This is a genomic window from Candidatus Deianiraea vastatrix, from assembly GCF_007993655.1.
Classification (GTDB): domain Bacteria; phylum Pseudomonadota; class Alphaproteobacteria; order Rickettsiales; family Deianiraeaceae; genus Deianiraea; species Deianiraea vastatrix.
This window is the reverse complement of sequence record NZ_CP029077.1, coordinates 304,744-420,086: the sequence shown is the minus strand read 5'-3', so window position 1 is coordinate 420,086 and position 115,343 is coordinate 304,744. Positions and strand designations below refer to the sequence as shown.

107 protein-coding genes, 3 tRNA genes, 1 other RNA gene and 2 pseudogenes (1 of these 113 running past the window's edge) are annotated in these 115,343 nt (G+C 32.2%); 41 read left to right on the top strand and 72 right to left on the bottom strand.

What is annotated here, in order from left to right:
• Together rplD and rplC are read right to left on the bottom strand one after the other, a co-directional pair.
• Positions 1 to 578, bottom strand: the 5' portion of a protein-coding gene (rplD, locus tag deia_RS01880) for a 50S ribosomal protein L4 (protein WP_146820479.1). The gene continues 49 nt to the left of window position 1, outside the view; the window shows 578 of its 627 coding nt (coding positions 1–578); the start codon lies at positions 576 to 578; the stop codon falls past the left edge of the window.
• A gap of 3 nt (positions 579 to 581) precedes the next feature.
• Positions 582 to 1,301: a 50S ribosomal protein L3 gene (gene rplC, locus deia_RS01875; RefSeq protein ID WP_161982799.1), complete on the bottom strand. Its 720-nt coding sequence runs from the start codon at positions 1,299 to 1,301 to the stop codon at positions 582 to 584.
• Between the two features lie 139 nt (positions 1,302 to 1,440).
• Between rplC and deia_RS01870 the strand changes: the two genes are divergently transcribed.
• The gene (locus tag deia_RS01870; protein WP_146820477.1) at positions 1,441 to 2,625 is read left to right on the top strand and encodes a hypothetical protein; all 1,185 of its coding nucleotides are present in this window, start codon (positions 1,441 to 1,443) and stop codon (positions 2,623 to 2,625) included.
• On the opposite strand, the gene deia_RS01865 is transcribed toward deia_RS01870, so the two are convergent.
• The 3 genes from deia_RS01865 to rnpB all read right to left on the bottom strand — a co-directional run bounded on the left by deia_RS01865 (position 2,615) and on the right by rnpB (position 5,285).
• Positions 2,615 to 3,337 carry a gamma-glutamyl-gamma-aminobutyrate hydrolase family protein gene (locus deia_RS01865; protein WP_146820476.1) on the bottom strand — a complete coding sequence of 241 codons (723 nt, stop codon included), beginning with the start codon at positions 3,335 to 3,337 and terminating at the stop codon, positions 2,615 to 2,617. The genes deia_RS01870 and deia_RS01865 overlap by 11 nt on opposite strands.
• A 7-nt stretch (positions 3,338 to 3,344) precedes the next feature.
• Positions 3,345 to 4,769, bottom strand: a complete 1,425-nt coding sequence (locus tag deia_RS01860; protein WP_222912637.1) for a proton-conducting transporter transmembrane domain-containing protein — start codon at positions 4,767 to 4,769, stop codon at positions 3,345 to 3,347.
• A gap of 161 nt (positions 4,770 to 4,930) precedes the next feature.
• An RNA gene (rnpB, locus tag deia_RS01855) (RNase P RNA component class A) lies at positions 4,931 to 5,285 on the bottom strand.
• Positions 5,286 to 5,373: 88 nt separating this feature from the next.
• On the opposite strand from rnpB, the gene deia_RS01850 reads away from it, so the two are divergent.
• Entirely contained in the window at positions 5,374 to 7,209 is a 1,836-nt protein-coding gene (locus deia_RS01850) for a hypothetical protein (protein WP_146820474.1), read from the top strand.
• A 133-nt stretch (positions 7,210 to 7,342) separates the two neighbouring features.
• On the opposite strand, the gene xth is transcribed toward deia_RS01850, so the two are convergent.
• Positions 7,343 to 8,164: an exodeoxyribonuclease III gene (gene xth, locus deia_RS01845; RefSeq protein WP_146820473.1), complete on the bottom strand. Its 822-nt coding sequence runs from the start codon at positions 8,162 to 8,164 to the stop codon at positions 7,343 to 7,345.
• Positions 8,165 to 8,278: 114 nt separating this feature from the next.
• Between xth and deia_RS01840 the strand changes: the two genes are divergently transcribed.
• On the top strand, positions 8,279 to 9,031 hold the full coding sequence (locus deia_RS01840) for a hypothetical protein (RefSeq protein WP_146820472.1): 753 nt from the start codon (positions 8,279 to 8,281) through the stop codon (positions 9,029 to 9,031).
• A gap of 7 nt (positions 9,032 to 9,038) precedes the next feature.
• On the opposite strand, the gene priA is transcribed toward deia_RS01840, so the two are convergent.
• Entirely contained in the window at positions 9,039 to 11,195 is a 2,157-nt protein-coding gene (priA, locus tag deia_RS01835; protein WP_146820471.1) for a replication restart helicase PriA, read from the bottom strand.
• Between the two features lie 73 nt (positions 11,196 to 11,268).
• Positions 11,269 to 12,156, bottom strand: a complete 888-nt coding sequence (locus tag deia_RS01830; RefSeq protein ID WP_161982795.1) for a tyrosine-type recombinase/integrase — start codon at positions 12,154 to 12,156, stop codon at positions 11,269 to 11,271.
• A 107-nt stretch (positions 12,157 to 12,263) separates the two neighbouring features.
• Here deia_RS01830 and deia_RS01825 point away from each other — a divergent pair, with 107 nt between their 5' ends.
• Genes deia_RS01825 through deia_RS01810 form a run of 4 tightly spaced genes read left to right on the top strand, consistent with a single transcriptional unit; the run spans position 12,264 to position 16,804 of the window.
• Positions 12,264 to 13,835 (top strand): ATP synthase subunit B family protein, encoded by a 1,572-nt coding sequence (locus tag deia_RS01825; protein ID WP_146820469.1) that lies wholly within the window; start codon positions 12,264 to 12,266, stop codon positions 13,833 to 13,835.
• Positions 13,836 to 13,838: 3 nt separating this feature from the next.
• Positions 13,839 to 14,432 (top strand): glycerol-3-phosphate 1-O-acyltransferase PlsY, encoded by a 594-nt coding sequence (plsY, locus tag deia_RS01820; protein ID WP_146820468.1) that lies wholly within the window; start codon positions 13,839 to 13,841, stop codon positions 14,430 to 14,432.
• Between the two features lie 3 nt (positions 14,433 to 14,435).
• Positions 14,436 to 15,668, top strand: coding sequence for a histidine--tRNA ligase (gene hisS / locus deia_RS01815; RefSeq protein WP_146820467.1), 1,233 nt, complete (start codon positions 14,436 to 14,438; stop codon positions 15,666 to 15,668).
• Positions 15,665 to 16,804: a glycosyltransferase family 4 protein gene (locus deia_RS01810; RefSeq protein ID WP_146820466.1), complete on the top strand. Its 1,140-nt coding sequence runs from the start codon at positions 15,665 to 15,667 to the stop codon at positions 16,802 to 16,804. The genes hisS and deia_RS01810 overlap by 4 nt, the downstream gene beginning before the upstream one ends.
• A gap of 6 nt (positions 16,805 to 16,810) precedes the next feature.
• Here the strand turns inward: deia_RS01810 and bioD are convergent, their stop codons facing one another.
• Genes bioD through hslU form a run of 7 tightly spaced genes read right to left on the bottom strand, consistent with a single transcriptional unit; the run spans position 16,811 to position 22,410 of the window.
• Complete coding sequence (gene bioD / locus deia_RS01805) at positions 16,811 to 17,398, bottom strand: dethiobiotin synthase (RefSeq protein ID WP_146820465.1); 588 nt, start codon at positions 17,396 to 17,398, stop codon at positions 16,811 to 16,813.
• Positions 17,385 to 18,110, bottom strand: a complete 726-nt coding sequence (locus tag deia_RS01800) for a methyltransferase domain-containing protein (protein ID WP_146820464.1) — start codon at positions 18,108 to 18,110, stop codon at positions 17,385 to 17,387. Before deia_RS01800 ends, bioD begins: the two co-directional genes overlap by 14 nt.
• Positions 18,100 to 19,209 (bottom strand): aminotransferase class I/II-fold pyridoxal phosphate-dependent enzyme, encoded by a 1,110-nt coding sequence (locus tag deia_RS01795; RefSeq protein ID WP_146820463.1) that lies wholly within the window; start codon positions 19,207 to 19,209, stop codon positions 18,100 to 18,102. Before deia_RS01795 ends, deia_RS01800 begins: the two co-directional genes overlap by 11 nt.
• Positions 19,210 to 19,247: 38 nt before the next feature.
• Entirely contained in the window at positions 19,248 to 19,748 is a 501-nt protein-coding gene (locus deia_RS01790) for a GNAT family N-acetyltransferase (protein WP_146820462.1), read from the bottom strand.
• Entirely contained in the window at positions 19,745 to 20,323 is a 579-nt protein-coding gene (locus deia_RS01785) for a phosphotransferase-like protein (protein WP_146820461.1), read from the bottom strand. Before deia_RS01785 ends, deia_RS01790 begins: the two co-directional genes overlap by 4 nt.
• Before the next feature lie 3 nt (positions 20,324 to 20,326).
• Entirely contained in the window at positions 20,327 to 21,073 is a 747-nt protein-coding gene (locus tag deia_RS01780; RefSeq protein WP_146820460.1) for an alpha/beta hydrolase, read from the bottom strand.
• 5 nt (positions 21,074 to 21,078) lie between these two features.
• A complete protein-coding gene (gene hslU / locus deia_RS01775) occupies positions 21,079 to 22,410 on the bottom strand; it encodes an ATP-dependent protease ATPase subunit HslU (RefSeq protein WP_146820459.1) in 1,332 nt (443 codons plus the stop codon).
• Positions 22,411 to 22,489: 79 nt separating this feature from the next.
• On the opposite strand from hslU, the gene rsmH reads away from it, so the two are divergent.
• On the top strand, positions 22,490 to 23,461 hold the full coding sequence (gene rsmH, locus deia_RS01770) for a 16S rRNA (cytosine(1402)-N(4))-methyltransferase RsmH (RefSeq protein ID WP_161982793.1): 972 nt from the start codon (positions 22,490 to 22,492) through the stop codon (positions 23,459 to 23,461).
• A gap of 72 nt (positions 23,462 to 23,533) precedes the next feature.
• On the opposite strand, the gene deia_RS01765 is transcribed toward rsmH, so the two are convergent.
• The 3 genes from deia_RS01765 to deia_RS01755 form a co-directional block, all read right to left on the bottom strand.
• The gene (locus deia_RS01765; protein WP_146820457.1) at positions 23,534 to 24,226 is read right to left on the bottom strand and encodes a GNAT family N-acetyltransferase; all 693 of its coding nucleotides are present in this window, start codon (positions 24,224 to 24,226) and stop codon (positions 23,534 to 23,536) included.
• A gap of 6 nt (positions 24,227 to 24,232) precedes the next feature.
• Positions 24,233 to 24,661 (bottom strand): GNAT family N-acetyltransferase, encoded by a 429-nt coding sequence (locus deia_RS01760; RefSeq protein ID WP_161982792.1) that lies wholly within the window; start codon positions 24,659 to 24,661, stop codon positions 24,233 to 24,235.
• 103 nt (positions 24,662 to 24,764) lie between these two features.
• A complete protein-coding gene (locus deia_RS01755) occupies positions 24,765 to 25,964 on the bottom strand; it encodes an NADH-quinone oxidoreductase subunit D (protein WP_146820455.1) in 1,200 nt (399 codons plus the stop codon).
• A gap of 169 nt (positions 25,965 to 26,133) precedes the next feature.
• On the opposite strand from deia_RS01755, the gene deia_RS01750 reads away from it, so the two are divergent.
• Positions 26,134 to 27,477 (top strand): bifunctional folylpolyglutamate synthase/dihydrofolate synthase, encoded by a 1,344-nt coding sequence (locus deia_RS01750; protein ID WP_146820454.1) that lies wholly within the window; start codon positions 26,134 to 26,136, stop codon positions 27,475 to 27,477.
• Here the strand turns inward: deia_RS01750 and deia_RS01745 are convergent.
• Both deia_RS01745 and deia_RS01740 read right to left on the bottom strand, forming a co-directional pair.
• The gene (locus deia_RS01745; RefSeq protein WP_146820453.1) at positions 27,452 to 27,793 is read right to left on the bottom strand and encodes a hypothetical protein; all 342 of its coding nucleotides are present in this window, start codon (positions 27,791 to 27,793) and stop codon (positions 27,452 to 27,454) included. The genes deia_RS01750 and deia_RS01745 overlap by 26 nt on opposite strands.
• 2 nt (positions 27,794 to 27,795) lie before the next feature.
• Positions 27,796 to 28,254 carry a RidA family protein gene (locus deia_RS01740; RefSeq protein ID WP_146820452.1) on the bottom strand — a complete coding sequence of 153 codons (459 nt, stop codon included), beginning with the start codon at positions 28,252 to 28,254 and terminating at the stop codon, positions 27,796 to 27,798.
• Between the two features lie 110 nt (positions 28,255 to 28,364).
• Here deia_RS01740 and rpmF point away from each other — a divergent pair, with 110 nt between their 5' ends.
• Together rpmF and deia_RS01730 are read left to right on the top strand one after the other, a co-directional pair.
• Positions 28,365 to 28,571, top strand: coding sequence for a 50S ribosomal protein L32 (rpmF, locus tag deia_RS01735; protein ID WP_146820451.1), 207 nt, complete (start codon positions 28,365 to 28,367; stop codon positions 28,569 to 28,571).
• A gap of 66 nt (positions 28,572 to 28,637) precedes the next feature.
• Positions 28,638 to 30,134, top strand: a complete 1,497-nt coding sequence (locus deia_RS01730) for a LeuA family protein (protein WP_146820450.1) — start codon at positions 28,638 to 28,640, stop codon at positions 30,132 to 30,134.
• 119 nt (positions 30,135 to 30,253) lie between these two features.
• On the opposite strand, the gene kdsA is transcribed toward deia_RS01730, so the two are convergent.
• On the bottom strand, positions 30,254 to 31,081 hold the full coding sequence (gene kdsA, locus deia_RS01725) for a 3-deoxy-8-phosphooctulonate synthase (RefSeq protein ID WP_146820449.1): 828 nt from the start codon (positions 31,079 to 31,081) through the stop codon (positions 30,254 to 30,256).
• Between the two features lie 101 nt (positions 31,082 to 31,182).
• On the opposite strand from kdsA, the gene deia_RS01720 reads away from it, so the two are divergent.
• Positions 31,183 to 31,258: transfer RNA gene (locus deia_RS01720), tRNA-His, on the top strand.
• Positions 31,259 to 31,369: 111 nt separating this feature from the next.
• Here the strand turns inward: deia_RS01720 and deia_RS01715 are convergent.
• Positions 31,370 to 31,456 (bottom strand) — tRNA-Leu (locus tag deia_RS01715).
• A gap of 125 nt (positions 31,457 to 31,581) precedes the next feature.
• On the opposite strand from deia_RS01715, the gene deia_RS01710 reads away from it, so the two are divergent.
• The 5 genes from deia_RS01710 to deia_RS01690 all read left to right on the top strand — a co-directional run bounded on the left by deia_RS01710 (position 31,582) and on the right by deia_RS01690 (position 35,712).
• On the top strand, positions 31,582 to 31,809 hold the full coding sequence (locus deia_RS01710; RefSeq protein WP_146820448.1) for a CBU_0592 family membrane protein: 228 nt from the start codon (positions 31,582 to 31,584) through the stop codon (positions 31,807 to 31,809).
• 72 nt (positions 31,810 to 31,881) lie between these two features.
• On the top strand, positions 31,882 to 33,900 hold the full coding sequence (gene ftsH, locus deia_RS01705; RefSeq protein WP_187694793.1) for an ATP-dependent zinc metalloprotease FtsH: 2,019 nt from the start codon (positions 31,882 to 31,884) through the stop codon (positions 33,898 to 33,900).
• A 10-nt stretch (positions 33,901 to 33,910) separates the two neighbouring features.
• A complete protein-coding gene (locus deia_RS01700; protein WP_146820447.1) occupies positions 33,911 to 34,498 on the top strand; it encodes an RsmD family RNA methyltransferase in 588 nt (195 codons plus the stop codon).
• Between the two features lie 77 nt (positions 34,499 to 34,575).
• A complete protein-coding gene (gene lepB, locus deia_RS01695; protein ID WP_146820446.1) occupies positions 34,576 to 35,367 on the top strand; it encodes a signal peptidase I in 792 nt (263 codons plus the stop codon).
• Positions 35,368 to 35,433: 66 nt separating this feature from the next.
• Entirely contained in the window at positions 35,434 to 35,712 is a 279-nt protein-coding gene (locus deia_RS01690) for an Asp-tRNA(Asn)/Glu-tRNA(Gln) amidotransferase subunit GatC (RefSeq protein WP_146820445.1), read from the top strand.
• Here the strand turns inward: deia_RS01690 and deia_RS01685 are convergent.
• Together deia_RS01685 and deia_RS01680 are read right to left on the bottom strand one after the other, a co-directional pair.
• Positions 35,709 to 36,581: an aminotransferase class IV gene (locus deia_RS01685; RefSeq protein WP_146820444.1), complete on the bottom strand. Its 873-nt coding sequence runs from the start codon at positions 36,579 to 36,581 to the stop codon at positions 35,709 to 35,711. The genes deia_RS01690 and deia_RS01685 overlap by 4 nt on opposite strands.
• On the bottom strand, positions 36,578 to 37,699 hold the full coding sequence (locus deia_RS01680) for a M50 family metallopeptidase (RefSeq protein WP_146820443.1): 1,122 nt from the start codon (positions 37,697 to 37,699) through the stop codon (positions 36,578 to 36,580). The genes deia_RS01685 and deia_RS01680 overlap by 4 nt, the downstream gene beginning before the upstream one ends.
• 70 nt (positions 37,700 to 37,769) lie before the next feature.
• On the opposite strand from deia_RS01680, the gene deia_RS01675 reads away from it, so the two are divergent.
• Positions 37,770 to 38,255, top strand: coding sequence for a phosphatidylglycerophosphatase A family protein (locus tag deia_RS01675; protein WP_146820442.1), 486 nt, complete (start codon positions 37,770 to 37,772; stop codon positions 38,253 to 38,255).
• 101 nt (positions 38,256 to 38,356) lie between these two features.
• Here deia_RS01675 and deia_RS01670 read toward each other — a convergent pair whose 3' ends face one another.
• From deia_RS01670 to queF, 15 genes are all read right to left on the bottom strand, one after another.
• Complete coding sequence (locus tag deia_RS01670) at positions 38,357 to 38,977, bottom strand: adenylate kinase family protein (RefSeq protein ID WP_146820441.1); 621 nt, start codon at positions 38,975 to 38,977, stop codon at positions 38,357 to 38,359.
• Between the two features lie 5 nt (positions 38,978 to 38,982).
• On the bottom strand, positions 38,983 to 43,026 hold the full coding sequence (gene rpoC / locus deia_RS01665; RefSeq protein WP_146820440.1) for a DNA-directed RNA polymerase subunit beta': 4,044 nt from the start codon (positions 43,024 to 43,026) through the stop codon (positions 38,983 to 38,985).
• 12 nt (positions 43,027 to 43,038) lie between these two features.
• A complete protein-coding gene (gene rpoB, locus deia_RS01660) occupies positions 43,039 to 46,995 on the bottom strand; it encodes a DNA-directed RNA polymerase subunit beta (RefSeq protein ID WP_410519472.1) in 3,957 nt (1,318 codons plus the stop codon).
• 174 nt (positions 46,996 to 47,169) lie between these two features.
• The gene (gene rplL, locus deia_RS01655) at positions 47,170 to 47,535 is read right to left on the bottom strand and encodes a 50S ribosomal protein L7/L12 (RefSeq protein WP_146820438.1); all 366 of its coding nucleotides are present in this window, start codon (positions 47,533 to 47,535) and stop codon (positions 47,170 to 47,172) included.
• Positions 47,536 to 47,553: 18 nt separating this feature from the next.
• Positions 47,554 to 48,039, bottom strand: coding sequence for a 50S ribosomal protein L10 (rplJ, locus tag deia_RS01650; protein WP_146820437.1), 486 nt, complete (start codon positions 48,037 to 48,039; stop codon positions 47,554 to 47,556).
• Between the two features lies 1 nt (position 48,040).
• A complete protein-coding gene (locus deia_RS01645; RefSeq protein WP_146820436.1) occupies positions 48,041 to 48,775 on the bottom strand; it encodes a hypothetical protein in 735 nt (244 codons plus the stop codon).
• Positions 48,776 to 48,782: 7 nt separating this feature from the next.
• The gene (gene rplK / locus deia_RS01640; protein ID WP_146820435.1) at positions 48,783 to 49,211 is read right to left on the bottom strand and encodes a 50S ribosomal protein L11; all 429 of its coding nucleotides are present in this window, start codon (positions 49,209 to 49,211) and stop codon (positions 48,783 to 48,785) included.
• 96 nt (positions 49,212 to 49,307) lie between these two features.
• Positions 49,308 to 50,099: a sigma-70 family RNA polymerase sigma factor gene (locus tag deia_RS01635; RefSeq protein ID WP_146820434.1), complete on the bottom strand. Its 792-nt coding sequence runs from the start codon at positions 50,097 to 50,099 to the stop codon at positions 49,308 to 49,310.
• Between the two features lie 46 nt (positions 50,100 to 50,145).
• On the bottom strand, positions 50,146 to 51,384 hold the full coding sequence (locus deia_RS01630; protein ID WP_146820433.1) for a citrate/2-methylcitrate synthase: 1,239 nt from the start codon (positions 51,382 to 51,384) through the stop codon (positions 50,146 to 50,148).
• A gap of 47 nt (positions 51,385 to 51,431) precedes the next feature.
• Positions 51,432 to 52,634 (bottom strand): tyrosine--tRNA ligase, encoded by a 1,203-nt coding sequence (tyrS, locus tag deia_RS01625; RefSeq protein WP_146820432.1) that lies wholly within the window; start codon positions 52,632 to 52,634, stop codon positions 51,432 to 51,434.
• A 123-nt stretch (positions 52,635 to 52,757) separates the two neighbouring features.
• Positions 52,758 to 53,855 (bottom strand): DNA replication/repair protein RecF, encoded by a 1,098-nt coding sequence (gene recF, locus deia_RS01620; RefSeq protein ID WP_146820431.1) that lies wholly within the window; start codon positions 53,853 to 53,855, stop codon positions 52,758 to 52,760.
• An 89-nt stretch (positions 53,856 to 53,944) separates the two neighbouring features.
• A complete protein-coding gene (locus tag deia_RS01615; RefSeq protein ID WP_161982790.1) occupies positions 53,945 to 54,637 on the bottom strand; it encodes a class I SAM-dependent methyltransferase in 693 nt (230 codons plus the stop codon).
• Between the two features lie 4 nt (positions 54,638 to 54,641).
• Positions 54,642 to 55,127: a transcription elongation factor GreA gene (gene greA, locus deia_RS01610; RefSeq protein ID WP_146820429.1), complete on the bottom strand. Its 486-nt coding sequence runs from the start codon at positions 55,125 to 55,127 to the stop codon at positions 54,642 to 54,644.
• The gene (gene pgsA, locus deia_RS01605) at positions 55,117 to 55,665 is read right to left on the bottom strand and encodes a CDP-diacylglycerol--glycerol-3-phosphate 3-phosphatidyltransferase (protein ID WP_161982789.1); all 549 of its coding nucleotides are present in this window, start codon (positions 55,663 to 55,665) and stop codon (positions 55,117 to 55,119) included. The genes greA and pgsA overlap by 11 nt, the downstream gene beginning before the upstream one ends.
• A gap of 81 nt (positions 55,666 to 55,746) precedes the next feature.
• Positions 55,747 to 56,202: a preQ(1) synthase gene (gene queF / locus deia_RS01600; protein WP_146820427.1), complete on the bottom strand. Its 456-nt coding sequence runs from the start codon at positions 56,200 to 56,202 to the stop codon at positions 55,747 to 55,749.
• 108 nt (positions 56,203 to 56,310) lie between these two features.
• On the opposite strand from queF, the gene deia_RS01595 reads away from it, so the two are divergent.
• Positions 56,311 to 58,587, top strand: a complete 2,277-nt coding sequence (locus tag deia_RS01595; RefSeq protein ID WP_146820426.1) for a hypothetical protein — start codon at positions 56,311 to 56,313, stop codon at positions 58,585 to 58,587.
• Between the two features lie 27 nt (positions 58,588 to 58,614).
• On the opposite strand, the gene deia_RS01590 is transcribed toward deia_RS01595, so the two are convergent.
• The 5 genes from deia_RS01590 to bioA form a co-directional block, all read right to left on the bottom strand.
• Positions 58,615 to 58,691 (bottom strand) — tRNA-Met (locus tag deia_RS01590).
• Between the two features lie 93 nt (positions 58,692 to 58,784).
• A complete protein-coding gene (gene hemB / locus deia_RS01585; RefSeq protein ID WP_146820425.1) occupies positions 58,785 to 59,759 on the bottom strand; it encodes a porphobilinogen synthase in 975 nt (324 codons plus the stop codon).
• Positions 59,752 to 60,774: a hypothetical protein gene (locus deia_RS01580; RefSeq protein WP_146820424.1), complete on the bottom strand. Its 1,023-nt coding sequence runs from the start codon at positions 60,772 to 60,774 to the stop codon at positions 59,752 to 59,754. Before deia_RS01580 ends, hemB begins: the two co-directional genes overlap by 8 nt.
• Before the next feature lie 142 nt (positions 60,775 to 60,916).
• Positions 60,917 to 61,396 (bottom strand): NADH-quinone oxidoreductase subunit NuoI, encoded by a 480-nt coding sequence (gene nuoI / locus deia_RS01575; RefSeq protein WP_187694792.1) that lies wholly within the window; start codon positions 61,394 to 61,396, stop codon positions 60,917 to 60,919.
• Positions 61,397 to 61,471: 75 nt separating this feature from the next.
• Positions 61,472 to 62,749, bottom strand: coding sequence for an adenosylmethionine--8-amino-7-oxononanoate transaminase (gene bioA / locus deia_RS01570; protein ID WP_146820422.1), 1,278 nt, complete (start codon positions 62,747 to 62,749; stop codon positions 61,472 to 61,474).
• 273 nt (positions 62,750 to 63,022) lie between these two features.
• On the opposite strand from bioA, the gene deia_RS01565 reads away from it, so the two are divergent.
• From deia_RS01565 to deia_RS01550, 4 genes are all read left to right on the top strand, one after another.
• Positions 63,023 to 63,775 (top strand): hypothetical protein, encoded by a 753-nt coding sequence (locus deia_RS01565; protein WP_146820421.1) that lies wholly within the window; start codon positions 63,023 to 63,025, stop codon positions 63,773 to 63,775.
• Positions 63,776 to 63,830: 55 nt separating this feature from the next.
• The gene (gene lpxC / locus deia_RS01560; protein WP_146820420.1) at positions 63,831 to 64,688 is read left to right on the top strand and encodes a UDP-3-O-acyl-N-acetylglucosamine deacetylase; all 858 of its coding nucleotides are present in this window, start codon (positions 63,831 to 63,833) and stop codon (positions 64,686 to 64,688) included.
• Between the two features lie 84 nt (positions 64,689 to 64,772).
• Positions 64,773 to 66,035, top strand: a complete 1,263-nt coding sequence (locus tag deia_RS01555) for a hypothetical protein (protein ID WP_146820419.1) — start codon at positions 64,773 to 64,775, stop codon at positions 66,033 to 66,035.
• Between the two features lie 9 nt (positions 66,036 to 66,044).
• On the top strand, positions 66,045 to 67,307 hold the full coding sequence (locus deia_RS01550; RefSeq protein WP_146820418.1) for a mechanosensitive ion channel domain-containing protein: 1,263 nt from the start codon (positions 66,045 to 66,047) through the stop codon (positions 67,305 to 67,307).
• Between the two features lie 151 nt (positions 67,308 to 67,458).
• On the opposite strand, the gene deia_RS01545 is transcribed toward deia_RS01550, so the two are convergent.
• From deia_RS01545 to deia_RS01530, 4 genes are all read right to left on the bottom strand, one after another.
• Positions 67,459 to 69,894 carry a hypothetical protein gene (locus tag deia_RS01545; RefSeq protein WP_146820417.1) on the bottom strand — a complete coding sequence of 812 codons (2,436 nt, stop codon included), beginning with the start codon at positions 69,892 to 69,894 and terminating at the stop codon, positions 67,459 to 67,461.
• Between the two features lie 333 nt (positions 69,895 to 70,227).
• A complete protein-coding gene (locus deia_RS01540) occupies positions 70,228 to 70,512 on the bottom strand; it encodes a hypothetical protein (RefSeq protein ID WP_146820416.1) in 285 nt (94 codons plus the stop codon).
• Between the two features lie 50 nt (positions 70,513 to 70,562).
• Positions 70,563 to 70,889, bottom strand: coding sequence for a hypothetical protein (locus deia_RS01535; protein WP_146820415.1), 327 nt, complete (start codon positions 70,887 to 70,889; stop codon positions 70,563 to 70,565).
• A gap of 17 nt (positions 70,890 to 70,906) precedes the next feature.
• Positions 70,907 to 71,284: a TrbC/VirB2 family protein gene (locus deia_RS01530; protein WP_146820414.1), complete on the bottom strand. Its 378-nt coding sequence runs from the start codon at positions 71,282 to 71,284 to the stop codon at positions 70,907 to 70,909.
• A gap of 108 nt (positions 71,285 to 71,392) precedes the next feature.
• On the opposite strand from deia_RS01530, the gene deia_RS01525 reads away from it, so the two are divergent.
• A complete protein-coding gene (locus deia_RS01525) occupies positions 71,393 to 71,794 on the top strand; it encodes an HK97 family phage prohead protease (protein ID WP_146820413.1) in 402 nt (133 codons plus the stop codon).
• Here the strand turns inward: deia_RS01525 and deia_RS01520 are convergent.
• Positions 71,780 to 72,610, bottom strand: a complete 831-nt coding sequence (locus deia_RS01520; RefSeq protein ID WP_146820412.1) for a TrbG/VirB9 family P-type conjugative transfer protein — start codon at positions 72,608 to 72,610, stop codon at positions 71,780 to 71,782. The two genes, deia_RS01525 and deia_RS01520, sit on opposite strands and share 15 nt — an antisense overlap.
• A gap of 57 nt (positions 72,611 to 72,667) precedes the next feature.
• Between deia_RS01520 and deia_RS01515 the strand changes: the two genes are divergently transcribed.
• Positions 72,668 to 73,612, top strand: a complete 945-nt coding sequence (locus tag deia_RS01515; protein WP_146820411.1) for an LPP20 family lipoprotein — start codon at positions 72,668 to 72,670, stop codon at positions 73,610 to 73,612.
• Position 73,613: 1 nt separating this feature from the next.
• A complete protein-coding gene (locus deia_RS01510) occupies positions 73,614 to 74,159 on the top strand; it encodes a M15 family metallopeptidase (RefSeq protein WP_146820410.1) in 546 nt (181 codons plus the stop codon).
• Between the two features lie 138 nt (positions 74,160 to 74,297).
• Here the strand turns inward: deia_RS01510 and deia_RS01505 are convergent, their stop codons facing one another.
• From deia_RS01505 to deia_RS01490, 5 genes and pseudogenes are all read right to left on the bottom strand, one after another.
• Positions 74,298 to 74,933 (bottom strand): hypothetical protein, encoded by a 636-nt coding sequence (locus deia_RS01505; protein WP_146820409.1) that lies wholly within the window; start codon positions 74,931 to 74,933, stop codon positions 74,298 to 74,300.
• Positions 74,934 to 74,937: 4 nt separating this feature from the next.
• A pseudogene (locus deia_RS05970) lies at positions 74,938 to 76,449 on the bottom strand (DNA translocase FtsK); the annotation flags it as partial.
• Between the two features lie 405 nt (positions 76,450 to 76,854).
• A pseudogene (locus deia_RS05965) lies at positions 76,855 to 77,325 on the bottom strand (DNA translocase FtsK 4TM domain-containing protein); the annotation flags it as partial.
• Between the two features lies 1 nt (position 77,326).
• Positions 77,327 to 78,100, bottom strand: a complete 774-nt coding sequence (locus tag deia_RS01495; protein WP_146820407.1) for a succinate dehydrogenase iron-sulfur subunit — start codon at positions 78,098 to 78,100, stop codon at positions 77,327 to 77,329.
• A 72-nt stretch (positions 78,101 to 78,172) separates the two neighbouring features.
• Positions 78,173 to 84,235 (bottom strand): hypothetical protein, encoded by a 6,063-nt coding sequence (locus deia_RS01490; RefSeq protein WP_146820406.1) that lies wholly within the window; start codon positions 84,233 to 84,235, stop codon positions 78,173 to 78,175.
• Between the two features lie 109 nt (positions 84,236 to 84,344).
• Here deia_RS01490 and deia_RS01485 point away from each other — a divergent pair, with 109 nt between their 5' ends.
• The 4 genes from deia_RS01485 (at position 84,345) to deia_RS01470 (ending at position 87,771) form a co-directional block, all read left to right on the top strand.
• Positions 84,345 to 85,016, top strand: a complete 672-nt coding sequence (locus deia_RS01485) for a hypothetical protein (protein WP_146820405.1) — start codon at positions 84,345 to 84,347, stop codon at positions 85,014 to 85,016.
• A gap of 7 nt (positions 85,017 to 85,023) precedes the next feature.
• Positions 85,024 to 86,553 carry a murein biosynthesis integral membrane protein MurJ gene (murJ, locus tag deia_RS01480; protein WP_146820404.1) on the top strand — a complete coding sequence of 510 codons (1,530 nt, stop codon included), beginning with the start codon at positions 85,024 to 85,026 and terminating at the stop codon, positions 86,551 to 86,553.
• A complete protein-coding gene (locus deia_RS01475; RefSeq protein ID WP_146820403.1) occupies positions 86,550 to 87,071 on the top strand; it encodes an RNA pyrophosphohydrolase in 522 nt (173 codons plus the stop codon). The genes murJ and deia_RS01475 overlap by 4 nt, the downstream gene beginning before the upstream one ends.
• A 229-nt stretch (positions 87,072 to 87,300) precedes the next feature.
• Positions 87,301 to 87,771 (top strand): adenylyltransferase/cytidyltransferase family protein, encoded by a 471-nt coding sequence (locus tag deia_RS01470; RefSeq protein WP_146820402.1) that lies wholly within the window; start codon positions 87,301 to 87,303, stop codon positions 87,769 to 87,771.
• 210 nt (positions 87,772 to 87,981) lie between these two features.
• Here the strand turns inward: deia_RS01470 and pth are convergent, their stop codons facing one another.
• The 6 genes from pth to deia_RS01440 form a co-directional block, all read right to left on the bottom strand.
• Complete coding sequence (pth, locus tag deia_RS01465; RefSeq protein WP_146820401.1) at positions 87,982 to 88,515, bottom strand: aminoacyl-tRNA hydrolase; 534 nt, start codon at positions 88,513 to 88,515, stop codon at positions 87,982 to 87,984.
• Positions 88,516 to 88,517: 2 nt separating this feature from the next.
• Complete coding sequence (locus tag deia_RS01460) at positions 88,518 to 88,997, bottom strand: SH3 domain-containing protein (protein WP_146820400.1); 480 nt, start codon at positions 88,995 to 88,997, stop codon at positions 88,518 to 88,520.
• Between the two features lie 2 nt (positions 88,998 to 88,999).
• A complete protein-coding gene (locus deia_RS01455; RefSeq protein WP_146820399.1) occupies positions 89,000 to 89,389 on the bottom strand; it encodes a MerR family transcriptional regulator in 390 nt (129 codons plus the stop codon).
• A 50-nt stretch (positions 89,390 to 89,439) separates the two neighbouring features.
• Positions 89,440 to 90,462, bottom strand: a complete 1,023-nt coding sequence (locus deia_RS01450) for a D-alanyl-D-alanine carboxypeptidase family protein (protein WP_146820398.1) — start codon at positions 90,460 to 90,462, stop codon at positions 89,440 to 89,442.
• Positions 90,463 to 90,465: 3 nt separating this feature from the next.
• On the bottom strand, positions 90,466 to 91,920 hold the full coding sequence (der, locus tag deia_RS01445; RefSeq protein WP_161982785.1) for a ribosome biogenesis GTPase Der: 1,455 nt from the start codon (positions 91,918 to 91,920) through the stop codon (positions 90,466 to 90,468).
• 224 nt (positions 91,921 to 92,144) lie between these two features.
• A complete protein-coding gene (locus tag deia_RS01440) occupies positions 92,145 to 92,426 on the bottom strand; it encodes a hypothetical protein (RefSeq protein WP_146820396.1) in 282 nt (93 codons plus the stop codon).
• Between the two features lie 177 nt (positions 92,427 to 92,603).
• Here deia_RS01440 and deia_RS01435 point away from each other — a divergent pair, with 177 nt between their 5' ends.
• From deia_RS01435 to lnt, 3 genes are all read left to right on the top strand, one after another.
• Positions 92,604 to 93,107, top strand: coding sequence for a Panacea domain-containing protein (locus tag deia_RS01435; RefSeq protein ID WP_146820395.1), 504 nt, complete (start codon positions 92,604 to 92,606; stop codon positions 93,105 to 93,107).
• 234 nt (positions 93,108 to 93,341) lie between these two features.
• Positions 93,342 to 93,890, top strand: a complete 549-nt coding sequence (locus tag deia_RS01430) for a septation protein IspZ (RefSeq protein WP_146820394.1) — start codon at positions 93,342 to 93,344, stop codon at positions 93,888 to 93,890.
• Between the two features lie 40 nt (positions 93,891 to 93,930).
• The gene (gene lnt / locus deia_RS01425) at positions 93,931 to 95,421 is read left to right on the top strand and encodes an apolipoprotein N-acyltransferase (RefSeq protein ID WP_146820393.1); all 1,491 of its coding nucleotides are present in this window, start codon (positions 93,931 to 93,933) and stop codon (positions 95,419 to 95,421) included.
• A 46-nt stretch (positions 95,422 to 95,467) separates the two neighbouring features.
• On the opposite strand, the gene deia_RS01420 is transcribed toward lnt, so the two are convergent.
• The 4 genes from deia_RS01420 to deia_RS01405 form a co-directional block, all read right to left on the bottom strand.
• Entirely contained in the window at positions 95,468 to 97,888 is a 2,421-nt protein-coding gene (locus deia_RS01420) for a UvrD-helicase domain-containing protein (RefSeq protein WP_146820392.1), read from the bottom strand.
• 19 nt (positions 97,889 to 97,907) lie between these two features.
• Complete coding sequence (locus deia_RS01415; protein WP_146820391.1) at positions 97,908 to 98,801, bottom strand: methionyl-tRNA formyltransferase; 894 nt, start codon at positions 98,799 to 98,801, stop codon at positions 97,908 to 97,910.
• An 81-nt stretch (positions 98,802 to 98,882) separates the two neighbouring features.
• Positions 98,883 to 99,107: a hypothetical protein gene (locus deia_RS01410; protein WP_146820390.1), complete on the bottom strand. Its 225-nt coding sequence runs from the start codon at positions 99,105 to 99,107 to the stop codon at positions 98,883 to 98,885.
• Between the two features lie 6 nt (positions 99,108 to 99,113).
• The gene (locus deia_RS01405; protein WP_146820389.1) at positions 99,114 to 101,033 is read right to left on the bottom strand and encodes a hypothetical protein; all 1,920 of its coding nucleotides are present in this window, start codon (positions 101,031 to 101,033) and stop codon (positions 99,114 to 99,116) included.
• 285 nt (positions 101,034 to 101,318) lie between these two features.
• Here deia_RS01405 and deia_RS01400 point away from each other — a divergent pair, with 285 nt between their 5' ends.
• Positions 101,319 to 102,353: a hypothetical protein gene (locus deia_RS01400; RefSeq protein ID WP_146820388.1), complete on the top strand. Its 1,035-nt coding sequence runs from the start codon at positions 101,319 to 101,321 to the stop codon at positions 102,351 to 102,353.
• 3 nt (positions 102,354 to 102,356) lie between these two features.
• Here the strand turns inward: deia_RS01400 and dprA are convergent, their stop codons facing one another.
• The gene (gene dprA, locus deia_RS01395; RefSeq protein WP_146820387.1) at positions 102,357 to 103,493 is read right to left on the bottom strand and encodes a DNA-processing protein DprA; all 1,137 of its coding nucleotides are present in this window, start codon (positions 103,491 to 103,493) and stop codon (positions 102,357 to 102,359) included.
• A 112-nt stretch (positions 103,494 to 103,605) separates the two neighbouring features.
• Here dprA and deia_RS01390 point away from each other — a divergent pair, with 112 nt between their 5' ends.
• Genes deia_RS01390 through deia_RS01380 form a run of 3 tightly spaced genes read left to right on the top strand, consistent with a single transcriptional unit; the run spans position 103,606 to position 104,673 of the window.
• Positions 103,606 to 103,935, top strand: coding sequence for a hypothetical protein (locus deia_RS01390; RefSeq protein ID WP_146820386.1), 330 nt, complete (start codon positions 103,606 to 103,608; stop codon positions 103,933 to 103,935).
• Positions 103,936 to 103,944: 9 nt separating this feature from the next.
• Complete coding sequence (ndhC, locus tag deia_RS01385; RefSeq protein ID WP_146820385.1) at positions 103,945 to 104,295, top strand: NADH-quinone oxidoreductase subunit A; 351 nt, start codon at positions 103,945 to 103,947, stop codon at positions 104,293 to 104,295.
• 3 nt (positions 104,296 to 104,298) lie between these two features.
• Entirely contained in the window at positions 104,299 to 104,673 is a 375-nt protein-coding gene (locus deia_RS01380) for a ribonuclease P protein component (protein WP_146820384.1), read from the top strand.
• Here deia_RS01380 and deia_RS01375 read toward each other — a convergent pair.
• The 6 genes from deia_RS01375 to deia_RS01350 form a co-directional block, all read right to left on the bottom strand.
• The gene (locus deia_RS01375) at positions 104,670 to 105,317 is read right to left on the bottom strand and encodes a LysE family translocator (RefSeq protein WP_146820383.1); all 648 of its coding nucleotides are present in this window, start codon (positions 105,315 to 105,317) and stop codon (positions 104,670 to 104,672) included. The two genes, deia_RS01380 and deia_RS01375, sit on opposite strands and share 4 nt — an antisense overlap.
• Positions 105,318 to 105,326: 9 nt before the next feature.
• On the bottom strand, positions 105,327 to 106,244 hold the full coding sequence (locus tag deia_RS01370; RefSeq protein WP_146820382.1) for a restriction endonuclease: 918 nt from the start codon (positions 106,242 to 106,244) through the stop codon (positions 105,327 to 105,329).
• A gap of 125 nt (positions 106,245 to 106,369) precedes the next feature.
• Complete coding sequence (locus tag deia_RS01365; RefSeq protein ID WP_146820381.1) at positions 106,370 to 107,029, bottom strand: adenylate kinase family protein; 660 nt, start codon at positions 107,027 to 107,029, stop codon at positions 106,370 to 106,372.
• A 9-nt stretch (positions 107,030 to 107,038) separates the two neighbouring features.
• Positions 107,039 to 108,328, bottom strand: coding sequence for a preprotein translocase subunit SecY (gene secY, locus deia_RS01360; RefSeq protein ID WP_146820380.1), 1,290 nt, complete (start codon positions 108,326 to 108,328; stop codon positions 107,039 to 107,041).
• Positions 108,329 to 108,416: 88 nt separating this feature from the next.
• Positions 108,417 to 110,813: a VirB4 family type IV secretion/conjugal transfer ATPase gene (locus deia_RS01355; RefSeq protein ID WP_146820379.1), complete on the bottom strand. Its 2,397-nt coding sequence runs from the start codon at positions 110,811 to 110,813 to the stop codon at positions 108,417 to 108,419.
• Complete coding sequence (locus deia_RS01350; protein ID WP_146820378.1) at positions 110,810 to 111,220, bottom strand: YbgC/FadM family acyl-CoA thioesterase; 411 nt, start codon at positions 111,218 to 111,220, stop codon at positions 110,810 to 110,812. Before deia_RS01350 ends, deia_RS01355 begins: the two co-directional genes overlap by 4 nt.
• A gap of 154 nt (positions 111,221 to 111,374) precedes the next feature.
• Between deia_RS01350 and leuC the strand changes: the two genes are divergently transcribed.
• Together leuC and deia_RS01340 are read left to right on the top strand one after the other, a co-directional pair.
• Positions 111,375 to 112,742 (top strand): 3-isopropylmalate dehydratase large subunit, encoded by a 1,368-nt coding sequence (gene leuC, locus deia_RS01345; RefSeq protein ID WP_246117023.1) that lies wholly within the window; start codon positions 111,375 to 111,377, stop codon positions 112,740 to 112,742.
• Positions 112,743 to 112,776: 34 nt separating this feature from the next.
• Positions 112,777 to 113,355: a DUF4145 domain-containing protein gene (locus deia_RS01340; protein ID WP_146820377.1), complete on the top strand. Its 579-nt coding sequence runs from the start codon at positions 112,777 to 112,779 to the stop codon at positions 113,353 to 113,355.
• Here deia_RS01340 and deia_RS01335 read toward each other — a convergent pair.
• Entirely contained in the window at positions 113,348 to 113,878 is a 531-nt protein-coding gene (locus deia_RS01335; protein WP_161982783.1) for a phosphatase PAP2 family protein, read from the bottom strand. The genes deia_RS01340 and deia_RS01335 overlap by 8 nt on opposite strands.
• Positions 113,879 to 114,023: 145 nt before the next feature.
• On the opposite strand from deia_RS01335, the gene hemC reads away from it, so the two are divergent.
• The gene (gene hemC / locus deia_RS01330; RefSeq protein ID WP_146820375.1) at positions 114,024 to 114,929 is read left to right on the top strand and encodes a hydroxymethylbilane synthase; all 906 of its coding nucleotides are present in this window, start codon (positions 114,024 to 114,026) and stop codon (positions 114,927 to 114,929) included.
• Between the two features lie 26 nt (positions 114,930 to 114,955).
• The gene (locus deia_RS05915; RefSeq protein ID WP_281284139.1) at positions 114,956 to 115,081 is read left to right on the top strand and encodes a hypothetical protein; all 126 of its coding nucleotides are present in this window, start codon (positions 114,956 to 114,958) and stop codon (positions 115,079 to 115,081) included.
• Positions 115,082 to 115,343: the final 262 nt, after the last annotated feature.

Genomic DNA, 115,343 nt, shown 5'->3' with positions numbered 1-115,343 from the left:
ACAACTGCTTTTGCCTTGAAAAGATCGTGAACAGAAGCGGATGATGGAGACTTAATCACAACATTCTTTATATTTCTTGCAGATTTGTAGAAATTTGATGTCTTTGGTTCAGAAGTGATAAACAAAATCATTCCAAGATCTGGAGACAAATTAAGACTTTTAATTAAATCAACAATATATTTTGTTTTAGGTTTTTCAATTTCGCCAGAGCATTGAATAGAAAAAATTGATGAATTAGAACAATGATAACCAATTGCCATTCTCTTCGCTTTTTTTACCGCCTTGGAGTTCATAGAAGATGTATATCTTTTAGCTCTAGGCCCATGAGCAATGCCACCACCTCTATGCTGTGCAGAGACTTTTGAGCCTTGTCTGGCACTACCAGTACCCTTTTGTTTAAATGGTTTTTTACCAGTTGCACTTACCTCTGATATATCCTTGGTGTGAGCAAGTGGCTTTGAGGAATTGTAAAAAAGATTCATGTCGTATAGATATTCATTAAGAAAAGGAGCTTTCAAAGGCTCTGATACCGAGGCAAAGTCGACTGTAATATGACTAAATTTATTACTAGATAACATATATTAAGCTTTAAAAGAAGACAATTTAAACCAATTAAAAATAAATTCTCCATTTGCAAGATTCCCAAACATTGACATCTTAATAGAACTTGTCAAAATAACATCTGAACCAGAGTGACCAGATATAGAACCAGAAATTAACAACATTCTTTCATCTGGTAAAACCTTTAAAACACTTAGATTTTGTATACAAACATTTTCATCACCCATATGACCAGCCATTTTTTTATTCTTAAAAACCTTTCCTGGGTCTTGTCTTTGTCCAGTAGAACCATGCGATCTCTCAGAAAGAGATTCACCATGTGATGCATGTTGCCCACCAAATCCATAACGCTTGACAACACCAGCAAAACCTTTACCCTTGGATCTAGATCTCACATCAACAAAAGATCCATTTAAATGTTTAAAATCTATTTCAATTTCAGATCCCAAAACAAAAGTTGACATATCAAGATTATTTGGCAATCTAAATTCTTTCAAATTCGACAATGCAGGAAGATTTAAGGTTTCTAGATTTTTTCGTTGTGGCTTATTAACTAATTTTGCCCTTTTGGCATTTGTACCAAGTATAACAGCATTATATCCATCTTTCGCAACTGTTTTTACATTAACAATATAGTGTCTATCAATATACACAGCAGTACAAGGAATGACAGATCCATCATCAAGAAACAAAGATGTCATGCCACATTTTTTGCCAATTAAACCAAAAGAAGATTCCATATTTATACTATAATAAATAGACATTTTCAAACAGCATTAAGCATAATAAATAATTTGCAAGTTTTTTTTTTAAAAAAAATAAAAAAATTGCAAATTATAAAAAACAGCCCCATAATTACTATAGATTTTAATCCAAATTATGAAAATAATTTTTCAAAATAATAACATTTTAAAATTTTTTACAATATCAATCACACGAATTTCGCTTGATCAGTATATTATATTAAACTATATAATGTTAATTTCAAATTTTTCAATACAAAAGCTTGGAAATATAAATTTTTTTTCGCTTTTATTCGCTCTTATATCAATGCTTTTATCAGGCATCATATATGATAAATTTTCACACAAACTTTTCTTCAAACTTGGTATATTTATATCATTTTTATCAAGTATTACACTATTTTTATCAACAAAGCATGAAGTCTTTATATATTTTTTTGCAATACTTTACCCAATATCACAAAATTTTTTCTACGGCAAAAATGAAGCATTTTTATTCCAAAGTGTAAAAAATAATATTAAAAATACATCGATTTTTCCTAGAATTTTGTCATTCTTTTATGGTATTTCAGACTTTATAAAATTTTTATCATCAATAATATCGACAATTTTAATATCATTTCACAGTATAAAATATATACAATATTACTTAGTATTTTTTACATTTTTTCAAGCTTTGTGTATATTAATTTTTACAAATTTTACACAAAATAAAAAATCGCAATCAAAAAACAGCTTATTTGCAATTAAATGTTTAATTTTTGGAAGACTAAAATATACAATCTTGCTATTTAGTATATACACATCAATTATGTATTTATACAAAGAAATTCTGGTTTTAGTTGGCAAAATTTACGATGTAAGTGCAATAAATATCGGACTTTATAAAGCAAAATATCACCTATTTTTAAGCCTTGGATGCCTCATTCCACTTATTTTAAAACCCCATTTCTTCAACAAAAAAGCACCTTTATTTTCACATATTATACCAATAATATCACTAATTTGCATAACAATATTTGCCGTTCAGGGAAACTATATATATATAATATACTGTTTATTTGCTATATCGCTTTCGTTTTGCGCCTTTGAAATATCTCTTGATTTAAAGGGAAATAGACTTGTAAAAGAAGAGGTGATAGGAACATTTAATTCCATTTTATGGACGGTTTCTCTACTTTTTTCCGTTTTAATGTCAGGGCTTATCGCCATTTTGCTAAAATACATGGATGGAAAAATTGCGCTAAATATTATATTTTCTATATACGCTATTGCGGTAATTTTTGCTTCAATTTTACAAAGAAGAAGTGTTAAAATCTAACCGCCCTGGCAAAAGCTTCAAAAATTTCATAATCTGCTTTTGTCACATTAAATTCAGGATGCCACTGAGTTCCAAGACAAAATTTCTTACCCAAAACCTCGGCGCCTTCAACAATTCCGTCTTCCGAGATTGCATTTACAACCATCCCATGCCCCACTTTTTCAATTGCTTGAGTATGAGAGGTGTTGGTTAAAATCTTTGAATTTGAAACAATTTGTGCAAGCTTTGTGCCAGCTACAACATCAACTTCGTGAACCCATGATCTCTTTCTTTCACATTGTGCATGGTTAATTTTCGACTTTTTTTGCGTTGGGATATGTTGTACTAGCGTTCCACCGCAAACCGTATTAATCACCTGCAAACCGCCGCAAATTCCAAATAAAGGCTTATCAATTTCGATAAATTTTTTCGCCATTTTCATTTCAAAATCTGTTCTACATGTGCAAATATCTGATTCTTTTATATTCTCATTTCTACTTTGGCCATAAAATTTAGGATTCACATGCTTGTTATTTCCGCTAATTATTAAACCATCTAAAAAATCTATATATTTTTCATAAAATTGATCAATTTGTGGCAAAAAAACTACAGAAATATCATATTTTTTAAAAATATCTAAGAAATTTTCAACCCAAGCGCTGTTTAGTTTAAAAAATTTATCATCGCTCTCAATGCCAATATTTGTCGTAATTCCGATAATTTTTCCAGACATAAAAAAATTAAACTTTCAATATATAATTAGTCGTCATTTTAAAGTAATTATTAACAGGCTTTACAAAAGGTATAAAAATTAAAATAATAGAAATTAAAGTATATGTAAATCTTTCACCAGATGATGTTGGAATTTTATAAAACTGTATTTCGCTTTTTACACCCGGCTTATTACCTATAATAACGCCTTCTATTATTCTAAATGTATATATAACACTAAGAATTGATGACACTATGATTGCCATGAAACTACCAATTCTACCCTCCGACACAAAGCCAACTATCATGTAAATCTTTGCCATAAAGCCAATTGCCATCGGAAGTCCTGCTAAATTTATCAATATGATTACAAGCGGCATTCTTATTCCAGAAAAATCAAACCTTCCAATAAAATTAACATCAATTAAATTAGATGAATTAACAGCACTTATCATTTTTTGATATATCCTAAATATTAAAACTTTTGAAATTGCGTTTGCAAAAATTTGCATTAAACAACCAGATACAACAACCTCATTATCAGATATTAATCCTATTATTAAATACCCAACCTGAGAAATGGATGACCATACTAAAACTTCAACCATGCTCTTTACAACTATTGCTTTATAACTACCATACAATATAGATATAATAGCAAGTGCAGACATTATACTTATTAAATATTGCAGAGAAGATGTAATAAGCTGTACGCTAAAAATAGAATATATAAGCTTTACTATAACCAAAATTACCACCTGCGAGCTTGCATAACTAAATAAACACATTACACTTGGGGTTATATTTTTAAATAAACGAATATACCATGTGTGAAATGGATATAAACCGGTTTTGATTAGCAAACCAATAATAATAAATATAACAGAGTACACTACAAGATCTCCATAGCTTGAAGCATCCATTATAAGATCGGCAGTTTTAGACATATTTAATGTCCCAAAATTTGCATAAACAAAACCAATTCCAAATAAAATTAAACAACTTGCAACTGAGCCAATAATTAAATATTCAAGTGCAACATGATAGCTTCTTTTATTCCATTTGCTAATAGATAAAATATAAGAAACAATTGAGACAATTTCAATAAAAACATATAAATTAAAGAAGTCATCTGATAAAATCATCCCCGATAAACCGCCAATCATTATATTTATCAGACCTATTTTAATAGAGTCTACATCCCTGGCAATTCGAAAATTTTGCAAAATTGTATTTATAGTATGTAGTAAATTAACAAAAAACAACCCTAAAGCTGAAAAAACATCGAGTTTTAACCTTATACCTATAATATTATTATAATTACCAATATTATAGAAAATATCAGTAATATCGTATTTTCTAAAATGATTCATTGCAATAAATGAAAACACTATTCCAAAAATCGGCGTTAAAGCATTTAAGGTCATGCATATTTTTTGATTTTTTTCAAACATAAAAATCAGCACACCAAACAAAATTGGTATACATATAAAATATGGAATTACATTTTCTAATATTTTTAGAAAAAACATCTTAGAATAAAATCTAACACATCTTTAAACACAAAAAACAAAAATCAAGAATTTTTTTATAAATATAAAATATATACAAGAACTATAAAGCACACCCTATAAGCCAAATTCTGTCCTGCAAAGCAGGTCTTGCCATTTATCTGGACACATAATTACTTACGTGTCATAGCACCCAACCCAACTGCTGCCAAAAGACGGGCGTTTGCAGTCCTACTTGGGCTTGCCTCAAACGGGGTTTTCAATGCCAAATTCATTGCTGAATTTGCGGTAGTCTCTTACACCACCTTTTCACCCTTACTTACTTTCGCAAGCGGTACACTTTCTGTTGCACTTTCCGTAAAATGCTCTCACATCTCCCTGGGCTTTCCCCAGCGTTTTGTCTTTTTGAGGTTCGGACTTTCCTCTAGTGTTTCCACCAGCGGCAAGACGAGTGTGCTGATAATACTATAATAGTAAAAATAATTTTCAACTTTTTTTTCTTGACATAAACAAAATATTATGATATAATATCAAAATTATTTTTTTTATGAAACGCAATTTCAAGCTATCAAATCAATTTTTTAATCAGCAACAAAATCAAAAAATAGGAAAATCGCAAGAATGGAAAGAGAGGAAATGGTCAAAAGAGCATGCAAAAGAAATTGCAGAAGGTTTTATAAATGGAAATCTTGAAAATAATTATACATCATTTGGTCTTACACAAGAAATATATACAGTTATAAAAAATGCCTTTGATCAAGAATTAAAAATTAACCCAAGTATAAATATAACATCTCTTTGGCAGGTTGTATTTGCTGCTTTTATAATTTGTAATTTACAAACTCTTGGGGCTAATGCACAAATTACAGATGGTGAAAAACAAGCAATACTTAGAATATCCAATAACTATAAAAGAAATTTACAAGAGATTTCAGGAAATATAACAAATGGTAATTTTACAATGAATGACACACATGTAATGCTAAATTGCGATGATGGATTAAATTTTACAATGAAGCGAAATGAAACGGTTTATCAAAGATTAATGGAGGCAACAGATATAAGTAATACAAGCTACAATAGAACTATTGGGGAAGTTAGAGATCCAACAAAAATATGCGACCCAAGTCAAATATCAAAACCAGATGACACTTTTTCAGATATGCGTCATGATTACTTTCAAAATGGTGGCATTTCATATGAAGAATTTGTAACAGGCAAAAAAAGTGATTCACTTGATATTCCACAAATGCAAAAAGCTAGCAATATTACTTCAGGTTGCGGAGTCAATAAATTTCAATTCCAAGAAGTGGACAAAAATCAGACCAATTGCTCAACAATAAATGTAGAAAATAAGGAAGATCAATACATCATAGATACACTAGAACGTAATCAAAATGAGATTAGGGAAATTACAGGTAATACAAAAGAGGTTAGTCACATAACCAATGTTGTTGTTTTAAAAGACAAAAAAGAAGCAGATGAATGTATTGGCCTAAATCTTGCAGGTGGAATATATGACCCAAATACAAACAGGATATTCTACAACAAGGTTATATTTACAGACAGATCACAAGAGAATATTACGTATACAGAAGACTCAACAACAAATATAAACAATGTAAAAAATTATTTTACTATAGACCTTTTATTACATGAGTATAATCATTTGTGTGGACTTCCTCATTCGTTTCAAAATGGGAACAACACGGATTCAACAAAATCTATTGTTTCCCTTGGTAAAAAAGATAACACCACAGACGAAGCATCAATTGGATATATTAGCACAATGAGTTATGCATACAAAAATATTACAGCTATACAAGATGTTACAATGTACCATCTTGATAATGTTGTTCTTCCACAAATTAATAACATAACAGACGATAATAAAAAAAGTGAATGCTTAAAGGCGTATAACTTTCTAAGAGATTCAACAATAAACTACACAATGCCACTAGTTGATCAGGAAAAAATACAACGCCTTCATCTTCCTATAGAAAATCATTTCTCAGAACTTACGCCAGGTGCTGAAATAAAAAAAGTTATTACAGCATTAAGGGTATTACATGAAAATGGCGCCATTGTAGGTCTACCAAGTAATACACAGTTTAGCAACACTTTATCCGATGCAACAGAGTATAGAAAAACATGGGATCCATCTGCGAGTGCAAGCAATGATAAAACGGATAATACAACAGCAATAATTGCTGGTTCAGCGGCAGGCGGTGCTGCAGTTGCATTAATGTTATCAACTTATTGTGGTTACAAATGTTATAAAAATCACAAAAAGAAGAAATTTGAATATGTAGAAACACAAGTGATGTCTGGGGAAAGGCCAAAGATTCGCGACTTGGGTGGCGGTGTAATTATAGCTGGATAACAAAATCGGATTACCATATAAATTGTGTATTTATACGCAAGTATTAATGTAGAGTAATACTGTTACACGGTTTGTATTGATTTGTTAAAAAATATTGATAATTAATTATCTTACATGCAATTAATGCGTTTGTTTATAATGCAATATCAATAACACACGGCGCATGGTCTGATGGCTTTTCAAGGGCGCGGGTTGATTTATCAATTTCGCAGCTTTTAACAAGCTTTAGTCCATCGCTGTGTGTGTAGATATAGTCAATTCTTAGACCATGGTTTTTTTCAAAGCCGCCAAAACGATAATTCCACCAGCTAAATTCCTTTGCGTCTTTGTGCAAATGACGAAATATATCGACAAGCTTTGATGCCTCAAGTGCATCCATTTTTGCTCTTTCAACATCGGTAAATGCAATTTCGCCATACCAAAGTTTTGGATTATGAACATCAATTTCGTTGTGCATAATGTTGTAATCACCACCTAAAATGAATATTTCATCGGGGTTTTTTTCTTTTTCCTCTGTTATATAGCGATTAAATCTGTCAAAAAAATCAAGTTTATGGGAAAAACGAGGCGACTTTAGTGGCTCTCCTTCATAATTTGCAAGAGGGCTTCCATTTGGAAAATATATACTTGCTATGCGGAAAATCTTCGAATTTACCTCAATTTTCGCCTCTATATAGCGAGATTCCATATAAATATCGGTAAAATCGTATAACGGAAGGTCTTTTTTAACATCAAAAGGCCTATATTTTGTAAGTATTGCAACGCCATTTAAAGCTTTTTGCCCAAAAATTTCAACATTATAACCCATTTCTTCGAAAAATTCTATTGGAAATTGCTCATCAAGGCATTTTATTTCCTGCATCAAAAGAACATCGATATTATTTTCTTTAAGCCAATTTCCAACCAATTCAAGGCGGGCACGAATAGAATTTACATTCCAAGTTGCTATTTTCATAATCAAGTTTTTTTTGAGCCTAATTCTTAGATTTTAAAATGCAAATTATTTTCAAAAACAGCCTTGCATTTTATTCTTTATCTTTTTTAATGAGGTTTAGGAAGCTTGTATTTTATGCTAAAATTTGCCTGTATTTTTGTAATTTTGTTTATAAATACATCATTTGCAAAGCCAAAAATTGCAGCGGATCATCCGTTTATTATATCGGCAATATCCCAGATGTCGCCAAATAAATTTGAATATATCAAGGTCTACAGCAAAAATGCACACGATGGAATTTACCTAAAGCCAAATGAAATTCGCAAAATTAGCAGCGCAGATTTGACTTTTTCAATATCTCACTTTGAATCATTAAAACAACTAAAACTTAAAAACAAGGTCATTAATCTTGCCGATTGCAGCATTTTAAAAGACGAATTTTGCAGTAAAGATAAGCATTTTTGGCTCTCCAGTGATGTTGCGTGTCAAATTTATGAACAAATACTTAGCGAAATATCGATTTTTTTGGAAAAAAATGAGATTAATCAAGCAAGAAAGATTATAAATGGTGTAAAAAATATTAAAAATAAAGAAAATTTAAGCTGCCACGTGCTAACATCTCATAATTTTGGCACTCGTCTTTCAAAAATTGTCAGTATTGATGGGTATATTTTTCATAATGGCTCAATTTTACCAAAAGTATTGGAAAGTATTCAAAATAAACCGTATATTATAGTTTCAGACGGCAAATTTCCTGATGAGTTAAGGCAAAAAATCCACAAAGACTCAAAAGTTGTAATAATTGATGCTGACGGAATGAATATTGATAAATATGAAACATATATCAACAATATATCACAATTACTTACGTCTAAATGCACGATATAATCGGAGATTACAAGAAATTTAACGGATCAACATCAACCTTAATCATTACGTCGCACTTGGCTTGAAATTTTGAAATTGTATCGTAAATTTCCTGCATAAATCCTTGCTTTTTTGCAAATGAGATTAAAATTCTAAAGCGAAATTGCCGATTAATGCGCTTTATCAAGCTTGGCGCTGGGCCAAAAATCCTTGCGATATGGGATATATTGTCATATAAGTGCTTCATCATGTTTTTTGCAATATTACTTGCTAGATCCTCATTATTTGACGATATTATGATGGCAATTTGCCTATAAAGTGGCGGAAGTGGATTGTATTTACTATCACGGCGACGCAGTTCGTCATCGTAGAATTTGGCTTTATTCATCGAGGCTATTGCCATTATTGCGGGGTTATTTTGCTGATAGCTTTGAATTAAAACAAGCCCACGCTCGTCAAATCGCCCAGCGCGCCCAGCAACTTGAGTTATCATCTGATAAGTTTTTTCATAAAGCCTGAAGTCTCCGTCTAAAAAACCCGTGTCTGTATCGACGATTACAACGCATTTTAGGTGTGGAAAATTATATCCTTTTGAGATCATTTGCGTTCCGATTATTATTTGTGTTTTTCCACTATTTATATCGTCTAAAATGCCGTCTATACTTGCTTTATCGACCTCATCGCTTGAGAAAATTTGCTGTTTTGCGCTTGGAAAATGCTTTTTCAGCTCAAGGGCAACACGCTCAACGCCAAAGCCGATTTTAACCCATTTATCAACATCTTTACACGCTTTACAGTCGTTTGGAATTTGACTTGTATAGCCGCAATAATGGCATATTGCAAGGTTTTTTGATTCATGAAAAGCCATGTTGACAGAACAGTTTTCGCATCCCAGAAATTCATTACATGCACCACACATGACGGAGGTTGAAAAACCTCTGCGATTTAGGAAAAAAAGCACCTGTTTCCCGCTTTCAATCACGTCTTTTGCAATTTGCAAGACACGGGCGGAAATGCACTCGCCGGATCTTGGTTTTTCCTCTTTTTTCGTCATGTCAACAACGATGATTTCGGGCATTTTAACCTTTGTATATCGCTCATTTATACTGTGCAGTCTATATTTTCCGCTTTTTGCATTAAAGTGAGTTTCAAGACACAAGGTTGCAGAAAGCAAAATCGCAGGAATATCAAGGATTTTTGCGCGCATTATGGCCATATCACGCGCGGAATATATCATTTTTTCGCTTTGTTTATAGGAACTATCGTGTTCTTCGTCGATTATAATCATTTTTAAATTGACAAATGGCAGTAAAATCGCAGATCTTGTGCCAACTATTACCCGTGCATCGCCGCTCATTATTTCACGAAGAATATCTCGCTTTTTCGCTTTTGTTATATTTGAATGCCATAAAAGCGGCTTTATACCGAGCTTTTCTTCAAAAAAACTGCTTGTTTGTGGGGTGAGTGAAATTTCCGGCAGCATTATGAGGATTTGCGAATTTTGCTTATTATTGGCTTTATTTGAACATGGATGGTGCCCATCTTGACTTATTTTTTCGCACGCCGCGCTATCGCATTTGCGTGTGCTGTATTGCGATAAATCAGCATCGGAGTTTGCGTTATCAGAGTTGTTTTTTTCTCCATTTGCAAGATTATCGACACTATTATTTTTCAAGATTTTCTCAATTACAGAAAGGTAAATCATGGTTTTTCCGCTTCCAGTTACGCCATCTATTACATGGGTTGAAAATTTATCACAATCGGCGATGATATTATCTGAAATTTCCCTTTGTTTATCTGACAATTCTATAGTTTTTATAGCAGGGATTTTGTCTTTTTTAATCTTACTTGAAATTGCAAAACCTTTATGCAAAATCTCATAATTTGTCATAAAAGCATCGATAACTTCGCCAATTTTTTGCATATTATAGCTTGCAAGTTGGTGTATAAAGGAAAGCATTTTTTCATCAATTACAAGTGGTGTTTTTTCGTGTATTTCCTTGATTTTTGCAAGGTCAAAGTCGATATTTTGGGGCAAAATTTCAGACATTATAACGCCGTATTCGGTTCGCGACATTATTTTACACAAAACTATAGAGCCAATCGGCATTTTTTCCGATATTTTGTATGTGAGCAACTTGTCAAAAGGCGCCGCAATTGCAATTTGATAGTAATAAATCTGCATTTTTCCAAGAAATCATAACATTAGAAAGTAAATATTTATAAAATTCAACACTTTTATATCAGAATTTCAACAATCATGAATTCATAATTTTACTATAATTCATTGCGATTTTTTCTTTACTTACTTTTGTATAAATCTGAGTAGTAGAGGGGCTTTTATGCCCAAGTAGCTCTTGAATTTTTCTAATTTGCCCTCCATTTTCAAGTATCGCCGTTGCACACGAATGACGAAGACAGTGCGGCGTTAAAGAGTCTGATAAATTGAGATTTTTGCGTATATTTTCAAGGTTTTTTTGGAAAATTCTGGCAGAAAATTCAAGCCCAGTATTGCTTATGAATAAAAAATCTCTATCAAATGGGCAAATTTGCAAATAATTATTAATTTTACTTGATGCAATGTCGATAATTGGCACAATTCTTTCCTTTCCTCCCTTTCCGGTTATTGCGATATATCCTTTATTTTCAAGATATTTAGCTTTGGTAATTGAAAGAGCCTCTGAAATTCGCATACCAGTTGTATAAAGAAGTGTAACTAAAGCTATATCTCGCCTTTTTTGCCACTCTTGTTTATAAATTGAGAAATCTTGATTTATATAGCTAATTATTTTTTCTATTATTTCGTTATTTTCGGCTTTTGGAAGGCGAGATCCAAGTTTTGGCAGGCGAATATTTATAATATTTTTGAGCTCAAAAGCCTCATAATGGTTGTGATTTATCAAGTATCTTGCAAAAGATTTTAGGCATGAAATTTTCCTAGCTATTGTTTTTGCAACAACTCCATCGTCATACATTTTAGCAAAAAAATCACGAATTTCATCTTTAGTTACGGTATTCATGTTTTTGGAAATTGATAAAAGATAGGTTTCGAATTGCACAAGATCTATAGTGTAAGCCGATATTGTATGATGTGAAAAATTACGAAAATTCTTGAGAAATTCAATAAAATTACCAATGTTATCCATAAAATAGACACAAGACATCTTTAATATAAAGAAAAAAAAATTATATGCAATAAATTCTTGTATTTAATTTTTTATGAAATATAAAAAGTTAAAATATATTTTTCGCTTTGCTTAGAATACCGATTATTGCTTACATATTTTTATATTTTACAGCTTGGTTTATTGATTTATTCATAACATCCAAAAGTATTGCAAAAATTTCTCGTTTTTGTTTAATTGGCATCAGCTGCGTATACTCTATTGCACATTTATTGATAATTTCAAATGAAAAATATTTTATAGACATACAAACCCCATTTGCTTTACAAACTGGATTTTTACTAACAAGTAATTCAACCATGCCGCTATCAATTTTAGCAATTATAATGGGGTGTTATGTAATGTTTCGTGAGATGCAAAGCGCAAGAACATTCAAATTTGCAATTTTACAACTCTGTGCACTGTATTCTGTAAATTTTACATCTTCAAATTTTGGCATAGAGATGTGTGTAACACTATATTTTATTTCACATGTATCAATTTTTATCAATAAAATCAAGAATCAGAAAAATGTAAATAGGTCTTTAATATGCGCAATGTTATCATATTTCTGCATATCGTATGGGATGTCATATTCGTCATCTTTAATTTTACTTGGATTATTAATTTACAGTGGAATGATGCCATTTTCACTTCGATATTTGTCTCTTGATGAAGAGGAAACGATGAATGTATCGACTCTAAACTCAATAGACGCATTTTTTATGCTATCTGTTATTGTTGCTTTTATTAATTGCTCGAACCTAAATCAGAAAATTTTAAACTATGGAGTAACCGTTCCGTTATTAGGGTTTTTTATCATGTGTTATGGATTTTATAACGCAATAAGTGACAGTGTTAGGGTAAAAAGTTCATTTCATATATCGACTTTATTAATTGGACTACTTGTTGCAATTTTAGGGGTTGTACCAAATGAATATAATTTACAGGATATAGTCTGGTATATAATGCCTATGTTTTTTGCATCATTTGCTTTATCTGTAAACAGAGTAATGATTGGATTTGGTACACCAAGATATACATCTGACAGGAACAATGAAATAATTTTACTTAGCATTTTATCTGGAGCGCCAATTATATCCCATCAATGTGCAAAATATCACATAACCGTGATAATGAAATATTTTGGAATTTTAACAATATTTGGTCAAGTCTTTTTTAGCATACTTTTACTAAAAAGTATTAACAGCTTTAAAAACATGATTAAAAATACAGATCAAAGGCATGTTTTAAATGAAAAAATAACTATATATACATCGTTAATATTGTTAATTGCATCTGGTATAAAGGATTTAAGTTTATCATACTATGCTTTTGTAATTAATACAATATCATTTTTCATTATATTAATATTGTGTTATTTATTATTTCCAAAGATAACACTAAAGGAGAGAAAAGATAAAATAGCAAAATTTATATCAAGATTTATTAATTCCATAATTGCAATTTATGACATGACGATAATGTATATATCATCGTTGGTTAAAAATATTAAACACCTCATGGAAGATGATGTATCTTTATTTAAGTTGGTTATTAGAGATTTAAATAGTGAAAACATATCGGTAAAAAGGCAAAGCAGCGTTATAATGATATTTATAATTCTTGGATTTGCGTTAATGATTAAGATTTTTAGTTAAATTATGGCTATATTATTTATTATTTTGGCATATTTGTTTGGATCTATTCCATTTGGGCTACTAATTGGACGGTTAAAGGGTGTGAATTTAAGGCAAGTTGGCTCTGGAAATATAGGGGCTACGAATGTTGCAAGGGCGCTTGGAAAGAAATATGCATTTTTAGTCTTTCTTTTAGACGGAATAAAGGGTTTAATTCCGGTGCTACTTGCAAAAGAATTTTTAATTTCGCATGAACAAATTGAGCTTGGCGGTGCTTCAAATTTGTATTTAATAGGCATTGCGGCTGTAATTGGGCATATTTTTCCAATTTGGTTAAAATTTCGTGGAGGAAAAGGCGTTGCAACAACATTTATGACATATTTTGGATTTAATTGTATTGTGGCAATAGGCGTTATGCTTTCATGGCTTAGTGTTTTTGTGCTTTTTAGAATCTCATCACTATCTGCAATAATCGCAATTACAGTCGGCATTTTTCTGTCCTATCTATCAGCAGATTATAACCTTATCATGTTTTCGGCTTTGTCTTCAATTATTGTCATTGCTCGGCATAAAGACAACATTATTAAACTTTGTAGTGGAAAAGAAAGTAAGTTTTAGTTTATGAAATCTATTCGTGGTGTAAATGATTTTTTTGGCAGCAATTCAGAAAAATTTACGCAAATTACAGAAATTGCATCAAAAGTATCAAAGCAATTTGGTTTTCAAAGGTTAATTACGCCAACTATTGAATATTCTTCGTTATTTGAAAGAAATTTAGGCGACAGCGACATTGCATCGAAAGAAATTTACAAATTTGAGGACAAAAGCGGAGAAATGATAGCACTTCGCCCTGAGTTTACCGCCGGCGTTGTTCGGGCAGTTTGTGAAAATGGGGATTTAAAAAATGGAAAACTGCCATTAAAGTTATTTTCTTTTGGGCAGGTTTTTCGCTATGAAAGACCGCAAAAAGGCAGATATAGAGAGCTTAATCAAATAAATTTTGAGATTTTCGGTAAGCCGTTATTGCAATATGATATAGACATAATCTTGATAGCAAGAGACATTATATCATCTCTTGGGATAAAAAATGCCGTTTTAAATATGAATTTCATTGGCGGGCTTGACTCAAAAAACGCATATACAAATTATTTAAATGAGTATTTTGGCAGGTATAAAAACGATTTATCGCAAGATAGTCAAAAGCGTTTAGAAGTCAATAAATCACTCAGAATTCTCGATTCCAAGGACGAAAATGACAAAAAAATATCCCTTGATGTAAAGCCAATATCTGATTTTTATGACACGCAAACAAAGGTGAAAATAGAGAAATTTATTGAGATTTTAACAAGTCTGAATGTTCCATTTGAGCTAAACCCATCTCTTGTTCGTGGCCTTGATTACTACACGGATTTGGTATTTGAGTTTATATCCGAGGATCTTGAGTCAAAATCGCAAAATGCTGTTTGTGGTGGAGGAAGATATGACAAAATGGTAAGCCAAATTTCTGACAATAAAATGGATCTTTGCGCAGTTGGATTTGCAGCCGGAGTTGAAAGACTTATACATCTTTGCAATCTTGAAGCTCAAAAAACGCAAAAAATGGCTATAATTCCAGTTTCCAGTAATGAATTTACGCAAAGTTTTCAAATTCGTGAAAAAGTAAAACTGGATAGCAGATTTCAAGATTTTCATATAGAAATAATTTGCGACGACTTTGCTGTGTCAAAAAACATGAAAAAAGCAAGCGAAAGTGGGTTTGATTTTATTTGCGTAATTGGCGAAGATGAAGTAGAATCTGGCACTTTTGACATTAAGAATTTATCGGACAAGTCTATTATTAAATTTACATTATGAGAGTTTTGCAGATTGTTCCAAGTTTAAATTCAGGCGGCGTTGAAAGGTGTGTTGCGGAAATTTCAAATTACCTAATTTCTCAAGGTGACGAGGTTTTTGTTATGTCAAGCGGCGGATGGATGCAGATGCTATTTAACAAAAAATGCAAGCACATAAAGGCAAATGTTGCAACAAAAAATCCATTTAAGATAATCTCAAATGCCAAATATATTCGAAAATTTTGCGAAGAAAATAAAATTGACATAGTTCATGTTCACTCGCGTGCGCCAGCTTGGAGCTGTTATCTTGCAAGAAAGCGCTCTAAATTTAAGCTTGTGACAACTGTTCACGCTATGTATTCAAAGTCAAATATTATAAAAAAATATTACAATTCGATAATGCTAAAAAGTGATACAATTATAACTGTTTCTGATTTCTTGAAAAATCACATTATACAAGAATATAACACAATGGGAAAGAAAATAAATATAGTGAAACGAGGCATAGAGGTTGATGTGTTTTCAAGATCGAAAGTCTCCCATCAGAGGTTATCAATTTTAGTGTCGGAAATTCGAATTCCAGATAACAAATTTATCATTACAGTGCCAGCTAGAATCACAGAATGTAAGGGTCATTTGTACGTAATTCAGGCACTTAGCATGATAAAACACGCCGATTATTTATGTGTATTTGTTGGAGATTGGAATAAAAAAAGAAAATATAAAAACAAACTTGAAAATATTATTACAAAACTTAATATGGAAGATAAAATTAGTTTTGTTGGATCAGTAAAAGACATGGCAGCAATGTATTTCCTTTCAGATTTGGTAATACTTCCATCAATTAAACCAGAATCTTTTGGTAAAGTGATTATTGAGGCAGGTGCAATGGGATGCACGATACTTAGTACAAATATTGGAAATCCTCGTGATATAATAGTAAATGGCGTAAATGGATTTTTAGTAGAGCCGCGCGACGCACTTTCAATGTCTCGCAAAATTATTAATATAATAAATTCAGGGATAAATAAAGACACGGAATATAAAGACTCTGTTAGTAAATATTTTACATCAAATTTTAATGTTATCAATACATGCAAGGAGGAATATGAAATTTTTAAAAAAGTTCTTGGTGTTAAAAATACTCAAGCTTTATAGGACAAATTAGAGATTGATATCATGAGCAATATTGTCAGTATTTAAGCACGAAATGTGATCAATTCTACCCAAATTTTTTACATCGCAAAACTGCATTATTGAAGCAATTTCGTCATCGCTTGCGCAATTGAAAATTACACCACGAATTGGAAGTTTTTCCGCTTTTAATGCAGCAATTGTAAGCAATGTGGAATTTATGACACCAAGACCACCTTTGGCCACGATTATTGTTTCAAGATTAAATTTTTTTGGAATGTATGTCATTAAAAACTCATTATTTATCGGAACAAATATGCCACCTGCGCCTTCAACAATTAAATTTTCACAGTCAGGAATTTTGATTTTTTGAGCGTCGATATCAATTTTTTCATATTTTGCTGCTATATTTGGCGAAAGCGGCGCAAGTAAATTGTAACTTGGCTGGAAAATCTCAATACCCATCGAGGATATATAATCAAAATCTGTGCCAAAAGCCGACCCTGATTGAATTGGTTTGCAATATTTAAAGCCAAATTTTTTACAAAGCAGCATGGAAACTAGCGTTTTTCCAACATTTGTGCCAGTTCCTGTAATAAAAAACCTATTTTCTTTCACAAAATAACATTAAAACTTCGTAATCAATATCTATGATTTTATTATCTTCAAGTATTTTTTTAATATTTGCAATAGAATTTCTATTATTACTTAAAGTGCCGAATTTTGCTAGATTTTTTATTGCCTTATTCATTTGCATTTGTGTTTTTACCCGAAATATTTCAGATTTAATATTAAATTTTTGCCCTAAAACCTCTATAATATCGGCATTTTTTGGAAATTTTGTGATGGTATCAAGCGCGCCAAGCTCTAAAATGCGATTTTTCACTTGCATCAGTGAATTTTCTACAGGAATTGCAAAATAAGCGTAATTTACCTCTAGAGTTTTTAAAAATTCTAACAAATTTTCACCAAGCCAGTGCAGGCTCATGGATGATATTATCCCGTCGTAATCGGTATATTTGCAGTTTATAGCACTTTCTATTTTAAATTTAACATTGCTGTTTTCCACTTTTTTTTTCGCTATTTCTATTGAGTTTTTTGATATATCAAGGGCGGTAATTGACGAATTTGTGAATATTTTTGAGATTTTCTGTGTTAAATTACCGGTTCCACAGCCAATTTCGCAGATTTTATCAATATTTATGCAGTTTTTTTGTATAAAAAGCGAGAAATAATCGGCAATTTGAGATTGCAGATATGCATTTTCATCGTAGGAAATTGCGTATTTATCAAATTTATTTGCAATGTTTTTCGTCACATCATGCCGCATATAATCTTAAAATTTTCACTAATTTATCGATATCCTCTTTACTGTGACTTACATTAAGCGATACTCTAATTCTTGAAGTTTGCACAGTTGGCGGCCTTATACTTGGCGCAAAAATCCCAGCTTCCATAAGGCTTTTTTGACAATTTATTGCATCAATTTCAGATGGCATTAATATGGGGAAAATTTGACTTTTGGACTGGGTTATTACATCTTTTTCAAAAAAACCGCTAAGATAATTTCTGTTTTCAAACAATTTTAAACGCTCATTTTCCAAGGATGGAAGCAGTTTTATAGCGCAAATCGCAGAGCCAATAGCAGGTGGATTTATCGCGGTTGAATATACAAAACCTTGGCAGAAATTTAATAAATAATCTGAGATTTTCGAATTAACAGCGATATAGCCGCCTTGAGATCCAATTGCCTTACTTAAAGTTCCCATGGAAAATTCGATTTCACCTGCATATTTTGTAGATAAACCATAGCCATTTTCGCCAAAAACACCGATAGAATGTGCCTCATCTATATAAATCATAAAGCCGTATTTACGCTTTAATGCAATTAGATTATCAATATCCAAAATTGTTCCATCCATACTAAAAACCCCCTCTGTGATTACGATTTTATGCTTTTTTGTGCTTTGTTTTAGGCGTAATTCAAGGTGATTTAAGTCAATATTATTGTATCGAATTTGATGACGATTTCCAATTCCACTGTGAATTGAGGCGTGATTTAGTTTATCTGAAAAAATATCGATTTCATTTTCGCTATAAAGTGACAAAATTGCCGATAAACACGCGTGATTTGCCATAAAGCCACTTGAAAAAAGCAGGGCTTTTTCTTTATTTTTGCATTTTGCAATCAACTCTTCCAGCTCAAAATATGCATCAATACTTGATAAAACGCGCGAAGATCCGCCTCCTGTGCCATATTTTTTTGCAAAATCACAAGCACTATTAATGACTTTTTCATTTTTTGCAAGGCAAAGATAGTCATTACTTGAAAAATCTATGTCAAAATCGGATTTTTTTTCAAGGATTCTAAGTTGATTTCTTGCGATTTTATCTGCAATTTTTACACCAACTCGATCTTCAAAATTCATTTTTTCAATAAAAAATATATTACAATATCCAAATTAATTCACAATATTTTAATCAAGTATAAATTCAATTCATCATTTACTACCGCAGTTTCATTGTATTTAAGTATTTTGCCATTACTTGCAAGTCCATTTCCATCTAGTAAATATCCAAGCTTTAAATAAAGTCTAAACGCATTTGCATAATCTGAAGTTAGCCCGACACCAAGTCCAACTTTATTACTAGTGATTTTTGCAATTTTTTCACACTCCTTAATCAACAAAGTGCCAATTCCTTGATTTTGAAATTTTCGCAAAACATTAAGATCTGATATTTCCGGTATATTATTATTTGCAAAATTTTCATACTTTGATTTATTCAAAAGCGTCGCATATCCAGCAAAAATATCGCCACTTAATGCAATAAAGCAAACTCTTTGACCCTTTTCCTGCTCATTAAAATATTGCTCAAAAAGCGATATTGGTTTACTCCAGCCAATATCATTAAAGCTTTGGTGGATTTGTATAAAATCTTCTTTGATCAATTTACGTATTATTATCATAACATCTCAATATTAAAGTTATTTAAAATCGCAATTGCCAACTCTCTTGATGAAGTGCTCGTACTATCAACCTTAAAATCATATTCATTTTTTGTCTCAAATCTATCAAGTAAATCAAGGCTTGTGCCTTGTAGTCTGTCACCTCTTGCGGTTTCTCGTCTTTGAATTTCGTCTCGTTTGCAGTCAACATAAATTAAGACATACTTCAATTCTTGTAAAGCTTTTTTATAGTTACTCAGGCATTTATAATTGCTTATCACAACTGGCACTATAAGATTTAACCCCGTTTTTGCAGTAACTGCAATCGCTTCTGGTAATGCCAAATCAACTTTAAAACCAAGTTCGCCACTTTCAATACGATATCCAGTTTGTGTATCTGAGGTATAAAAGCCAAGTTTTCCATCACCTTTTCGCTTTTCAATATGGTCTTTTCCAAGTCCATCATATCTTGGATGCAACATTGCAAAGAAAGCATCCATACAAAATATTAAGAAAGGTTCTTTTGTAATCGCATGAATTTCATTTGCTATACTTGATTTACCAACTGAAGATGTTCCGTTTAGCAGGATGATCATAGTCTAAAAATTATCCACAATCCACTCAATAGTTTTGCAAACTTGCTTTTGAACTTCTATGTTGTCATCTTTTGCGTCAACATGATTATCACAATAACTTTCATGAACGGCTGTTTTTGGTTTTATTACTATCCATTCAAGATTTTGACGTAGTGGATTTTCTTGCGTTCCTTCTTTTGGAATTACTCCATCGTCAGTTGAGGTATCGCTTGCTTCAAACATTAAAATTTTTAGATTGGCATTCGATTTAATCGGACATCTTCTGCCATCAAGTGAAATTACAAAATCAATCATTTCTTCGTGATTATTTGCAAAAAATTTAGCAATATCTCCACCATTTGAATGTCCACCTATGATAAATTTATCAAAGTTCAAAGCTGGAAATTTTTTCTTTAATTCATCTATTACAAATAATAAATTCTGCTCTGCGCGAATCCACAAAGGCTTTCTAACGATAGCTTGAACTGCATTTGGGTCAAGGGTTTCAAGCCCACCTGTATCGCCTGGTAAATCGTGTTGAATTGATATAAAATTATAGCCTTTTGCAACGAAGAATTTTGCTAAATATTCTGCCTGTTCCATTGGCCACTTTCGCTCTCCAGCTTCAGCCTTTTTCATGTTTTCCGGTCCGCCGCCGTATCCAGGATTGTAAATTACCACTTTATTACTTTGATTATTTGAGAAATAAACAATAACAGGAATTTTACGATTTCTTGAGGTATCAAAGAAATGAAAATACTTTGGTATCATAAAAATTACAAAATAAATTTCTTATATTCAATTTTATCTTTTGTAATTTCCGTCAAGGCTTTTTTAACATATTCTGCGTCGATTTTAACTTTTTTCACAGTTTTTGATTTATCTTTTGGATATTCAAACGAAAGCTCCTCAAGCATTTTTTCAACAACCGTGTAAAGACGGCGCGCGCCAAGATTTTCGTTTTCCACATTTAAAGTATCGGCTATATTTGCAATTTCGCGAATTCCGCTTTCTTCAAACTGAACATCAACGCCATCTATTAACAGCAACTCGCGATATTGAGAAAGAAGGTTATTTTTAGTAGACGAAAGGATTTTAAAGAAATCTTCGGCGTTTAAATTTTTCAGCTTTGCACGCACTGGAAACCTTCCTTGCAGCTCCGGAAGTAGGTCGGACGGTTTATTTGAGTAAAAAGCACCACATCCGATAAACAAAATATGACGAGTGTCAACATAGCCGTGTTTTGTGCTAACTGTTGTGCCTTCAACAATTGGAAGCAAGTCACGTTGCACGCCTTCACGAGAAACCTCGCCACGCGAAGAAGCTGCATCAGAACTGATTAATTTGTCGATTTCGTCTATAAAAACAACACCATTATTTTGCACATCTTTGACAGCCATTTTTGCAAAATCTTTGCTATCAATCATTTCATCGAGCTTTTCTTCTGTAAGTATTTTTATAGCTTCCTCAACGGTTTTTTCAACTTTTTTGTATTTATCTTTACTAACTCCCAAAATTTCACCAATTGATATAATACCCATTTGAATTCCACCAGGCATTCCAGGCATTTCAAAGCTTGAGGATTGATCAAGTGTCTCTTCTTTAACATCGATTTTAATTTTAATTTTATTAAATTCGCCATTATCAAATTTTTTACGCATTTCTTTTGAGTCAGTTTCTGAATGAGATATTTCTGTTGCAAGGAGTTTATCAAAAACAATATTTTGTGCTTCTTTTTTTGCTTGTTTTGTGTATTTTTTCTTTTCTTCTGTTCTGTATTTTATTATATTTTGCTCAAGCAGATCGCGAATAATGCTTTCAACATCTTTACCAACATAGCCAACTTCTGTAAAGCGTGTTGCCTCAACTTTTATGAAGGGAAAATTGCAAATTTGTGAAGCACGACGCACGATTTCTGTTTTTCCAACACCAGTTGGACCTATCATTAAAACATTTTTTGGTATTATATCGTCTTGCAAGGCTTCATCTTTAATACTAAGCCTTCTGTGTCTATTTCTCAGTGCTATTGCAATTGTTTTTTTTGCAACATCTTGACCAACAATATATTGATTTAATTCATCAAAAATCTGCTTTGGGCTCAGTTCCATATAAAAATATATTTTTTAATTTGTAGACTCTTGATTTTTAAAATGCAATAGTTATTATAAAAATACATAAATTAAATCAGTGCACATAACAGTTTTAAAAAAAGAGACAATAGATTTTCTTGAAATTAAGAAAAATGGGGTATATTTTGACTGTACATTTGGTGGCGGTGGGCATAGCCGAGAAATGCTTGAAAGATGCGATGAAATAACGCTTTTTTGCATTGACAGAGACATGAGTGTATATCCAAATTTTGAAAAATTAAAAGCTGATTTTCCAAAGGCAAACTTGAAATTTATTAACGAAAAATTTGGGAATTTAAAGACAATTATACAAAATTTACAGCCTATAAAAATTGACGGAATTGCCTTTGACTTTGGGGTATCATCCATGCAAATTGATAGTCCTGATCGTGGTTTTTCGTTTCAAAAAGATGGCAATCTTTCAATGGAGATGGGGCTTTGCAAGATCTCTGCGCATGAATTTATCAATTCAATTGACGAGGAAAGTTTAGCCAATATTATATATAAATACGGCGACGAAAGGAAGTCAAGAATTATCGCAAAAGCCATTGTAAAAGCAAGACAAAATGAGGAAATAAAGACAACCGTGCAGCTTGCAAATATCGTAAAAGCGGCGGCTCGAAGGTATAATGACACGATTCACCCCGCAACAAGGACGTTTCAGGCGATAAGAATTTACATAAATGACGAGCTTTTAGAGATAGAAAATGCGATAAATGCTGTGTATTTCGCGGCTCATGAGGGCCTGCATGTTTCGTGTATTTCCTTTCATTCGCTTGAAGACTTAATTATCAAAGACTTTATTAAAAGTCACGATAAACAAAATCTTGAAAAAGACGATTTTGATAAAAATTACTCAAATTTTGTGCAAAAAGAACAAAAAATATGCACAAATTTACCATTTTTCGTAAAAAAATTACATAATGGCGTGATTGCGCCGTCAAAAGATGAAATTTCGCAAAATATTCGCAGCCGAAGCGCTAAATTGCGCGCATTTTCATTTACTAAAAACGAAAATTTTATTGATTAATAAAGGAGTTTTGTATATTATAATATTTATACATTGCAAAGATCTAAAAATATCATAAATTGCATAAATATTTCAAATTTTTACCTTATTGTGTGGGTGGAGATAGTATTTATCGATGCAAAAGTTATTTCGCAGCGCGGTTTTGAAAGATGGAATATTTTCCGTGGCGCATGTCCATATTGGAATAAGATTCCGCTTTAAACATTCATTAATTAGGCATTTTGTTAAAATTGATGCAATACCTTTATTTCTAAATTTTTCAGATGTAATAATTGCAATTTCGGCCTTTTCATTTGAAGTTGCACATGTATAGCACTCACCTGCAATTTCACCTCCAATTAATGCTATAAAACCAAAATTTCTTTTAAGAAAGCTTGATTTATCTTTATAAATTGTGAGCATAAAATCATACCAAGTGCAGTTTTGAAAATTATTTTCATCTAGCAAAGCAATATTAATTTCATCGCTTGCAATGTGATTAATTTCGCCCCCCTTATAACTTAGCTCGACCCTTGGGCTTAATTTCCAACCGAGTTTGAAAAAAGTTTCAAAATTAATTTCATGGCAAAAAAGTTTAATTTCCTTTTTATCGTCAAAATGGTGATTAATTTCGTTATCATTTATATTTCCTGCCAAAAACATATATGGCGATATATGACATTTTGCAAGCAAGCCGTTTGAAAGCTTTATATACTCGACATCATCCGATCCAAGCAAGGTTGCATTTGGTAATTTTAGTAAATCATTTTCAAATTTCTTTATCATATATTTCTAAACATTCTTCCTCAAATAATTTTTTTGCCCGTCGGAAAAGCCAAGTCGCTCATAAAATCGCAGTGCGCCGTTTTTTTCACGTCTTTTACCAGATGTTAATTCAACAATAGAGCATCCTTGATTTTTTGCGTAATTTTCGGAATATTTTAGTAATTTTTCACCAATTTTTTGCCCCCTAAATTTTTCATCCACCACTAAACCTTCAATAAAAGCTTTTCTTGTCTGTATTATAAATAGCTCCCTTATGGATAAAGCCACAAGTCCAGCGATTTCGTCGTTAATAACTGCCAAAAAACATCTATGAAAATCGTCATTATATATATTTAATCTCTCAAGAATTTGATCATCTGACATACTGTATTCAAGTTGCTTTAGTAGCTCTTTAATTTGCTTGCAATGCTTATTATTTGCTGTAATTATTTGCATATTACATATCAAAACCTCTTTAAAAACCATTTTTTTATGCACCGTTATCAAGTTAATTTTGCAAAGATTAAAAATTGCAAATACCAGATAATAGTTACATTATTTACCTATCAACCTCGCCAAAAACTATATCAAGAGAGGCTATTATCGATGGAATATCAGCAAGAAAATGACCACGAGAGATTTTATCTAAAATCTGCAAATGAGCAAATCCCGGCGCGCGCAAAAAGCAACGATATGGGCGATTTGACCCATCTGATATAATATTTACGCCAAATTCACCTTTTGGAGCCTCAGTTGGAACATAAGCCTGCCCAGCCGGAACGTGATAACCTTCGGAAAACAGTTTAAAGTGATGTATCATTGCCTCCATAGATGTCTTCATTTCATCACGCTTTGGTGGGGTAATTTTTGCATTGCGATTTGCGAAATCTCCATTTGGCATTTTATCAATTACCTGTTTAATTATGCGAATTGACTGACGCATTTCTTCAATTCTAATCATGTATCTATCATAGCAATCGCCGCCATTTCTAAATGGAACATCAAACTCAAAATCTTCATAATCGTCGTATGGGCTTGCCTTTCTTACATCCCAAGGAACTCCGGATGCGCGCAAAACTGCACCAGAGCAACCAAAAGCAAGAGCATCTTCTTTTGAAATAACGCCAATTCCAACAAGTCTATCTTTAAAAATGCGATTATCAAACATAATTTCGGTGTCACGAATTTTTTGCTCAAAGCCATCTGCGAATTTTTTTATGTCATCAAGTAGACCTTTTGGTAAATCCATGGCAACCCCACCTGGGCGGATATATGCGGCGTGCATTCTTGAGCCTGAGGCTCTTTCGTAAAATTCCATCATTTTTTCACGCTCATCAAAAAGCCATAAAAGTGGCGTCATAGCACCAACATCAAGCCCATGACATGCAACGCAAAGGGTGTGATTTAAAAGCCTACTAATTTCAGCAAAAAGTACACGAATGTATTTAGCGCGCTTTGGAATTTCTATTCCAAGTAGCTTTTCAACCGTCAGGGAATATGCCTGCTCTTGACACATTGGCGATACATAGTCAAGTCTATCGACATAAGGCAGGGCTTGCAGGTATGTTTTTTGTTCCATTAATTTCTCAGTTCCACGATGCAAAAAGCCAATATGCGGGTCGGCTCTTTTAATAGTTTCGCCATCCATGTTCAAAACCAAACGCAAAACACCGTGTGCTGCTGGGTGCTGAGGTCCAAAATTAAGCACCACTTCTGGTTCTTTATGTATTTCGTCTTGATTATTTTGCAAATTTTGCATACAATTATGTGACCAAAGTAAGGCAATATAAAACAAAAAATACAAATATCAAGAAGTTTTTGCTCATTGTAATAAAAACTTTTACTATAAGATTATACAACTTTTTAAACACAGCAAAAATAAAATCTTGATTATTATTTTAACAAGAGGCAAAAAACAATAACTACATATGCAATATATAATGCTTGACTGGATAAAAGATATTGAGGGAAATTTTGTGCATAAAAAAGCTGGTGATTTTTCACTTTGCAAGATGGAAGAGGCACTTAAAATCGTCGGAAATCCAGATAAAAGCTTAAAAAATGTCATACATGTTGCGGGAACAAATGGCAAGGGTTCCGTGTGCACTTTTATCGAGTCAATTTTGCAAAAATCTGGATACAAAATTTGCAAATATACCTCACCCCATATAGTAAATTTCAACGAAAGGATAGTCTTTAACGGCCGCCAAATTACAGATGATGAACTTTTTGAGATTTCCGAGTTTTGCAGGGAAAAAATCTCTCATCTTGAGCTTAGTTTTTTTGAAATAACTACAATTATTGCCTTCATTTTCTTTGCAAAAAGCAATCACGATGCGGTAATTCTTGAAACCGGACTTGGCGGAAGGCTGGACGCAACGAATGTAATTTCGAAAAAATTATGCGCTATAATAACATCAATTTCCCTAGACCACATGGGCATTTTAGGCGATACAAAAGAAAAAATTGCTGCCGAAAAAGCTGGAATTATAAAAAATTGCGATTTTGCAATATGCGCAAAGCAAGAAACTGGTGTGAAAAACGCAATAATTGATGTCGCAAATGAGCTAAATAATGGCAAAATTGAAATACTTTTTGATAGAAATGATTTTTTTGCAAACGGAAGAGGTGAGTTGAATTTTAACTTCACTTTCGCGGCACTAAATACCAAAATTTACGGCATTTCATCAGGAATATCAGGGCTTCATCAAATAAACAACGCATCACTTGCTATTGCATGCTGCCTCAAGCTTTCCGAAATCCTTGATAAAATTTCAAAAACATCAATTAAAATCGGCATAAAAAGCGCTTTTATAATGGGCAGAATATGCAAAATTAAACACGGCGAGATTAAGAAATTAATCCCAAATTTCTCAAAAACATGTGATTTTATCGTAGACGGAAGCCACAATATTGACTCAATTTTAAAGCTTGCAGGCTACATAAAGCGTGATAAAAACCTAGATAAAATCGGTATTTTTTCACTTTTGTCCGACAAATCATGCGATGAAATATACGAAGTTGTAAAAAACATAGGATTTAAAACGCTTTATATATGCGAAATTGCATCGACAAATCGCCGCGAAAATCTTTATAAAATCGCAGAAAATCTTTCATCGTGCAATGTCGTCAAGTGCAAAAATTTAGCCGAAATATTTGAAATTCTAGGCAAAACAAGATTTGAAAATACATCATTTTACCTTTTTGGATCTATGTTTTTCTTATCGGATTTTTATAAGTTAATTTTCAAAAAATATAATCACAAATATTAATATTTCTACAAAAAATCAGAATAAAGAGGCTAAAAATAAAAACACTGATAACAGATATTAAATTTCTTTTTCCTTTAACAACATCAATATCATCTCTATAACGCTCAAATTGAATATACGAAAGATTGTTTTTCTGATACAAAAAATGAGCAAAAAATCCTGCAAATAACATGTGAAATGCAAGCATAAAAATTGCATTAAAAATACTACCAGATATTATATACATTGCGACAAAAACAATTGCAAGCATAGAAACATTAAGATAAAAGTGATTATCACAAAGTATCTTAATTATTTTTCCTTTAGAAATCATCATTATTAACCAATTTCAAACATAAATTCAACCTCAACAGCACAGCCAAAAGGCAAAGACGAGACACCAAAAGCCGATCTTGCATGCTTACCGTTTTCACCAAGCAAAGAAACAAGTAAATCAGATGCACCATTTGCAACAATGGAGTGTTGATCAAAATCCGAAGCTGAATTTACAAGAACTGTAATTTTTATACATTTTTTTATCTTAGCAAGATCCGAAATATTTTTTTTCACTTGCGATAAAGCGTGAAGTACACAAATTTCTGCAGCTTTTTTTCCATCTTCAATAGAAACATTTTTACCTAGTTGTCCCGTGATAAAACCGTTTTCAGTTTTTGGCAACTGACCAGAAACATAAAGAACTCCATTTGATAAATTACAAGGCACATAATTTGCCACAGGCAAGACAGCATCTGGTAATTTTAACCCTAATTTCTCTAAATTTTCAACTATTAAAGACATATTTTAAAATGACATAACATGCTTATATAGACTTTTTTTTAAAAATCAACATTTTTTTGTTGACTTATAAAATTTGTACTTGTAGAAGTTAAATAAGTTGATATAAATTTATGGCTGTACCTAAAAAGAAAACATCACCTTCAAGACGTGGAATGAGAAGAGCACATATGGCTTTAAAGGCTAATTTATGCGATGTAAAAATAGACCCAGTAACTGGAGATCATGTAAGAAATCACCACCTTGGAAAAAATGGAATGTATAATGGTATTAGAATAATTCCTGAAAAAGTTAAAACTGAGAAAGTAAAGGAAAATTAATATTTTTAGTTTTTCAAAAGAAAATACTATCAAAATTGTCACCTACTTTTTCGTGTAATAAGAATAATGCCAGTAAAAATATTTGACACAACCCTACGAGACGGCGAACAAACCAATCATGTCTCTTTTTCGCCAGATGAAAAGCTAATTATTGCACAAAACCTTCTTTCTGTAATGAAATTTGACATGGTTGAAATAGGAAGTTGCAGGGTTAGTGAAAAAGAAAAACAAAGTATATCAAAAATATCATCATGGGCAAAAAATGCAGGTTTTATCGACAATATCTCAGTATTATCTTTTTGCGATAATGATAAATCTATAAATTGGCTAATGCAAACCGAGTGTCGTAATATAAACCTACTTACAAAAGGCTCTCGTCGTCATTGCGAAATTCAACTTAAAAAAACCATAAAAGAACACATTGCGGATATAGAAAAAACGCTAAATTGTGCAAGTAAAAACGGAATTTCTGCAAGCGTTTATCTTGAAGATTGGTCAAATGGAATGATTCAAGATGAAGGGTATGTCATGGAAATATCAGAATTCTTGGTTAAAAATAGCGTAAAAACATTAATTTTATGCGACACGCTCGGCATTTTAAGCCCATGGCAAACTTACGACATGGTCTCAAAAATGAAAGACAAATTTCCAAATTCCAATCTGGATTTTCATTGTCATAACGATTACGGTTTTGGAACGGCTAATGCAATTTACGCCACAAAAGCTGGAATTTCACGCATCCATGGAACAATAAATGGGCTTGGCGAAAGAGCTGGTAATGTAAATTTATCAGAATTTATCGTATGTTTAAAAGATCATCTTGGAATTGACATAGGTGTATCTGAGCACGATATATACCCAATAAGCTCAATTGTTGAGAGGTTTTCTGGGAAAAAACTAGCACACAACGCACCAATTGTTGGAAAAGATGTATTTACCCAAACCGCTGGAATACACGCAGATGGCGATAACAAGGGCGATTTATACATTTCAAAGCTAAATTCGAAAAGATTTGCACGAAATACTCAGTATTCACTTGGAAAAATGTCTGGCAAGGGAAGTCTTGAAATAAACCTAAGTCAGCTTGGCATAACTCTAACAGATGAACAAAAATCACAGGTTTTATCGCATATTATTTCAATGGGTGATGAAAAAAAGTCAATAACACAAGACGACTTACCATTTTTAATAGCAGATATTCTTGGCACAGATATTGTCAAAAATTTTGAAGTTTTGGAGTGTATTATAACATCGTCAACAACACTTTTACCGGTTGCAAACATTAAAATTCGCTATATTAATCAAGAATTTTGCGCAAATTCAAGCGGAAACGGAGGATATGACGCTTTCATGAACGCACTGCATTTAATATCGCAAAAAGCTGGTTTCAAAATCCCGCAATTACAAGATTTCGAGGTCAGCATCCCAAAAGGCGGGCAAACAAACGCCTTAGTTGAAACCGTAATCCACTGGGAAAATTCAATTCGAACATCTGGCGTTTCAAGTGATCAAATAATGGCTTCAATTCGCGCAACTGAAAAAGCAATTAATTTGGTCAACTAGACCATCTTAACTTCAGTAAGACAAGTTATTTCTTTGGCTACCAATTAGATTCCCAAGCATTTCAATAGAAATATATTATTATAAAAATGACATAATTTTCGTTACTCTATATCAATAATCTATAACGACTTAGATAAATCATCAAATGATTTCAACTGTCTCAAAATTAACTCAAGTTTATCAATTTCAAGCATACAAGGTCCATCACTTGGTGCACAAGATGGATTTTCATGAACTTCTGCAAAAATGCCAGCTATTTTCGTTGCAGAAAGAGCTGCACGAGAAAGCAAAGTAACAAATTTTCTCTCACCGCCACTAACACTTCCCTGCCCTCCTGGCTGCTGAACAGAGTGAGTAGCATCAAAAATTACAGGATATCCAAAATCTCTCATAATATCAAGCCCACGCATATCTGATATTAAAGTATTGTACCCAAAACTAGTACCACGCTCTGTAAGCATTATTTTATCATTTTCAAAACTTTCCATCTTTCCAATTATATTTTTTACATCCCACGGAGCAAGAAATTGACCTTTTTTTACATTGACAACCTTTCCAGTTTGAGCCGCAGCTTTAAGTAAATCAGTCTGTCTACATAAAAATGCCGGAATTTGCAAAACATCCACAAAATCAGCGATCTCGTTACAATGATTTTCATTGTGCACATCAGTTAAAATTGGACAATTAACAGATTTTTTTATTTGTGAAAAAATCTCTTTCGCAGCTTCAATTCCAACGCCTCTTTTACTACTACTTGAGCTTCGATTTGCCTTGTCAAAAGATGATTTAAAAATAAAAGGCATTCCTATTTTTTTGCATATTTCCGATATTTTAGTTGCAATCATTAGGCTATGCTCAAGAGACTCAATTTGACATGGCCCGGCAATTAAAACCATTGGATTTTCATTTGATATACATATATCTTTTACTTTAATAACTTTTTGCATATCTAATCAACAAAGTAAATCTACAATAATATCATTTTTCATAAAGTCAAGAATTTTCACTTGACAAATAAAAAAATTAAAATAGATACTTAATATAAGTGGCGGATGTAGCTCAGCTGGTAGAGCGTTGGTTTGTGGTACCAAATGTCGCGGGTTCAAGCCCCGTCGTTCGCCCCATTTATTCATATAACTTTAAACTTTATACCATTAAAATAACATTAATATATTGTTATTATTATAAACTGTATTAATAGTTTTATAAGAAATAGGGGCAGTAATAAAATAAATTGGTACCTGCGGGCGGACTTGAACCGCCACGGCCTTACAGCCAACGGATTTTAAGTCCGTTATGTCTACCGATTCCATCACGCAGGCACATTTGCAAAAATGGTATATACATGATATAAATAAAAATCAAGAAGTTTTTGCTTTCATATTAAAAATATTTCTTGACAAATAATCACAATAGAACCAAGTACACATTCGCATACGTCTTATATATGAATATATACGAATATCTATCACTTATAGCATCAATTATCTGCTTATTTGCAAATCTATATGTCCATAAAACTGGTAACACAAGAATATACGCATGTCTCACGTTAATTACATCAATAATGTTCTTAATTAGCGCAATTGGATTTTTTAACCGAGGCGCTATAGCAAGCGAAATTATGTGGCTTTGCGTAAGTTTATACGGCATTGTAAAAAAAAGAAATAAATAATTATAATTTTATTCTTGACTTAAAAATTTATCGTGTTAGAAATTTCTAAAATATAACTTTTTTAAAGTATTTATGAAAAATTTTTTCTTGTGGATTGCAATCTTTTTTCTAGGATTCTCAATTTTAGATACAGTAATTTCTGATAAAAATGTCGCAACTGAAATTCAAATGTCTGAATTTTTAAAACTAACAGAAGAAAAAAAAGTTGAATCTGTTTTAATGGCGGATGAAAAAGTCTACATCTTCATAAAGGAGGCATACAAACTTCCAAAACAGCCAAATCAAAAGGAAAATGTAATTAAATCTGTTGTTGAAAAAACAACTAAAGAAGTTGTTGATGTGAAAAAATCTCCAAAGCCTGACTATATATCATATATAAATCCATATTATAGCACAAGAATTATTGACGATTTAAAAAAAGCAGACTCAAAAATTGAAATTCAAAAACGTGACGATGGCGGGCTTGCCGGAAGGATTTTTAACATACTTGGAATGCTTCTTTCTTGGCTTCCACTCTTGTTAATTCTTGGCTTTTGGATAAGCATGAATAGACAAATGAATGGCGGTTCCAAAGGTGGATCTGGCGGTGGCGGAATGATGGGCGGAAATCCATTTTCATTCGGTAAAAGCAAGGCAAAAGCTATAATGCCAAAAGACATAAAAACAAGATTTAAAGATGTCGCTGGAATAGACGAAGCCAAGGCCGATCTTGAAGAAATGGTAGATTTCCTAAAGGCACCGTTTAAATACAGAAAAATCGGTGCAAAAATTCCAAAAGGTTGCCTTCTTGTCGGCCAACCCGGAACTGGTAAAACCCTGCTTGCAAAAGCAATTGCTGGCGAAGCTGGTGTGCCATTTTTCTTTATATCCGGCTCAGATTTTGTTGAAATGTTCGTTGGCGTGGGCGCAAGCCGCGTTCGTGACTTATTTGGTCAAGCAAAAAAACACAATCCATGTATAATATTTATCGATGAAATCGATGCAGTTGGTCGTCACCGTGGAATTGGAAATGGCGGCGGAAATGACGAACGTGAGCAAACTTTAAATCAAATGCTTGTTGAAATGGATGGTTTTGAAGAAAATTCAGGCATAATAGTTCTTGCAGCAACTAACCGCCCGGATGTTTTAGATCCTGCACTTTTACGCCCTGGAAGATTTGATCGTCAAATAGTAGTGAGTATGCCGGATGTCAATGGTAGAGAGGAAATTTTAAAAGTGCATACCAAAAATGTTAAACTTGCGCCCGATATAAATATTAGAAATATCGCGCGTGGAACTCCAGGTTTTTCCGGTGCTGAGCTTGCAAATGTTGTAAATGAGGCTGCACTTTTGGCGGCAAAAAGAGGTCAAAGCATAGTGCAAAATCAAGATTTTGAAGATGCAAAAGACAAAATAATGATGGGAAGTGAAAGAAAATCGCTAAAAATGAAGGATGAAGAAAAGAAATTAACCGCTTATCACGAAGGTGCACACGCACTAGTTGGTCTTGACATGCCAGCATCTGATCCAATTCATAAAGCAACAATAATCCCACGCGGCCGCGCTCTTGGAATGGTAATGCGCCTTCCTGAAGACGATAGATTCTCACTCACGCGCGAGAAAATGCACGCCGATCTTGCGGTTGCCATGGCAGGACGTGTTGCCGAAGAGATGATTTTCGGATACAATAAAGTCACAAGTGGTGCGTCATCTGATATAAAAATGGCGACAAATCTTGCGCGCGCAATGGTGACAGAATGGGGCTTAACAGAAAGTATTGGAAATGTAAATCACGCTGGTGAATCTCGAGACATCTATATTGGCGGCTCAAAATCTCGTTATCACTGCTCAGAACATAGCGCTCAAATAATTGACGACGAAGTGAAAAAACTTGTTCAAGGCGGATTTGAAACTGCAAAGGAAATCTTATCTCGCAGAATAGATGACTTACACGCCCTTGCAAAGGCACTTCTTGAATACGAAACTCTAACTGGAGACGAAATAAAAGACATACTATCTGGCAAAAAGATCCGCGAGAATTTACCAAAAGAAGATGAAATCTCGGCTGATGCAAATCTTGGATTAAAAAGGGGATTTGCAAGTAATTTGTAGTACAAAAAATATGTCAATTAAAATTACATCTGGGTTTTTAAAAAACAGAAACCTGCCATTTACACCAAAATTCCTTAACCATAATCGCGTTAGACCAACATCAAATTACACAAAGCAATTGATTATGAATTTAATAAAAAATGGCAATATCATAAGCTCTCAATTTACTCTTGAAAACTCTACCGTTGCTGATTTGTGCTGCGGAACTGGCGCAATGGGATTTGAATTTATATCAAATGGAGCAAAAAAATGTTATTTTATAGACTCAAATGAAAAAATAATAAAAATTATAAAAAATATAGCTACAGAATATAACATCAAAGACAAAACTGAAACCATGCCAAGTATTACAAACATACGAAAATTAAATGATAGTCTTGATTTAATATTCATAGATCCACCATATCAAGAGCAAGAACGAATAGTTTCAAACTTCCTAAATATTGCAAAAAAATCTGATGCAGTCAGCGAAAAAACTTTAATATTAATAGAGGCTTTTCAAGATCCAACGCAGTTTTTAATAGAAAATGAATGCAATGTGTTGTTATCAAAAAAATCTGTTTCCGACACTTATATTTTGTGTTGCAAAATCAAATAAATCAATTGACATAATATACAAATTTCGTTTGACTTTAAAAATTATTCAGTATTACAATTTAAAAATTTTGCACTTTAATGAAAAAAGTCAACGCCAAAGAAACATTTAAAACGCTAGGTTTTGCTTTGCTTTTTGCTACAGTTTTTAGAACATTTTTTTTTCAGCCATTTGCTATACCATCTGGTTCAATGATGCCAAATTTAATACTTGGTGACAAGCTTTTAGTAGAAAAATTTATATACGGTTATTCAAAATACTCTTTTCCATTAAATATGATACCATTTTCTGGCAAAATACTAGACTTCAAAGCACCAGAAAGAGGCGATATTGTCGTATTTAAACTACCGGAGCAAGGAAATGAATATTTTATTAAAAGAGTAATTGGATTGCCTGGCGATGAAATTGAGGTTAAAAATGGAATAGTTTATGTAAATGGAAAAGCAAATAAAACAGAATATATAAAAAAAGATGTTTTAAATATTCAAGCAGATGGCATTCCATTTACTTTAGCAAAATATGCTTACGAAAATGGTTACAATAGCGTACCAGTTTATATGTATAAAGAAAAAAATATCGATAATTACTCTTATTATATATATAAATTTTCAAAAGACGGTAATTTTATGGATGATAATTTTGCAAAAGTTAAGGTTCCAGAAAATCACTATTTTATGATGGGCGATAACAGAAATAACTCTGCAGATAGCAGATTTCAAAGCATGGGATTTGTAAGTGAAGATAAAATAATAGGAAAGGCACGAATGATTTTCTTTTCTTCATCAGCTCATTTTTATGAAATTAATAAATTTTCCAGTGAAATTTATTGGAATAGAATGCTACAAAGGCTTGATAAAAATATTGAAAGCTAAGATAATTTTCTTTAAATATTGACAATTAAATATAATGATTTAACATTTGTAAAATCTTTTTAAGATATGATTGAAAATGATGAAATTACAAAACTTGCAAAATCCGCAAAACTTGAATTTACAAAAGAAGCGGTTGAAAAAATTCAAAGCAATCTAAATTCAATAATAAACTGGATATCGGAAATACAAAAAATAGATACAGACAATATATTACCACTTGTAAATTTAATATCCGATGAAAAATATCAAATAAAACAAGAGAAAATAGATTATACAATTGACCCAAGGAAAACGATAGAGGTAAACGATGATTTATACTTTAAAGTTGTTAAAGTAATTGATTAAGAAATAAAATTATCATACATTCTAAGCAGGACTTTTGTAATATCGTGCCTTGCAAATTCCTTGTCATCAATTTTTGAAATTCCTGCAATTCTAATAGTTGAAGAGCTTGAAAAAACCTCGTCTGCATCGAGTATTTCGTCTATTGAAAAATCTGTTTCCAAAGCTTTAAAACCAGAAATAATTTTTGCATCCTCGCTATTTAAAAATTTTACATATTCACCGCAGTTAAGTAACTGTAAAATGCGAAATCTCGTTATCCCAGGCAGAAGTTTGTGTGAAAGTGGCGGAGTTTTTATCACATTATTTTTGATTATAAAAATATTTCCACGAGATGTTTCGCAGATTTTTCCATCCTCATGATATAAAACCTCGCCATATCCGTCTTTTTCAAATTTTGCCCTCAAGATCACCGATGGCAAAAGGGATGTTATCTTTATATCGCGATATTTCCAGCGAATATCCTCATGTAATTTTGCCGAAATTAATTTTAAATTCTCAGTTCCAACGCCGCAATCCGCATCTTGCACTTCAATCATGAAATTTTGAGGCATTTTTGAAAAATCACTTACCCATCTATCGCCCTCGCCTCTTGAAATTACTATTATTAATCTACCTTTTTCCACTTTATTGTCGGCCATTAATTTATGCGCAATCGCAAAAATTTCGTCTTTTTGCAAGTCAAGGTTCATGAAAATCCGCGATGCAGTATTTGAAATACGCTCATAGTGCTTATCAAAATCGATGATTTTTCCATTATGAATAAGCATTATGTCATACATTCCGTCTCCAAAGTGAAAACCCCTGTCATCAACGCTGATTTTCGCATTTTCTCTAGTAATATAAGAGCCGTTTAGAAAAATTGTGCTCATAACTTTATCAAATACCTAAAATCGTTAATAAATCCAGCAAGCATAAGCAAAATTACAACCCCAAAACCAAGATTATAGATTAAAAACTGCACTTTTTTTGGAATTTCGCGACGAATAATGACTTGAATTAAGTTCATTAAAATGTGCCCGCCGTCTAAAACTGGAATCGGAACTATATTCATAACCCCCACCCCAATTGAGATTATTGCAATTAGCATCATAAATTTTTGAATGCCAACTTTGGATGCTTCGTGTGAAATTTTGCCGATTTTAAGCGGTCCGCTTAGCTCTTTTATTGTTCTTTGTCCCGTTAAAAGCTGATAAACGCCGCGCGCTGTATCACCTGTCATTGAAATTGTGTCGATAAAACCTTGCTTTATTGCAGGTATAGGAGCAAAATTTTCATGCACAGTTTCACCGCCAGCAACGCCAATCATACATCTTTTTTGTACGCGCCCTAGAAAATCAGTCGTTTCCATGCGAACTGGTGTTATTTTTTGCGATAAAATCTTGCCTTTTCTTAAAATTTCAAACTCAAGAGGATTACAGCCACTAAAGGTAATAATTTTAGTTACCTGCATGAAATCGTCAATTTTTACGCCATTTACAGACAAAACTTCATCCCCAATTTTAAATGCACTTGCTGCAGGACTGTCACTTGCAATGTGCGAAACAACAGGTTTTATCTTGTCTTTTCCCCAAAATCCAAGAATGAAAACCGTGATCACAAAAGCAAGAATTACGTTTGCAAGTGGGCCGGCAATTGATATAGCGATTTTTTGCCAAGGCGATTTAAACTCAAAAGAATGCGATTTTTCATCGTCATTTTCGTATTTAAAATCGTCTTTTTTCGGGCTATCGCTTTGCCCAAGCATTTGCACATATCCGCCAATTGGAAACATGCAAAACTTCCATCTTGTTCCATGCTTATCGTTAAAACCAAAAATCTCCCTACCCATGCCTATTGCAAAGGCTTCAACCTTTACGCCACACCATTTTGCAACAACAAAATGACCAAATTCGTGCACAAAAGCTATAATTGTAATCATCACTCCAAGCCAAAATGCGCCAAGTAGTATAGAATACCAAGATGTAAAAATTGTCGTTAAAACCTGCATATTTTATATAAATCTTTTCTTATTGACAATAAAGAATAAATAAATTATTGTAAAGTAAATTTTTTGTAAAATGCAAATTAATGATCTAATCGCAACATTTTTTTATTCTGGAAAATCACCTAAAATGCCTGGAACTATGGGCACTTTTGCAGCTCTAATTACATCAATTCCACTGTTATTTTTTGACAAAAATTTTGCTTTTATATGCTTTGTAATTTCTATTATAACCCTTGTCATTGGCGTTAAAAGTGCCGATATTTACTCAAAAAAAGTGAAAAATTCAGATCCAAAAGAAGTTGTAATTGACGAGGTTTGCGGATATTATATATCTATTACTATATTCTTCTTTATTTGCGGAAATTTCTGCGAAAAACAACAATTTTCATCACTATTGCTGAACTTCTTTATGTTTAGATTTTTCGATATTATAAAACCATTTCCAATATCCTATATAGACAAGAATACCAAAGGTGGAATAGGGATTATGTTAGACGATGTTATTGCTGGAATTTTTTCATCAATAACATCAATCATGGCAATTAAAATACTTTATTAAAAATCATGAAGATTATTTTTTTAACGCATTTCCACTACATATATCAAACATGATATCATAGCATGCTTTTATAACTTCATAAAAATCACGAAGGGCGGTCATCATAATACAAAATCAACATTATTATTATTTTCACAAGAAAGTCTAGCAACTTTATCAAAACTTCTATCTTGATAAATCTTTACTATACTTGGTGCATTCTTCTCGTAAGAAGAAATTCTTTTTTCAAAAATCTCAATTTTATCATCAGATCTACCTTCTTTTTTAGACCTATCATTCATTCTCTTTGTCAGAATCTTTCTATCGCAATCTATCACAATAACTTTTTTTAACTCTATATTGTTTTCAATCATTACTTTATCCAAAATTTCAACTTGATCAACCATTCTCGGTATACCATCAAAAATATAAAAATCATAAGAACTATTTTCCCTTATATAGTCAGAGATCATCTTCTTTATTTCAGCTGATGATACAAGTTTTCCTGAAGTGATAAGAGATTTATTATTACCATTAGCTGATTTTCTAAGCAAATCACCAGTTGAAACATGCAAGGTATTTTTCTTTTTTTCTGTAATTTTTTTTGCAATATAACCCTTACCAGAAGCTGGTGCACCAATTAAAATATATGCTTCTTTTTTATTAGCGACATCTTTTTTATTAATGTAATTACAGGATACAAGAGAAACAAACAATAAAAATAAAGTAAAATATTTAGTCATATAAACTACGATAAAAACTTTGAAGCAACTAAACCTGTTCCAAGTGGTATCAATCTACCAACTGCTATATTTTCTTTACAACCCTTTAAGGTATCAATCTTGCTAAACGCAGCCGCATTTGAAAGAACCTTTACAACTTCTTGGAATGCCGCAGCAGCAATAAAAGATTCTGTATTAACAGATACTTTTGTAATACCAGTTAACACCTGTTCATATTCAATTAAAGCTCTATTCTCACCTTTTAAAGCTCTATTCATAGCATTAAGTGTAAAAATTGAAACACTTTCACCAGAAGACAACGTTGAGTCACCAGGATTTTTTATAATACATCTACTAAGCATAGATCTTACAATAATCTCAATATGTTTGTTATCAATTTTAACACCCTGCAATTTGTAAACAGATTGAACTTTACCCAAAATCGCATGAGTTACACTTTCAATTCCATTTGTTTTCAATACATCATGTATATTTGTGTCACCATCAACCAGAGTATCACCCTTCAAAACAATCTGACCATTATCAATTTTAACATATTTACCTTTTTTGATAAAAAATGAAACTGGCTCTGAATCTGAATTAATTGGATTTAACTCAATTCTAATTTTTAACCTAGGCGAAGTGTCTATTGTCGCAATTGCATCAAAAGGTGATATAACTGAAGGTTTACTTGGCACCCTAGCCTCAAAAATACCCTCAACTATCGGAAGTCCACCGGTAATATCTTGTATTGCATTAACATCTGTTTGAACTCTGGCAATACATTCACCAGCTTCAATTTTTTGCCCATTTAAAACAGGAACAACTGCTCCAAATGGAAGTATAAAGAATACATCATTTCCATTTTCATCTTTAACGCAATTCCCTTTAGCATCAACTATCTCTATTCTAGGTAGCAGATACTTTCCAGTTCTGGAAGAGTCAAGGATTATTTTATTTGATACACCTGTGTTTTCATCCATTCTCTCTCTAAATGAAACAGACTCAACCATATCTTCATATTTTATATAACCAGAAAATTCAGAGAAAACTTGGGTTACATAAGAATCCCAGGTTGCTATCTTTGTGCCAACATCAATACTATCATCATCATTTACAAATATCGTTGCACCCCTTGGAATTACATATTCGGCAAAAACTCTACTACCATTACGCGACAATATAGCAATTTTACCGTTATCTTTTACCGTAAATACTCCATCTTTCCCTTGAACGGTCTTAAAATTAATCATTTTTATAATTCCTTTTGCTTCTGAAGATATTGTCTTTGTAGCAGATCTTGAAGATATACCACCCATTTGGAATGTTCTAAGTGTCAACTGTGTACCTGGTTCACCAATCGCTTGTGCAGCTATAATACCAACAGGCTCTCCTTCTGAAACCATTCTTCTCCTTGACACATCTATACCGTAGCACATCGCACACATTCCATTTTCGGATTTACAAGTAACTGGAGATCTAACAACAATGGAGGACAGGGAATCAACTACATCAGAATTGGCAAGAGTAATAACTTCATTTTTCTTTAAAATAATCTTATCTTCAAAATCCAATATATCATGAGCAATAACTCTACCAAATACCATTTCTGATAATTTTTCAACAACCTTTCCATCAAGCATCAATGGTTTAAAAGTTATTCCATCACTAGAACCACAATCATGTTCGCGAATAACGCAATCTTGGGAAACATCAACTAGTCTTCTTGTTAAATAACCTGCGTCTGCAGTTCTAAGTGCCGTATCTGCGACACCCTTTCTTGAACCATGTGTAGAATTGAAATACTCCATCATATTTAAGCCTTCCTTGAAATTTGATATAATCGGAGTTTCAATAACCTCACCAGAAGGTTTAACCATAAGACCCCTCATTCCAGCCATTTGCTTTAACTGAGCCTCCGAACCTCTTGCTCCAGAATTAACCATTAAATATACGGAATTAACTTTACTAGTATCCGCATCCTGTACAACATATTTCATCATTTCTTTTGTTACAAGATCAACACATCTTGACCATTCATCTGTAACTTTATTATATTTTTCTTTATTTGTAATATAGCCAGATGAAAATTGCGTCTCTGCATTTTTAACAACTTCCAAACTTTGTTTTATAAACTCTTGTTTTGAGCTTGGTATTTTAACATCATTTTTACCAAATGATATACCAGATTTTGTACAAACTGAAAACCCAAATCTCATTATATCATCACAAAACTCAATCATTGCTTTTTGACCACATTGATCGAGAATCCAAGATACAGTCTTTGATAAATGCTTTGCATTAAAAACATTATTAAATATTTCAAATCCATCTCCATTTTTCAGCGGAGTTCTTTTATAAACAAGAAGTCGTCCAGGACATGTGTCAACTATATTAACCTTGCCACCTTCAGAGATAAACCTGAATTTAATTGCCGATTGATAATTTATCTTTCCAAGATCAATAAATAATTCTATAGTGTCCAAATCATCTAAAACTACACCGCTTCCAACTTCATCTTTGAATATAGAAGTTGCATAAAACAGACCAAGTACAACATCTTTAGTTGGCGATATAATTGGTGAACCATCTGATGGACTCAAGGCGTTATTAGACGACAACATCAGCAATCTCGCCTCCATTTGAGCCTCTATTGAAAGTGGAACATGGACAGCCATCTGGTCACCATCAAAGTCGGCATTGAATGCCTTACAGCATAAAGGATGTAATTGTATAGCCTTTGCTTCAATTAATTTCGGCTCAAATGCCTGTATACCAAGTCTATGCAATGTTGGAGCTCTGTTTAATAATACAACCTTATCTTTAATAATTGACTCAAGAATTTCCACAACCTCAGGCGAGCCAGAATCAACAAATTTTCCAGCAGATTTTATAGATGACACCCTTCCATATGATATTAATTTTGAAAATATAAATGGCTTAAATAATTCAATTGCCATAGCTCTTGGAAGACCGCATTGATGAAGTTTTAATTCAGGACCAACTGATATAACAGATCTACCGGAATAGTCAACCCTTTTACCAAGTAAATTTTGTCTAAATCTACCATTCTTACCCTTTAAACTCGCAGTTATAGACTTTAAAGGTCTTTGATTTGGACTTCTTTTTGTATCGGCATCAAACAATGAGTCTACTGCAATCTGAAGCATTCTTTTTTCATTTATAATTATAATCTCAGGTGCACCTATAGTGATAAGTCTTTTTAATCTATTATTCCTATTTATAACCCGTCTGTAAAGTTCGTTAAGATCGGAAGATGCAAATTTCCCACCAGAAAGCATAACAAGGGGTCTTAATTCTGGAGGAAGAACACCTATTCTCGTTAAAACCATCCATTCAAGTTGGTTGCCAGATGATTTAAAATTGGAAAAAAACAACAATCTCTTCTCAGCATTTTTAATCTTTAGTGCAGATTTAGTTGTTGCTATTTGTTTTTTTAAATCCTCTATTTCATCATCAATATTGACACTTTGCAGAGCCATTCTAATTCCATCGCCACCTATTCCAATCTGTACGGCAGTTGTTCCAAATTCAGATATAGCATCATCATATTCTTGATCAGATAAAATCTGAAATCTTGATAATGTTGAATTTCCTGGGTTAATAACAATATATGAATGATAATAAGCAACCCTCTCAACATCTTTCATTTGTATCCCAAGGGCCATGGCAATTTTTGAAGGCTGAGATTTGAAAAACCATTTATGAATAACTGGTGTAACAAGATCTATGTGCCCCATCCTTTCGCGTCTCACTTTTGACAAGGTCACCATTACATCACATTTATCACAAACTATTCCCTTGTATTTAATTCTTTTGTATTTTCCGCACAAACATTCATAATCCCTTATTGGGCCAAAAATTTTCGCACAAAATAAACCATCTCTCTCAGGCTTTAATGTTCTATAATTAATTGTCTCATGCGTCTTAACCTCACCATATGAATTACGCAAAATTTCATCTGGACTAGCAATACCAAGCTGAATAGCTGAAAATGCAAAACTTGAAACCCCAGAAGAACTTCCATTTATATTACTCATACCCGCCATAATTAAACAATATTAATCTTTTAAAGAAACACTTAAACCAAGAGACGATAGTTCTTTTATCAAAACATTAAACGACTCAGGCATGCCATGCTGGAAATCATTTGAACCTTTAACTATGCTACTATATATCTTCCTTCTTCCATCTATATCATCAGACTTAACGGTCAACATTTCATTCAATGTATAAGCAGCACCATAAGCTTCCAGAGCCCAACACTCCATTTCGCCAAGTCTTTGTCCACCAAAATTAGCCTTACCACCCAAAGGTTGCTGAGTAATTAAACTATATGGACCAACAGATCTTGCGTGTATTTTCCTGTCAACAAGGTGATGCAGTTTTAATATATACATTGAACCAACCGATACTTTACGATCAAATTTCTGACCACTTATACCATCGTACAAATCAACTTGCCCAGACTCATCACAGCCAGCCAGAGACAACATCTTGCCAACATCTTCATAATTTAATCCAGAAAACACAGGAACGGCAAATGGTATACCAGAGGTGTACTTTTTGGCTATATCTAAAATCTTATTATTGTCTTTTACAGTTTTAATTTCATCTAAAATGTTATTGTCGGTAATAGATTTTAATAAAATTTCCTTCACTTCTGAGACATTTTTATAAGACTTTAAAACATCCTTAATCTTCTTACCAAATGTTATCGAGGCAAGACCCAGACCAAGCTCAAGAATTTGTCCAAAGTTCATACGAGCAACGATACCAAGAGGATTGATTATCATATCAACCGGCTCACCATCCTCGGTAAAAGGCATATCAGCAACTGGCACAACTTTAGATATAATACCCTTGTTACCATGTCTACCAGCTATTTTATCCCCAGGCTGTAACAGATTTTTCATTGCAATTCTAACTTTAACAACATAAAGAGTTCCACCAGTAAAATCTTTCTCCTCTCTTATTTTTGTTGCCAAAACCTTATGTTCATTTTCTATACTCTTAACTATATCAGAATAATGTTTAATTAAATTATAAAAAACATCAGAAACATCGTTGTCATCCACTTTAATTTTTGCAATATCGGAAAACGAAAGAGATTTAATAAATGAATCACTTAATTCACGAGAAATTGGTATATTTGACAATTTGGAAGATTTAGCAATTTTTAACTTAGCAATAATATCCTTCAAAGATAAGCAAATTTCATTTTTCAAGACAGAAATCTTCTCATCAAAGTCTCTTTGCAAATTATACATTTTTTCTGACTCAATTTCGATCTGCCTGCTTAACTTATTTATACCCCTTCTAGACAAAATATCGACATCCACAACAACGCCAAAATATCCAGGAGGAACAACTAATGAAACATCTTTAACATCTGCAATCTTTTCATCAAAAATAGCCCTTAAAAGTTTTTCTTCTGGAGTAATAGGAGTTTCTGCTTTTGGAGTTAACTTCCCAACTAATATATCACCTGGTTTTACAAATGTACCAAGTTTTACAATACCAGATTCATCAAGATTAACAACAGCATTCTCACTTAGACCTGGAATATCTTTTGTAACCTCTTCAGAGCCAAGCCTTGTATCTATAACAGATGTTTCAAATTCCTCTATATGAATTGATGTAAAATTATCATCAGCAACAAATCTATCGGAAACAATTACAGAATCTTCATAACCATAACCATTCCAAGACATAAATGCAACCCTTGCATTTCTTCCTATTGCGATTTCTTCAAAGTCTGACGAATACCCATCTGCTATAACTTGACCAGCAGATACAATGTCACCAACTTTAATGCAAGGTTTAAAATTTATACAAGTAGACTGATTTGTTCTTTCAAATCTCTTTAAATTAAATGTGTACAAACTCTTTGATTTATCACCAGATGAAACAATTATCATATCAGAATCTACATATCTAACGATACCATTGCATGTAGATTTTATTGTTCCAGATGATTTTCTTCCAATAAAACCCTCAAGACCTGTTCCAATTAAGGGCGCTTCTGTTTTCACAAGTGGTACAGCCTGTCTTTGCATGTTAGAACCCATTAAAACTCTGTATGCATCGTTATTTTCAAGGAATGGTATTAAACTTGCAATTGATGAAAGCGCCTGATTTGGAGCTATGTCTATTAAATCAACAGATTCAGCAGATGCAGTTATAAAATCACCACCCCTTCTAACACTTACAATATCATCAGAAATAAAATTATCATTCATGTATTTCACATTATAACTCGATATAGAATATTTCATTTCTTTTGTTGCATCAAGATAAACTATTTCATCTGTTATAATTCTATTTTTTACAACTCTATAAGGCGTCTCAAGAAAGCCATAATCATTAATCTTTGCAAAAGAAGAAAGATTGTTAATTAAACCAATATTTTGGCTATCAGGAGTTTCAACTATACATATTCTTCCATAGTGAGTAAAGTGAACGTCTCTTACTTCAAGACCAACCCTATCCCTCTCAACACCACCTGCACCAAGAGCAGATATTCTTCTTTTGTGACCAAGTTCAGACAGTGGATTTGTCTGTTCCATTAACTGCGACAACTGAGATGTTAAAAAGAAATCTTTAATAACCTTAGACATTTGATTTGGAGTAAACAAATCCAAGGGTGACACAGAAACACCAGAATTCAAGGTTGACATCTTGTCAATCGCAGATTTTACCAATTTCGGCATGTTGTTTCTTATTATATTTGAAACAAGCTCAGACGGAACCCTTATTCTTCTGTTACCAAGATGATCTATATCCTCCATATCAAGAGATTTTTCCTTTATTAAAATAAGTCTTTTAATAATATCAATAATGTCTTCTTCTAGTAAAGACTCAGAATCCGCATCTTTGCCAAGTATAGTATTTATTTTATATCTACCAACTCTCGAAATATTGCATTTACTTTTATCAAAAAAGAAGGATCTTGCAACATTTACCACATCCTTACTATCAAAATTCTCAGTTTTCCTTAGCATCTTTAAGAGTGATGACGCATGAACTGCGTTATCTGAATCTGTTACATCGTTAATTTCGCGCAAAATTATATCAAAAAAATCCTTCGATATAAAGTCAATTAAAGAAATAGACTTCTTATCATCTTTCATTATCTTTTTCAGATCTTCTATTTTTAGTCTTTGACCAGACTTAAAATTACCAAAATCACCGTATGCATAAGAAAAATTTGCAATGTCATCAAGCTTGCAATTAATGCCATGTTGTTTTATAATTTCCAGCCTCTTGCCTGTAACAATTGATCCAGATTCAACAATAACATCATCGCCATCTTTTGAATATAAATTAAATTTCAATCTATCTAACGATATATTTTTCAAATCAATATCCAAGGAAACAATATCAAGTTTATCATTCAACAACTTACAATCGATCTTATTATAAAACGATGAAATAATCTTATGCCTATCTATACCAAGAGAAAACAAAAAATTAAACAAAGGCATTTTCTTCCTTTTGTCAATTAGAACCTCTATAAAATCAGAATTATGCATTGCAAAATCAATCCAAGTTCCTGTATAAGGTACTATACTAGCTGAATAAACCGATGTCGAACCAAATTTATCAGAAGTAAAGAAAAGACCAGGAGATCTGTGTATTTGAGAAACAACAACTCTTTCAACCCCATTTAATATAAATCTACCATCACTTGTAATACATGGAACGGAAAACAATAAAACCTCTTGCTCTATTATTCCAGATAAAAACTTAGTTTTGTCTCCATTTCCAGCATCGGAAAACATTTCCATTTTCAATTTTACAAAAATATCAGAAGAGTAGGTAAGACCCATTCTGATGCATTCTGATTCTGAATAGACAGGATCTTTTACCTCTGAAGAAATATAGCTTATAACAAAGTTACCAAACAGACATTTAATAGGGAAAAAGGTTGACAGTATTGAATCTATAGAGTCATGAGATTTCTTTAACAAAAATTCCCTATAAGCAACCTCTTGAACAGAAAAAACCCTGTTCATAAAGTCAAACGTCTCGGAAGGATATAGTGCTAAGTAATTCCTAAAACCGCTATCTAAAATTGTTGACATCTTACTAAAATAATACCCGAAAAATTAAAATACAAAAGAAATAAGCAAACAAAGCAATACTAAGAGCTATTACATATATTCAACTCTCAAAAAAGAGCATATGTTTTACTTTATTTCAGCCTTAACTCCTGCAGCCTCTAACTTGTTCTTAACTTCCTCAGCTTCTTCTTTCTTCAAACCTTCTTTTACAGCCTTTGGAGCACCTTCAACAAGAGCTTTGGCTTCAGCAAGTCCAAGATTTGTTATTTCTCTGACAACTTTTATGGCAGCAATTTTATTTGCACTTCCATCAACCAAGATAACATCAAAAGATGACTTTTCCTGTGCAGGGGCAGCTGCGGATGAGGCAGCAGGTGCTGATGCAACAGTAGCGGAAACACCCCACTGAGACTCAAGCTCTTTAACTAAAGCTATCATATCTGACACTTTTAGATCGGACAATGTTTGAACAATTTTATTAACTTCTGACATAACACAACAATAAAAAAATTAAATACTACTTTTCTGATTTAAAACACCAGCAATACCATTGTAAGAACTTTTTAGAATTCCAACAAGATAAGATTTTAAACCATTTTCATTTATAAACTTAGCCATTTTATGCAAATCTTCTTTTTCGGAAATTGTAGATTTGTCAGAAAAAAACTCAAAAGATATCTTCTCAAAGGTGACAAATTTATTCAATATAGAAGATACAGCTATAGGATCCTTGGTTGCAACAATGGCGATCTGACCCTTTAGTCTATTTATAAAATCATCTTTTGAGTTGATATCATCTGATTTTCTAATGGCTATGGAATTTATCTTATTTTTCACAACAACAACTTTATCACCTGTCTCATCAAATAATGATTTTCTTAAAGAGAAAAAATCATTTGATTTTAATCCTTTAAAATTAAAAACAAAAAGATAGTCATTTTCTTGACAAGATTTTATAACAGAGTTTATAATATTGTTTTTCGCATCTTTATCCATATTACAAAATAACCTTACAAACAAAACCCATTGTACTAGACAAACAAACGCGTCTAACAAACACACCTGTAACAGACTGAGGCTTTAATTGATTCAATCTATCAAAAACCTCTTTTGTGTTTTCAAGCAATTTACTAGATTCAAAGTCAATCTTGCCAATATCACATTTTACATATCCAAATTTATTACTGTTAATCATAACATTTTTTAAAACAGTATCCTGCACTTCAGATTTCAAAATCTCAGATGTCTTAAAAATTGTACCGTTTTTAATATTAGGCATTATCCCAGCAATACCAAGAACTCTTGATGAACCAGTTGATGCTATATCTTTCATCATTGACTCGGTAGTAAAACATATTGAGTACTTTCTTAAATCAATTTTATTTGAAGATATTTGCTCAAGCAAATCTCTACCGCCGCAAAGAAAAATATTTGGATCAAGTGATGTCAAATCAGAATCGGATATAACTATAACATTTGGAGACTTACCATGACCATTTGGCAGTCTTACAAACGACTTTATCATTTGATCAGATCTTTTCCCATCGATTCCTAATTCAAACTCAAGGGAAATAGTTTCATTAAACTTAGCTTTAAAAGCTGAAGTTTTTCCATTTTTAAAAGTAACTGTGTCTTTAGAGTAATTGAGTAGTAAAGATAGAGCTTCTTCTATTGGTTTAGTCTCAGCAATCTGAAATTTACTTTTAATTTCATGTAATCTTTTTGAAGCCATAAAAAAATCAATTAATAACCTTTATACCCATTGACCTAGCAGTACCAGCAATAACATTCATTGCGGCATCAACTGTCATAACAGACATGTCCTGCATTTTAACTTGAGCAACCTTTCTAACTTGGTCTAAGCTCATTTCGTAAACTATATTTTTTCCGGGTTCTTTTGAACCACTTGTAATTCCACACTCTTCCTTAATAAGATCCGATGCAGAAGGAAGATTAACCTTTAAAGTGAAGGATTTGTCTTTCGGATTAATAGATATTATAACGGTAACACGCAAATTACCCATATCTTTTGTAATGTCATTAAATTTCTTACAAAAGTCCATTATATTAACGCCTCTTTGACCAAGAACTGAACCAACTGGCGGGGCAGGAGTAGCTTTACCAGGTAGAAGCTGGAGTTTTACAATCGAAATCTTATCTTTGGACATATATATAAATATTTAATGAGTCAAACTCTTTACTACAGAAACATGTTTTTTTTTATTTGCAAGTTTTTTTTTTATTTTTTTTATCATATTTTAATTTTAAATAATAGCAGACTGAATTTTTACTATTGCATTTTCATAAATTTGCCTCACCCTTTCCTTTGATATTGAAAACTTTTTACTTATTTCATCAAGGGTAAGTAGATTATCTGAAATAATCCTATAATAAACTATTTCTTTTTCTCTGGAATTCAATTTTTCATTAATAATTTTTTTAATCTTGTCAATCTTAATTTCCTTGTCACAATCAAGCACAATGTCATCTTTTGATGCAATATAGTCACTGGAAATATCATCAAGGGGCACGTCATTTAAAATCTGACCGTTTAATTGTAAAATTTGATCACTTTTTTTTACCTCACCTTGATTAAAAAACATGCGTTTATAAGCCGCAATTCCACCATTTTTAACCATCGAAAATGAGTTCATTATATATTCCTGAATTTTTGCCCTAATCCACCAAATTGCATAGGTCGCAAAACGAAAACCGCGTCTTGGATCAAACTTTTCCATAGCCTTAATAAGCCCATAATTCCCTTCGGAAATAAGCTCCATTATTGACATTTTGTAGCCAGAAAATTGATAAGCAATCTTAACAACAAGACGCAAATGTGCTTTTATTATTATATTTGCAGCGATTTTATTTTTATTTTCAAAATAATCCATAGCAAGCCTTGATTCTTCCTGTATATCTAAAATTGGAATAGAGTTGACATATGCTATATAGCTCGATAAAGCAAGCTGCGCATCATCAACACTTCTCAAATCGGTACTGACAACATTAGTTATATCCTGATTTTCATCACTTAAATCTTTAATCAAAGTAGTCATAAATTAATTAAAAATATAAACAAACATAATATCATTTTTTTTAAAATCAAGCAATATTTTTTCCATTTTCGCCTATATATAGTTGTCTTGGACGCCAAATTTTTCCCTCATCTTTTGATGCTTCAAGCCACTGCGCACACCAGCCAACGACTCTACCAAGTGCAAACATACCAGTAAACATCTCGGTTTTTACGCCAATTGCATTATATATAATACCTGAGTAAAAATCTACATTTGGGAATAATTTTCTTGATATAAAATATTCATCAGAAAGTGCTGTTTGTTCTAGTTTTTTTGCAATATTTAGCATTTTATTATCGGCAATATTTAAGCTTTCAAATAATTTATCGCAATATTTTTTCACAGCCGCGGCTCTTGGGTCGTAATTTTTGTAGACTCTATGCCCAAAACCCATTAACTTTGCGCCATCGACTTTATTTTTAACATCAGCTACAAAGCCGTCTATTCTACTCTCATCGCCGATTTCATTTAGCATTTTAAGCACAGCTTCATTTGCGCCGCCGTGCAAAGGCCCCCACAGTGCCGCAATTCCACCAGTCACACTGCCGTATAAATCGCATTTTGTAGAGCCAATCATGCGAACGGTTGAGGTTGAAGCGTTTTGTTCGTGGTCAATATGCAGTGATAAAACCTTGTCAAGACATGTCAAAACATCAGTATTTGTGCTGAGTTTGTCATCTAAATTCATCATGGCGAAAGCTGAAGTAAAATCTGCCTCAAGGTTATTTTCTTCATATTTTTTACCCGCAAATTTACAATTAGCAATTGACACAATAAAAAGCATATGCCTGATTACATCGAGACATTTTTTATAATTGTCTTCAGTTTTGCGAATTGGCGCACGAACCCCGGATAAAACCGACATAAGCGTCATAATTGTTGCCATTGGATGGTTTCCATTTGGTAGAGAATCTGCGATGTTGACTAACAATTTCGTCTCAAGTTTAACAGATAAAAGATCGGATTTAAACTTTGCAAATTCATCATTTGATGGAAAATCTCCGTTTAAAATCAAGTAGGTAACTTCTAAAAATGATTTTTTTTCTATAATATCTTCAATTTTATATCCACGGTGTATTAAAGTGCCTTTTTCGCCGTCCAGATATGTTATTTTTGACTTGCAAGACGCTGTAAACATAAAGCCTTCGTCTAAAAAAAACGCATTGTTTTTTTTCAAAACAGGCGACAAATCAAGCACGCTTTCCCCAATTGTAGCATCATTTTTTTGGCAATCAATACCGTCTATATTAATAATATTTTTCATTTTTTAAAAATAACTCCTTTGAATATATAAAAGACATTTTATTTTTGTCAAGTAATTTTAAGTAAAAATATTTTTTTCTTACCTATTTTTAATACAAAATCACCGACCAATACTTTATATTCTATTGCAATTTTTTCATCATTTATAACAACTCCATTTGCTTGAATCATCTTCCTGCACTCACCTTTCGATGGAAATAAATTTAATTCAAAAAGCACATCTACAATTGATTTCTCACCATTTAACTTATATATAAGTTCTTGAGTTGCAGTTTTGTTTTCAAATTCCAAAATAGCCCTTTCAAGAGCAGCTTTCGCCTCACTTTCACCATGGCAATCACTAGTTGCTTCAAATGCCAAGATCTTTTTCTGCTCATTTATATCTTTTTTCACTATTTCATCTACTTCGTTTTTTGAAAATTTCGTAAATAATAAAAGGAATTTCACAACATCTTGATCAGAAATATTGCGAAAATATTGAAAATAATCAAATGACGACATTTTATCGCTATTTAACCAAACAGAACCCTGCTCGCTTTTGCCCATTTTTTTTCCATCACTTCTAGTAATTAAATTAATCGTCATCCCAAAAATATCACCTTTTTTTGCCGATTTTTTACCGATTAAATCAATACCATTTACAATATTTCCCCACTGCTCAGAGCCGCCAATTTGCATACAACAGTCAAAATTATCCCACAGATAATAAAAATCATAAGCCTGAAGAAGCATGTAATTAAATTCGATAAAGCTCATATGAGATTCTCTCTCCAATCTTAATTTTACAGACTCCATGGAAAGCATCTTATTTACGCTAAAATGCGAGCCAACATCACGTAAAAAGTCAATATAAGACATACGAGACATCCATGTGTCATTGTCGAGAAAAATTACATTTTGGTCAATTTTTAGAAATTTTGAAACCGATTTTATAATGCCTTCCTTGTTTTTTTGTATTTCGTCAACCGTTTTCATAAGCCTTGTCTCATCTTTTCCGGATGGATCACCAATTTTCGTTGTCGCACCGCCAAAAATCACGATAATTTTATGACCATGTTTTTGAAAAATTTGCAATGTTTTTAAAACCACTAAATTACCAGCATGAAGCGAGTCAGAAGTCAAGTCAAAACCAGCGTATAAACATATTTTATCTCCACCTGCAAGCCTTTCATCAAGTTTTGCGAGATTTATAAATTCTTTTACAATACCACGATCGCAAAGTTCATTTAAAAGATCTGATTTATATTTCATAATATGTATTTTTGGAAATTTCTTATTATAAAAAATTAATTGTCAAATAATTTAAAACTTATTTTAAAACGAGAAAAAATGCCAAATATTATACAATTTCATGGAAAGTATAATATTTACTTGCTACACAATCAAAGAAGATACTTTATATACAGAAATTTCCTCGTTAATATCGGGGATTTCTGTGCCTGTAAGCCAAATTTGACATTTCAGTTGTCGAAGTTTTGCAATCAAAAAAAGACGGAAATCTGCATCAATAAATGAGGTAAATTCATCGATTAACACAATAGGACAGTGCGATGTTTTGTCTATGATGCTTTGCGCAACGCATATTAAAAATGATGTGATGAGATATTTTTTCTCGCCACTTGAACACATATCGATATTTAGCCCATTTTTTAAGTACCGAATCGCAAAATCATACCTATGACAGCCAAAATTTGTTCGCTCGGAATGCTTGTCTTTCTCGCGAAATTCAAGAAGTTTTGAGGCGATTTTTGTGCTTGCAATATCAAAATCCTCCATCACTATTGAAGATGCGTCACATAAAATGTCAAAAGATAGCTTTAAATCGTTAATTTTTGCATTTTTATTGATGTTTTCAAGGAAATCAAGGCGATTTTTGCATATTTTAATTGAAATATCGGCAATTTGCTTTTCAATTGAGTCAAGCCATGAATTTTGTGTAATTTTCTGATTAATATTGAGAATTTTGTGCCTTTCTTTAGTCAGATTTTCATAGTCTAAAATCAATTTTGCATGATCTTGATGAAAATTAAAGACCATTCTATCAAAAAACTTGCGTCTGGCAGAGCGATTTAGCGCAATTTCAACCTGAATTTCAGGGCTCAGCCAAATCATGCCAAGCAGGTTTTTAAGCTCCATTTGCGCCGAAAGTGGCTTTTGCCCAAGAGTTATTTTCTTTTTTCCATTATGATAAAGTATCTCGATTTTATGTAAAATGTCGTCACCAACTGCAACTTCAAAAGATGCCAAAAAACTGCGATCAACACTTGTATTTTTGACCATATCATGTAAATTTGCACCACGAATTCCGCTTCCCGGTGAAAGCAGCGATATTGCCTCAAGAATATTTGTTTTTCCAGACCCATTTTTATCTATAAATGCTATTATATCGGAGTTTTTTTCAAGTTTGAGCGAAATAATGTCGTGATTACGGAAATTTTTTAGAATTATGCTTTTTATTTTCGTTTCAAGCATTTTGACAAAACCACATCTTTTTCAAGTATTTCACTAAAATAATTAAATGCAAGAATATTATTTCGGCAAAAAATCAACAATATCTCATCCTAAAGCTTTAAATTTGCAATAAAAAATATAGACGATCTACCTGCTTTTACGGCTTTATCGTGATATTTTGTCCTTTTGTAATAAGGGAATTTTGCCAAAATTTCATCTTCTTTTAGCGCGCAAAATTCGATACTATCTGAAAGACTGGAAAGCGTTGCAAAAATATGCTCTTGATACTCAAAATCATCAGTTGCAATAACGATTTTGCCATGTTCTTTAATGCGCGAAAGTAGATGCAAAACATAGTCACGATTAATAATGCGTCTTTCGTTATGTTTTCGCTTTGGCCACGGGTCTGGAAATAGGATGAAAATACTGTCTGCTTTTATTTTTTCATCCAAATTGTCAATAAAAATCCTTCCATCTTCATTATGAAATTTCACAATATTACTCTTTATATCGATGTTTTTTACTTTTTTTATTGAATTAATTATACCGCCACGATAAACATCCATGGCAAGATATAAGCAATTATCGTTGTTTTCAAGGAAAATTTTTGCAAAATCCCCACAGCCACAGCCAATTTCGATAATAAATTTTTTATCACAAGGCGCCAAAGTATCTGCAATATTTTTCTCATTTGCCTTATAATTTAATGTAAAATCTTGCCAAATTTCCTCGTCATTACTTGACTTTTTATACCTGCTTGACGCAAAAGATTTAATATATCTATATATCTTTGTTTTATCCATGATGTTAGTTTGAATACGAAATTTCCAAGATTTCAAGCTCAGTTTCATTTTCCCCAAGCCTCAAACGAGCTACATCCCCAATCTTTTTTCCAAGTATGGCTTTGGCAACCGGTGTTTTGATCGAAATTAATCCATTTGTCGGATCTGACTCATATTCACTAACTATCTGAACCTCTTTTTCCTCATCTGTATCGCATTTTAAAAATTTCACCCTAGCACCAAAACGAATAGTTTCTTTATTTACAATATTTGAAAGATCTATAATCTCGGACATGGAATGTAATTTCTGAAGCTCTGACAATTTTGACTCAATAATACGCTGCTTTTCACGAGAAGCTTTATATTCAGCATTTTCACTTAAATCTCCAAGAGCTCTTGCATCCGATACAGCTTTAATTACAGCCGGACGCTCAACATCTGCAAGATGTGAAATTTGCTCAATCAATTTATCAAAGCCTTTTTTTGTTATTTGAATTTTATTATTTTCCATTTTTCCTATCTAAATATTTATAAATATACATAAAACAACTTAAAACCGAAAGTATTGCCGAAAATAGAAAAATTAGATTTCCTATATAGTTTAAATTAAATCCATGAATATCATTTATTGGCATTATTAATACATAAAGTGCTATAAACTGAAAAGTAGTCTTCACCTTTCCAAACATATCAACATTTAGGCGTTGTTTAGAATTTAAAGCAACATATTCCCTAAACGATGGAACCAGAACCTCTCTGCTAATCACTAAAAGCGATGGTATTAACCATATTTTTCTATGCCATATTAAAATAGCAATGATGCAAATATTTAACACCTTATCTGCAATGTTATCAAAACATTTTCCAAATTCAGACTCGGCTTTAAATTTTCTTGCAAGATACCCATCCAAAAAATCACTAATACAGGCAATTGAAAAAAATAACCATGCAAAAGAAAAAAGGCTAGGATTAATAATACAAAAACATATTACCGGAATTAAAATAAATCTCGATATAGTTATATAATTTGGAATATCGTTTTTTTTCATCAAAAAAATATCTTTCAAGATATGTAAAGTCATTTTTTCATTTTGCAAGTTTTTTTTACAAATATATTTACATTTCTTAAACTATCTTCTTCTAAATTCATCTGTACTTTCAATAAAAACTCCATTTGGAGCTTCGCCAGTTTGATAAAATACATCAATTGGAATACCACCACGAGGCGCCCAATATGCACATATTCTAAGCCACTTTGGCTTTGCTATATCAATTAAACGCTGCGCTATATATATAGTACATGCCTCATGAAAATCTCCATGATTGCGAAAAGATTGAAGAAATAATTTTAAAGATTTACTTTCAACGATATACTCATCTGGTACATAATCTATAACAATTACAGCGTAGTCAGGCTGGCCAGTTATTGGGCATAGTGATGTAAATTCACGAGTTGAAAACCTTGCAACATAATTAATATTTTTATGCGGATTTTGCACAACCTCCAGTTGAGACAGCTTTGGATCACTCTCTGCCAAAACCTTTGACCCGAGTTGCGTTAAATTATCATAATTACCGATAGACATATTTTTACTAAAATCAAAAAACACTGTTATCTTTTTTTTATAATTCAAGTTTTTTTTCTTGCATTGTTAATAATTATTGTTACAGTTGATAGTATTTTTAATATTTATATGAATAATAGTAACAAAAATCTAAAAATTACAACATCTCATGGATGGCACACCAATAAAAATCAAGACCAAACACAAAACAAAGAAATGCCAGCATTAACAATAACGCAAAGTCAGATCCTACAACATAAATACAGGCAATTAGTACAAAAAATTCCAGAAAAACAAACAATACAAAGTCAAATAATGTATAATAACAATAGAACTCATCAAGTATTAAATAAAAAGCCAGATCTTAAAACCTCATCAGCAATTCAATCATCAAAAATTCAACTTCCAGAACAAAGTCCAATACCATATAACACTGAAGCAATTATTGAAAATCTTCCAACATTGGACAGGTCAGCATTAATAAAATACATAATACAAAACAATGAATTAGAAAACACAAAAAAACAACTATTTCACTATAAATCACAATTCATTAACGATATAAAGGCAAATTTAATAAAAGTTATTGTAGATCATTACATATCAAATAAAGAAGATTCTTTATTGCAAAAAGTCGATAATATTATAACTACACATTTTAATACAATGAGTCCAGAAAATAGAAATAAATATTCAGGAATAATAAAGAAAATTAAACAAGATATTATAAACCTTATTGATACAGAATATTTCATTATAAAACAAAAAATACAACAAGAGCAATACAATAAATTAGAGCAAATACAAAATATAAAAGAAGAATTACTCGAAGAATTCAATAAATCAGACTCTCTAATGCTAGATAGCAGCAATATTACGGAAATTCAAGATGAAATATATAATTTACATTTTTCACAAAATAATGAAGCGCAAAATCTATCATTAAATATAAAAATACTGTGTAACACGGAAAAAAATGAAATTGTCAAAAATATATTAAATTCAATAAATACAAAACTATTAAATATAAACAAATCTTATAAAGATGGATCCGTAGTTGTTAAAAATCATAAATTTATAGAAGAATGGGGTAATATAATCAATAATGGTATAAATGAAATTGACCAGTGCATCTCAAATAGCGCCATGGATTATGATTTATGTAAAAGACTAAAAAGCATCAAACGATACATATTACAAACTTTAAAATACATTCAAGATAAGTCTTTTAAGATAAAAACACTCACAATAAAAAATGGAATATTGAGCAAAATAATTGAAAATAAAAATACCAACACAGCAAATCATAATATAGATTTAATCATCCAAAGCTTTATTATTCAAAACAGTGATATCGACAAACAATCAATAGAAAGAATAATTGATGAAACTATTGCACCAAAAATAAATCAACATCTTAACGAGTTAAGACAATTGATTTTTAAGGATATAGATGCAATGACAAAAAATAATATAAATTCATTAATACAAAATGCTCCATACCCATTACTAAAAACTATATATCAACATTTAGTTAAATCACTGCTTTACAAAAATAATACAGACAACGATACTATGGTATACAAAAGTAAACATGATTTATATATCATTAATGACCTAAAAAGTTTTCAAATTGACAAAGAGTGTAAAAAGTTTTTAAATATAATAAATGAGGTTATTACAATAATACAGAATACCTCCCTAGTAAACAACAATATTAACACAGCAAGCGAAGAGAGAAGGAATAAAATAAATCAAATATTGGCAAATATATCAAAAAAAGACAAGGAAAATCAATATTTTACAATACAACTTTTTATTATTATTTTTTTCAAAATATGCAACTTTAAAAATACAGAAAACGAGTGCCAAGATACAGAAAAAACAATATATAAATACATTTATGACATACTAAATGACAACAAACCACTCTCAAATAACAGAACCCTAACAGATATAATGTATTCTTTTACATACAATGTGCCATCATATATTTCTGCAAAATTAAAAAATAATGTTTATAATGCAATAACTGCAATAATGGAATCACTAGATAAATTTAGCGATGCAGTTCTAACACCAGAGAAAACATCTAAAATCGAGGAAAACATTCTTCAAACATTAGAAAAGCTTGTCATAAATTATTATAATTTTGTAACTCATGCTCAACGCTATATAATAAAAGAGTATTCAGAAATAGCATCATTAGATACTCAAAATAAATTAGAAAATATATCAATTGATGAAGTTTTTGACAAAAATAGCACAAAACAAATGCCAATAATACAACTTCAAGAAAATGAGGAAACCAGCACTAAAGACGAAACCTCAGAGCATTCTTGGCTTGAAAGTATAAGTAAAAATAAAATAATGCAAAGAAGATTGTCGCAGAACAATCATCGCTAAAAAATTTAATATTACATTCGGTAGAAATGGTTGCGGGGGCTGGATTTGAACCAACGACCTTCAGATTATGAGCCTGACGAGCTACCGGGCTGCTCTACCCCGCGTTAATAACTAAGCATTGCACAAATAAAATAATAGTCAAGCAATTTAATTAAATTATTATCTTTATAAGATGTCAGAGACGTATAGGATGAAAATTATCTAAATAAATCAAGTGCAAAATACGAAATTATGGCGTTTGCACCGGCTCTTTTTATGCAAATTAAAGATTCAAGTGCAAGATCTTTTACAATTTTTTCATCATCTGAAAAATTTTTAATCATTGAATATTCACCGCTAACCTGATAGGCAAAAATTGGCAGATTTATAATCTGGGACGCTTCTTTTATAATATCAAGGTATAAACTTGCAGGCTTTACAATAACCGCATCAGCACCCTGTTTTTCATCGTCAATAATAGATTTTATCGGGCTTTTTTTACATCTTGGGTCAATTTGATAGCTAAGCTTGTCACTTGGTCCTGATTTTATTTGCGAATTTACAGCACTTCGAAATGGGCAGTAAAGTTTTGAGGCAAATTTTGCCGAATATGATATAATTCCTGTGTATTTTAAATCATTTTCATCAAGAGTATTCCTTATTTTTGCAACCCTGCAATCCATCATGTCGGATGGAGATATAAAATCCGCACCGCATTTTGCCTGATTTAAAGCCTGAATCCCCAAAATTTCAAGAGTGGCATCGTTGTCGATATTTTTTCCATCGCTTGTTAAAATGCCGTCATGACCGTGATTTGTATATGGATCGAGCGCTACATCTGCGATTAAAATCGCGTCTGGATGGGCGTTTTTTATTTTTTCTATCGCTATACACATTATATTATTTTTATCAAGTGCAGCAGTTCCTTTTTCATCTTTTTTCTCAGTTTGAATGTATGGAAAAAGCATAAAAGATCGCACCCCAATTGATTTTGCAAGCGATATATCATCTATTGCTTGTTTAACGTTTCTACGAAAAACCCCCTTCATTAAAGGGATTTCTATAGCATTTTCATCATTTTCACATATAAAAATCGGGTAAATTAAATCACTTGGCAAAAGATTTACATCCGAAACGAGGTCTCTAATTGCTGCATTTTTACGCATTATTCTGTTTCTTGGAAGATTAAACATTGGAAATTAAATCAAAAATTATCAATTTTAACGGTTTTTTATTAATATATATATCTTTTGTTTCTGGATTTGATGTAATTTTAAGCTTAACATTCTTATTCCTGCTTGAATTTGTTAAATCTGGAATTGTCGTATTTAAAATTTTAGGTATAATCTTTTTTACAATTAAAATATTTTCAACTTCTACATTATTTAATGCCATTGTTCCAATATAATCAATAAAATTATCAAAATTATATATATCAAAATTACCATTTACCTCAAGACTATTCCATCCACCTTTTGTTTTTAAATTAGCATTAGTCTCTATTTTAAATTCGGATGTTTTTATATTGAATTTATTAAAATTAATATTAAATAAATCTGGAGTATGAACCTTTTTGTCAACAAAATAGCCATTTACATCAAGAGAAATCGCAAGCAACCCTGTATCAAAAAATAATGTCTTTGAATTTCCAAAATAATAATCAATATTAAAAATATCGTTAGATTCAAAATTAAACAATATTTTAAATTTTTTCACATCATCTGAGTGATTTACCTTGTCAAAAGTAAAAATACTAGATTTTACGAAAGATATTTTTTCCATTTTTGTCATGTTTATAATATTATACTTTTGCATATTACTATAAATATATGTCTTACTTCTGTTATTTTTAAAAATAAAAACTGCAGGAGATTGAAATGATAAAAGCATAACATCTTTGCTAATTTTATCCATCTTAAACTCAATTGATACATCTGGAACTATTTTTAAAAGACCTGTCATGCATGAAAAAATGTTACAAGATGCGTTTATTAACCTAGTTTTTGCGTAAAAATCATCACTTTTTTTTATAACAAGATCTTTTATTGCCATCTTTACCCCAAATGGCTTAAACTTACTTTCAATATTTGAAAAAGATAGATTATAACCACTTTTTTGCAATTCATCATTATATTTTACAACTTGCCCCTTAATATATGATTCAAATTTTTGCTGGTAAATCATTGCAACAAGCTGTAAAGAAATCAAAATTAATCCTATTATAATTAGTATTTGTCTACAAATTTTTGCAAGTGATTTTCTATTGTGAAATTTTATTTCATGTAAAAAGAATTTCGAATATTGAGTAAATAGATTTTTAATAAAACCTATATAATATTTACATTTCTCATTAATTATTGCTATTTTTTTCATCTATATTTTTAGATATTAAAGTTTCCCACATGTCTCCGTTTTGCAGAAGTTTTTCTTTATTGTACATCAATTCCTCACGACTCTCACGGGCAAAATCGAAATTTGGCGTTTCAACTATGGCATCAACTGGGCAAGCTTCTTGACAAAGCCCGCAGTATATACATTTTGTCATATCTATATCGTATTTTGTTGTTTTACGAATGCCATCTTCACGTTCAAGAGCCTCGATTGTAATTGCCTTTGCTGGACATATTGCCTCACATAATTTGCAAGCTATACATCTTTCCTCGCCATTTGGATATCTACGAAGTGCGTGCTCACCCCTAAATCTTGCCGAAATATTACTTTTTTGAAATGGATACGCTATAGTAACCTTTTTTCTAAACATAAATTTTAGCGCGTAAAGAAGTCCAATAAGGACATCAACTAACAATATTTTACGCAAAAAAATAAACATAAAGCTAAAACATTGAGACATAATAATAACCACTTCGCAAAAGTCAAGTTTTTTGTCTATCAAAAAATACTAATATCAAATAATATTTTGAATTAAAGATAAAATTTTCATAATATAAGATTGTAAATTCGAAAGATCAATGCAATAAGGCGGCATAAAATATATTGTTTTTCCAAGTGGGCGAATGTTTAAACCAGATTTTATAGCGCTTTCTTTAATTTGTCGCGATATTTGTGAGCCATAGCCGCCTTCGCATTTTATGTCAAATGCAAAAATTGTTCCGCAAATTCGTGGTTTTTCGCAAATATCACTTGGAAAATCTGCCAATATTTTATCGTATATGCGTGATATCTTTAAGATTTTTTCAGCAATCTCGCCCCTTTGTAAAATTTCACAAGATTTTGCAGCTGCTGCGCAAATAATTGGATTTGCCGTGTAAGAATGCCCATGTAGAAAGGATTTGTCAACTTCGCTTGAGTAAAAAGCATCGTAAATCCATGATTTGACGCATGTCATTCCAAGTGGAAAAAATCCACCAGTTATACCCTTGGAAAGGCAGATAATATCTGGGGTTTTCAAGAGATTTGTGTGTGCGAAATACTCGCCAGTTCTGTAAAATCCAGTCATTACCTCGTCAAATATTACAATTATTTTGTTTTCATTGCATATTTTGACAATTTTTTCCAAAAAATCAGCCCTGCACATATTCATTCCGCCAGCCCCTTGAACAAGTGGCTCTATGATTAAAGATGAGATTTTATCGGGGTTTTTTTCAATTATTTCCATTAAATTGTTTAAAACATTTTCCTCTTTTTGTGCAAAATTTTCATCGCCAATATATGTTGACGGGTAGTCTAAAAACTCAAAACTTGGCATTAAATCTACGAAATTATCGAAATATCCAGACATTTTTCCGGCAGACATAGCAAGCAGAGTGTCGCCATGATAGCCATTTTTAAAGGAAATAACGATATTTTTACTATTAATACCGCAATTTTTCCAGTATTGATGGGCTATTTTTACTGCAACTTCCACAGAAGTTGAGCCATTATCGGAAAAAAACATCTTTGCAAATATTGATTTTGTCATTTTATCAATCTGCATCACAAGTTTTTCCGCCATTTCATGCGTAAAATCGCTAAAAATTACATGATCTAAATTCCTTGACTGGCTTGCAATAATATCGCAAATTTCATCGTTACAATGCCCATGAATACTCGTCCACCACGAAGAAATTAGGTCAATATAAGAATTCCCCTTATCATCAAAAAACATCTCGTTTTTCGCCTTCACGATTTTAATTTTATCACTTTTAATGGCTTCTTGTGAAAATGGATACCAAATTTTACTCATAAAACCTGAAAATGCCTCTAATTTAATAAATTTAAACCATTATAGTCAAGCATTTTTTAACCATAATTAGACATAAAATAAACCAATCTTTTACAATCTATGAAATTAATACATCTTTTAACATTTGTGATATAGAAAAATTGCAAGAAATTGTTTTAAATACAAATCTAATTCGTGAATTTCAAACGATGGAAGATTAAATTATCATAATAAAAAAAAATCCTTGCTTTTTATAAAAATTGTCTTAAAATAAATTCGGTTTTAAGATTATTTATGGGAAAATGTACAGCATGTGGTTTGGATAGTAAAGAAATTAACGAACAAATAAATAGTCTAAAAGAACAAAATAATGAACGCAGCAAATCATATAACATTCTTGAAAAAGCATATGTAGATCTTGAAAAGAAATACAATAATCTTACAAAATTTAATGACAAGCAGCATAATATACAAATAGAAGATCTAACAAAAGAACTCGATAAAACCAAAAAAAAATGTGATCAGCTAATCATAGATTATAACCAACTTGTCGACGATTATCATAATCTAGAAAATCAGCAAGATGCAAACAATACCCGTGAAAACAGTATTATTGAACAATTTTTTGCCCAGCAATCACAAGGTATAACTGAGCAAGATACAGAATATATGGAGCTAAAACATCAATATCAAGATTTAAAAAAGTATGTTGACGAACTACAAAGCCAGAATCAAGAACTACAAAGGAGAAATCAAGAATATGAAACTATGCTCAAGCAAGAGGCATTATATATAAAATGTATAGACGAAAATATACAAGAAATTAGTCGCCTTGAAGAAGAAAATAAGCAGCTTAAAGACAATCTTAATCAAAAACAAACCTTACCACAATTTCGCAGTATAAGTCCAATTGTAAGGCAAACTCAAAACCAAGGATCGCCGCGAAATCCATATCAACAAATGAAAATAGAAGGGCAAAATGGTGAGTATAATCAACGAAACAGAAGCAACTCATCTCATGGATCTTCGCAATTTTTTAAACAATGAAAAAATACTTGACAATAATTAAAATTGCCATAAGTCGCTCTAGGCTCATATAATTATGTTTAATCAGAGAACAGTACAAAAAGAAATACGATTTTCAGGCGTCGGTCTTCACAGTGGAAAAATTGCAAATGTAAGCTTATTGCCTGCAGAAATTGACTCTGGAATTACAATACGCAGAAAAGATATAACTAATAAAAATAACGAAATAAAAGCAAATTTTGCAAATGTTTCCGAGGTTTTTTATAGCACAAAACTTCAAAACGAATACGGGGTTTGCGTAAACACAGTCGAGCATTTAATGGCTGCAATTTGGGCTATGAAAATTTCGAACTTAATAATTGAAATTGACGCAGAGGAAATGCCAATTTTAGATGGATGCGCACAAGGTTTTACTTTTTTAATCGAGGCAATTGGAATAAAAAAACAGGAAAAAATACGAAAAACTGCAAAAATCATAAAAGAAGTCGAAATTGCATACGATGATGGCAGATTAGTTAAAGTTGCACCATGCAGCGATTTTATCGCAAGTTTTAACTTAAAAAGCGAATTTGGTGGAATTTGTGCAGGCTCACATACATTTGAATTTTCCCGTCACAGCTTCATAAACGACATATCCCTTGCACGAACATACTGCCAAATAAGCGAGGTTGAAACCTTAAAATCCAAAGGTCTTGCCGCTGGTGGAAGCCTTGACAACGCTTTAGTTTTAGACGGAAATAAAGTCTTAAACAAAAATGGCGCAAATTACCAAGACGAATGCGTTCGTCATAAAATTATGGATTTAATCGGCGATATTGCCCTTTGCGACTACTTTATTCTTGGTCATTTTACAGGTAATAATTCAGGGCATGAATTAAATAACAAACTTATGCGTAAAATCTTTTCAGATGAGGCAAATTTTGTGATTCTTTAACAAATATTATTAAAATTACCACGTATTAAAAAATACTTGATTTTTATTTTTTACAACATATACTCGCGATATATTTATTTTTATATGGATAATCAATATTACGATACATTGCCATACAACCCATATTATCAAAGACTTACAGAAGATCTTAAAAAATTTAAAGGTATTTCAAGTGCAAAACGAGATATTGTATCAGAGGGTATGACGATAAATGATATTACAAAATCTTTAATAAAATCAACAATAAAAGAAAGAGATTTTAAAGACTATGATTACCTAGTAGACAAGAATCTTGATCATAATATAAGCAGAGATTTTGAAGATGCAAAGGATAAAATGTCTTATCAAAATATCTTAAAACACACTATAAATAAAATAAAACTTGTATTAAATGAACATGGATCTGAAATATCAATTACATCAATTGGAATTTTTAAAAAAACATTAAAATCTCTTGAAAAAGAGCTAGCAAGTGTGAAAAAAAATGAAAAAAGCGATATAGATTATGAAGCTTTTAATGCCATTTTAAAAGACGCAAGAGATGCTATAGAAGGTATCAAAAATAGCGAAGTTAGATATGCAGGATCCATTCTTGAAAGATTACTCGACTCAATTTTAAATTTCATTAATAAAAGCATATTAGCATTGTCTTTAAGTGCATTTGGTGTAAAATTAATTGAAACTGGAAAAATTGATGACTATGTATCACCTGAAATGCCGGATTTATCTTCATTTGTAAATAAAGATATACTATACAATGCTTTTGTTTATTACATTAGTAATAAAAGTAATTTTTCACAAAATACAATACCAGGGTCTGCATCTAGTGATATAAAAGAGTTTATAGAGCTTTTAGGAATTAAAGAATTTATAAAAATTTGCGATCATATTGATTCACAATTTGTACCAAAAAATATTGCTCTAAATATAAACCTATTAGCATTATTTAAAAAAGTAGATTTACTACATTCAGCATCAGCTTCAGCATTAAAAGACATTAATAACTGCATATCACAAAACAAAGATCAATTTCCAACTACATTAAATGAGGCTAATAATGACATGCTCAACATACACAAACTTTATGAAGAATTACATGATACATTGGATACGTATGAAAGTAAAATACCAAAAAGCAATATGAGTGATCAAGATACGAAAAATAAAAATCTTGCAAAGGAAATTAAAGAATTATTAAAGAAATGCTACAACAATATATTACAATACGAAGTAGATACAGAGAATAACGGAATACAATATTATAAATATTATAAATATGGAAAACATGTAAATAAATTACTTTTAGGCAGAGATAGCGACAAAATTTCAACTAAGCGAAGTAAATAATCTAAAGATATGATTTTCCTAAATATACTAAAATCTGAATTTTTTTCTCAGTATTATAATAAGTTTAAATGGCTTTATGCTTTTTTAGCTGAAAATTACAATACAATATGTCAAGTTATATTAATTGTAATATCATTTCTTATTGTTGCAATTATTGTTTTTGGAAAGAGTATAGTGGCAAAAGCTATTAAATACAAAGATAGTGATGCCAGATACAAAAATCCACTATACAAAAATATAGCCAGTATGTATAAAGAAATTTTACTTATAATCAGTCTTTCTTTATCTTCATTTTTACTAAAATATTTTCAAATTCAATGCAATTTAATAATATTTACAGCACAATTTGTATTTGCGTCTTTAATTGCAAGAATTACTGCAATTTTATCAAAAAATTCCATTAAATATATACTAATTTTTAATCTTTTAATCGTTTTTATCATTATTGACTCCGACACATCTCCATTTAATACAGATTTTTTTGCAAATCTTAAAATTTTCCTAAATATTTCAGCAAAAACCCTAATACATTTTATTATGTCAATAATATGTGCATTTTTTATATACAAGGAGTTGGAAAAAATCTCCTCAGATAAAATTGATGTATTAATATCGGACAAAAATCTTCAATTTTTAGCTCACAAAATATCAAAAATAGTTACAGTATTCATTCTTTTTCTTTTTGTAATGAAGTCTCTTAATATTGATATGAAAATATTTTCAATATTTACTGGAGCACTTGGCGTAGGGCTTGGACTTGGCTTGCAAAAATTTTTCACCAGAATGACAAGTGGTGTAATGATTATAATAGATCAAAACATGCAAATAGGAGATTTGGTAGATATAGAATCAACATCGGGAATTGTTGAAAGCATTTCAACAAAATACCTTACCATTAAAGGCTCATCTGGTCAACATATAACGATACCTGCAGAAAAAGTAATGTCTGCAAATATTACAAATCATTCAAAAAATAAATATGGAAAGATAGAATGCTATTTTTACATAGACATAGAAAGTGATGTAGTAATTGCAATCGAGCAAATACAGTTAGCAATATTTGAAAGTAATACAGTCCTTGAAAATATGATAAACAAACCCCTCATATCCGATGTTTCCACAAATGGAATTGTAATAAAAGCATCTTTTTGGATAGATGATTTTGTCCCAAATTCGGCGCTCGCAAGGCATAATTTTCTAAAACTTGCCCTTGAAAAACTTGCCGCAAACAACATCAAACTCCACCAAAACCGCATCTGCAAACACAACTAAAAATCATGCAGAATTTGGCTGTATTATGCAGATAAATCACACCGATTGGCTGACTTGAGGGCATGACACATTGTCAAAACTGAGGCCTTTTTGCATCTGAAATACAACTATTAGTATATCTATTGTAGCGAAATGTACCCAAAACCCCCATCTAAAACAAATTAACCATCAGCATAACCTTGGACGTTTTCATGTTGATGCTGTTGTCAAAACTCAGGCCTTTGTACACGTCAACTGCCACAGATGAGCCATTTAATGCGGCAAAATCGTATATGTAGGACGGGCTGTCTTTGTAGTTGTAGCTGTAATTTGCGTATTCTACGCCGATTGAGAAGTAGTTTCCAAGGTTTAGCATTGCTCCCATGCCATATTTTACGCCAACGAGATTGCGGGATGAGAGTTCCATGTAGTTATTTTGGGCTGTTAGGGAGTACTGGGTTTGTTGTTTTGCGAGGTAGGAGAGGATGTCGTAGGAGACAACAACATTTGCATTGCTTGATGTAAAAACTTGAAATGATTCTACATCGGCAGTTTTTACATCTATTTTATTTTTCAATTCTGTTTCTGCGTTGTAACCCAGTGCAAAAGATAATGTTTTTTCACTGTTGAAAATACTTGATGTAATAAAATTATATGATATTCTATCAGAATCAGCAATTTCCGATGATTTATCAGACAAACCCTGAAGAAGTATACTTCCACCAAGAACTCCTTTATAGCTATCATTTGAACCAGGACCTGTAAAATTTGTTGTCATAAAAGACACTGGAGCAATTAAATATTTCCCACTATCATTTGTAATTGGTTTGTAACTCGACATATCAAGGTAATAAAGAGCATGTGCTGTTAATTGAGTTCCTGGAGTATATCCGCCACCAATCAGATAAAAAATAGGGTGCGATAAATCATCATTGGTACTATTTTTATCACCATTTAATGTAATTGATGTGAAATAACCATCTATGTTATCATATAACTCAAGATTGTAGCCATTAAATATATTTCTAACAAGTGTCATAATATCTGTCAATTTACTGCCATATATATAATCATCAGATAAATTTAATTTTGTCATTAAATTGTGCTTTTCGCCACTATCATCTGTGTATTCAAGTTTAAATCTCAAATTTGAAAAATTACCTGAAATAATACTCATGTCAGCGCTACCACCATAATGCGTAAAGAATGTTTCTATATTCTTAATTAAAGTCTCACTAATAAGCGAGGATGGATTTTTTTCATACTCCATTCTTAAATCTATATAATTGTTTAAAACTTCATTTAACGTCTTTGCAACATTCTCACCAACATTTGTATTGATTAGGTTAATATCTGTTTTATTTGCATCAGTTGCATTAGTCGCATAATTTTGCCCAGACATGCTTAAAAATGATCCATTAGTATTGAAATTTATTACTGACCCATTGTTTATAAAATATGGAGAGAAGTCTTGTGCAGCTTTTACATTGACATTGTAAATGCTTGATGCCGGTATTTCTAGACCTAATCTTTTAAAATTACTTATACCATATATGTTATAGTATTCATTTAATAAAATTCCACTTGATGAAATTTCATTTGTATTGTAATAGTTATTCATTATTTTATTGTCTGTAAATTTTCCACTAATGTATCCTTGAAAAACATTGTTTAAAAAATCTTTTTCCTGGCTTGATACAACGCCATCTTGATTAAAATCTGCATCTATTTGTGGATTTTTAAATACTACTTTTGTTTTTGAGAGCGTGCTATCTTTAACATAAGATGGATAGACAACTGATAAAGAAAGTTGTTTTTTATCATACCCACTTGCCCCAAAAGTCTGCATCCTAGATATTGCAGGCCCAGCAAAGCCGTAAATTGAAATCCTGTCAAATAAAGTAATACCAAGATGAGCACCAGCAGAAAGATGTGGCCCACTATATGTAAACTTTGTTATAGTTGATGCTCCACCTACATCTTTGGAATATCTATCAACATTAGAAGTTGCTGAATCGTAGTCTATATATGCACCATAATCAAGGGAAGTTGGTCCAAAAAAATACAGGTGATCAATATACTTAAGCCCAATACTCGTTCCACTTGCAGATCCTGCATTATTACTTACTCCAGTTGGTGCATAACTTGTATCATTTGTTCTAATTTTAAGTTCATCTGAAGGTGTTAAGTTAAATTCAGATGATTTAACATTATATTTAGCAAAGGATAGTAATACATTGGCAGTTGTTGGATCTTTAACATACAATTTTCCATGGCCAAATACACCATATCTTGGATTTGGACGATATTTTTTAGGTAAATAAGCGGAAGATTTGCTTTTCAACTGTTGAAAATCAGAATACGGATCGGAATCAATATAACTTAATTCATCTTGAGAATTTACAAAACGATTTTCAGTTGCAGACTTTGCTGGTTTTGATTGATTTTTGTCACTTCCATCATCATAAACAAACCCCCCATCCGCCTGATCGGCCGCTAACTGTGTACCATTTTCAGCATTCTGGGCTAGATCGTCAGATCTTGCTTTATTGCAAAATATCGCAAATAGCAATAGGCAAAATGTTAAATATTTGCAAATAAATAGCACAAAAATTTGTTTAAAAATAACAAGCTGTTAGAAAGCTAAATGTTCAAAAAATAAAAAGCAATATATTTAATGTTAATAAAAAAAATAAATCTTATGACAAAAAAAATATCGATGAAGAAATAAACTATATTCTTGAATGCAAAAAATGAACAATAAATTCACTTTTAATAATGGTATTGAAAAAATAACTATTTTTCCGTGCATGGAAATGATGAAATTGTGATGCAACAAGCTCTATAATTATATAATATTCTTATAAATAAAATACGTATATAGATAGAGATAGGAGGTATTGCACAACCATGCATTGTAATCTAAAATAGATGACAAATATTATTGATGTGTAGCGTTTTTTATTTTTAGCACTATTTTTCTTTCGAAGTTTGATGCACGCAATTTGTCAAATGTGTTTTTTCTTGATTTGCTATGAAGCTTACCAAGTGAAGACTTGATTGCAAAAACAACATCATTAACATTAACACCAGGTTTTGCAATATTTGCAACTTTTGCCACAATGTCTTTCTTAAGATTTTTAATAGCCGTGTTGTTTGACTTATTAACAACGGCATTTCTCTTGTTTTTTCTAAGATTTTTCTCAGCAGTCTTTGTATTTGGCATAGTTAAAATTACAAAATGTTTACTACTTGAAATACATATTTTTTTAAAAGTCAATTTATAATTATAACATTTTCAGTATTTTTTTTATAATTATAATTTTTTTTAATAAATTCATCTATAGCATCTGATTTTTTCTCCATACTTGGTGAAATAATAACTTCCAATAATTTTCCACTTTCTTGAATAATTTCATTATTTTTTTCATACACTTCAAGCATTCCATAATACTCTTGCAACGCCTTATTATATGTGTCTATATTTTGATTAACATATGTATGATATAAAAGATATAAATTAAAAAATACTATTATAAATATAATATTCAAATATGACTTTTTGTTAAAATATTTTTTACTATTGAAAAAATTACTCAACATATATCAAGAAAACAAAATCAAAGCGATGGACAAACTCTAGATAAAACCTCTTCAACTGTATAAACTCTGTCTGCATAAAATGTCACATCCCCAATGGTACCCGAAACACCAGTAACTGTTGAGTAAAATAACAAAATAATAACAGCAGTTTTTGGATTTGCAATTACCCCAAGGCAGGCTATTATTGTTACAGCTTTTTGCCAAGAAATAGAGCCATTAAAACATGTCCATCCAATTCCCATAATAATTATTACACAACATGCACGAAATATACGACCAAGCAAAATTGTTAAAATACTACACATTATTTCAGGAATTGTAACAGCAAACGCATCACTTGGTATAAGAAAGTAAAATACTGAGGCTGTAATTAATATTTTTACAAAATTTCTCATAACCAATTATTACCAACACAAAACATTATATTTATATATATTTAAAAGTCAATATATGCTTCCATAAATTTTTTTCCTATCTCTGTATATCAAAAATTTTCTTTATATATGATTTTTTATGGATATGCGAGTGTTTTTGAAATTAAAGATTCTCAAAATGATGTCGTTCTTCAAGGTGCGTTTAATGGCGTTATCAAGAATATCAAAAATATTCCATTACTATGGCAACACAGACAAAATAAACAAATTGGCAATATAATGTCTTTATATCAAGATAATTATGGACTTTATGTAAAATGTTTTATTGACGAAAATAACACCAATAATAAATTTATTTGCAATAAAATTAAAAAAGGGGTCTTGTCACTTAGTATAGGATATCAAATTAACTCTGCCTATATTGACAATGAAACCAACACAAGATATTTAACTAAAATAGATCTTATAGAAGTTAGCATAGTTAGCTTTGGAGCAAATCCTTTAGCAAAAATTTCACTACTTAGCGGCTGACTTGGAAACAACTTCCACTTTATCTTGTTTTTTTATAGATATTGGACTAATATATTTATCATTAAATATACAAACCAGCTGATTTCCAAGACGAAGTGAAAACTGATATTCCGTTGTATCAATTGCAACATATCCATCTTGTATTCTGTATTGCAGTAAATCTTCTTTTCCAGCTTTTGACACACTGTAAATCATTGGAATTCTTGCGTTATTATCTGCAAATAACATATAGGTTGTATGCCCGTCATCAAAAACTTTCAGCGGCCTTATGTCCTTTCCAACGCCAGCAAATGAATATCTAAAGTTAATTCCCATTGTTTCAATTCCTTGTCTTTTGGTTGAATTCATCATAGCAAGATTTCCATTTATAGTTCCCTTATTTTTACTAATTACAGGAACATCAACCAATAAATCTGGATAATAAAAATTAATACGATATGCAAAATCATCATCAGCACTATCCTCATTAAATGTTGAAAGTATTTCAAAATAATAAACCCTGTCTTTATTTGTCTCAATTATCATATTAGTTTGTAAACCTGGATCCATAGGCTTTATAAACATAGAATTGCCAACCATTTTTATAGACCAGCCCCTTGAGTCTCCAAAAGACTGTAAAACCGGCGATTCATCCTTGGGAAAAACAATATGCGATTGATATCCAACCTTAAATTTTAAACGAAAAACTTCATTTGGACTATATATTAAAGTTCTCATTCTATTATCTATTGGAATTGGTAAATTCGTTTCCGTTGAAGCGGCTTTTGCATTGATAATATATAAAGAAAATAATATAAAAAATAAGTATCTTAACATTTTACTTGACTATAAAATTATTTTTTATTACACAATGTCTAACTGACTATTAAAAGTATGACAAAATTATTTTCAAGTATTTTCTTTATTTTAATATTATCATCTTGTAGTAAATCACTTAAATATCCATCTTGGTACTTAAATCCACCAAAAAATGACGAGAAATATCTATACGGAACAGGAGAAGGTAGTGACCCAGAAGAGGCAAAATATGCAGCATTGTCAGATGCGGCATCGAGATTGCGTGTATCCGTGGGCTCAAAACTTGAATCAGCCATGGATCAAGATTCTTCAGGTTTTTCATCGTCTGTATCACAAAAGATTACATCAGTAGTGGAAAAAATATCATTTACCGATTACACAGTTTTAAAAAGCGAAAAAACATCCCATAGTAGCATAATAACATTAATTGGCGTTGATGTAGATAAAATGCAAAATTCATACGAAAAAGAAATTAATAAACTAAATGAAGAAATGAAAACTGTATCAAATCTTGGAAATAGCAATCTTGAAAAAAGAAATAATTTGTCCAAGGCTTTAAATATTTCAACCGACATTGAAGCAAAAGTTAGAATACTGGAAGCAGTAAATCCAAATTACAACTCAAAACCTCAAATGGATGAAATCAAAAAATTGAAAGATTCTTTCGCATCCATTAATTCAAGTCTTAAAATTTCCGTCTCATCGCAAAATGATGACATTAAATCTTTAATACAATACGGCTTAAATAAAGCGGGAATTGGCGCTTCGGATGAAAAATCAAGCCAAGGTTCAATAAAAGTAAATGAAAAATGGATCACAGACTTTTCAATGAATACACACTTTGTAAAATTAGTATTAAATATATCACTAATTGACTCAAATGGTGTAACAATTTTGACAAATTCAATAGAATCTTCTGGCTCTTCAGTTGCAAATCTTGACATGGCAAAAAAGATGGCTATATCAAAAATGCAATCTCAGATAGACTCAAAAGGTATAATGAAATTTTTAGGAATATAGTGTGAATTACCTTGATAAAATAGGTTTTCAAGATATATCACAATTTCAAGTAGATTTTGATATTAAATACTCTACAACTGATAATTTTGTTCAGCAAAAGATATATGATCAAGATTTCAAAATGCTTCATAAAGATGCAGCATTGCGACTGGAAAATGCTACACTTTATGCCAAAACACTTGGATATAAAATAAAAATCTTTGACGCATTTAGGCCAATATCTGCCCAAAGAAAAATGTGGAATATTGTTCAAAACCCAGACTATGTAAGCAATCCAGACACCGGCCCTTGCTGCCATTGCCGTGGAATTGCCATTGATTTAACATTAACGAAGGATGACATTGAAATTGACATGGGCAGTGAATTTGATTTTTTCGGAGGCTTGTCACATCACGATTCCAAGGATATTACAAATAAACAGCGAGAAAGTCGTATTATTTTGGCTGGAATTATGTCAATTTCAGGTTTTTGCTCAATTAGAACAGAGTGGTGGCATTATCAATTGCCGAATTATCAAAATTACGAAAAAATAGAATATAACCCATAACACACGCATCAATTAACCACTCACAAAAGCCCCCTGCCATAATATTTACTTTTCAAGCCTCAAAAACCTACCCAATCATCGAATATATCAATGCACAGCTTGTGTTTTGCTTGACTTTTATTTTTTATTAATACAAATTTACTTCGTCAGCATAACAATATATTTATCAAGTAATTCTTTGGCTGTTTGAAAGTCTTGGATATTAAATTGAAAATGGCAAAAGTCATTACGAAGTTTTTGAATGATTGAAGTTTCTGCATAATAGTCATAATAAATCTCACCATTTTCTTTATTTAAATAGTTCTTATAAAGAAAAAATTTGTCGTCGATTTTTTGATAATTTGGAAATATATATTTACCCAATATATCATAATCCCAAACTCTAGTACTTAGCTTAAATTTTTCATCATACGCTTTACAAATTGTTATAACATTATCTCTTTTCATTAATTGAACATAAAAACCTAAATGTAACTTTTTCACTCTCTCAAAATGCGCTAATGTTTCTTTTTGCCTTATTTCATTTTTTAACCCAAGTTCAATAATTAAAGGATTCTTAACTGCATTACTTGGAACATATCCGAACGACTCTAGCTGATTATCATATGAAAACCAATCCCAGTATTCTTCTTGAATTGAAATTTTCCCGCTATCTAAAAAATTATCATTTATTTTATATAACAATTCATTCCAATTGTTTTTTAAAGCACACTCAAACTTTGCAAATCTTGGATACAATTCTTTGCCAATATTTTCATAATCGCAATACTCCATAATTCTACTCCCCACCGCCAGCCTTCACAATAATGCGTTTGCCGGTTTTGTCAGGTGAGCTTAAAATTCCGTCTTGCTCCATGCGTTCGATAAGCATTGCGGCTTTGTTATATCCAACGCGCAGTTTTCGCTGAACATAGCTAATTGACGTGCGTTTGTCCTCCATCACGATGCGAATTGCCATTTTGTATAAATCGTCATCACTTTCCCTGCCTGTTGCGAAATTTCCAAGATCCTCATCGCCGCCGCTGCTCATTATTGGATCCGCCCCTTCGTCGTATTCAACAATGTCGATGTAATTTGAAACATTGTTGGTTTTTAGGTATTTTACAATGTCTTCAACCTCGCTGTCTGAGACAAAAGGCCCATGAACACGCTGTGTTTTGCTTGCCCCTTGCATGAAAAGCATGTCACCCTGCCCTAAAAGTTGCTCTGCGCCTTGCTCGCCTAAGATGGTTCGGCTATCGATTTTCGATGTCACTTGAAAGCTTATTCTGCTTGGGAAATTTGCCTTAATCACGCCAGTTATGACGTCAACCGAAGGGCGCTGAGTTGCCATGATTATGTGAATTCCAGACGCACGAGCCATTTGCGCAAGACGCTGAATTTGCGCTTCAACATCCTTGCCGGCAACTATCATTAAATCCGCCATTTCATCAACGATTAAGACTATATATGGCATCTTTTTTGGCTCAAAAACTATAGTCTCCGTCTCCATTTTACCAAGATCCCGATTATAGCCAACATCAATTTGACGCGTCAGTTTTGTTCCATTTTTAAGCGCCATTTCAACTTTTGTGTTGTAATTTACAATATTACGAACGCCAAGGGATGACATGATTTTATAGCGATTCTCCATTTCTGCCACAACCCATTTTAATGCCATTATAGCTTTTTTTGAATCTGTAATAACTGGCGTCATTAAGTGCGGAATGCCGTCATAGACTGAAAGTTCAAGCATTTTTGGATCAATCATTATCATTCGGCAATCTTCTGGCGAAAGCTTATACAAAAGCGAAAGTATCATGGCGTTAATTCCGACGGACTTACCAGAACCCGTGGTTCCGGCTATTAAAAGATGGGGCATTTTTGCCATGTCAACAACAATTGGATTACCCGCAATATCCTTACCAAGTGCCATGGGAAGGGCGGCATCAGACATTGCAAAAGCGTTTGACTCAAGTAATTCACGAAGATAAATTGTTGCCTTGACTTTATTTGGAAGCTCAACGCCAATCGCATCTTTTCCCTGTATAACCGATATTCTTGCCGAGACCTTCTGCATAGTTCGCGCAACATCTTCGGCAAGTCCAATAACGCGTGAAGACTTCGTTCCAGCCTTGGGTTTGAACTCAAAAAGCGACACAACCGGACCAACACTAACATTTGTCACCTGACCAATTACGCCAAAGTCAAGAAGAGTTTGAACAAGAAGCTTGGAAAGCTGCACTTTATCAATTGTATCCTGCTTATTTTGCTTTGGAGGCTGAAGTAAATCAAGCTGAGGCGGGGAATAGTTCATTCCAGATATATCATCACTTGGTGAGATAACGGAATCTATAGCCTGCTTTGCCGTCTTTTCAGGCAGGAAATTTGGTATTTTCGCTTCATCCGATATAAGATTATTTGGAGCATTTGCTATCATATTTAAAGATGCTTCATTTATAGTTTTACGTGTCTTTAAAACACTTCTTGCTCTTTTTGAAAACATCAATCTTGCAATCTGCTTAATAAATCTAAATATAGCGGAAGAATTTTTACTTTTATCTTTTTTAATATCCGAATATTTCATTACAGTTCTAAAAAATCTCATTACCTTATGAATAGGGAATAATAATACATTAAGTGGAAATAAAGCAATATTTTTTAAAGTCTCAACTGTTTGATTCTTGCCATTATCTTTAATAAAAAAGCATATATAAGAAGATATTAACGCAATTATAAATAATGCAAATCCAGCTGTAACTTTTCCTATAATGTTTTTAACGGTATATTTGTTATAAAACCAATATCCAACATAACCTCCGGGTAAAAATTCATAATAAAAATCTCTATATGACATAAAGATTTCAACAAGGCTACACATAGAAATAATCATCAATACTGCAAAAAGCATACGAAGCCAAATTAGAAAAATAGTTTGACCAATTGCAATTAAAAAGCTCCAAACGCAAAACAATGCTATTATAACAAAAGAAATAAATCCGAAAGTTTGCATTAAAAAGTCAGATATATAAGCACCGCAAATACCGCATAAATTCCTTATTTTTTCGTCATTTACAACATTAAAAGATTTATCTAAAGAATTATAACTAACACAAGCAACGGCCGCAAAGATACATATACAAAAAACAGCAATGCTAACAATGTTATATTTTCTCTTATCCCTCACATTAATTATTTAACATTTCAAGTTTAATATTTGCTATTGCCTGTGCTGGATTCAAGCCTTTTGGACAAGCCTTTGCACAATTCATAATTGAGTGACATCTGTAAAGCTTAAATGCGTCATCAAGCTCACTTAAACGCTGTTTTTTTGACTTTTTATCGCGCGAATCAACAATCCATCGATATGCCTGTAAAAGTATTGCAGGCCCAAGATATTTTTCACCATTCCACCAATAACTTGGACATGAAGTTGAGCAACAAGCACACATAATGCACTCATAAAGCCCATCGATTTTTTCTCTATCCTCCTCGCTTTGCAGGTTTTCTTTACTGCTATTATTTTCAGTCTGCATCCATGGTTTTATAGATTTATGTTGTGCATAAAAATTGGTTAAATCTGGAACTAAATCCTTCACAACCTGCATGTGTGGAAGCGGGCTAATCTTCACAGTTTTGTTGCATTCATCAATAGATTTAGTGCATGCAAGAGTATTTTTTCCATCGATATTCATAGAGCAAGAGCCACAAACGCCTTCACGGCAAGAGCGCCTAAATGTTAGGCTTGAGTCAACTTCGTTTTTTATCTTTATCAAAGCATCCAAAACCATAGGCCCACACTTGTCTAAATCAACATCAAATTTATCTATTCTTGGATTTTTTCCGCTTTCCGGATCGTATCTATATATCTCAAATGTTTTTACATTTTTACCATCGCACTTAAAGTGTTTCCCGCTTGTTTTATCGATAACCGAATTTCGTGGTAAAAATATTTCTGCCATAAATAAAAAATTATTCACATCCTTTTATAATAAATAAATTTATTTATCAAGGAAAATTTTATTAAATATAAATCATGTTGGCATAGGTTTATATATTCCATAACCACCGCAATATGATGTTCCATTTGAAAATTTTGAAAACTCCTGAACTTGATTTAAACTCGTTGTATAATTAAATATATTAGTATTTAAAAATTTCTTAACATCTAAAGTCATCATAGGGCACATATAAGAAGTTACTAATGTTCCATCTGCTGCCTTCCTCCAATTTCCATGATCGTCACAAGTTAAAGAATAATCATTGGAAGAATCAATATTTGCATCAAGTCTGTAATCTTGATTTAACTTCGCATCAATTGATCCACAGTATTTCTTTACCTCTGTGTCAGATACTAAATCGGTATAAAAAGCCGCACCATTTACATATAATGCGCCATTATAAAAATCATTATCTGTGCAAAAACCATAATGTCGATAATTTGTTTTATAACTTGAGCACTTTGTAAACAAACACACTCTTGCATTTGCGGACTCTGGTATGTAAATTTTTCCAGTTGAATCAAAGCATTTAAGTGGCTTGATAATATCGTCATTTTTTGATTCATAGCCTTTATAAGGATCTCCATTACTATATTCGCATATATAATTACCAATTTGCACAAAAGCCCTAGGACATCGAGGCATACAATGCACATCTCTTATACCATTTGCTTTGTCAATCTTCTTTTTACCATTGTATAAAATTGGTGTAATTCCATCAGCCTTAAACTGAGTATACGGAATCGTAAGAGTTATTCTACCATCTCCGCCGTACGCTTCCATTTGAGTTCCTGTGTTATCCATTGTGTCATAACTTGTTAAATTATCTGCATCATTATGGTCAATTGCGCAGCCACCTGAGCCAATAAATGGATGGGATTTAATTGTGTAATCTCTGTCACCTGGACGAAAAATAGCCTTTAATGTTGACAACAGAGCGCTTGAAGCTTTTGTTAAATCCACGCCGCTATTAAATTGACTTACCGTGCAATTTCCGCCATTGCCATTGTCACAAGATGCTGAAGAAGTATTAACATCACAATACTGGTGAATCATTCTATACTGTGTACATAAATCTGTATATTTATTGGTTGCTTTGTCTGGAATACAACTATTTGAAATTACATTTTTCATCTTTATAGCTCTATTTCCTCCGCCATTTAATTTAACAGAATTATTACGCGATGGCCAGTCATACTCTCCATCGTCACCTGTAATTGCAGAAAAGCATCCGTTATATTTTCTTAGTAAATATTGCGACTCAAGTACATCAAGTGACGCTTTCATAGCTTCGTCATACTTAGCAGCATCCTTGACATATTGATTGCGACTTTGTGTATATGTGCCAAGCTTAGCAGTATCAGCTTTTGCTTGAGATGTTGCATCATTTAGCTTATTTTGCTCATTTATGCATGCTTGATTTGGGCTACAATATTGATAAGTCTTAACCGTTGTAGTTGTTGTGCAACTTGGATCTTTTATATCTTCTTTTCTCATTGCATCTGTATAAGTTGTCCAGCCAATTTTATCAGGCTTCCATACTGCAAAACAATATGCTTTTTCTTTTGTATTATCGCTACAACCAGCACCAACGCAACTCCATGTAATTATATCACCTTTAGTGTCAAGCGTAACATTGCCTATTTTATCAGGTTGGTATGTAACACATTGTCCGCTATCTTTTTCAGCCAAAACACAATCTGCACCCATAACGCAACAAAATACATCCATATTGTCAAAAATAAAGAAGCTATTGCCTGGTATATCTTGCTTACCGGCACACTGATTGCCATTATTTGCAACATAGTCTTCCGCAAACATCCATGAATACGTACCCCAAGGCATATAAGAAACATTTCCCATGCTATATGCAGGATCGTAATCACTTATAGTAATTATCGGTATTCCACTCTCAGCAGGACCTGTATAATTAATAACGCTACTTTTTTTAAATGGATCATATGGATACCATATATTGTTAAACATTCCTGTTGTAGAAATCCATCCATAATTACTCATAAAAGAAGAGCCTAATATTCTAGTACCTGCATTTGTTAATCTTGAACAACCACTACTACCACAATATCCCTCAATATAAGATACTTTCTCATCATACTTGCGACTATTATTGCTATACACCTCATGTATAGTATATGCTTCATTATATACAACATGATCTTGGCAAAATGCTCCAACACTAGCACCACATTCACAAAATCTTGTCCTTCCATCGGCAGGTGTTGTAGTTGTTATAGTTTTTGTACCTTCCCATAAAACGACAGCTCCAACTGGCAAACTTTCACCTTCACCGTAATCATAACATATATAATCTTTTCCACTACTTCCCTTTTCTGTAACACATTTATTTGTTGATGCCTTTGCTTTATACTCACTGTAATTTGGAAATTTTGCCTCATCAAATTTACCACTATCGGCAGATGGAGCGTCAGGCGGGATAGCTGAACTGGGAACAGGTGGCAAAGCTGAACATTGATTTCCAAAATATCCACTATTTAAAAGATATGCAGAATTATACCTTGCCGCGCCACCATAAGCTCTCGATTCGTCATTATATTTCTTTCCCCCATGATGACCCGCCATAACTCTATTAATTTGAACTCCAGATTTTGAATTTGATGTATTTCTCCATATCACAGAATCTCCCCCAATATCAAATTGCTCAACTTGCGACTCAAGTCTGTTATTTAATGTTGTTTTGTTTTCAGAAGCAAAGGAAGAATTAAATAATGTATTAAAATTTATATTTGAGGAATTATCTATACCCGGGCTTACAATTAAAGCATCTCTATCAATTGCATTTACATCAAGTATTCCATAAACATAACCTCCTCCCGCTCCAGATCCAGATTGTAACATTTTTTCACAAGCCTTTTGTACAAAATCAAAACATGCAGATGATGCACTGCAGCAGTTTTTCGTTGTTCCATCTATATATGGACAATTTGCAAAGCCTAATGAAAATGCACAACCCGGTCCCCAAAATAATGATGACAGAAATGTACACATTGCAGTATAGCCAACACATTCAGCAACTGACTGAGTTTTAAACCTAACACGGGCATCATTATTCCATTGTTCAGACTTGCCACCAGCACCCAAAACTTCAGCCTCCATATATTCACAACGATACGGAATATAGTGATTATATGATAAGCCGCCAGCATATCTTCCAACGCCATAATCAACTTGATTAACCCTATCAAATGTTACACAAAGACCCATTTCATCGTTTGTTTTATTTCTCACAGAAACCTTATTTTTCAAACAAGAAGATGTAGAGCAACCAAAATATTTAGTCATTAAATCAGACCCCATAACCCCTGCAAGATCATTTATTTGTGAATCAGGATCCATAAATTGATAGTATTTTTCCGATGGACTCAATATATTATCTGGACCTGGTCCCTTGCCGCCATTTAAATACAATGCAATCTGCGGTGTATCAATATATTTTTGTTTAAATGAAATTGCTTGAGAATTTGCACGAGTAACCTTTGGATTAAATGAATTTGGATATTGCCCATACAAAGTTCGATTTAATCCAGAGCCATTTGGAAGACTATCATCATCTTTAATAAAATCTGGGTATCTCATACCCCTTACAACACACACACCATCAAGCCATTCAATATTATTTATATACTCATCTACTGGCTTATCAAGTTTAATTTGCAACTTTCCACTTTTTGCACAAGAATCTGGGTCATCAGAAGACTTGCATCTTTTTAATTTTTGACAACCTGCATTTTCTGATAAGAATAATATCAGTTCCTGAATACATCTCTTATCTCCGTTACATTTACCAACTGAGTCAACAACCTTCATTCTAATGCTTTCCCTAACCATTCCACTTGTCATACTTATACCATAGCAATCTTGATAATATGGACCAATTGAAATTAAATGATTAAACAATATTACCTCGCTATTACTATCAACTTGACCATATTGCTGATTGCCTTGAGATGCAGATGAATTGCCGGCAACATCCTGCAGAGCACTTAAAACATAAGGAGTGAAAACGGCATCAACATTTCTACTTGCAATAGATTTTCCAGCTGGCGTTAGCTTTCCATTAGCATCAGTAAATGAAATAATTTTCTTCGTAATTTCGTCATAATATCCACCAATAACAGATGGATCTATTTTAATATTTGTAATTGCTGTTGTATCAGAAGCATCAGATGCGCTTAAAACAATTGGTGTAACAGTTTTTTTATTAATGTATGAAAATTTTAATGGCGGCCTAACAGTGCCACCGAGAATTTTCAACATTCCCTTTTTTAAAGCATCATTACATTTAATATTGTTTTCAAGTGGAAAGCCATTTTCACCATATACAAATTTATTATCTATATAATAAGCAACAAACATAGTTTCCTCTCTACTATCTATATACTCTATTCTACTGCAAATTCTTGCAACGATGGACGAATTTTTGACAGGATTACCCTTTGTGTCAAAAGATGCAGCATACTGTATCTCTTTTGGTAAATCTGTTGACCATTTTGATATCTTACTCATTTCTTTTATAAATCTTGGATCTCCGTTTTTGATATCGGGATCAAGATTTAGCGTTTCCACAATATCGTCATCCATTATAAATTTATCAGCAAAATTAGACGTATTTGGTGGGTCAAACCATATTGTATAATTCGCCTTTCCATATGTCAAGTTAATAGATGGGTTAAAAAAATCACCCCTGTAAACTTCTCCAACTTCTGTCAAATCATTAAAGGGTTTATAAGCAGGAGAGCTTCCAAAAATATTATCTGCAGCCTTTGTCATATAGGCATATTTTATATCTGGATCTGTCACAGTAACACTACTTGATGAAGTCTTTTTTGCCGCAGCCTGTGTTATCTTTTGTAAAACAGCTGCATCCAGAGGCTGAGCTATACGAGGAAAAGGTCTTGGTCCTGTTTTGGCAGCAATTTTTCTGCAGCCAACTCTGTTTGATTCTTTATTACTAAGACTATCATCTTGCCCACTAAACGTAAATTCTCGATACTCATAACCACACACGTATCTACCTGGACCGTATAAATTTCTAAAAACCTGATAAACTTTTGCTGATGCATTTTGCTGTGGGAAAAATTTAGGAGGATTAACCCTCATAACATCCATTAATTCATGAAATGCCTTAGAGTAATTATTGTTTGGACCATAGCCAATTCCAACATCGTAAGAAGCTCTTTTGCATTTTGCAAGTCTTTGTCTAACAGTGGAATAACAAAGAAAACACATTTTTTGTGTCTGCTTTAAATTCATCCAATATCCAGAATATTCACCTTTTTGATGAGGAATGTAATTTGTAGACTGACTACATTTTCCAGTTACGTCACTATCTACACATGGGCAACCTGTTACTTGAGGACATTTTTGGGCAATATCCTTTACAGATTCATAACAATTGTTATCTCTATTCATTTTTACACCCTTGTAGTATTCCATTGTAACTTCACCGCTTATAGATTGCTGCAAAAGACATTCATCATCATTGGTTGTTGAATTATAAGGACATCTTCCACTAAAAAGATTGTAAACATAGCCAACTCTATGCCCATACCTGTCATCATCATCACCTGGCGATAAATTATCCCCTATGTCATCAAGTGTAAAAGTTGAATCTTCTGTATAAAGAGTTGATATGGAAGCACTTGGAAATTTATATGTATCTTCAGCCCTTGTTGTTTCAAGTGTAATGCATTTTTCTTTTACTGCAGCCTGACATTGCGAAACACAAAGCCTACCTTGCGCAACCGTAATATCATACTCAGAATAAGATGCCTCATCAATCCAAACAGTTTTATCGCCAGCTGCATCATTTGTTTCATGGCCAGTTATATCACCAGGCTGACCAAGCATAAGACACTTGTGCAAATTATCATCATCCATATCGTTTGGCGTAACAATCAATTGTATACCAAGATCTAATTTAACCCCAGCTTTATAATTTACCAAAGGCTCAACATGCCAAGGTAATGGATTATCTTTATAACCATGATTTGCCTCCGCAGATACATTATTGCTATAAAAACATAGTATTATTAATGTAAAAAAATATTTTAACATCAAAATTCAAAAAGGTCGGCACCTTATATTTAATTATTTTTTTTATAAGTCAATTAAATATTTACTTTTAAAATTATTATTCTATAGTAAGTTGAAAAACAATATTTTTATGAAAAATTTTGTCTCTAAAGCAAAAAAAAAATTACACATCCTTCGCAAGTCAAGTAAAATTGCATTAATTGCATGCGAAGTAGTTTTAAAACCACAAAAAACTACCAGATTTGTTTACGACAAAGTAACAAATTTCATGATAATAATACTTTCACTATCACTTTTAACATTCGCTTGTTTTGATATAGTAAAAATAGCCTTTAATAAAATTAGCTTTTCAAAGAGGGAAATAATTAATATAGCCATACTTGGCGATACCGATGGAATAATATCAAAAACATTATCAACATTTAGTCACAATGTATATCAAATTCAAGTAAATATATATCAAAAAGCAAATGACTTTATAGAAAACGCCTCAAATAATGACATAGGAATATTATCAAATTACCATATAGACATTATTGATCAAAAAAATATATTCTTTCCATATCAAAGAAGCGAATTTAACATGCAATCTTTATTAATAAAAAAAAGCATCAACAAGGCAACAATTACATGGATTTCAATGTGTAGTATAAAAAATGGAATATTGTCACATTTTAACGATGATTTCGAAGAAGACAAACTAAAAGAAACAATAATGATCGGTGAGTTGCGTCAATTTACAAATAGCAGCAAGCTAAATGTCATTGCAAACCACTTAAGCAATTTATGTCTAAAAATTTGATACAAATATGTTACTAAAATCAAGCATCACACTAGCATTTTGGACGATATTATCAAGAATCTCTGGCTTTATTCGTGATAGCGTTATGGCAAGTTTTTTTGGAACATCGATGGTAAGCGATGCATTTGTTGCTGCGTCAAAACTTCCAAATTCGTTTAGAAGACTGCTTGGCGAAGGGGCGCTTTCTTCAGTATTTACTGTAATGTTTTCAAATATTCTGGCAGAAAAAAAGCAAGAAGAAGCAAATGAATTTATGAGTAAAATTTTCTCATATTTACTACTTACGCTAATTATTGGTGTTGTTATATTTGAAATTTTTATGCCGCAGGTTATATCTTTTATATCCCCGGGTTTTGCAAAAATTCCAGAAAAATTTACACTCACGGTAGCACTCGCGCGGGTCAATTTTATCTTTATTATCGCAATTTGCCTTGCGTCGATTTGCGGAAGCGCGCTAAACAGCATCGCAAAATTTGGATATTTCGCCGCCATGCCAATACTGCATAATCTTGGGCTTGTATGTGTATTTTTTATATTTTCAGGCAGCTCAAATCTTGCCTATATTTTGTCTTACGCAATAGTGTTTATCGGCTTTTTTCAGCTTTTTTTCCTGCTTATTATTTGCAATAAAAATAAAATCCGCCCAAAAGTAAAAATTTGCGTAAAAAGTGACGAAAAAACAAGGCAATTCCTAGGAAAAATGACCAATGGACTAATTGGCTCTGGAATATATCAGATCAACATTTTTGTCGACTCAATTTTTGCAAGCGTTTCAGCAGGCGGGGTCTCATATTTATACTATACAGACAGGATAAATCAGCTTCCACTAACGCTAATTGGCGGAACTTTGGGCGTGAGCTTGCTTCCAATTTTGAGCAAAAAACTAAAACTTGGTGAATTTAAAGAAGTCGCTAAAATCCACGATCAATGCGTGCTTTTTGCCCTTTTTGCCGCCATTTTCTGCTGCAGCGTTGTTTGCTGCCTTCATAATGAAATAATAGCTTTTGTCTATGAAAGAGGTGTTTTTACAAGCTTGGATACGCAAATTGTTGGAAAAATGCTGTTTATTTTCAGCTTCGGCTTTTGTTTTTCAATCTTATCAAAAATATACAATGCATTTTTATTTGCAAACCTTGACACGAAAAGCCCAATGCTCATCGGTGGATTTTGCGCTTTAGTTAATGTTATTGTCAACTTTTTGACATACAAAAAATATGGATTTTTCTGCGTTGTGTACGCAACCCTAATATCCTCGATTTTAAGCGGTATTTTGCCACTAATTATCGCACATCGCAAGAAATTAATTTCGATAAATTTAAAACTTGTAAGATCTGTAATTACCTTGATTTGCATTGGATATTTCACTTATTTTGCTGGTAAAATTTTGATGTCACATTTAGTAAATCTTGGAATAAAAAGCTCAATTTCAATGCTAATTACCATGATTCTTACAGGATTTTTATATTGCATTTTATCCCTTTTAATGCGGGTTTATAAAGTAAGAGATTTAGTTTTAGTTTTTGGTAAAAAAGTATGAAAGTTTCCCACATTATTGACCTTGATTTTGATGAAAAAATCGTCTCAAAAGACGGAAAATACCGCATTGGCGTTGGCGCGGTAATTGAAAAAAATGGACTTGTATTCTGCGCAAAAAGAATGGACAATAAAAGCACAATTCACTACGACACCCTTCAAATGCCACAAGGCGGATTAGATAGCGGCGAAGACCTAAAAACCGCTATATACAGAGAGGTTTTTGAAGAAACTGGCATCAAAAAAGACAAGCTCGAATTCATATCACGACTTGACGATTGGATTTACTATGATTTACCGCTAGATTTTCAAAAAAGAATAGGTGGAAAAGGCGGACAAGCTCATATTTGGTATCACTTTAAATTCACTGGCGAAAACACCGATGTAGACCTAAATAATGGTACGCACATGGCAGAATTTTCTAATTTTTACTGGAAAAAGGGTAATGAAATAGTTGAAAGAAGTATACACTTTAAAAAAGATTTGCATGAAAAAGTCCTGCGTGCATTTGGGTTTTTGTGATTTTTGTGTAGCACTTTTGCGCTCTAAAAGTTGCCAAATTTTTATACTTCTGTGATGAAAAAATTATACTAAATTTAAAAAAGACTTACACGAAAAAGTCCTGCGTGCATTTGGGTTTTTGTGATTTTTGTGTAGGGGTTTTGCAACTGTAATTTGTCAATTTTTTTTAAATGATTCTTGACTTTTATTTTTTATCCACCCACAATGATGCAGATTTTGTTCATTACCAATGAAAATCGCCATTTGGTGCTTTGTTTTTCTTGCTTTTTTCTTTAACTGCAACGCAAAAACAACCTGTTACACAAACGGAGTTTACGACATGTTTCATGTTGGACACCTAAATATTTTGCGCGCCGCAAAGGGAATGTGCGATGTTTTGATCGTTGGCGTTCACACAGACGAAGTCGTTCAAAAATACAAAAACAAAACGCCAGTCATACCTTTTGAAGAAAGAATCGAGGTCGTGCGCGGCATAAAATACGCAGATGTCGTAGTTCCAGACGTCGATCACTACGTTTTTGACGAAAAACTCTATGAAAAATTCAAAATGGATATTTTAATTTCCGGCGATGACCATTTTGGCGAGTATGACGATGTTGCAAAAAAGCTCAAGAAATATGGCGTAAAAATTGTTTATTTGCCCTACACAAAATCGCAATCATCAACAAAAATTCGACAAAAATTAAAAGAGCAAAAGTAATTTCTTGCATTTTATATTTGCGATTTTAAATTCACTGGCAAGATTTAAAAAATATGCGAATTTTTTATGTAAGAAATTTAGATACCTTTGAGTTTAGCGAAAAAACCTCGTGCGTAATTGGGAATTTTCGATAATCACAAAAAATCCGACATAAACATCCCTTAACCAATTTGATACAAATTAAAATAGTAAAATATTCAATATTTCCAATTATAAAGAATTGTCTTGTATTTTTTCCAGCATTTTATTTTCAATTTCCAGTAGTATTTCATCAACACTTGCAATCTCACTAGCTGAAAAATTAGATAATACATAGCTTGATACCATATCTTTATTTTCCGGCCTACCAACTCCCACGCGAATTCTATGATAATTTGAGCCAACAGTTGCATCGATCGACTTTAAGCCATTATGTCCGCCATTCCCGCCAGAAAATTTCATCTTAGTAACTCCAAATTTTAAGTCTATATCATCATGAATCACTATAATTTTGTCAGACTGAATTTTATAAAATTGCATAACTCTCTGAACACAATTTCCAGATAAATTCATATATGTTTGAGGTTTTAAAAAGATTATATCACTACCCAACACCCTACCCTTTACAAGTAAGCCATCAAATTTTGAAAACAAAAGTCCATCGGAAAATTTTGATACAAGCTTATCAATTGCAATAAACCCTATATTGTGTCGAGTATTTTTATATTCATTACCAGGATTACCAAGTCCAACAACTAAAAACATACTTATAAAATCTCATTTTCAAGAACACCCCATATTGATTTTCTTTGCACATAACCGGAAATATTCCATTTTCTCATTCTAATTTTGCACAGTTTTTTATTACAAAATTGTAAATTTGCAGTCATATTTTTTTCAACTTTTGCAACTTTTACCATCTTATCCTTTATAACTTTATATATGTAAGCATCTTGTGTAAAAATAATATTTCTATTTTTGGAATTTCCATTTACCAAATTAACCTTTACCCAGCCTGTTTTATCCTGATAGTCAGTTACCATATACCAATCATCAATTCTATGTAAAATTGCAAGAGGCATGTATGTTCCACTGTAGGTCATAATTACTGGATACTCTTCACCTGGTCCATTTCTAATATTTGTAATCTTTCCTTTTAATGATACAAATTTTTTAATATCGTCATCAGCTTTTGCTGCATTTAAGTAAGATGAAATTAACAATATAAACAACCAAAACCTAAGCATATTTATTTTAAAAGATCTTTTAAAATATTTTTTATGACATAAAGTTCTTTTTTGATGCCAATTCTTACCATCGCAAGCCTAGTGCCATCAATCTTAACATCAGACACCTCATCAGAAAATAAAACACCTTGAACAGCAATATTTTGCATTTTCTTAATTTTTCTTGGCCTAATTTTACCATCATGCATCATTTTCTCAATTCCAGCCAAGGTAACTTTATGCTCCTTTAGTAAATCTCTAATTTTAATTATCTCCGATATACAAAATGAATCATAATATCTAGTTCTAGTCTTTTCATTTGCAGATTTAATATGTGGAAATTTTTTCTCCCAAAAGCGAATAGTATGAGTCTTAATACCTGTTAATTTTGCAACATCGCCAATTTTATACATATCAAATCTCAGTTTATCTACATATACACAAAACTTTTTTTATATTCAATTTATTTTTTTGGAAACGGAATATTTGACCTCATAACATAATCAACATGCTGTTTTATATAATCATTATAAGCGTAATCTGCAATATTTGACAATACTGTGTAATATTTATTACCATGTAAAAACGGTAAAAACTGCATAAAAACTATCTTCGTAGAATAAATTTCATCGTCATTTCGCTCAAGTGTCATATAAAAATCTCTTTTATCTTGGTATTTTTTTTCTCCAACTTTTTCAAGTGCGTAATTTAAAACCTCCGCTAGATAAAAATCTCTATCCCTAGAAGTATTAAAATTTAGCAAAGTTGCAACTATATTATAGTCTTTACATTTAACATTGGTTACTATATTATACCCCGCTTTCGCAGTAAATCCAGTTTTAAAGCCTTTCATGCACTTATAATTTTGCCCAACCAAATTAACAGGACTATAATACTTGCCCTTAAAAAATATGCCATTTGACTTAAGCGCGCCACTATATCCACGATGATTTTTCATAAAATTTTGCATCATTATTCCGATGTCATGTGCATTTGAATATTGATCGTCATGATGAAGCCCTGTTGGATTTGCAAAATTTGTGCCATACATTTTAAGCTCATTTGCTTTTTCATTCATGCTTTTTATGAAAAGCGATGTATTTTGATTTGAAATTCCATCTGCAATTGCGTAAGCCGCGTCATTTGCGGAGATTGTTCCGGCAAGGAGCATTAGATTTTTAAAGGTAATTTCTTCGTCATATTCAAGATTTGCCGTTGTTCTTTGCTGTCTTGCACTTTCGCGTGAGACGGAAATTTTGTCATAAATGCCTATTTTCCCACTTTTAATAGCATCTGATGCAATATAAAGCGTCATAACCTTTGTGGTTGATGCTGGGTATAATTTGGCCAGTTCGTTTTTCGCAGCAAGCACCTCTTCACCATTTACATCATATACAAAAACGGCTTGAGACCTAGCTTTTTGACTTGGTAATAGATAAAGGGTAAGAGTAAAAATCAAGATTTTAAATAGGTTGCATATCTTCATAAATCAAGTTTTTTTCTTATTCTTTTTTACAACATTTGCAAATCTTTTTGTAACCTGCGGAGTGCGCAATTTTGGTCTTGCAACCGGTTTAAATGGGTTGTCGGATTTTTTAATCTTAAAACGAATTGGAACGCCGAAAATACCAAATTTATTACGAATTTCATTTTCCAAAAAGTTTTGATATGAATCTGTTATCCCTTCTATCATATTGGTAAAAATGCACAGTGTCATTGGGCGAGTTGAAATTTGAGTTGCATATTTTACCTTAACTTCATGCCCCTTACATCTTGGCGCTGGGCTGTTTTGCGAAACCTCACGCAAAAACGCATTTAGCTTTGCAGTATTTATACGCTTTGACCAAATGTCATTTAAAACCACGCATTCATCGAGTATTTCGTTTATATTTTCATCAAATTTTCCCGAAATCGTAAAAAACGGCAGCCCTCTTGTCTTTGGGAATACATTTTGCAGAAATTTTTCCATTCCGTCTATGATTTTTTCTCGCTCTTTTTCGGTAAGCAAATCCCATTTATTCATTACTATCACAAGCCCACGGCCTTCGTCAATTGCAAATTTCGCTATGCGTAAATCTTGCGATTCAAACGCATTTTTAGCGTCCATACAAAGTATTGCAACAGTTGAGAATTTTATTGAATAAAACGCACTTTCAACCGAGAATTCCTCTATTCTATCGTCAACTTTCAGTCTTTTACGAATTCCAGCAGTGTCAACTAGGTCAATTTTTTTACCACCATACTCAATTTCTTGATGAATTGAGTCTCTTGTTGTTCCAGCAACTTCGCTGACAATTGATCTTTCGTCATTTAGGATTTTGTTAAAAATGGTTGATTTTCCGGCATTTGGTCGCCCGACAATTGCAATTGAAAGTCTGTCGGTTTTTTCGATATAGGCATCTGATTCCGTGTCAAGTTTTGCCATCTCGCCAAGGTCAATATTGTATTTATTAAGATAGGATTTTTTAAGCTGATCTGCAAGTTTTTCAAGCCCGATTTTATGCTCCGCCGAGACAAATACCATGTTTTTAAACCCAAGTTGATAAATTTCCCCCATTATATCGTCTTGTGGCTTTTTTTCAGTCTTATTGCAAACTAAAATAACCTCTTTATTGAATTTGCGCAAAACCTCTGCAAAGCTTGTGTCCAATTGGTTAATTCCATCTTTTGCATCGACCAAAAACAGTATAATTTCCGCATCTTCAATAGCTTTTATGTTTTGCTTAATCATTTCCTGCGAAATTTCATCACTTTTTGTATTATCAAAGCCTGCTGTATCGATTAATTTGAGTTTCATGTCAAAAAAGTCAGTAACTGCCTCAATTCTATCACGTGTTACTCCAGGGGTATCAAATACTATCGAGGAATTTTTCTTAACCATCTTATTAAAGAGGGTAGATTTTCCAACATTTGGCCGCCCGACAATTGCTATTTTTACGTACATAAATTCATGTTTTTTAGAGCATAAATGCTTAAATATTATTTGCAAATAAAAAAAATATCTTTTATATTGCATAAAATATGTCGTAGTGTATGCCAAAAGTAATAATTCTAAATGTTGCGTCGTGCAGTGGAAGAAAGCATTGCGATAAAACAGCAAAAGATATATTTTAAGATTCAAAAAGAAGCGAAAGCGCCAATTTTTACATTGACGCGTTTGGTGGTTAATTACATAGTATAGTCAGCTTCTATGCAAGTTTTAGTAAATAGAACAAATGGATACACTTTTTGCTCTATTGAAACAACTTTTGCATCTTTTGGTAAATGCTTATTCAAATCTGCATAATCTGCAGGGAACATAGGATTTAGCCACAAAGGAGCATAAGAGCATTTGCTAAAATGCATAGGCTTTTCCTTAAAAGACTTGTTTAGCTCTGGACAGTTGTGTTTTTGTATCTTGTAAGAACAAGATGCCAAAGTCACTGTTAGTAAAAGTAAAGGTAGTTTCATAATAAAAATCAAAAATATACCTATATAAAGCAGTTATTTTTTTATTGTCAAGTGTTTAACAAAAAAATTATATATAATATTATTTATATCTTGAAAATAAAAAAAATGCTTCCAAAAAATTAATTGACTTTAATAGTTTTTATGTTATAAATTTAGTAGACTTATTTATTTTTGCCTATGAAAACAGTTGATTTAGCAAAAGATATAATTTTTTTGTGCAAGAAGTATGGTCATCATGAAAGTAAAACAAAAATTCACAAATTAATATATCTAATTTTAGGATTTGCTTTAATAAACAATATACAGCCAACAGAAAAAGTTAAAGATATTGATGACGAAGAAATAGATTCCGTCATTGATGAACTTCCTAAAGCTTGGCCTTATGGTCCAGTTTTTCCAAAAGTAGATAAAAATTATAATAAAATAATGTCTACAGATTTTAATAACTACGATTTATCAGTTAAAAATGATCCAAAGTTGACAAAAATTGTCGAAGAAACTGTAAGACAATGGGGTAAAAATACAGCAGGTCAACTTTCTGATTGGTCGCATGAGGAAAATTCACCTTGGGATGTTGTTGTAAAACAACAAGGCTCTGGATGGAACACGCCAATACCTCTTCCCTTGGTTGAAGAATATTTTGAGAAATCTGTTGAAAATATTTTAGGAGAAAATGAGTAAAATTAAACAAAATTCAAATTTAGCAGAAAAAAGTTTAAAAGAGAATTTTTGGCATCAAAATTTAAAAATTATTCTTGCCACATCTTTTGCATTTATTGTATTGTTGTATTTTATTTTACAAAAAGATACAGAAAATATAAAATGGATTGTTTCTTTAATAATGTCATTTTTTGCAGGTAAAAAATTTAAATAATTTTTAATAATTCAATGTATATTAGTTAAACAAGTCAATCCATGCAAACCCTCAAATTCATCACAAAAGACTTCCTGCCGATACTGATTTTCTATATAGTCAATCATTTTTATGGCACGAAATTTGCTTTAATTTCGGCAATAATTACCGTAATCTTGCAAGTGATATTTTTTCGCATTAAAAAGATAAAAATCAGCAATTTCTTTAAATTTTCCGCAATAATTACAATAATATTCAGTATTTGCGACCTATATTTACAAAAAACCCTTTTATTTAAATATGAATCAGCACTAACAAATGCTTTTACCGGAATTTATTTTGCTTGCAGTCTTCGCAACAAAGAAACAATAATTGCAAAATTTGCAAAACCTTGGATGACAGAAAACCTCGATGGATACTTTAGAAAACTCACTATTGTGTGGTCAATTTACTTCCTTGTAAAGGCAATTATCTACGCCATTATCGCACATCACTACGCACTTGAAAAGCTGTTAATCTTGCGTCTTATATTTGGAAAAATCAGCTTCTGGATTTTACTCTTTATTTCAATATACGGCAGGAGAATTTTGAAATTTATATCTTGCAAATAAAAATCCTTAAACTAAAATAAAACGCATTACTTTGTAAGTTATGAAAGCAATATCAAAAATGTCTTGCACAGTGGCCGTCTGCGCAAATCAATATTTTGACAGCATTAATAAACTAATCTGGCTGAGGCTTTTGCTTAAAATAAATCCAAAAAACCATATCTATGTAAAGCTATTTTTTGCTGGATTTATCTCGATATTTGCGTCCACGCCAATGTATTTTTTTCCCGCTTTGTTTATATCCCTGCCATATTTTTACGCAAAGCTGGAAAAGACGGAAAATGTCAAAACTGCAGCAAAATACTCAATTGCATTCGGGCTTGGCTACTTTTTTGCAAATACACACTGGATAGCTTTTTCGCTTTTTGAAGACATGAGATTTATCATTCTTCTTCCCCTTGCTCTTACTGTAATTCCCCTTTATTTCTCGATATATTTAACACTTTGCATGGCAATTTGGCGGTATATTTTGCCAAATATTTCAAATCGCGCTATGCAAATTTTCGCCTTTTCACTATTGTGGATTTTGTCCGAAAGACTGCGTGCATCGATGATTTTTCCATTTCCATGGTGGCAAATCGGCATGACGCTTGGCGCACTTGACGCATGGCTACAGCCGCTTGCTGTAATTGGCATAAATCTTTTTAGCTTTTTTGCAGTGCTTTTATATCTAATTCCAACGATTTTATTGGCCGAAATCGCAAAATGGGAAAAAATCTGTGCAATTTGCTTTATTGCCCTCATTCACACGCTATTTTTAACTTTTGGAATTTTCCGCCTAAACCACCAAGAAAAACTTGAAATCCCTTTTAATATCGGGCTTTTACAGACAAATTTTACTCAATACCAAAAATTTCATGATGTTCAAAAATCACTTGAAGTTCACCATTTGCAAACTCGCGAAATAATGAAAAACCTTGATAAAAACGCACAAAATCTTATAATCTGGCCGGAGACATCAATTCCATATTCAATTAATAAAGACAGCCCGCAGGATGAAAATACCGCATCTTATCTTGAAATTATTCAGTCAGAAATTGGGAAAAATACAAAAATAGTCTTCGGCGGCGTTGGTCTTGATGAAAGCGATAATTACACAAATTCCGCATTTTTAATGGGAAATGAAAAAATTGAAAAAATATATGATAAAATAAATCTTGTGCCATTTGGTGAGTATGTACCTTTAATACCAATTAAAATCGGCTTTTTGCCTTCATTTTCAAGGGGTAAAGAACGCGCGGTATGGAATATTTTTGACAAAAAATTTGTACCCCTTATTTGCTATGAAATTCTTTTCGATAAAAACGTTAAAAAGCTCCATCCAGACTACATAATTACCATAAGTAACGATGGCTGGTTTGGAAATTCAATAGGCCCACATCAGCATTTTGCACACGCACGAATCGCCGCAATTCGTAACCAAGTTCCAGTAATCAGGGTCGCAAACACAGGAATTTCCGCAATTATTGATAAATATGGGAAGGTTATCGCAAAAATTGATAGGAAAGATGAAAAAACACTAATTTTCAAATAAAAAATACAGCATTTTGTTTAAAAAATTATATTTTTTGCAACAACCTTTAACCAATATAATCAATTATCAAAGATGCATTGTTAACATACAAAGCCAGAAATTCCGCCGCTCTCGTAAATGCAACATAAAATACTCTATTTTGCTCAGATAGCTCAAAAATCTTGTTTTTTTCCTCAATTTCAAGTGAAAATAAATCCTCACCCAAGGCCTTGCACATGCTTTCTGCAAATTTTAAACTTCTTGACTTTGCTGTAAAAAATCTGCAATCCGGACGCAAGAAAATCGAGTAAAATCCTTGACTATTTCCGCTTTTTGCAAGTTTATCAATCGCAAAATTGTCATCTATATAAAACACAGCCCTAGCCTGCAAGCCCTTGGATCCATGCACAGTCATTATTTTTACCCCATCAAAACTTGGATTTTTTATTTCAATATCGTCAATATTTTCAAGAATGTACCGATAAACCAAGACACCATCATCACCTTGCGTTGTTAAAATGTCCAAAATTTGATAAATCAAAGATTTTCCGTAAAATTTGACAAATTTGTCAAAAATCTCCTCATACTCGGCAATTTGTGCAAAAAATTGAGAAATATTATTGGTTTTTGCACTAATTTTCATCAAAATATCGTAAATTTTGAAAAATCTCTCATCAGATTTCAAGCTATGAATATTTAATCTTCCAGACTTTTTAAGCTCGAAAATTTCATCATCACAAAACCCAAAAAGCGGCGATTTTAAAAGGCCGGCTAGCAAATATTCATCCAAAATGTCGTTTACAAGCCCAAGTAAAGCGGTGAAATCAAGAAGGCAAATTTTTGTTATATTTCCCTGTTCTTTATCCGAATTTACAGGTATTTTTTTCTCTTTTGCAATGCGTAAAAAATTGCCATAAATTCCATCTTTTTTCCGCTTTTTGACCAAAACCATTATATCGGAAAATGCCATGCCACCACGATTTATCTCTAAAATTTTGTCACATATTGCCCAAATATAGTTAAATTTCTCCTCGCTTTCCTCAATTTCATTTATCAAAACAACCCCTTCCTCTTGCGTGCTTGCCAAATGTTTTGCATTTGAAAGATTTGAAAAATCGCCTGTTAATTTACAAAATTTATCTACAAATGAAAGAATTTCGGGCCTTGATCGATAAGAAGTTAAAAGCTCTATTTTTTCAAATTTTGCACCAAAATCAGCAGATTTTTGCGCGTAACTAACCATTCTTTGCTGAAAATTTGCAACACTTGCGCCACGAAAGCCGTATATCGACTGTTTTTCATCGCCAACTGCGAAAATTGTCTTGATTTTATCGACTTTATTTGCCAAGAATTCACCAAAAATCTCATCTATAATTTCCCACTGCTGCTTTGACATATCCTGCGATTCGTCAAGTAAAATATGATCATACTTAGCAAAAATTACCTCCATAACGGCAGGATTTTTAATATTTTCATATAAAATATAGATTATATCGTCAAAATCAAGGCAATTATGTTCATTTTTTAGGTTTTGATATTTAAAATAGACAATTTCAAAAAAATCAAGAAGCAGGAAGGTTGTAAAAAAAGAATGAGAAATAAAGGCATTTTTGCAAAATTTCTGCAAAGACTCGGCAGCCAAAATATCGGCATCACTCATACCACGACTACGAATTTTTCCATTTGTAAAATATGCAGAAATTAAATCCTCATTTATGTATTTTTTCTCTAAATTGCACCATTTTTTAACAATTTCTGACTGTTTTGACCCTGAATTTGCAGAATTTTCAATATTTTTCTGCAAAATTGAATCTGAAAAAAAGTCATTTAAAATATCCTCCATGTCTTTTGCTGGAAGCCCAACAAAACTGCCATAAATACCGCGATATTCCTCTTTTTTACGAATAATTTTGGCAAAAAGATGCAAATTATCAATTCCATTATTTACAAATTCCTCAAACCAATGTTTTCCATATTTCGCTATAATTTTATCTATTTTTTTGTCATTTTCCTCGGAAATTTCATCAAAAATCACATCTTTTACATATTTTTTATACATTTTTACATCATTTTCGGTTAAAATCGTAAAATCTGGTAAAATATTTGTTACTGCGCTTGTTTGTCGTAAAATTTTCGCACAAAATGCGTGAAAAGTGCATACATTTAGCCTTTCAATATCAAGCAAAGCGTTCCTAAAAAGACGCAAGGCGGTATCTTGGTCTTGATAGTTTTTATAGGTTTTTATCTCCTTTAAATCGCCTTGTTTAATTTGCAAAAACAGCGATGAAATCTTGGAAAATATACGCTCTTGCATTTCATGTGTTGAGTTTTCGGTATATGTAATGCAAAGTATTTTATCAACACAAACTCCCGATAAAATAAGGGAAATGACACGATCTACCAAAACTTTTGTCTTACCGGAGCCCGCGTTGGCGGATATAAAAATATTCGTGCATTCGTCTTGAATTTTACTTAGAATATCAGTCATTTTTTACACCATAAATAAATTATAATCTCCACCCACGCAAAAAATCATCGATTTTTACTTGATTTTTACCCTGCCTCTGAACAATTTGCGGCAAAATCACGCCATCATTGCAATAAAGCTCGAAATTTTGACCAATCGTGGCAATTTTATCGCTTTTTACATCGCATTTTTCCATTTTTGCAGATATTATCTTGATTCTTTCGCCGCTGTGCACAATATAACAATATCCATGGGTTGTAAAAGCTCGGATTTTATTAAAATTTCTAATGCAGCTGTCTGATAAATTAAGCAAAAGCTCTGATTTGTCTATCTTTTTTGCGTATGTATGGCCAGATTCCTGAGGTTTTGTCGCAAAGTTTGCATCTTTAACCTTATCCAGAGATTTTAGAATAATACCAGCTCCATGTGTTTTAACTTGATCAAAAATATCGTCAGAAGTCCAGTTTTCATCGATGTTTATGGGCATTTTTTCAATAATATCCCCAGCGTCAAGGGCTTTTGTCATTAAAATTGTGCAAATCTCCGTGTATTTATCGCCATTTTCAATACATCTTTCAACCGGCGCCGCGCCGCGATACAAAGGAAGTGCTGAAGGATGCAGATTAATTGCCTGAAACTTCCCAAAAATAAACCAATCTGGCAGTAAAAAACCATATGAAAACACAACGGCTATGTCGTGTTCGATTTTTAAAAACTCATCCTTCACATCTTCAGTTTTGAAATTTTGTGGCGTATATACTGGGATTTTAAACTCGTTTGCAACATGCCATACAGGGTTGTAAACAAACTTCTGCCCACGCCCAGCCTCTTTCGGTGGGCTTGTATAAACCGCAACAACCTCATGGCAAGACGCAACCAGTCCTCTTAAAATCTGGGATCCAATTTCGCCAGTTGATGCAAAAACTATTTTCATAAAAAATCATTTTTACACCAAAGCTAGCAGTGTTTTTTAAAATAGCAAGTTTTTTTTGGTAAATTGTCGTTTTTAAAAATATCAGATTATCATACCATCATTTATATCCGTCTGATTTTGCTGAACACCTTTTGCATGAGTAGAATTGGAATTCTGATTACTAGGATCAATATTACTACGATTAATATTAGTCATTTCACTTGTATTAGCCTCTTGATAAATGTTACGATTATTCTTCCATTTTTTATAAATACAAGCACCAGCGCACGCCAAAACACTAGAAACAGGAATGCCAACAAACGTCATCCACCACTATTTATTAATTTCACTCTTTATTTCTTTAAATAAAACATCATCTACAAAGATACTATGACCGTGTTTCATAAAAATCTCAGCAATTTTTCTAACTGTTGTAACATATACTTCGTTACCATTGACATCTTTAGTTTTAAAGTAACCATTCTTAATATCCCCTATAGGCATATGATAAGTCTGTGCTTCAAAAGTGTCTAACAAAGGAATGTAAGAATTTGTATCTTTTTGAATATCTTGGTAAAATTTTAAAGATTTCAAAGCACTATCAAGATTAGCTCTATCTTGTAGATTTTCAACGCTATTTATAAACTTTTTTAAATTCTCATTATGTTTATCCTGAATTGATCTCATAAGATCTAATGGATTAAATTGATAACTCATAATACTCATATTTAGAAAGCTTTTACCATCTTTGTCGCACAATACACTTTTAGTATGATCTCGATCTATATCGTAATTTGGATCTCTATTAAGAAAAGAGTGAGAAAATCCCAAACTATGAAAAAATTCATGCACAAAGATCTCGAATTTTTCATCGGAATTTGATGACACAAGAGTATCATGTGATGCGTAAAAGCCACGAGGTTTTGAAGCCTCTTTGTTGTATTTTATAAAAAGTTCCCGTTCTTTTGAATTATTATTTTTCAACCCAGCGTAGCCAAGTTGGCATCTTAATGTACTTATTAATTGTGAACAAAACTCTGCAACATCAATGTAATCCTTTTCAACATCTTGCGCAAAATTAAATATTCTACCATCGGAATCAAGGTAAACCATCGGTACACCATCCATGTTTTGAATAATATAACCAGAACGATTTATTGGATTTATCACCTTGTTTCTCATATAATAGTCTAGCATGGGTATATAGCCAAGTCCTTTTACAGAATCTTCTATATTTATACTACACTCTTGACTCTCCCAAGCTTTTTGAGCATTTACTCTTAAACGCATCAATCTACCATTTATTTCATTAATTCTGTCAGCATCTTTATTTTTGTCAAGCTTCTCTAATTCATCCTGAAGTTTTTGATATTCATTAAGATTTTCTAAATTCTGGATATCTTTTGACATTGTTTCTTTTTTATATTTATCAAACAAGGTGCATATATTATTAAGATCGGCACCAGTTTTATGATATGCATGGCTAAATAAATATTGATTCTCTTCGGTAAGATTTTCGGTAAGATGCCACGCCTTCGGCTGTAATTGTGATAATCCGAAACTCGTCACATCGTCAAATTTGTTTATTCCTAAAGCATTCACATAATCACGATTCAAATGAAAATATTCATTATAACGCTGCTCCAAAGCGCTGAACCACTTACAATTTCCATATCCACAATCCTCAGTAAAATTTTTTCCTTCTACACAAAAAACATGAAGATCCGCTTTTTCATCGACTACCGGTTGCGCCAAAATGACACCATGAGGAATTGTATTACACAATGAAAAACCACGTTCACGATGTATATCGCCTTCTTGCAATCCTTCGGATATAGATTCCTTGCCGAGATCTCCATCATGAAAAGATATATCATTCTTACATAATACAAAATCACGCCACTCATCGTCACTCATTTTATCCCTTTCTACAGATTGACATTTGTCTTGATTGGGGTCTTGCTCTGTTTGTTTAACTGTATTATCGGGATTTTCATTTAACTCTCTATGATGTTTTATATCACCTAAAAAGCTATTACCACCAAACTCGCTACCGAATCCGTCACTCAGCTCTAATTCACCAGCTTTTTGAGCATTTACCCCAAGACCTTCAACAGCATTGATTGCGGCAAGTGTTACGGTAATTAATTGAAGTAAGGTAAAAGCACTCATAGCTTTGTCGCGATTTCCTTTAAAGGCTTGTTGTATTTTTGCATTAAAAGCTTGAGACATTTGCTCATCAAGTCCAACCAAGCTGCAAGCTAAGTTCCAATCCTTTGTAATCTTATAACAATTAATAATTTCTTGAGCTTTTTGTTTTAAAATTTCATCATTAACTTTGGCATAATGCTTACCAATTTACTTATTTTGCTGTTGATTAAAAGAGTTGTTTGAAAATTTAGTTTGGTTTTTCATATACGTTTAAGTAAAAGAAATAATTTTACCATTATACCACAAATTTTGCCATCTGTCAAATTAATTTTTTATTGTTGATTTTTATTTTTACATCAATCTAATTGATAATAAACTTTTCAAAAAATGCAAAGTATTTTAGCTGTTTTAATATACTTAATATTTACATCACTTGGCAATTGCGATGTTCAATCATTGCAAGACATGGAAAGTGGTAAATATTATAATAAAATAGAAAATGTCCAGCAAAATCAAGTAAAATCAATTACCAACAATAGGCAATCCATCTCCAATAATAGATTTAATGGACCAATCGGAAATAGATTAGCGTCAAAGTTTGAGCTTGGCATAGGCATGGCAAATGAAAGGTCTAAATTTGAATTTCTTACAGCAAATACAGCATCTGTATTATCATACGACAACATGGTTGCAAATCAAGGATTTATTGACATGAAATATAAAAGCTTTACAAGAGGAATTGACAATTTCTTCATTTATATACAAGGCAATCTTGGCTCTACAAAAAAAGGAGAGGTAAGGGATAATGATGTAACAAATTTCCAAAGAATGATGTCTTATCATAATTTACTTTCTCATAATAATCAAATACAGGTTGGATTTGGCTACACAACTGACATGATACAAATTGATAAATTATTGGATAGGCATATATTTACATTAGATGTCTCATATTTTAGAAAGGCAATAACGGCGAAATCTCATGCAAATGGATATTACGCCTACCGAAACACATCGATGTCATATTACTACGACAGCGAGAATGATCAAAAAACATCATCAATATTTGAAGGTATATCCATTGGTGGAAAAATTGAAAAAATATTTGATAAATACTCATCAATGTCACTATCGCTTCATGGCTTGATAACATCCTATACCGCATCAAATTATTGGCGCGCAAGAGATATAAGATGGGGTATGAGATCAGCGAAATCTGAATTAAACGGCTTTAATTTTCGAGCTGAATACCTGACGAATATATCAAATCACATAGATTTATCACTATTTACATACTATCAGCAAATTAAAGCAAAAAATCTAATTGAAACACAAGAAATGTACACGCTTGATACCAACTATGAAAATAATTATGCAAGCTATAGATCGTATGGAATAGGAGCTGGGCTAAAGTTTTGGTAATAGCTAAATCTTTTTGAAAATCTTACAATAATGCCCAAGTCCGTTTGATTTTACAAACCCCTGCATTTCAAGCGATACTATATAGGTATTTACCTCATGCGCCATCATCTTGGTTCTAATACATATAGTGTCAATATCAAGATATTCAGACGAAAGTACAGAAAGTATCTTTTCTTCATTATCTGATAGCAAACTTTGCCTCTCATCATTTTCATCAACCATTTTAACATCATCTTCTTGTGCATTATTAACTTTTGTAAAATTAAACAAATTAGTGTCAATATTTTTAACTTTCCTCACAGATCTATCTACAACTATATCCTTAACTTCATCAATAATTTCGTCTGGAGATTCAACTAGTTTTGCAATATTTTTCTTTATTAAAAAATTATTACCCTTATATTTCGGATCCATTGCAAAACCAGGTATAGCAAACACCTCTCGATTATATTCCATTGTAAGCCTTGCAGTTGAAAGACTTCCAGATTGCATTCCAGCCTCGACAATTAATGATGCAAGACAAAGACCGGCGATAATACGATTTCTTTGCGGAAAATTTGCAGGAATAGGCTTTACATCAAATGCAAATTCTGTTATAATGCAAGAATTATTTTCTAAGATTTTATCATATAATTTATGATTTTCAGATGGATATCTAATATTTATACCACTTCCAATTACTGCAATTGTGTTCTTAATTGCACCGATGTGAGCCCTTGCATCAATCCCCTTTGCAAGACCAGAAGCGATAATATATCCAGCATTTGAAAGAAATTTGGCAAAATTTTCAGCAAGCTCAAGGCCATTATATGACGCAGACCTAGAGCCAACCATTGCAATAATTTTATCATTTAATAAATCTACATTGCCAAAATATGTAAGTAAAATTGGTGGATTTGGTATCTGTTTTAATCTATCAGGATATTCATTTGCAAAAATTGGTAAAAATTTACCACCATAATCTATAGTTTTTATATATTCATCCTCAGCCTTTGAAATTAAATCAGCTGAAATTTTATAATTTCTAAAAAAATCAAAATCTAAACTATCAATATCTTTTAAATATTTTTTATTATCAATAAAGCGTGAAAAAGCTATCACCTTTAGCAGCATTTCTTTTGATATATCTGATAAAATCAATGTAAAATAAAGATCTATGCAAAATTTAATCCAATAAAAATAATAATCCAGTAAAAAAAACTTGATTAATTAAAATTAATATTTATAATAAGATTATGTAAGTTATTTTTGTATGAAAGATCAGGTGAGTGCACAAGATATAAGCCTTATATCAATTCACAAGACGAATGATGTAATAAGTCAAATCGCCGAGTTATATCAGTCAATAGAAGATATATTGTCAGAAATTGAAAAACTGCCCCCACATCAGAAAATTAAGCAATTTAAAAATATTGATAGTTTTTTATACAGAGTTGACAAAGATTTACCGAATATACTACAAATATACTCAGGGCATATATACAAAACAAATGAAAGGATAAATAAAGCATTTACTGATATAATTTTGTTATCGATTTTTCTTGCATTTAAAGAAGTTGTAGATAAAATGGACATCATATAATATATTATCATGATAGACTACTTTACAATATTAATTTTTTCAATAATTGGGGTTTTGTTTTCTATTGTTTTAATATCAATACCGTTTTTTATAGCAAAATACAAGCCACAAAAAGAAAAACTATCACCTTACGAATGCGGCATAGTTCCGTTTGCAAATGCAAGACATCCTTTTGATATACAATTTTACCTAGTTGCAATGCTTTTTATTATCTTTGATCTGGAAATAGTAATTCTTTTTCCATGGGCAATAGGGTTAAAAACCTACAGTATAATTGGATTTTCAAGTGCTATGATTTTCATGACATTACTAACAGTTGGGCTTATTTATGAATGGAAAAGTGGTGCTTTAGACTGGTAGTAAATGATAATTCGCCTAAAAGATATAGCAATACAAACTAATCCACACACAAGCATTATTTCCCACACCGTTAAACACGGTATCTCAATAAAATCAGCTGGATTTAAAATAAAATACATCAATATAAATGAAGATTTGCTAAAACAATTCCCAAAATTGAAAATCCTAGATTGCACTTTCTGTGCATTTTCAACAATAGTTCCAAAAAAGAAAGCAAAAAAAGCCGTTGATAGAAATTACTACAAAAGATATATTCGCCATTTATTCATAAATCAATGCACACATGAGTATAAAAATAAAATAATCTGCGTTATTGCCGAAGATGTTAGAAATATTACCGCAGCAGTACACGATTTTTCAAAAATTCTATCAAATTAACCAAGAATTAATAATTTTATAGCAGAAATAAATAAAATAATTGCAAATGCAATGTTTAATATCGCCATTTTTGAAAGCAAAAACCCACGCATTATCTTGTTCAATGAACACAATTTTAATAAATTATAACACAAAATATTGACTATTAAAATCCACGCAAAATAAAAGATTTTCCAACCAAAATCAACACTTTCTAGCGGATCGGAAAGCAGTGACAGATATAAAATAAAAATTCTAACATTTAAAATTGCCGTTATAAACGCTGATATATAAACATTATTGAAAATAAATTTCTTGTCTTTATCAAGCGATTTTTCAAAAGATTTCAGCTTTCCGCCCTCAAATGAAGATTGCGTAATGCGAAAGCATAAAAAAAATAGATAAAATGCGCAGAAAATCTCAATGCAGCGATATAAAGCTGGATTTGTTTTTACAATCCCGCTTACCCCAAAAATTACAAGTGATGCGTAAAATGTATCAGTTAATGCAATGGTACATGCAGATTTTGTTCCAACTTTTTTGCCATGAATTATTGTTTTTGTAATGACATAAAAAGAACCAATTCCAGGGCCAATTGCAGCTATAAAATGCGCGAGTGCAAACACATAAAAATCGTTTAGTAGATTTGTAGAAATTGCCATCATAGTGATATTTTATAAATCAACCTCTAAAATTTCAATTGAATATCCACGAAAGCCGCATTTGTATTTCGCGCATAATCGAGTCAGTTTTTTATAGTCAATTAATGCGACATTTCCGGCTTTTTCGTCATCTTTTGCAACCTCTAACGCGTCGCTTGAAAATTTTGAAGTAGTGATAAAAATTCCCTTTGCTTTTTGCTTTGATAAAATATGCAAAAATGCCTGTAAATCCTTGGATGCAACAGGGTTTTGCTCACCATATCGCTTAGCCTGAATGTAGACTTTATCTCTTATTCCAAGCTCATCTGTATAAATTATTCCATCTATTCCGCCGTCTCTTACTCTAATTTCACGCTTACTTGCAACGCCATAGCCCATTTTTTCAATCAATCTTGCACAAAAATCCTCGAAATTTTGCCAGCTCATCTCGCGAAGTTTGGTTATAAATTTTACTTCAGCATCTTTTCGCATTTCGTCAACAGCGTTTTCAAGATTGAAAATTTCATCGTCTTCATCGTCATTTTCCGGCAATTGCGTCTCTTTTTCAATAATTTTTGTATTCCAGTTTTTAATGTAATTTGGCGAATTTTCTTTTAAGTACTTTTCATCCAAAACCTTATTATTAGACAATACATCATCAAGAGCGGCTTTTCCAAGCTCGGTAATTAAGTAAGTATATTTTTCATCCTGACTTTTTTCAATATACTCCGCCTTAATCAAAAAAGTAAATGCCCATCCAATTCTATCTTCAAAGCGACTGCCTCCAGTTTTTAATTTTTCATTCATGTCTTCGTCGGTGAGGACGAATCTTTTCCTCATCGCATCCCTTATTGGCTGGCGCAGTTCGTCGCTATTTCGTCTATAAGATTTACCATCTTTCATTTGATTTAAAACGAAAAACAGAAAATTTGTATAACTTGGAACCGCCATAGGTCAAATAAACAATGTTTTTATTGTAACAAATGTATCAATTTTTCTATAAGACTTTCCGTCAAGGAATTTACTTAAAACCGTATGCATTAAATTTTCATAAGTAGGAAGTGCCATAAAAATCATCAAACCCCTTTTACAGCCTTGATAATATCGCTATAGACTTTTTCAATATCGCCCTTTGCGTCAATTTTTTCAAGCTTGCCTTGATTTTCGTAATAGCCAATTACGGGCATGGTTTTTGCATGGAATTCCTCAAATCTTGTTTGAATAACGCCAATTTCTCCGTCGTCTTTGCGAATTGAAAAGTCCAAGCCACCGCATACATCGCAAACCCCTTCAACACTCGTTGCATTTGTCTTTGAATTATATATAGCGCCGCAGCCTTTACATGTATATCTATTTTGCAAGCGGGAAATTAAGTCGTCAAGTTTTACATCAAGCATTATAGCTTTATCGATTTTTTCACCCTTTTCAAGCAGCATTTTGTCTAAAAATTCCGCTTGACCTATGCTTCTTGGATAGCCGTCAAACATAAGACCACGCAGGTGCGGAGTGTGTTTTTCAACAAAATCCTGTGCAACTTTATTAATCACCTCATCTGGCAGTAATTTTCCTGTATCAAGTAGTGAATTTATCTGCTGCGATAAGGGATTTTGCTCATCTTTTCTATACTCGCGAAGTATATCGCCAAGTGAAATTTTAAGCAAATTAAAGTCAACTTTTAGCAAATCACCTTGAGTTCCTTTTCCAGTTCCCGGTGCGCCGATTAAAACAACATTCATAAAGAAAAATTACCGTTGATTATACTTTTTCATAGCTTTTTCGTATTTACTGCTCATCATGTGAGTTTGAAATTGAACAACAACATCGTTAATCACACTAAAAACTATCAAAAGCCCAGTACCGCCAAGTAAAAATGAATAGCCGTATTTACTACTCATAAGCTCTGGAATGCCACATATAACTACCAAATATCCACCACCGATAAAGCTTAAATATTTCAGTGTTTTTTTCAAGTATTCCGATGTTTGATCCCCCGGTCTTACCCCTGGAATAAAAGCTCCATTTCTGCGAAGCCCATTTACTAAATCATCAGTTTCAAAAAGTGAAGTATTGTAAAAATAACTGAAAAATAGTATTAAAATCACATCAGCTATAACAAAAGCAGGCTTTCCATGGTTAAAATTCCTAACTATCATTTGCGCAATTTCATTTGTTGAATCGGCAAACATTGATATAATAGTTGTTGGAAGCAAAAGTAGAGCACTTGCAAAAATCGGCGGAATAACCCCTGCAGTATTGATTTTTAGCGGAATAAATTGATTTTGCTGAGCCTGTTGCTGCTTTGCCATAAATTGATGGTAATTTTGCCTTGGATATTGAATATAAATCATACGGAAAGAGCGTTCGCAAAAGGAAACAAGCAAGCATGTAAGCCCAAACATAATGAACAGTCCAAGACCATCCATTGGGGTCAAAGAGCCAGTCTTTATCGAGGTAAATACATTTGCAAGATCGCGCGGGGCCTCAGATACAATACCTGCAAAAATTATCACAGATGAACCATTTCCAATGCCATGTGATGTTATCTGATCGCCCATCCACATTACAATTAATGTGCTCACCGTTATAACAAAAGCTGTAAGCAATTTTGCTGAGAAAACGTCACCACTAGATGGAATTACATCAATTGCAACAAGCCCCGTTGCTATTGAAAATCCTTGAAAGAATGCGATAAATACTGTTAAATAACGAGTATATTGCGTAATTTTCGCAGCACCCTGCTCCCCTCCTTCTTTTTTAATACGCTTTAAAGTTGGGTAAGACGCGACCAAAAGCTGCATTATAATTGAAGATGTAATGTATGGAGCAATACCTAAAGCAAAAATCGAAGCACGACTAATTGCACCACCGGAAAATGTGTTAAACATGCTAAATATCCCACTTTTTGCAATTTTTGCCATCTCGCCAAGTTTTGCCATGTCAACAGTTGGAAGTGGAATATGTGAGCCAAGTCTATAGACTACAATTACAAGCAGTGTAAAGATAATTTTCTTTTTTAAGGTATCCAAATTTTTCATATAAACAGATAATTCAAAATACCCTAAAGGCAAAAAGATAAAAATCAAGCTAGAAAATTATATTCTCAACATATATTTTCTATATCATCTATGCCGCTAACACATCTTGATATTCATCGTCTTGATCATTATTTTCAGTATCATATTTATCAATATATTCTTCTATATTTAACCTCAAAAGTGTGTACATCTTCCTTCTATCTGTAATTCCTATATTTATTATATCGCTTTGTAATATATCCATGGCCATGCCAGATCCATCACTAATAATACGTAAATCATGCCCAAGCTCTGAAAGATTAAATTTCACACACTCTCTAATATATGGCGTAAACATAACAAAGCCACGACCATAACTTCTTTCAACAGTCTCTATCAAATCCATGTCCTTGCCAGATAAATTAAAACACTCTTGATAGCCATTAATGCCACTTACTCTGTCATTTGCAAAATGAATTTTATGCTCGCAATATTTAAATATTACATCTTTAATCTTGCTATTTGAAATTTTATTAATGTCGCACTCAAAAGTAAATACAAACGATACAAGATTTCTCTCTTTTGCAATTGTAAAAATTTGCTCAAGCATTTTTGCATCAATGCTAGTTTTGAAAATATCAAAAACATTATTAATGATAATTGTAAATTTTCGACCTTTTTGCAAAATTTTCAGTATTTTAAAAAATAGAGCAAAATTTACAGCTGATAAAATCTTTGCAGATGACAAAACATCCTCCTCAATAACAACTCGCGCACTTTTACCAATAGACAACACATCATCTTTGCCTTGATAATCAAAAACTTTTCCGTATTTACCGATTTCAACAAAATCTCTTAAATATTCAGAAGCCTTGCAAGACTTAATTACATCGTGAAAATCAACGCCATCTCTCTTAATTATTTCAGCTGCAATAAGTGAAATAAGATTTGAAGGTATTGCCTCTTTTTGCGATCCAATCATAAGCTTTATAATATTTTCAACATACTTTATATCTGCTTTTGTAATAGACGCAAATGGATTAATTTTTTCCGAATCTATCCAATAATTTTCAACGCCAACTCCAACAATATCAAGTCCAGCAAGAATAGAAACGGCATCAGACCTATGCTGTGTGTCAATATATAAAACATCAATTTCATTTTTTATACACCCAAGCATTACTATATTTGCAAGCAACCCTCTACCAGAACCTTGAACGCCTGTAATGAATAAATTTCTCTGCTCAATTGGCATACCAAATTCAAATCTTCTATTATTAATCTTTTGCAGAGTAAATAAAATCTTGCCCCACATATAAGATGTATTTTTATTTTTGTCAGACCCCTGTGCGTAGGCAAAACCTGCCATTAAATCAATTGGCAAATTGGCAAGTCTTGCAAGAAATCTAAAATTTCCAGGTATAATAGAAAAAAATGCATTCTGTAGATTTACATCTTCGGCAAAGGCAACAATACCTATTTTTGCGAATATATCACCAACCATCTTTGCAACTTGGTCTAATTTTTCTTGTGTATTTGCAAAAATCGTAATATTTGTCTGAGACTTTGCATAAACATCATTAGACCCATTTGAAGACAACAAGTCTGTCATATATTTTAATGCCGCACTAGACTTAAATTCCTCATCATTGGAAGCCTGATATATTTCCGCAATTCCTGAATATTCCTTCACAAGTACAGAATTTTCAATCGGCATTACAACCTGCGCAACTATAATATTTGGCACACCTTCAAGCATTCTATATATTATATCACACGAAATCTCGGTATATTCCTTTATACTAAACGTTTTTCCATATTTTCTAGCAGTATCACTTCTAATCATGAATTTATTTTTTCCAAATTTATGCGTACTATAATTTGTAGAATAACACAAACTGCCAAGGGGTAAAGTAAAATCAACATCCTCAAAATTGATTATTTTCCCCAAAAAATTCATATAGTGGGAAAAATATTGATCATCTTTTTTGTATATCCCAAGTAAAATTGGGTTAAAATCTTTAAAATCCTTAACAAGATCGTCTGTAATTTTTGTTAGTCTTTTAACTGCCTTTTGAATAAAAACATCATTCCTCTTGTAATAAGCATTTTTCGCAAATGTAAAAAGCATATCAGAGCCATCTTTATCAAGTATCCTTGTTACAAAAGTGACATTAAAAGATATTTCATTTCTTGCTGTAAACTTGCATATTTCTGATATTCTTGATAAAATGCCATCCTCAACCCTATCATCAACATCAAGAGACACAATATCTCTTTCATCTGAGATTTTAATCGTATGAAAATAAATTGCTACATTTTTGTTATAATGAGACGATATAAAATCTCTAATTTGCTTGCGAAATGAAATCTGATCATCTATAGCGCTATTAAAAGTTACAGTCTGTAAAACCATGCCATTTTTAGTAACTACCGTATTATCATTTGCATGGCACGCATATGGTATTAAATCATCATCAATTTTATATCTTAAATAACTTTTCATTTTTTATATATACAATTAATTATATTGTCTGGAATTTTATATGGCTTAAAACCTTCATTTTTTTTAATAACGCAAACTATCGTACAATTTAAAATAGCAGATGGAGATTTTTCACTATTTCTAAAAATATTTTGCTCAATTGCAAAGGATGCAGATCTGGCAGATTTGACGCGTGTTGCTATTTCAATTAAATCATCCAAAACAAGAGGCTGGATATAGTGAATATCTAATTTTTGAACAACAAATAACAATCCATTATCAACTATTAATTTATTTTGACTAACCCCACACTCTCTAAGCATTTCAGTTCTAGCTCTTTCAGCAAAATTCAAATAATTTGAGTGATATACAACGCCGCCAGCGTCGGTATCTTCATAGTATATCCGATATTTTACTTTAAATTGCATAAAAAACAGCTTTTTTATCACTCTTTTAAATATAATTTTATTGTCAATATTTTTTTAATATTTTCAATAATGATAATAAAGATGTCAATATCGGTAAAAATGCTTGACAATTACAAAAATGCAAAATTCAAACAAAAAAAGACTAATAGCAAATATGAAAACTTTATACGATAAAATCTGGGATGCACATGTTGTTGAGCATGACGAAAAAGCCGATACTTACTTGCTTTATATCGATAGACATCTTATTCACGAAGTAACTTCGCCTCAGGCATTTGACTCACTTCGCCTTTCAGGACGGAAAGTCTTACACCCTGAAAAAACTATGGCAATTGCAGATCACAATACACCAACAAAGGACATAACAGTCGTTAAAGACGAGGAATCTCGCATACAGCTTGAAACACTTGCGAAAAATACAGCAGAATTTGGCATAGAATACTTCCCACTTGGGCACAAAAATAACGGCGTTGTGCATGTTGTTGGGCCAGATCTTGGCTTCACCCTGCCCGGCGTGACCCTTGTTTGCGGAGACTCTCACACCGCAACCCATGGGGCTTTTGGCGCTATTGCATGCGGAATTGGAACCTCTCAAGTTGAGCATGTTTTAGCAACTCAAACCCTGCTTACAACAAAGTCAAAAAACATGAAAATCCAAGTCAGCGGCAAGCTTGCACTTGGAGTGTCGCCAAAAGATGTAATTTTGCACATAATTGGCGTAATTGGAACTGCAGGTGGAACTGGATACGCAATTGAATTTTGCGGTAATATTTTTGAAGAAATGTCCATGGAAGGCCGCATGACTGTTTGTAATATGACAATTGAAGGCGGTGCAAGATTTGGTCTTATCGCACCCGATGAAAAAACCTTCGCATATCTAAAAGGAAAGCCAAAAGCTCCAAAAGCAGACGCTTGGAACAAGGCTATTGAATACTGGAAAACCCTTAAAACCGATAGCGATGCAAAATTTGACAAGGAAATCTTAATAAAAGCTGAAGATATAAAGCCAACTATTACTTGGGGAACTTCGCCAGAAGATGTAATGCCTATCGATGGCGTTATACCTGAGCCAAAAAATGAAACAAAAAAACGCGCTCTTGAATACATGGGTCTTGCAGCTGGCATGAAACCAAGTGAAATCACAGTAGACAAGGTATTTATTGGCTCTTGCACAAACTCACGAATTGAAGACCTGCGCGAAGTTGCAAAAGTTGTCGAAGGCAAAAAAGTTGCAAGAAGTGTCGTTGCAATGATAGTTCCTGGCTCTTATGTTGTAAAGCAAATGGCAGAAGATGAAGGGCTTGCAAAAATCTTTATAGATGCGGGTTTTGAGTGGAGAAATCCAGGTTGCTCTATGTGTCTTGCAATGAATGAAGACAAACTTGCCCCATATGAACGCTGTGCATCAACATCAAACCGAAATTTCGAAGGCAGACAAGGTTATCTTAGCCGAACCCACCTTATGTCCCCTGCCCTTGCCGCCGCAGTTGCAATAACGGGAAATCTTGGGTGTAAGGGATAGGATTGAGTTGGTGTAGTTTTTGTGCAACAAATATATGGTAAAATTTGATTTTAGAGAAGAGTGGAAGCCTTCCTTTGTCGTTGCAGATGAAACCTACATCTGCTATAATTGCAATACAACTGTTTGTGCAAAATTTAAAATTAAATACGAATACAACGATGGAAGACAAAGAATATTATTTTGCCCATCTTGTAACGCACCGTCCGTCTTTGATTATCAAAATGAACAAATTATAAAAAATGTAGATTATGGCAATTTCAACAAAGTTCCAGAAAATATTTTAAATTTATATCGCGAAATTTGCGACTGTATCTCGGTTAGTGCAAATCGTGGGGCATTTTTACTACTCAGAACGCTTTTAGCTTATATTGCAATTGAACTTGATAAAGACAAACAAACTGGATTAAAAGAAGGTGGAAATTTTACAGAATACATTAAATATCTTGAAGATAATAGCTTTTTTCTACCAAATTTGAAGACTCATATAGAAAAAATTCGCAAGCATGGTGGGGACATAGCACACAAACCATCGTTTCAACCAGACAGAGAAGATATTGACAGTTTAATGAAAATTATTGAATTTTTACTACATAATAATTACGAATTTATTTAACAAAAACAATAAAAACATTCATCAAAATAAAAAAAGCCGTTCCGTAAAAAACGCCAGCTATAACCTCGTCCGCAGAGTGAAAACCGCATACATTTATCCTAATTAACATCATAAATAACAAAAACAAGGCTATAAATGCAATTATTGATACCAAAATTTTCTTCAAATACGAGATATTGTAAAATTCTTTAGCCTTAAAATATTTACCATATATCAAAAATAATGCTCCAAAATATATGATTGTATAAGATACCGCGTGTCCAGACGGCATGGCAAAATTGCTTGAAACAATACCATCCCACTCGTTTTGCGTGCCTTTAAAGCATATCGGAAGTTTATCGCTGAGCCGAACATTTATCATCTTTTTTAAAAACGGCAATGTTGCAAAATTAACAATTAATATAAATATTGATTTTATTATGGATTTTACAGGTATAATTGTCGCTAAAATGCAGTAAAATATCGCAATCACAAGCATTTCAAATTGGGTATTAAATGCACTATTTATCAATAAATTACTCATAAAATTCATTATTTGGCAAATTTTACCTATCAATAAATTATTTCCTAAAGTAAAAATATTAAATTACAATATCATTCTTGACAATTAAAATAATCACTCGCACCATTTGATTAAATTTGTGTCACATAGTTGTAAAGTGTGATTTATGCTAAAAATTAGAGTTGGAACAAGAGATAGCATGCTTGCAATAAAACAAGCCAAAATTGTCATAAAAAAAATATCAAAAATATCAAAAGGTGCTTTTAAATTTGAAATAGTTAAGATTAAAACAATAGGAGATAAGAACAATGAAGAAATAATCAGTGATAAAGGTGGCTTTAAAGGCGTTTTTACCAAGGAAATTCAAGATGCAATGCAAAGAAATGAAATAGATATAGCAATTCACTCAATGAAAGATTTGCAGGTCAATATGCCAGATGGCTCTGAAGTTGTTTCAATTTTACCAAGAGATCCATCAAATGACGGTTTTTTTTCCGATAAATGGCCAAGTATTTCAAAATTACCACATAATGCAAAAATTGGAACATCTTCGCTAAGGCGTAAAATGTTTCTTCAAAAAATCAGACCGGATATAGAAATTATTCCAATTCGTGGCAATATAAATACCAGATTTGAAAAAATGAAAAATATGGATTTAGACGGCATTATTTTATCATATTGCGGGCCAAAGCGTTTAAAAATGCTAAAAAAATCACGCTTTTCTGAGAAAATTGACATTTCAATAATGACTCCGTCCCCCGGGCAAGGCGCAATTGGAATTGAAATGCTTTCTTCAAATACAAATGATTTATTAAGGTCAATTTTGCAAAAAATATCTTGCAAAAAAACATTTTTTGAGGTTAAAAAAGAACGAATGCTTGCAAGGCTTGCTTGCGTTTTTTGTCAAATGCCATTTGCATGTAATGTAAAAAAATATGGCGAATTTGTTGAATTAAGGGTAAATTTTGAAAATGACAAATTAGGGAAAAACATAGCATTTAACGAAAAAATGGGAATTAATACACTTGATGCCAAAATTGAAGACATTGCCAAACTTATTTCCGAGATCTAGCATCAGCAGCCGCCTACTGCTCATCAATGTCTAGCGAATATAACTCATATCCATTGATATCAGAGTATCTTGTGTCAAATGCAAATGTCAAAAAAATACGAAGTTCTGTGAAAATTGAGGAGATTGTGGGAAGGGAGATTTTTGTGGAATGAGGGTAGATATCGATTTGATTTAAGGGGCAAAAGTCGCAAAAGTTGGGAGTTCTGTGAAAATTGAGGAGATTGTGGGAAGGGAGATTTTCTTATAACATCGATAAAAACTGGTTATTTTTACATCATGCTGTAAATTTTGTTAAGTTGAATGGCAAAAATTCTTTTAGTAATCGAAATTTCCCAAAGCTCACCCCCAAAAAACCCTTTCGCAGTCGAGGTAAATTGTGATTTCGGGGATGTGTTTAGGGTTTGGAAAAGATTT

Bases quoted from the DNA above. Each gene is read 5' to 3' on its own strand.
- rplC (WP_161982799.1), bottom strand. From the start codon at position 1,301: ATGGAATCTTCTTTTGGTTTAATTGGCAAAAAATGTGGCATGACATCT.
- deia_RS01870 (WP_146820477.1), top strand. From the start codon at position 1,441: ATGAAAATAATTTTTCAAAATAATAACATTTTAAAATTTTTTACAATA.
- deia_RS01865 (WP_146820476.1), bottom strand. From the start codon at position 3,337: ATGTCTGGAAAAATTATCGGAATTACGACAAATATTGGCATTGAGAGC.
- deia_RS01860 (WP_222912637.1), bottom strand. From the start codon at position 4,769: ATGTTTGAAAAAAATCAAAAAATATGCATGACCTTAAATGCTTTAACG.
- deia_RS01850 (WP_146820474.1), top strand. From the start codon at position 5,374: ATGAAACGCAATTTCAAGCTATCAAATCAATTTTTTAATCAGCAACAA.
- xth (WP_146820473.1), bottom strand. From the start codon at position 8,164: ATGAAAATAGCAACTTGGAATGTAAATTCTATTCGTGCCCGCCTTGAA.
- deia_RS01840 (WP_146820472.1), top strand. From the start codon at position 8,279: ATGCTAAAATTTGCCTGTATTTTTGTAATTTTGTTTATAAATACATCA.
- priA (WP_146820471.1), bottom strand. From the start codon at position 11,195: ATGCAGATTTATTACTATCAAATTGCAATTGCGGCGCCTTTTGACAAG.
- deia_RS01830 (WP_161982795.1), bottom strand. From the start codon at position 12,156: ATGGATAACATTGGTAATTTTATTGAATTTCTCAAGAATTTTCGTAAT.
- plsY (WP_146820468.1), top strand. From the start codon at position 13,839: ATGGCTATATTATTTATTATTTTGGCATATTTGTTTGGATCTATTCCA.
- hisS (WP_146820467.1), top strand. From the start codon at position 14,436: ATGAAATCTATTCGTGGTGTAAATGATTTTTTTGGCAGCAATTCAGAA.
- deia_RS01810 (WP_146820466.1), top strand. From the start codon at position 15,665: ATGAGAGTTTTGCAGATTGTTCCAAGTTTAAATTCAGGCGGCGTTGAA.
- deia_RS01800 (WP_146820464.1), bottom strand. From the start codon at position 18,110: ATGCGGCATGATGTGACGAAAAACATTGCAAATAAATTTGATAAATAC.
- deia_RS01795 (WP_146820463.1), bottom strand. From the start codon at position 19,209: ATGAATTTTGAAGATCGAGTTGGTGTAAAAATTGCAGATAAAATCGCA.
- deia_RS01790 (WP_146820462.1), bottom strand. From the start codon at position 19,748: ATGATAATAATACGTAAATTGATCAAAGAAGATTTTATACAAATCCAC.
- deia_RS01785 (WP_146820461.1), bottom strand. From the start codon at position 20,323: ATGATCATCCTGCTAAACGGAACATCTTCAGTTGGTAAATCAAGTATA.
- deia_RS01780 (WP_146820460.1), bottom strand. From the start codon at position 21,073: ATGATACCAAAGTATTTTCATTTCTTTGATACCTCAAGAAATCGTAAA.
- hslU (WP_146820459.1), bottom strand. From the start codon at position 22,410: ATGGAACTGAGCCCAAAGCAGATTTTTGATGAATTAAATCAATATATT.
- deia_RS01765 (WP_146820457.1), bottom strand. From the start codon at position 24,226: ATGATAAAGAAATTTGAAAATGATTTACTAAAATTACCAAATGCAACC.
- deia_RS01760 (WP_161982792.1), bottom strand. From the start codon at position 24,661: ATGCAAATAATTACAGCAAATAATAAGCATTGCAAGCAAATTAAAGAG.
- deia_RS01755 (WP_146820455.1), bottom strand. From the start codon at position 25,964: ATGCAAAATTTGCAAAATAATCAAGACGAAATACATAAAGAACCAGAA.
- deia_RS01750 (WP_146820454.1), top strand. From the start codon at position 26,134: ATGCAATATATAATGCTTGACTGGATAAAAGATATTGAGGGAAATTTT.
- deia_RS01745 (WP_146820453.1), bottom strand. From the start codon at position 27,793: ATGATGATTTCTAAAGGAAAAATAATTAAGATACTTTGTGATAATCAC.
- deia_RS01740 (WP_146820452.1), bottom strand. From the start codon at position 28,254: ATGTCTTTAATAGTTGAAAATTTAGAGAAATTAGGGTTAAAATTACCA.
- rpmF (WP_146820451.1), top strand. From the start codon at position 28,365: ATGGCTGTACCTAAAAAGAAAACATCACCTTCAAGACGTGGAATGAGA.
- deia_RS01730 (WP_146820450.1), top strand. From the start codon at position 28,638: ATGCCAGTAAAAATATTTGACACAACCCTACGAGACGGCGAACAAACC.
- kdsA (WP_146820449.1), bottom strand. From the start codon at position 31,081: ATGCAAAAAGTTATTAAAGTAAAAGATATATGTATATCAAATGAAAAT.
- deia_RS01710 (WP_146820448.1), top strand. From the start codon at position 31,582: ATGAATATATACGAATATCTATCACTTATAGCATCAATTATCTGCTTA.
- ftsH (WP_187694793.1), top strand. From the start codon at position 31,882: ATGAAAAATTTTTTCTTGTGGATTGCAATCTTTTTTCTAGGATTCTCA.
- deia_RS01700 (WP_146820447.1), top strand. From the start codon at position 33,911: ATGTCAATTAAAATTACATCTGGGTTTTTAAAAAACAGAAACCTGCCA.
- lepB (WP_146820446.1), top strand. From the start codon at position 34,576: ATGAAAAAAGTCAACGCCAAAGAAACATTTAAAACGCTAGGTTTTGCT.
- deia_RS01690 (WP_146820445.1), top strand. From the start codon at position 35,434: ATGATTGAAAATGATGAAATTACAAAACTTGCAAAATCCGCAAAACTT.
- deia_RS01685 (WP_146820444.1), bottom strand. From the start codon at position 36,581: ATGAGCACAATTTTTCTAAACGGCTCTTATATTACTAGAGAAAATGCG.
- deia_RS01680 (WP_146820443.1), bottom strand. From the start codon at position 37,699: ATGCAGGTTTTAACGACAATTTTTACATCTTGGTATTCTATACTACTT.
- deia_RS01675 (WP_146820442.1), top strand. From the start codon at position 37,770: ATGCAAATTAATGATCTAATCGCAACATTTTTTTATTCTGGAAAATCA.
- deia_RS01670 (WP_146820441.1), bottom strand. From the start codon at position 38,977: ATGACTAAATATTTTACTTTATTTTTATTGTTTGTTTCTCTTGTATCC.
- rpoC (WP_146820440.1), bottom strand. From the start codon at position 43,026: ATGGCGGGTATGAGTAATATAAATGGAAGTTCTTCTGGGGTTTCAAGT.
- rpoB (WP_410519472.1), bottom strand. From the start codon at position 46,995: ATGAACAGGGTTTTTTCTGTTCAAGAGGTTGCTTATAGGGAATTTTTG.
- rplL (WP_146820438.1), bottom strand. From the start codon at position 47,535: ATGTCAGAAGTTAATAAAATTGTTCAAACATTGTCCGATCTAAAAGTG.
- rplJ (WP_146820437.1), bottom strand. From the start codon at position 48,039: ATGGATAAAGATGCGAAAAACAATATTATAAACTCTGTTATAAAATCT.
- deia_RS01645 (WP_146820436.1), bottom strand. From the start codon at position 48,775: ATGGCTTCAAAAAGATTACATGAAATTAAAAGTAAATTTCAGATTGCT.
- rplK (WP_146820435.1), bottom strand. From the start codon at position 49,211: ATGTCCAAAGATAAGATTTCGATTGTAAAACTCCAGCTTCTACCTGGT.
- deia_RS01635 (WP_146820434.1), bottom strand. From the start codon at position 50,099: ATGACTACTTTGATTAAAGATTTAAGTGATGAAAATCAGGATATAACT.
- deia_RS01630 (WP_146820433.1), bottom strand. From the start codon at position 51,384: ATGAAAAATATTATTAATATAGACGGTATTGATTGCCAAAAAAATGAT.
- tyrS (WP_146820432.1), bottom strand. From the start codon at position 52,634: ATGAAATATAAATCAGATCTTTTAAATGAACTTTGCGATCGTGGTATT.
- recF (WP_146820431.1), bottom strand. From the start codon at position 53,855: ATGCTTGAAACGAAAATAAAAAGCATAATTCTAAAAAATTTCCGTAAT.
- deia_RS01615 (WP_161982790.1), bottom strand. From the start codon at position 54,637: ATGGATAAAACAAAGATATATAGATATATTAAATCTTTTGCGTCAAGC.
- greA (WP_146820429.1), bottom strand. From the start codon at position 55,127: ATGGAAAATAATAAAATTCAAATAACAAAAAAAGGCTTTGATAAATTG.
- pgsA (WP_161982789.1), bottom strand. From the start codon at position 55,665: ATGAAAAAAAACGATATTCCAAATTATATAACTATATCGAGATTTATT.
- queF (WP_146820427.1), bottom strand. From the start codon at position 56,202: ATGTCTATCGGTAATTATGATAATTTAACGCAACTCGGGTCAAAGGTT.
- deia_RS01595 (WP_146820426.1), top strand. From the start codon at position 56,311: ATGAATAATAGTAACAAAAATCTAAAAATTACAACATCTCATGGATGG.
- hemB (WP_146820425.1), bottom strand. From the start codon at position 59,759: ATGTTTAATCTTCCAAGAAACAGAATAATGCGTAAAAATGCAGCAATT.
- nuoI (WP_187694792.1), bottom strand. From the start codon at position 61,396: ATGTTTATTTTTTTGCGTAAAATATTGTTAGTTGATGTCCTTATTGGA.
- bioA (WP_146820422.1), bottom strand. From the start codon at position 62,749: ATGAGTAAAATTTGGTATCCATTTTCACAAGAAGCCATTAAAAGTGAT.
- deia_RS01565 (WP_146820421.1), top strand. From the start codon at position 63,023: ATGGGAAAATGTACAGCATGTGGTTTGGATAGTAAAGAAATTAACGAA.
- lpxC (WP_146820420.1), top strand. From the start codon at position 63,831: ATGTTTAATCAGAGAACAGTACAAAAAGAAATACGATTTTCAGGCGTC.
- deia_RS01555 (WP_146820419.1), top strand. From the start codon at position 64,773: ATGGATAATCAATATTACGATACATTGCCATACAACCCATATTATCAA.
- deia_RS01550 (WP_146820418.1), top strand. From the start codon at position 66,045: ATGATTTTCCTAAATATACTAAAATCTGAATTTTTTTCTCAGTATTAT.
- deia_RS01540 (WP_146820416.1), bottom strand. From the start codon at position 70,512: ATGCCAAATACAAAGACTGCTGAGAAAAATCTTAGAAAAAACAAGAGA.
- deia_RS01535 (WP_146820415.1), bottom strand. From the start codon at position 70,889: ATGTTGAGTAATTTTTTCAATAGTAAAAAATATTTTAACAAAAAGTCA.
- deia_RS01530 (WP_146820414.1), bottom strand. From the start codon at position 71,284: ATGAGAAATTTTGTAAAAATATTAATTACAGCCTCAGTATTTTACTTT.
- deia_RS01525 (WP_146820413.1), top strand. From the start codon at position 71,393: ATGATTTTTTATGGATATGCGAGTGTTTTTGAAATTAAAGATTCTCAA.
- deia_RS01520 (WP_146820412.1), bottom strand. From the start codon at position 72,610: ATGTTAAGATACTTATTTTTTATATTATTTTCTTTATATATTATCAAT.
- deia_RS01515 (WP_146820411.1), top strand. From the start codon at position 72,668: ATGACAAAATTATTTTCAAGTATTTTCTTTATTTTAATATTATCATCT.
- deia_RS01505 (WP_146820409.1), bottom strand. From the start codon at position 74,933: ATGGAGTATTGCGATTATGAAAATATTGGCAAAGAATTGTATCCAAGA.
- deia_RS01495 (WP_146820407.1), bottom strand. From the start codon at position 78,100: ATGGCAGAAATATTTTTACCACGAAATTCGGTTATCGATAAAACAAGC.
- deia_RS01490 (WP_146820406.1), bottom strand. From the start codon at position 84,235: ATGTTAAAATATTTTTTTACATTAATAATACTATGTTTTTATAGCAAT.
- deia_RS01485 (WP_146820405.1), top strand. From the start codon at position 84,345: ATGAAAAATTTTGTCTCTAAAGCAAAAAAAAAATTACACATCCTTCGC.
- murJ (WP_146820404.1), top strand. From the start codon at position 85,024: ATGTTACTAAAATCAAGCATCACACTAGCATTTTGGACGATATTATCA.
- deia_RS01475 (WP_146820403.1), top strand. From the start codon at position 86,550: ATGAAAGTTTCCCACATTATTGACCTTGATTTTGATGAAAAAATCGTC.
- deia_RS01470 (WP_146820402.1), top strand. From the start codon at position 87,301: ATGAAAATCGCCATTTGGTGCTTTGTTTTTCTTGCTTTTTTCTTTAAC.
- pth (WP_146820401.1), bottom strand. From the start codon at position 88,515: ATGTTTTTAGTTGTTGGACTTGGTAATCCTGGTAATGAATATAAAAAT.
- deia_RS01460 (WP_146820400.1), bottom strand. From the start codon at position 88,997: ATGCTTAGGTTTTGGTTGTTTATATTGTTAATTTCATCTTACTTAAAT.
- deia_RS01455 (WP_146820399.1), bottom strand. From the start codon at position 89,389: ATGTATAAAATTGGCGATGTTGCAAAATTAACAGGTATTAAGACTCAT.
- deia_RS01450 (WP_146820398.1), bottom strand. From the start codon at position 90,462: ATGAAGATATGCAACCTATTTAAAATCTTGATTTTTACTCTTACCCTT.
- der (WP_161982785.1), bottom strand. From the start codon at position 91,920: ATGTACGTAAAAATAGCAATTGTCGGGCGGCCAAATGTTGGAAAATCT.
- deia_RS01440 (WP_146820396.1), bottom strand. From the start codon at position 92,426: ATGAAACTACCTTTACTTTTACTAACAGTGACTTTGGCATCTTGTTCT.
- deia_RS01435 (WP_146820395.1), top strand. From the start codon at position 92,604: ATGAAAACAGTTGATTTAGCAAAAGATATAATTTTTTTGTGCAAGAAG.
- deia_RS01430 (WP_146820394.1), top strand. From the start codon at position 93,342: ATGCAAACCCTCAAATTCATCACAAAAGACTTCCTGCCGATACTGATT.
- lnt (WP_146820393.1), top strand. From the start codon at position 93,931: ATGAAAGCAATATCAAAAATGTCTTGCACAGTGGCCGTCTGCGCAAAT.
- deia_RS01420 (WP_146820392.1), bottom strand. From the start codon at position 97,888: ATGACTGATATTCTAAGTAAAATTCAAGACGAATGCACGAATATTTTT.
- deia_RS01415 (WP_146820391.1), bottom strand. From the start codon at position 98,801: ATGAAAATAGTTTTTGCATCAACTGGCGAAATTGGATCCCAGATTTTA.
- deia_RS01410 (WP_146820390.1), bottom strand. From the start codon at position 99,107: ATGACGTTTGTTGGCATTCCTGTTTCTAGTGTTTTGGCGTGCGCTGGT.
- deia_RS01400 (WP_146820388.1), top strand. From the start codon at position 101,319: ATGCAAAGTATTTTAGCTGTTTTAATATACTTAATATTTACATCACTT.
- deia_RS01390 (WP_146820386.1), top strand. From the start codon at position 103,606: ATGAAAGATCAGGTGAGTGCACAAGATATAAGCCTTATATCAATTCAC.
- ndhC (WP_146820385.1), top strand. From the start codon at position 103,945: ATGATAGACTACTTTACAATATTAATTTTTTCAATAATTGGGGTTTTG.
- deia_RS01380 (WP_146820384.1), top strand. From the start codon at position 104,299: ATGATAATTCGCCTAAAAGATATAGCAATACAAACTAATCCACACACA.
- deia_RS01375 (WP_146820383.1), bottom strand. From the start codon at position 105,317: ATGATGGCAATTTCTACAAATCTACTAAACGATTTTTATGTGTTTGCA.
- deia_RS01370 (WP_146820382.1), bottom strand. From the start codon at position 106,244: ATGGCGGTTCCAAGTTATACAAATTTTCTGTTTTTCGTTTTAAATCAA.
- deia_RS01365 (WP_146820381.1), bottom strand. From the start codon at position 107,029: ATGAATGTTGTTTTAATCGGCGCACCGGGAACTGGAAAAGGAACTCAA.
- secY (WP_146820380.1), bottom strand. From the start codon at position 108,328: ATGAAAAATTTGGATACCTTAAAAAAGAAAATTATCTTTACACTGCTT.
- deia_RS01355 (WP_146820379.1), bottom strand. From the start codon at position 110,813: ATGAAAAGTTATTTAAGATATAAAATTGATGATGATTTAATACCATAT.
- deia_RS01350 (WP_146820378.1), bottom strand. From the start codon at position 111,220: ATGCAATTTAAAGTAAAATATCGGATATACTATGAAGATACCGACGCT.
- leuC (WP_246117023.1), top strand. From the start codon at position 111,375: ATGAAAACTTTATACGATAAAATCTGGGATGCACATGTTGTTGAGCAT.
- deia_RS01340 (WP_146820377.1), top strand. From the start codon at position 112,777: ATGGTAAAATTTGATTTTAGAGAAGAGTGGAAGCCTTCCTTTGTCGTT.
- deia_RS01335 (WP_161982783.1), bottom strand. From the start codon at position 113,878: ATGAGTAATTTATTGATAAATAGTGCATTTAATACCCAATTTGAAATG.
- hemC (WP_146820375.1), top strand. From the start codon at position 114,024: ATGCTAAAAATTAGAGTTGGAACAAGAGATAGCATGCTTGCAATAAAA.
- deia_RS05915 (WP_281284139.1), top strand. From the start codon at position 114,956: ATGTCTAGCGAATATAACTCATATCCATTGATATCAGAGTATCTTGTG.